Consider the following 115,343-nt stretch of genomic DNA (forward strand, 5'->3'; position numbering starts at 1 on the left):
CTTACATGCAATAATAAAAAAGACATTCGGTTTCTCTCATATAGCGGGATACAACCGGATGTCTTTTTTGAATTGTTTTATTATTAATCTATCTCTCTTAAGAGTCCGGCTTTTCTCATAACCGGTCTTAATGCAAGATATATAATTGATGCAGCCACCACTGCCACAACAGCGTTGACTGTTGTTGTCAGTCCGTTAATCTTGGCAAGTGTCTTAGCAAGATCCTGAGGCAGTCCATACAGATATGTCTTATAGAAATAGCCTACGAATGGCTCTGCTATTATGTTGAATATCATTCCTGCTGTTGCTGATACAACTGTAGCTGCAACCGTGTAGCCATGTCCCTTGTCATTCGGCTTTGATATCCTGAACAGTTTATGAGCAACAAATCCTGTAATAAGACCAATGCAAAGCTTAAGGACAAATGTCTTCGGTGCTGTTGTAATATATATTCCTGAGAGAATATCGCTTATTGACATTCCAACCGCTCCTGCCATTCCACCCCAGAAGCCACCGATAAGCAATGCTGCGAGTACGCAGAACACGTTACCAAAATGAAACATCGTTCCCTCTGTTCCTGCAACCGGTATCTGTATCTTAAAATATGTACATCCTACATAACTTAATGCCGCACACAATGCAGCCTGTGCCAATACTGTAGTGTTGGTTATGTTCCGGCTCTGTTCTTTCTTAAATGCAGTTATAAGTCCGGCAATAATGATTGTAATACCTGCAAATGTTGCAATAAGCGAATATGCATATGGCGCATTCTTATAATTGCCCGCCTCGTAGGTAATCACGTCTGCTATTATTCCGGCAATTGTGACTACCGCTCCCACTATAAGTGGAATGTACTTTTTGTTCTTTTCCATGTTTTCCTCCATTTCTGCCCACACCTCCGGGCATGCCAAGTCTGCAGATAAATGCAAATCTTGTATCATGTATGCAGACATCTTATAGCAAATGTGGCAACATGTAAAATGCCAGTTTTAATAATATTTATAATACCAGATGGAATTTTACGCAAATGAAAAAGATGAAGTTTATAGGGGACTTCATCTTTTTGCGAGGGGAACAATATATAGTCAAGAGCCTTGGGGAAATGCTCTTATGTGCTTTTGTTTATGTGATTATATTACATAATCAGAAGTGCCGTGTCAACAGAGTTTCCGCATGTTTTTTATTCAGTATTCTGTAATAAACACTTTGTTACATATCTATATAATTAATATGACATTTTTAGACATATTTCACAAAGTGTCTTACCCTAACTTACAAACATGCCCTCAAAATCTTCTCTACATCCATGTCATCGAGCGGCACATATGCATTATCCAGTCTGCCATGTATAACAGCATTGTGTGCCATGACCTGTATTTTACTGTCATCTATTCCAAGCTCTGACAGTGTTGACGGCAGTCCTATGTCTTTGAAGAACTGCTCCGTTTTGTCAATCCCAATCTCTGCCATCTCGTAATCATCTCCTGTATCCTGCACATGAAATACATTACGCGTATATTTTTTGAATCTTCTCGCTGTCTTTTCATTAAGTATGTGACGCATCCACTTTGGAGTTACAATTGCAAGGCCTGCTCCATGTGTTATATCATAAAATGCACTGAGCTCATGTTCTATAGGGTGGCATGACCATGACTGCGAACCTTTGCCACAACCTATAAGTCCGTTAAGTGCCATGCTGCTTGCCCACATAAGGTTAGCCCTTGCATCATAGTCGCACGGGTCTTCCATTGCTCTCGGACAATATTTGAGACATGCTTCAATAATACCTTCGCCAAATCTGTCCTGTATATATGTACCTTTTTCGCTCTTAAAGTAGTTTTCAAATACATGCGACATTATATCTGCCGTTCCTGCAGCAGTCTGGAACTTTGACACACCATATGTATATTCCGGGTCACATATTGCAGCTCTCGGAATAAACTTAAGGCTGGATGTTCCTATCTTTTCATGTCTTTCCGGATTGGATATCACAGCATTCTTGTTCATCTCTGAACCTGTAGCCGCTGCTGTCAGTACAGCTACTATGGGAAGTACATCAGTGATTCTCGAATTATCCATTACAATATCCCAGGCGTCACCATCATAATAATATGCCCCGGCTATTGCTTTGCTGCAATCTATCGTACTTCCGCCGCCAACTGCAAGTACAACGTCTATATGATAGTTCCGGCATATCATTACACCTTCACGTACTTTGTCTATTCTTGGATTCGGTGTGACGCCATCAAGTTCATATACATTAAAGTCATCAAGAAGCGACATAACCTTATCGTATATTCCATTGCGCTTTATGCTTCCCATTCCGTATACCATAAGAACATTTCTGCCATATCTGCCAAGTATCTTCGGAAGCTTTTCAATCTGTCCGCGACCAAAATTCATCTCTGTTGTAGCATTAAATACAAAATTCTGCATACTGACCTCCATTACTGCGCCTTATAAGAAAAAACTGTGACCGGAAAGCCCGGTCACAGTCCGTTAATTATGCACCTGTTGGCGGATATACATAAAGCAGTGCCTGCTCAGATGCAGTCGTTCCATCCACATCCGTAAGTGTATATGTTACCGCATATATACCGACATTAGCATATGCATAGTCTTCTGTCACAAGCTGTCCGTTAACATCTGATATGAGATATGTAACAAACGGTGTTGCATCGATACCTGCTGAGCTTACTGCTATTACGCCGTCAAGCAGATTAACCGGAGAACCGAATGTTGTAGATATCTCCTTTTGCGTAACCGTAAGCTGGAAGCTTGTTGCAGCCACTGTTGGCATGTAATAGAAGAAACCAAGATCCATATCTACATAACCATTGAATCCCGGGATTGCATTGGTTACACCAAACTGCCACATCTGATATGGGAATGATGTCGCAGGAAGCGGTCTCTCGAACATGTAGATATTGCTTGTGTAATAATAATCATTATAATAATTAGCCATCCAGATCTTATATGATGCACTGAGTGACGCAGGCTCAAATGTATTATAAAGATCATTCTTGCATGCATATACCATAGGTGTATATCCGTAGCTTGCAACAGTGTTACAGAATGTAGCTGCAATCATGTTCATTGTCAGCTGGTTCTGTGGCACAAGTGCAACTCTGTAATCACTTGCTGACTCCCAATCAAATGCTACCGGATATGTAATATTGTACTGCTGGCAAAGCTGAACCGTAAGGCATGCTTCTTCATATGCCTCTACAATATTAGTTGCCTGTGAGAAGAAGTACACACCGCACTGAATACCTACAGACTGTGCCGCCTGAATATTCTGTACGAAGTAAGGGTCTATATAAAGTGATCCGTCACCTGTACTTCTTCCTGCACATTTAATCATTGCAAATGAGATTCCTGACGCTTTGGCTGCTGCCCAGTTAATATCGCCCTGCCACTTAGATACATCAACACCATACACGTACATTGGTGTCTCAGCAAACTTAACTGCCGCAGACTGCTTAGCTCCTCCATTATCAATATATTCCTTCCTGCCTCCCATTACTTCGTTCTCAGAAGATGTGTCAGCCGTAATTGCAAGCTTTTCTACAGGAATAAGTTCAAACTGGGTATTAACAATATTCTGTGCATCTGCATTGGCAATTGTATCAGCTGCCTTCGCTATCTGCTCATCATCAGTATAATCCGAAGCACTGATTCCGAGGTCTTCTGTTGTAAATGCACCCTTAGCATCGCTGCCGGTCATCTGTGATGTCTCATCAGCCACATATGAATCCGCACCTGCTGTTACAGTCTGTATATTCTGTGCATTGATATCTGTACCGTTACTGTTAATACTGTCTGAACCGACAGCTACACATGCCGCTGTGATAACTCCTGCAAGAGTAACTGCCATAACAGATTTTGCCATTTTACCGTTTAAAAATCTTTTTAATCTCATTTTTCTACTTTCTTTCCATTAAAACTAGTTGTTATGTCTTGTTATAATCTTCTTAGGACACTTCTCGGCACACTTGCCGCATCCTGTACACTTATCATAATCGATATGTGCTATGTTGTTCTCTACAGTGATTGCACCGAATTCACACTGCTTTGTACAAAGCATACATCCGATACATCCCGTTGAACATACTGCCATTACATCCTTGCCCTTATCCTTTGATGCACAGTTAACAGTAAGCGGTGCATCGTAAGGAATAAGTTCGATAAGATTCCTTGGGCATGTCGCAACACACTTACCGCATGCCTTACATTTTTCCTTATCTACTACTGCTATTCCATCCACTACATGAATTGCATCAAACTCACATGCCTTTACACATGAGCCGTATCCCATACATCCATATGTACATGCCTTTGAACCGCCATTAGGTACAAATGGCATCTGGGTACATTCCTTAACTCCTGAATAGTAGTAGTTCTCTTTTGCTTTGTTACAGTCACCTGCACACTTAACGAATGCTGTCATGCGCTTGCTGTCAGCAACTTCAGTTCCCATTATTGCTGCAATCTTAGCGCCTACAGGTGCTCCACCGACAGGGCATGCATTAACAGGAGCCTCTCCCTTTGCTATTGCCGCTGCAAGTCCGTCACATCCTGCATAACCGCATCCGCCACAGTTATTGCCCGGAAGTTCTGCACGTATATCAACTTCCTTCTGATCAACCTCAACCTTAAACTTATCTCCTGCAACACCAAGGAAGATACCGATAAGAATTCCTGTTATGCCGACAACTGCGGCAGCTATAATAATTCCACTCATATCATATCCTCCTTAGACAAGTCCTGAAAATCCGACAAATGCTATTGACATAAGTCCTGCTGTAAGCAGAACAATCGGCATTCCCTTGAAGCTCTCAGGAACATCATTATCAGCAATACGTTCGCGGATACCGGCCATAAGTACAATTGCAATTGTAAAGCCGATTGCTGTTGATACGCCGTATACTACAGTCTCAATGAAATTGTAACCATAAGATACACTGTTAAGTGCAACACCAAGTACTGCACAGTTAGTAGTAATCAGTGGAAGATACACACCAAGTGCCGAATACAGTGCCGGACTTGACTTCTTAAGGAACATCTCAACAAACTGAACAAGTGCTGCAATTACAAGAATAAATACAATTGTCTGAAGATATTCCATACCTGTAGGTATAAGAATAAACTTATAAATTAAATTAGAACATGCAGATGATATTGCAATTACAAATATAACTGCAACACCCATGCTGGCTGCCGTCTTTGTCTGCTTAGATACACCGAGGAACGGACACAGACCAAGGAACTGGCTCAACACAACATTATTAACGAGTGCTGCACTGATTGCTATGATAATCAGATTCATGTTTACCTCCATTTATTTGGCTTATTACAGCCTTCTGTCTATTATTCGGCGCTGCCTGTCTTATGTCCGGCACATGCAGTATTACCGCAGTGTCCGCAGTCTATCTTATCGCATCCTGCCTCAGCCGCAGTCTTCCTGCCTCTGATAATCTTGTTACGCACGGCGATTACCATTGCGAGTACAAAGAATGCACCGGGTGCAAGTACCATTATGCTTACAGGTGGCATTAATTCCTCGGTATATACCGTAAGTCCGAAGAATGTTCCAGCACCGAGAATCTCTCTTAATGCACCGAGAATAGTAAGCGATAATGTGAATCCAAGACCCATTCCAAGTCCGTCAAAGATTGATGGAACTACAGGATTCTTAGAAGCATAGCTCTCAGCACGTCCAAGAATAATACAGTTAACTACGATAAGAGGAATATATACTCCGAGTGACTCATTAAGTGAAGGAAGATATCCTTCAAGAAGCATCTGTATAACTGTAACAAATGATGCAACGATAACTATGTACGCCGGCATTCTTACCTTGTCAGGTATGATTTTTCTGAGGAGGGAAATCATGAAGTTTGACATTACAAGAACTGCCGTTGTTGTAAGTCCCATTCCCATACCATTGATTGCTGATGTTGTTACCGCAAGAGTAGGACACATGCCAAGAATGAGTACAAGTGTCGGGTTCTCTTTGATTATACCATTATAAAGTCGTTCAATACACTTATTCAACAGAAACACCTCCTGTCAGCTTAATACCCTCTTTTGTAAGATTCTCAAATACTGCAAGTGCACTGTTAACACCCTTGGTAACTGCCTTAGATGTAATTGTGGCACCGCTTATTGCATCAACATCGCCATCCTTTGCTGCACCGCTCTTGGTTACAACAAACTGTGATGCCTTCTTATTCTTAAAGTTAGACTGGAACTTCTCTTCCTTAGCCTTCATACCAAGTCCTGCTGTCTCGCTGATTGAAAGAATTGATATTCCGTTGACTGTTCCGTCTTTCTGGATACCTACTGAAAACTTGATATCTCCGCCGTATCCGTCATTAGCAATTACAGTAACAACAAGTCCCTGATAGCTGCCACCCTTCATTGCTGCAACCACATCTGAAATCTCGTCTTTCTCGATTCCTGCTGCCGCAAGAACTGATGCATAATTATCAGACGGTACCGATTCAAGTGCCTTGAACTCATCAGCACCCTCAAATACATTACGGTATGCATCCTGCTTTGCCTGCTCCTGAACCTTTGCTATAGGAGCCTCTGTTATCTTATGTACAAATCCAAGTGCCAGTCCGGCAATAAGTGTAATCGCAAATAAAATCAGTGCATCTTTTATAATAGCTTTCATATTCATGATTACTTTGCCTCCTTTTCCGGCTTCTTACCGAATGACTTCGGAACAGTTACCTTCTCGATAAGCGGTACAAGAAGGTTGCCAAAGATAATTGCAAACGAAACACCTTCTGCATTGGCACCGAACATTCTGAACAGGCCTGTAAGGATACCAAGGATTATACCGAATACAATCTTGCCGTTAGGTGTAATAGGTGATGTAACATAATCAGTTGCCATGAAGAATGCTCCAAGCATAAGACCGCCGCCGCAGATCTCCTTAAGCATATACATAAAATCAAACTGATGTCCCGGTGCAAAGATAAGTATGAATACTGCAAATGAAGCTATGTAAGCTACAGGTATTCTCGGGCTTATAATCTTCTTAACAAGGAGATATATAGCACCTATAAGGATTGCAAGTGCTGAAGTCTCACCGATTGTACCGGCCGTAGAACCAAGGAACATATTAAGAAGCTCCGGCTGTGCAAGTCCTGCTGCTTCTTCTCCTCCCTTAAGGATTGCAAGAGGCGTAGGACCTGTATATGCATCTGTTGCAAAATCAGACATCCACTTTGCAAATGAGATGAAAAGGAAACATCTCGCACCAAGCGCAGGGTTCATGAAGTTCTGTCCGAGTCCGCCGAAAAGCATCTTAACGATGATTATTGCAAATGCATCACCTATGATAAGCATTCCGATTGGAAGTGTTACCGGAACATTAAGTGCAAGAAGGAGACCTGTTACTGCCGCACTGAAATCGCCTACAGTAATCTCCTTATGCATAAAATACTCATAAATTGCTTCTATGGCTACACATGCTGCAATACTTATAATTATTCTTGCAAGTGCACCAAGTCCAAAATTATATACACCAAATACGCTTGCAGGTATCAGCGCAATAAGTACATCAAGCATAATTGAAGATGTCGTCTGGCTGCTGCGCACATGAGGTGATGTTGAAACACTAAATAAATCGCTCACTGTTGTATATCCACCTTTCCGTTATTTTTTCTTTCTGCGGTTGGCAAGAACCTGCTTACGCATTGACTTAATGTACTGTGCAAGAGGTCTCTTCGCCGGACATGTGAATGAACAGCTTCCGCACTCTACACACTCAACACCGTCAAGCTTCTCAAACTCTTCAATTCTGCCTTTTGATGCAAGTACTGCAAGCTTTGCAGGAAGAAGATGCTCAGGGCATGCCTCTCCGCACTTACCGCAGCGGATACATGCTGAAGCCTTGAGATCCTTAACAGGATCCTTCTGAAGCACAAGCAGTGATGAGCTTCCCTTAACCACAGGGACATCAAGTGAATACATTGCAAATCCCATCATAGGACCGCCTGATATATACTTCTCAGGTTCACCTACAGGACCACCTGCCGCGTCAAGAAGCTGTCTGAAATTCATGCCAAGATATACATAGAAATTCTGTGGCTCCTTAACTCCGTCACCTGTAACAGTAACGATTCTCTTAGTAAGCGGGAATCCTTCTATACATGCAAAATAGATTGAAGTAACAGTATCTACGTTATGCACAATACATCCGGCATCGGCCGGAAGCATTGATGAGTTAATCTCACGTCCTGTCACTGCTGATATCAGGAAACGCTCACCGCCCTGAGGATACTTTGTCTTCATCACCTTAACAGAGATTCTGTCCTCTCCTGCGCATGCTTTCTCCATTACAGCTATAGCCTCGGGCTTATTATCCTCGATTGCAATTACGCCCTGCGCCTTGTCAAACAGCTTAAGGACAATCTTAAGACCCATAACCACCTTTTCAGGCTCCTCAAGGAGTCTTCTGTAATCAGAAGTAAGATATGGCTCACACTCAGCTCCGTTAACAATAACATAGTCTATTGCTTCGGGATCCTTCGGTGTAATCTTAACATTAGCCGGGAAACCGGCACCACCCATACCTACTACACCTGCTGCCTTGACCTTTTCACGGATCATATCATTAGTAAGATCCTCAAACTTAGTCTTAGCATACTCTACTTCTTCATACTTACCATCATTCTCAATTATGATTGAATTGCATTTGCCTCCGGTAGCAAGTGTTCTTGGCTCTATAGCCTTAACGGTACCGGATACAGATGAGTGAATGTTGGCTGAAATGAAACCGCCGGCCTCAGCAATAAGCTGTCCCGCAAGGACATGGTCACCCTTTGCCACGACAGGCACTGCCGGAGCTCCGATGTGCTGTGAAAGCGGAAATACCATATCGCCTTCCGGCAGAAGCTCTTTAATAGGCTTGTCTTTCGAGAATTCCTTTCCGTCGAAAGGATGAACTCCACCCTTAAATGTCAACTTTCCCATTGCATTCTTCTCCTTAATGAATAAAAATATCTTATATCATTTTACCGCAATTAATGAGAAAAATAAAGCAAAATATACAAAATCTCTTTTATTTTAAGCGTATTTTGGACTATAATAGTCTAAAAATGTTTTCAGGAGGTATACATGCTGACATTTGCAAAAGAAATCATTTGTCCCGAACCTGCAATAGATGATGAGACAGTTATGTTTGATATAGAGACAACGGGTTTTTCCTCAAGAAGCACATACCTGTATCTTATAGGTGCAATATATCGTGATAACAAAAAGCTTATCCTCAGGCAGTGGTTTGCCGAGAATAAGCAGGCGGAAGCTGCAGTGCTTGCCTCATTTTTTGAAATTCTCGGCGAGCACAGCAAAATATGCGGTTACAATAGTAACGGCTTTGATATACCATACGTTAACGAACGCTGCCGACACTACAATCTTCCATACACACTAGACGCATATGAGAGCATTGATATCTTCAGGCAGATAAAGCCATTATCAGCACTTCTCAAGCTTGAGAATTACAAGCAGAAGTCAGTTGAGCATTTTCTCGGAATAGACCGTGAGGACATATACAACGGTGGTGAGCTGATAAAAATATATGAAAACTATGTCAGCACTTCGGACAGAAATGCTCTTGACACAATCCTTCTGCATAACGCCGATGATCTCAGGGGACTTCTTGCAATAACGCCGGTACTTTCATACATGCAGGTTTTGGAAGGCAGCTTTACCATTACCTCGCTTGATATAAACCATCCTGACAGTAAGAACTGCGAAGCTATTTTCAGTGCATCGCTTGATACGCCTGTACCGTCAAGAGTTTCCTGCGGCAATGACGAGTGCTACATGGTCATATATGGCACAACGCTCAAAATACGCTGCCGCATATATACCGGTGAACTCAAATATTTTTATTCAGACTACACCAATTATTATTATCTGCCGTTTGAAGACCGTGCAATACACAAAAGTGTTGCATTTTACGTTGACAAAGACTTCCGCACCAAAGCAAAAGCAGCTAACTGCTACAGCAAGAAGACCGGCATGTTTCTGCCACAGAAAAGCGAGGTTATCTCGCCATATTTTAAGATTGATTATTCAGATAAAAAAATGTATTTTGAACTGGATGACACTTTTTGCAACAGCTATGACAGCCAGTATTCGTATATGATGCATGTGATAAGCACGCTTCTCAGATAGATTCTTACAGTTTGTTATAGAAAAACAGCTTCTCGAAGCCAAAGCCAAGTTCCTTGTAATTAATAATCTGCTCTGTATTACCAACAAAAAGGCATCCGCCCTTAACAAGGGCATCGTTAAACTTTCTGTATATCTGATCCTTTGCTTCCTCAGTAAAGTAAATCATTACATTACGGCATACTATTAGATGGCATCCTGAAGGATATGGATCTTTGAGCAGATTATGCTTCTTAAACTCAACACATCTCTTGATATCATCAGATATCTTATATGCTTTCTCACCCATCTGTTCAAAATACTTCTTCTTATATTCGTCAGGCAGTCCCTTGAGACTGTTAGGGCCATATACGCCTATCTTAGCCTTCTCTATGACCTGTTCATCAAGATCTGTAGCAAGGATATGTATTCTGTTGAGTGGCATCTTCTTGGCAAGAATCATTGCAATTGTATATGGCTCATCACCTGTGGAGCATGCTGCACTCCAGATCTTAAGATTGCTTCCATACTGTTCAATGAGCTTAGGCAGGACAGACTGCTCGAGCGTGTCCCACAATGCCGGATTTCTGTAGAATTCAGAAACATTAATAGTAAGATAATTAACAAATTCGTCAAGCTTTTGTGCATCAGTTGATATAAGCTTTGTATAGTCAACATATCCGGTGAATCCGTTACGTCCTATCAGCGTATCAATACGTCTCTTCATCTGGCGTTCCTTGTACGCATTAAGGTCAATTCCGGTAAGCTTAAGCACTTCCTTTTTGAAATCTTCGTAATTATTCCCCATATTTTCTCCATTCCATTAATCGTGTCATTTAAAAATAAGCCTTATAACTGATGGTTAAATCGTTATAAGGCTTATAAAATTCATAATATCAGATTAGTTCTCTTCTGAAACTTCTTCTGCTGCTTCATCTGAAGCATTATCCTTAAGAAGTGCCTTAATGCTAAGGCTGATCTTCTTCTCTTCTACATTAAGGTCTACAACCTTAGCTTCTATCTCCTGTCCAATCTTAAGAACATCTGATGGCTTATCAACATGTTCAAGTGCAATCTGTGATACATGAAGAAGTGCATCAACACCTGTCTCCAGCTCAACAAAAGCACCAAAGTCTGTCATTCTCGCCACTTTGCCCTTAACGACATTGCCTACCGCATACTTCTCCGGAGCATCTGTCCAAGGGTTCTGATCAGGATACTTAAGGCTGAGAGCTATCTTAGAACCGTTAATCTCCTTAACGAATGCCTTAACGCTGTCTCCAACCTTGAATACCTTCTTAGGATTCTCTGTTCTTCCCCATGACATCTCTGAAATGTGAAGAAGTCCGTCAACTCCGCCAAGATCGATGAATGCACCGAAGTCAGTTACATTCTTAACTGTTCCTTCGATTGTATCGCCTTCCTTAATTGAAGCAAGAAGCTTCTCAGCCTGCTCAGCCTTCTTAGCAAGAATAAGCTGCTTGCAGTCACCGATAATTCTTCTCTTCTTAGGATTGTACTCTGTAATCACAAATGATACTTCCTGACCTTCAAACTTAGTAAGATCCTTCTCATATGTGTCAGATATAAGACTTGCAGGAATAAATACCCTTGCTTCGTCGATTACTACGCTTAAGCCTCCAGGGATTGCCTTGTCAACCTTAGCTGTGATAACTTCCTTATTGTTGTATGCTTCTTCAAGCTTCTTATTGCCTTCTTCAGCTACAAGTCTTCTGTATGTAAGAAGAACCTGTCCGTCACCATCATTAACTTTAAGAACCTTGGCCTTCATTGTATCACCCTCTGATACTACCGTTCTAAGATCAACATTAGGCTTGTTAGTATATTCACTGCGTGTAATTATACCATCAGCCTTGTATCCGATGTTAAGTACTATTTCATCTTCCTTGACACTGATAACTGTACCGTCAACGACCTCTCCTGTATGTATTGTCTTAAATGATTCCTCAAGCATCTGTTCAAAACTTTGCTCTGACATTAGAATAAACCTCCTCAATAATGTTATTAGGGGTTGATGCCCCTGCTGTAATACCTATGCAGCCTTCGGAGTTAAACTTATACAAATCCAGGTCTCTTAGTGTCTGTATATAATACGTGTCCTCACACTCTGACTTGCAGATCTCATAGAGCTTACGCGTATTAGAACTGCTCCTGCCGCCAATGACTATCATTGCATCCGCCTTGGATGCAATAGCCCTCGCCTCTGTCTGGCGTTCCTCGGTGGCATTGCAAATTGTATTACGAATGTCTATATTGTAACCCTTTTTTGAAATAATTTCAACCAATTCTTCAAATTTCTTGTAATTAAATGTCGTCTGCGACACGACACATAATTTTTCATTGTCATCCGCCTTAAATTTTTCAGCTTTTTCTGCTGAATCAATAATACACGTTCTGCTCACAGACCATCCTACTATCCCTTCAACTTCCGGATGATGTTCATTGCCGATTACTATAATCGTACAGCCTTCCTTGCTTTTTTGTTCTACTATCCTGTGTATCTTAAGAACAAACGGACAGGTTGCATCTATAATCTCAAATCCGCTCTTATTAATTGCATCATATACGTTCTTTGCAACGCCATGTGAACGTATGATTATTGTACCCTTTTCAAGCCCGGATAATTCATCAGCATCATTAATTACGCGTACGCCTTTTTTCTCAAGATCTTTTACAACCTCTTCATTATGAATGATAGGACCAAATGTATACACGTTGCCATTGCCCGCCTGTGCATATACTTTATCCACTGCACGCTTTACTCCAAAACAGAATCCCGCAGTCTTTGCAAGTATTATTCCCATGCATTCCTCCACTCTATACAGTCTGATTAATTATCTGATAAGCTTTTTCACTGCTGCCACAACCTCGTCAATATTCATGTCAGAGGTATCAAGCAGCACAGCGTCATCCGCCTGCTTAAGCGGAGAGATTGTCCTGTGCATATCCTGATAGTCACGCTTTTCAATATCGGCCTTAATCTCCTCATAGTCAGCATTCCCATTCTTCTCTACAAGTTCATCGTAACGTCTCTTAGCCCTTGCATCAGAGCTTGCCGTAAGATAAATCTTGGTCTGCGCATCAGGAAGCACTGTTGTTCCAATGTCACGTCCATCCATTATCACATTGGACGTTTCTGCCAGATTACGCTGAAGTTCAAGAAGCTTTGCCCTTACACAGCCGTATCCTGAAGTTGCAGATGCCATTCTGCCGACAGCTTCTTCTCTCAGACGCGCTGTTACGTTGCTTCCGTTAAGAATAACCTGCTGTACTCCATCGGCATATTCTATCCTTATGTCTACGCCGTCAACCGCACTCTGTATCTGTTCTTCGCTGTTACAGTCAATTCCGTTATCCATAAAATATATTGCCATTGCCCGGTACATTGCACCGGTGTCAACGTATATGTAGTTAAGTTCCTTAGCAACTCTCTTCGCTATCGTGCTCTTGCCTGCTCCCGCCGGTCCGTCAATTGCTATTGCATATGCCATTACATTCCTCTTTTCTGTGGGTACACATATCTGTATATGTCTCACTTTATTAATATTTATTCTGATTCTGCTGTCCAAGCTGCCCTGCCGTGTATGCCGTTGACCATGCGACCTGAAGATTAAATCCTCCCGTAACCGCATCAACATCAAGCACTTCCCCTGCGAACCTCAGATTGGGGATTTTCTTGCACTGCATCGTCGAAGGATTAATCTCTCTGACATCAATTCCTCCCTGGGTAATTATCGCCTCATTAAAGCCTCTGACTCCGGTAATCGTAACCGTCAGGTTCTTAAAAAGCTGCACAAGCTGCTTTCTTGAAGCTGCCGTTATGCTGTTGACCTTCTGTGCAGGGTCTATGCCGCTCAATTCCACGATTACCGGTATCATTTTCTTAGGAAGAAGCTTATCCAGCGAATTAGCAAACTGCTTATTCCTGAATTCTTCAAAATCACGGCATATTCTCTCGTCAAGCTGTTCATTATCAAGCGCCGGCTTCAGGTCAATCACCAGCTTAAGTTCATGCCGGCGCAGGCGCTTTGCTATATAGCTGCTTGCACTCAGTATTACAGGTCCGGTAACTCCGAAATGTGTAAACATCATCTCTCCGAAATCACTGTACACTTCTTTGCTGCCGTCACAGACAGTTATTGCAATATTCTTAAGGCTCAGTCCCTGCAGCTCTTTAACCCACTCCTCTTTTGCTATAACCGGAACAAGCGCCGGGATTACATCCGTAACCCTGACGCCAAGTTCCTCGGCCAATCTGTAACCATCCCCTGTTGAGCCGGTTGTCGGATACGAACATCCGCCGGTTGCAACAATAAGCTCGTCACAATCATAATGACGCTTCTTTCCACGCGTTACGGCATCAACTCCTGTAACAAGTGTTGTGCTGCCATCAGAATCCGGATTCTTTGCGGTATGTGCTGTTATTTTTTTAACTTCAGTTTCATACTCAACTGACACATTAAGTCTTCTCAGTTCACGGCGCAGGCAGTCTATTACATCAGCAGCCTTGTCCGATTCAGGGAACACTCTGTTACCTCGTTCAATCTTGAACTTAAGACCAAGTTCATCAAAGAATCCCATGCAGTCATAATTGCTGAATCTGCTGAATGCACCATACATAAACTTCTGATTCGTGACAATGCTGTTCATCAGATCTTCATTATCTCCCGCATTAGTAAGATTACATCTTCCCTTGCCTGTTATATATATCTTTTTGCCTAACTTTTCATTCTTTTCCAGCAGCAATACGCTGTTGCCGTTCCTTGCAGCAGTAATAGCCGCCATCATCCCGGCAGCACCGCCGCCAACTATAATAACCTTGCTCATCCATGCTCCTTAGGTTCATAATCTCATATCTGATTATTATACTGCATGGTTAAGCATTTTCCAAGTCAGATTTTCTTATTTGTTAACATCAAAGCTCACACCGTCAACAATGACCGTCTTTATGGATGATGTGTCTATGACCTCATCCAGATGCCAGTGTATGTTACTGTATCCGTCATAAAAATCACTGTAATTGTCGCTGTATTGCTGTGCAGCGGCGTCCGTCTTATTCTTTCTTTCGTAGTACAAAGATGAACAGGTGACAATTGTAATATCATTGCCATTCTGACGTTCCTTCACCGGAATATCCTTATATCTGCTTCTTTCCGGTGCAATCCTCTTAACGCTTCCATCATTGTATACAAGGCTGATCATTGCCGGCCTCCATACATAATCGCTCACGATTTTTGTTTCAAATCTTGCTTCAATTCCAAAGTCAGTAATTGTAAATGTTACCGGAGACACCCTCATCTCAACTTCATCATTATCAAGCTCTGACGGATAATTAAGCCTTGCCTGTGCTATGTCATCTTCATCCATATCTATAATTATTCCCTGAGTCTCGCTGCTATATACAGGTGCATCTTTAATATTAAGCAGAATAAAGTACCCGCTTTCCTCAACCAGCTTTGCAGTATTATCAGCATTCTTATCTTTCTCTTTCTGGCGGATAATATTATTCAACGTATACTGCGCTCTTTTCTGCCGCCACTCTTTATCATTGCTGCTCGGTCCTACTACGAGCATATCTGGTACATCTTTAATAAGATACACTATATGCGTACAGTTATTCTGCACATCATAGTCCTTGCCGACAGATATCACCACTGATTCGTTAGACGGCATTCCATTAGCCATATAGCTGAAGCTTCCATCTTCACTGACTGTTGCGAACTCCGCCCTGTAATTATACTTTTCTCCCGGTCTGTCATTAATATTTTTTAGAGTAAGCTCAACAATCGCGTCGTTATCAATTCTCATGTACCGGTCAATATTAAGCCTTACATCACTGCTTTCCACAGTTTCATCCGAATATCCGATATACCGGTTATCAACACTGTGCAGCTGTGTATAGCTGTCAAATTTGGATTTTCCGATTATATTCTCTGCTATTCCGGCAATCACCGGGACTGACATACATATGCATAACACAGCTGCGGCAGCTGCGGCAACCGTGCGTCCTCTTGTAAATGCAATTGCACGTTTATGTCTTTCCGGCTCTGCAGCATGCCCGGACGCATGATTATCTGAGCTTCCGAGTGCCTGTGCTACGGCGTTCTTTACCTTTGTCTCATCGGGCTTTTGCCCATTCTGATAGTGTCTGTACATATCTTCCCATTTTTTCATAATCACTGCTCCTTTTCAATTATATCAGCCATCTGCCTGCGTCCCCTTGCAAGCCATGTCTGCACTGTTGATTCTCTTTTCCCAAGCATTCCGGCAATTTCTCTCACACTGTATTCCTCATAATAATACAGATAAAGTGCTATTCTGTATCTTGGATGCAGCCTTGAAAGTGCGTCCCTGACAAGCTCTGCTTCATAATCTGCCTCAGCTTCTGATATAAAGACATCCTCCTGTCTTCCTGCTGCATTTTCCCACCACGCATCATCCTTCCATGCATTGTCCCCATCCGGATATACGCGCTTCCTCCTGAACGGATTGCGGTACAGTGAGTGGCACTCATTGACCGTACAGCGTATAGTCCAGCTTTTTATGTGTTCCTCGCTTTCAAACTCTTTGTCCGAGGTGAGCATTTTAATAATCACATCCTGCATTATATCTTCAGCATCTTCCCTGCAGCCAAAATAATTATAGGCGATTCTGTACACAGATGGTGCCAGCCGGTTCACCATCATCTCGTCTGGTTTCAAATTTTCCTCCATTCTGCAGCTTTTCCACTGCTCTTTTCTATAAGTAATACATTATCGCTCTGGAAAATATCTCACAAAGACACTTAATTTTCATAATTTTTCCAATTTTATTTCACTATTTATTAATATTATAAATCATATTTTTATATTTGAAAGGAGCCTTTCCCTAATGAAACACAGATTACAAAAGCTTGCAGCGTCTCTGCGCAGGCACCTTAAGGTTATCATCCCGGTATTTCTTGTTATAGTGATAGCCGTTGTTGTCGTCTTCCGCACCCAAAAGACAACTGACACGTACACCGAAGAAACCGTTCAGGTGCGTAATGTTGCGACATACCTTACATTCTCCGGCAATGTTGAAGCCGTCAGTGATGCCACAATAAAGCCGAAGGTATCTAAGACAGTTACAGCAGTTAATGTATCTATCGGTGACGAGGTTAAAAAAGGTGACGTAATTGCCACTCTCGATGATTCCGAAATTCAGAGAAGCATAAAGAAACAGGAAGCATCACTTTCCAATACCGAGCTTAATAATTTCTATTCAATACGTGACAGCCAGAAAAAATATGATAATTACAAGGCTGACCTTGAAAACGGCCAGAACAGCCAGATTATGTCTGCCGCAAACAGCGTCGAGAATGCCCGCACATCTTATGAACAGGCCAAAGAAACTTATGAGCGTAATAAGATGGAGCTTGAAAACAATATGGATTCATCCGTAATCAGTTCCAACCAGAAAGTTGCATCCGCAAAGCAGGCACTTGATGACGCCAATCAGGATTACGCTGACAATGAAGCAAAGATAAGAGGATATGATAAAGGTGTTGCCAATGCTGAGAGCATCTATGGAGAAGACTCCTCTGAGGCTGCAAATGCACAGAAAGAGCTTGAATCAGCAGAAGAAAAAAGTGATTCTTTACAAAAAGCAATTGACAACGCACAGACTAATTATGACAATGCCGTTAATGACCTGCTTATGTCATATTACACAAGCAACGTTAATCTCAATTCCGACTACGAAAATATGCAGCAGAAATACACCGCATACCAGCAGGCGCAGGCAAGCTACGAGATTGCCGTAAAATCAGCCGGTGAAACACTTCAGGATTATGCCGATTCACTTGAGAAGACCCAGGCTACATCCAATACGACAACTGCCACGGTTGAACTTGAGGCTCTCTATGACCAGCTTGAAGATTATAAGATTACAGCACCGATTGATGGTGTAATAACAGTTCTCAACATCAATGTAGGCGATTCAGCCTCAACAAGCGATACTGCTGCCGAGGTAACCAATTATGATAAGATGAAAGTCCAGATAAAAATTGACGAAGACAATATATCTGCCCTTGATAACGGTACAGAAGTAACCGTATCTGTAGATGCCCTCAATAAGACATATAAAGGTACCATTGAAAATATGTCAAAGAAGGCAACCGTAAGTAACAATGTATCATATTTTACAGCCGATGTGACTTTTGATGCAGATGATGATATACGAAGCGGTCTGTCAGCAGAGGTCAAATACCTCCTTAACGGTGTTGAAAATGTTGTCTCAGTATCAATGAGTGCTCTTAACTACAATACCGATAACACTGCCTATGTTCTTGTAGGCGGCAACGCCTCTAATGCACAACAGCGCAATGTTACGCTCGGAATAAGCAACGGCACATATGTTGAGATAAAAGATGGTCTGGCAGAAGGTGAAACCGTCCTCGTTAAACAGAGTAAGACCTCAGAAGCCCTTATCAGCATGGGCATGGGTGGCGGACAGCGGCCGCAGGGTCAGGCTCCTGACGGCAATGGCGGCGGTAACGGTGGCGGCCGTGGCGGTAACGGCGGCAAAGCGCCGGGTGGTGGTCCCGGAGGCAACTAAACGCACCAGTTTAATATGCGTATAAAAATATGCAGGAATGGAGACCGGATTGAATACCACATTTAACATCTCTACTAATAATGAAATTCTCACTATGAAGAATATTGTAAAAGACTATGTAATGGGTGAGGAAACCTCGCATGTACTTAAGGGAATTGACCTTTCCGTAAATGAAGGTGAATTTCTCGCGATTCTCGGTCCGTCAGGCTCAGGCAAGTCAACTCTTATGAATATAATAGGCTGTCTTGATGTACCGACCTCAGGCGAATATATTTTGTCAGGACGAACTATCGCAGACATGGACGAAAAGACGCTCGCACACATCCGCGGCCGCGAGATTGGATTTATATTCCAGCAGTTTAATCTTCTGCCAAAACAGGATGCTCTTGAAAATGTTGAGCTTCCGATGATCTATGCCGGCGTACATGAAAAGGAAAGACGCGAACGTGCCACAGTACTTCTTGAAAAGGTCGGACTCGGTGACAAGCTTCACCATTTTCCTAACCAGATGTCCGGCGGTCAGCAGCAGCGTGTTGCAATCGCCAGAGCAATGGCTAACTCTCCGTCGATTCTTCTGGCAGATGAACCTACCGGCGCACTTGACCAGAACACCGGACGTCAGGTTATGGAGCTCTTCCATGACATAAACAGTGAAGGCCACACAATAATCATGATAACCCATGATGCCAAGATTGCCAGTCACGCATCAAGAATTGTCCGAATTCTTGACGGCAATCTTGAAGATGGTGACCTTACTGATGCATAAATGCAAAGATTGGAGAATTTATGGACATTTTAAAACAGAGTATCTCAATGTCAATTAAGAATATACGGACTAATAAAATGCGTTCATTTCTTACGACGCTGGGAATAATAATCGGTGTCACTGCCGTAATTGCGCTTATTACAATCGTCCATGGCGTATACGATTCCGTAATGGGACAATTCTCGGAACTTGGTGCCAATACAATCACTGTGTCCGTAACAGGTAATGCCATGAAAACGGGCATATCTGACAGTGACATAGAAAATATTGAAGCCTTGAAGTACGTTAATGGTACATCCCCAAGTGTAACAACTACAGCAACCGTAATGTACGAAGGTTCAAAAAACACAGTTACCGTACAGGGCAGGAGCGATGCATATTTCAGAAATACAACAACTAATCTTGTGCTTGGACGCGAGCTTACATCTCTTGAAATGGATGGTTCTGTATATACCTGCATTATTGACAGAGACTGTGCGCAGACATTTTTCCTTGGCACTAATCCTCTGGGACAGACGCTTAAGCTTAACGGTTACACTTATACCGTTGTAGGCCTTACTGATGACGGATCTGACGATGATAATTCCTCTTTTAATTCATTCGGTCAATCATCCAGCAATGCCGGAACGGTCATAATACCATACCGCAATGCACTGCGCATGACATCCTCCGGCAATATAACAAGCCTTGAGGTTTATGTATCTGATACACGGTATTCAGACGCAGTAACAGCAGCAGTCGAAAACATATTAAGTGAATCATTCAGCAATGACTCAGACAGCTATAATGTAACTAACATGGATTCACTTATACAGAGCATGGAGACAACCGAGAACATGCTGATGGCAATGCTTGGCGGTATAGCTTCCATATCACTGCTTGTCGGCGGAATCGGAATAATGAACATGATGCTTGTGTCAGTAAGTGAACGTACTAAGGAAATAGGTCTCAGAAAGGCACTTGGTGCCGAACCGTCACGAATACAGATGCAGTTTCTGCTTGAATCTATATTCCTTTCACTTACGGGAGGTTTTGTAGGAGTTATTCTCGGCCTGATAATCTCTTATGTTGCTTCAACACTAATGAGTACGACATTTGAGATTCAGATGTCCGCGATTCTGCTCGGCGTAGGCTTCTCTGCTGCCATTGGCATTATCTTCGGCTGGGTTCCTGCAAGAAGAGCCAGCAGGCTGAATCCTATTGATGCGCTAAGGAATTCAGATGGCTGACAATTGACAACAGTTGAATCCTTTTATTGTGCATAAAACCCCTCCTTACCGGACATTACAATGTCAGGTAAAGAGGGGTTTTGTCTGAGTAATTGTTTAATTGCTTAGCTTATCGTCATATTAAACTTACTGTTGTTATTATACCGGATATGCCTTGTTCTGTGTATCAGCAGCTGCAGCATCAACCTTTGTCTGCTGTGCTTCACGATACTTAAAGAACTCTGTAGCAACCTGTGGGAAGAGTGCGTATGAAAGTACATCTTCTTCCTGCTGTGCGTACTGCTTAACGATTGGATCGTTCTTGAACTTCTCAAGCTGTGGCTCGATAAGATCTGCAGGACGACATGTAATTGGCTCTTTGTCACCGATCGCCTTCTTCTGAACTTCAGGATTAAACGGCTTAACTGTCTTACCGAATTCACCGGCAAGAACCTTCTTAGACTCCTTAGTAATCATCTTGTAACGCTCACCCTGGAGTACGTTGAGGACAGCCTGTGTACCAACAATCTGTGATGAAGGTGTAACAAGCGGCGGTTCGCCATAATCTTTACGAACTCTTGGGATCTCCTCAAGAACTGCCTCGTACTTATCTTCTGCATGTGCATCCTTGAGCTGTGATACAAGGTTAGAAAGCATTCCGCCAGGTACCTGATAAAGAAGAGTCTTAATATTAACTCCAAGTACCTTTGGATTCATAAGGCCGCTTGCAAGAGCTTCCTCACGCATTGGTCTGAAGTAATCTGCAATCTCTGCAAGAAGCTTCTGGTCAAGGCCTGTATCATAAGGAGTTCCTTTGAATGTCTCTACCATAACTTCTGTTGCAGGCTGGCTTGTTCCCATTGAGAATGGTGACATTGCGGTATCAATGATATCAGCACCTGCTTCCACAGCCTTAAGATATGTCATTGAAGCTACACCTGATGTGTAATGCGTATGCATATCAATAGGAATATCTGCACCTTCCTTAAGGGCCTGCACAAGCTCTGTAGCCTGATATGGAAGAAGAAGACCTGCCATATCCTTGATACAAAGTGAATCAGCTCCCATGTCCTCTACTCTCTTGGCCATATCTTTCCAGTAATCAAGTGTATATGCATCACCGATTGTATATGAAAGAGCTATCTGTGCATGACCCTTCTCCTTCTTGGCTGCCTTAACAGCAGTCTCAAGGTTACGGATATCATTGAAGCAGTCGAATATACGGATAATATCAATACCATTGGCGATTGACTTCTGTACGAAATACTCAACTACATCATCTGCATAATGATTATATCCAAGAATATTCTGACCTCTGAAAAGCATCTGAAGCTTTGTATTCTTGAAGCCGTCTCTTAACTTACGAAGTCTCATCCAAGGATCTTCCTTAAGGAAACGAAGGCATGCGTCAAATGTTGCACCACCCCAGCACTCAACTGCGTGGTAGCCTACCTTATCCATCTTATCTATGATAGGTAACATCTGTTCTGTCGTCATTCTTGTCGCAATAAGTGACTGATGTGCATCACGAAGAACAGTCTCTGTAATCTTTAATGGTTTCTTTGCTATCTGCTCTGCCATTATTACTTACCTCCTGATTATTATCTGATTAAATACTGTAATATTTAGAATACACCAAACATTGCCATGAATGTACCGGCTGCAACCGCAGTACCGATAACACCTGCAACATTAGGTCCCATAGCATGCATAAGGAGGAAGTTGGATGGATCTGATTCCTGTCCTACCTTCTGTGATACACGCGCCGCCATAGGAACGGCAGATACACCTGCTGAACCGATAAGCGGATTAATCTTACCATGAGTTATCTTGCATAACAGCTTGCCAAGAAGAACACCTCCGGCAGTACCGAATGCAAATGCTATAAGTCCGAGTGCAACAATCTTAAGTGTCGTAACCTTAAGGAATGCCTCTGCGCTTGTTGACGCACCTACCGATGTACCGAGAAGAATAACTACAATGTACATAAGCGCATTCTGTGCTGTCTCTGAAAGCTGCTTAACAACGCCTGATTCCCTGAAGAGGTTACCAAGCATAAGCATACCAACAAGTGGTGCCGTTGTAGGAAGAATAAGACATACAACAACCGTTACGATTACCGGGAACAGAATCTTCTCAAGCTTTGATACCGGACGAAGCTGCTCCATCTTAATCTTTCTTTCCTTCTCAGTTGTAAGAAGTCTCATAATAGGCGGCTGAATAATAGGTACGAGTGACATATAAGAATATGCCGCAACAGCTATAGGTCCCATATACTCTGTCTGTCCAAGCTTACCTGCAAGGAAGATTGAAGTAGGGCCGTCAGCGCCACCGATTATTGAAATTGCTGCAGCAGCCTTGTCATTGAATCCAAAGAGGATTGCAAGAAGATAAGCTGCAAAGATACCAAGCTGAGCTGCTGCACCCATAAGGAAACTTACAGGATTGGCAATCAGTGGTCCGAAATCTGTCATGGCACCTACACCAAGGAAGATAAGTGAAGGAAGAATACTCCACTCATCAAGCAGATAGAAGTAATGCAGAAGTCCGCCTACTCCATTGCTTGTAGCTTCCGGTGATACCATTATATCCGGATAAATATTTACCAGAAGCATACCAAAAGAAATAGGAACTAAAAGTAACGGTTCATATCCCTTCTTGATAGCCAGATACAGGAATACAAATGCTACCAGAATCATTACATAGTTTCCCCATGTAAGATTGAAAAATGCTGTCTGGTGCAAAAGATTATCCAGTGTAGTTACAATGTAATCCATGTCTATACCAACACCTTTCTATATCAGTTAGTTAAGGGATACTAATACATCTCCTGATTCTACTGTTGCACCTGCGCTTGTATCAACACTTGCAACTGTTCCATCCTGAGGAGCCTGAATCTCGTTCTCCATCTTCATAGCCTCAAGAACTACGAGTACATCACCCTTCTTAACAGCCTGACCTGCTGTTACATTAACCTTAAGAATCTTACCAGGCATTGGAGCTGCTACCTTAACTGCGCCTGCGCCTGCTGACTTAGGAGCTGCCTTTGGTGCTGCTGCCTTAGGGGCTGCCTTTGGTGCTGCAGCTGCGGCTGAACCCGTTCCCTCTTCTACTGTAACCTCATATACGTTACCATTGACTGTAATTGTATAGTTTTTCATAATTATATCCTTTCTTCCGCCGTGATACGGCAGCTAAAAATTCTACTAATAATGGGCAGTTTAGAAACGTACCCTGCGGATAGAACGAACTGTGAATCCGTCCGCCGGAGCATCCTCAGATGCTGCAATAGCTGCAGTAATAACCGCAACGAGTTCAAGGTCATCAGCTGCTGACTCTTCACTCTCAACTATCTTTGATACAGCATTATCAATACCTTCTGACGCTGTATCTTCTTTCTTATTCTTCCTGCCTGCAGTAAGCTTGTTAACGTGCTTGAACTGTGCAATAAGAATACTCATGAACGCAAGCATAAGGAATACTACACTTATACCGATAACTGTATTAATTCCGGCCTGCTTCATTGTTGCACCAAGGGAAGCCTTGGCTGCCGTGCTGGCAAATGTAACACTGACATCTGTTACTCTGAGATCCTCGAGAAGATACTGCATCTCAAATGTAAGCGTCATGTTACCTTTCTCATATGTAAGTGGCACCTTAGCTGTATAGACATCACCGCTTCTTGCAACATCTACGTCTCCCATTGAAAGGAGTGTCCCAAGACCATCATTCTTGGCATATGCATATATGCCCTCTGCAAGTTCTTTGGCAGCACCTACTGAATTATCTTCCATATACTTGAGTTCATCCTCAGATGCTCCACCATATGTCTGCGCATAATTCTGTGCATAGTATGTAACATATGCAGTGAGATCCTGATCCTCAACAGATGTTGTAGAAGTCTCGGCAGCGAATGCGTATGTTGTAAAGCATAACATCATGATGCATAATACAGCCATGAATCTACGAAACTTTTTCACCATTCTAATCTCCATTCTTCTATTTTGAACTATGCTTTTTGTAAGGAACTGTCTCATCCTTAGATGCAAGCATCTCAAATGCTGAAATAAGATACTTTCTTGTATCTGCCGGCTCGATAACCGCATCAACATATCCTCTTGCAGCTGCTGACTGTACAGATGTCTGTAACTTATCATACTCTGCTGCCTTCTCAGCTATTAATGCATTAGGATCTGCTGCCTTAGAAATCTCGTCAGCATACATAATCTTTGCAGCAAGCTTTGAATCCATCATTCCGATAGAAGCCTGTGGCCATGCAAACTCGATATCTGCGCCTGTAGCTTTGCTGTTCATTGCAACATATGCGCTTCCCATTGCATCACCTACTACTACGTTAACTCTAGGAACAGTTGCACCTGCAAATGCCTTAGTAAGTGCTGCAACATTAGATGCAATGCTCTTCTCTGAACATACTGTAGCTGAAAATCCCTTAACATTAGTAAGTGTAAGTACCGGAATGTCAAATGCATCACAGTAAGTAACAAATGAAGCTGCTTTCTTTGCTGCCCTTGATGTAAGAACCGCATCAAACTTCTCTGCAGCCTTGCCATTCTCATCAAATACTGCTGTCCTGTTAGCAACAGCACCGATTGTCATGCCGTCAAGCTTGATAAATCCTGTAACAACAGACTTTGCATAGTTCTTCTTAACTTCAATAAACATGCCGTCATCTGCAATATCTGCAAGTGCAAGCGCTGCATCAGGCATCTCTGACTCTATGTCAGCACATACACGGTTAAGGTTATCTGTCACATCAGCAACCGCTCCGTCATCTACGTTATTAACAGGGAGGAATGCTACAAGTGTACGAATCTGCTCTGCAATCTCATCAGCAGTTCCGACAAAATCAGCAACTCCTGATTCCTCACTCTGGAACTTTGCGGATGCAGTATCAAGCTTTGCTGTGTAATTGCCGTCAAGTGCATTCGGGCTGTTTACAAAAAGCTTTGCATTCTCCTTCTCCATAAATGTAAAGTCTGACATTGCTGCCATGACAGCCATACCGCCGCCGCAGTTGCCGTATACTGCCGTGATCTGAGGGATCACACCTGATGCAAGGCTCTGCTTGCGGTAGATTGACCCGAAAGCATTAAGTGCATCTGTAGACTCCTGCAATCTTAAGCCGGCACAGTCAACGAGTGCAATTACAGGAACACCTGTCTTGATTGCCTTATCATAAATATTGACAATCTTCTTTGCATGCATCTCACCAACTGAACCATTCATGACTGAAGCATCCTGACTGTATATGTATACAGGAATACCCTCAACAGATCCATATCCGGTAATAACACCGTCTGAAGGAACTGCATTGTCAGACATGTTAAAATCTGTACTTCTGGCTGTTACCATTGCACCGATTTCAACAAAGCTGTTCTCATCAAGGATAGCGTCTATTCTATCTCTTGCTGAACCTTGTGTTTGGTTGCTCATCATAATGACCTCCATATAATTATTAAGTGCCGATATTATATATCTGAAGCACTTTATTGCAATAATGTGACTTAGCGTCTCACTGTCTAATTGTAAAACAATGACAAAAAAATATCAAGCATTATTTGCCCGTTCCAGTTATCAGTCCTGCGTCTCCAGGACAAGCATTTTCCCCTCTTTGAGAGATATCTCACCATCCTCATCTGTTATCTCATTACTCACACACAGACTAACGCCCTGTAAAAGGTCATGATTGTCAAGAGGATACTTAAATCCCTTCATCGTAAGCCCATGAACAACAGGCGTAAGTGCTATGCAGCTTACATATCCGCCAAACTGTCCTCTGCTGCTTATCTTAACCATGTCTTTACCCGGCATAATAAGCATTCTTATCATGTTGTGGGCGTCAACGATATATCCGTCTACCCCTTCCCTCTCAATCTGCTCAAGCAGACCTATATTAGCAAGTGTATGGTCAAGCCTTGTTCCTGTTGCACCAATAACAGTAACCGATGCATGTAATGCCGCGGACTGTTCACCAGGATCTTCCGGATTATTGCGGCCATTACCGGCTTTAATCTTGTCGAGTGCCGTTTTTATCGCAAGCTCTGTATCTGTATAGTCTTTTTCTGCCGGATATCTGTCTCCCGGTACATTCCCCTGATACTTTGCAAGCACATCTTCATCAACAGAATCATAATCTCCAAGCATATAATCAACAGTAACGCCTATCTTATCAGCGCTCACAAGTCCGCTGTCAGCTGCTATGCAGTAATCATACGTTATCCCGGCTCTCTTCTGTCTCTCAAGCCATCCTTTCGCCCATTCGATATCCACACTCCCTCCTGTTATTATGAGAACATTCCTTACTGCCATATTCCAGATTATCTCCATTTCATTTATTTATTCCGTTTCATTCCAGCTATTAATACCGGCATGATATATAAAGTATATTAGTATATTTGCCAATTCCAGGCAACATCTAATAAATACAGGACTATCTTTTTTCACATTTGTGTTTTATAATGGAAAAAATTTGATACCAGGAGGATTAAATATGTCCAAAACTTCAAAATCTGATGCTTCATCATACGAAGCTGTATCATACGAAGCCGACACAGACACTGCCCATGAACTTCTTACCGTTCTTAAGGATTGCGGAATGGAGGATGCCTACAGCCAGTATGACAGCATTTCGGGGAGCCATGTGATATATGTCTGTCACACTGATTATGCACGTGCCAATGATATTTCCGTAACATTTCACAATGACCTTGAAGATGCCGGCGAAGAGAATGGTGAAGAGGCAGCGGCAGAAGTACAGCCCGTGCTCCTTTACTCCAATTCTGATGAAAAGTACAAGGATAATCTCTCATCAGCATATACATTTCTCATAATAGGTGTTGCCGGTCTGATTGCCCTTGTCCTCTATGACTTCGGACTTATACCGGTATTTAACACAGCTTCAAAGATTCTTTTTAATGTAGTTGCTGCCGCACTTTTTACCGGATTCATAATTGCAGGAATTATGTCTCTTAGATACTCCAGAAAGCTGAAGCTTGCAATTGATGTTGACAGTGCAATGCTTGACAAAGCAGTCTCATACCTTGAAGCCAATCTTTCTAAGGAAGCCATAGAGAACTCATATGACAGCAGCGATATTCCCGATGAGATGAAATATTACCGCCGCACCGATGCCATTAAGCAATGTATTTCATCTGAATTTGATGATGTGAGCGAAGAGCTTATGAATGAAATATGTGACAGATATTATAACAGCATGTTCGGACAGAACTAATCATATTCTGTGTAATTTGCCGTAATTAATCAATCAGCTTTCACAGAAAATAGAAATCCTGTACATGCAGTGTCATATTAACACCAGACAATGCATGTACAGGATTTTATTTACTCTATATTCTGAATCTGCTCTCTTACCTTCTCAATCTCTGTCTTAAGGTCGATTGCTTTATTAGATATCTCAAGATCATCAGCCTTGGAAAGTATTGTATTGGCTTCCCTGTTCATCTCCTGCGCTATGAAGTCAAGCTTGCGTCCGATTCCGCCCTCCTCGTTAAGACATTTCTTAGCATGGTCTATGTGGCTTCTTAAGCGCACCGTCTCTTCATCAACACATATCTTATCGGCATACATAACAACCTCTGTTGCTATCCTGCTCTCATCAAGCGTTGTATCTCCAAGTATCTCCGTAACCTTGTCCATGAGCTTGCTTCTGTAATCGCTCATTATCTTAGGGCTGCGTTCCTCTATAAAGTCAACCATCGCAAGCATGTTGTCAAGCTTGCCCATAAGGTCCTCCTTAAGATTCTCTCCCTCTGTGATTCTCGCAGAAAGCATCTGCTGGCATGCCTCCTCGACAGCTGTACGGATAAAGTTCCATATCTCTTCCTCATCAGCAGTCTGCTCTTCCATTGTAATAACCTCAGGGAAACGCGAAAGCTGTGAGATTGTTATGTCGTTGCGCAGCTCAAACTGTCTTGACATCTTATCAAATATATTCATATATTCATCAGCAATATCCGCATTATACTTTACCGAAACTTTATTATCCGCATAGTCTTCATATGTTATAAATATGTCGACTTTGCCTCGCTGGATATATTTTTTAATAACTTCACGGATTCTCGCCTCAAATACATTAAGCTTCTTCGGCATCTTTATTCCGGCTTCAAGATATCTGTGATTGACTGATTTCATCTCAACTGAAATCTTGCGTGTCTCCTCCGCCATCTCACATCTTCCAAAGCCCGTCATGCTTTTAATCATGGTAAACCCTTTCTGTATCAATCATTTACTTGTGTCTCTAAATACACCACGAATTAGTATAACAAATTAAAAAAATAAATCAAGAAACAGAATATAAATTTTATTTTCTTAATGTTTTATGATACAATAACCTAAGCTGGTGCGCAGACATACTGCACGATATACAGCACTATCACAGGCGCGCCTGCGGAATGGAGTAATTATGGCATTAGACGGAATTGCAATTGCAAATATAACACACGAGCTCGAGTCTCTCCTTGCTAACGGCAGGCTCTACAAGATTGCCCAGCCGGAACCGGATGAGCTTCTTCTTACAATTAAGAATAACAAATCACAGTACAGGCTTACAATATCAGCCAATGCGGGGCTGCCACTTATATATCTTACAGATTCCAATAAGACAAGTCCTCTCGTTGCACCTAATTTCTGCATGCTCTTAAGAAAACATCTCGGCAATGCACGGATTATTTCAGTCAGTCAGGCAGGTCTTGAACGCGTGATTGATTTTTCATTTGAGCACCTTGATGAGATGGGTGACCTCTGCCGCAAGCATCTTATTGTCGAGCTTATGGGAAAGCACAGCAATATTATATTTACTACTGAAGATAACGTAATCATCGACAGTATCAAGCATGTATCTGCACAGATAAGCTCTGTCCGCGAGGTTCTTCCGGGAAGAAGCTATTTTATACCTGATACAATGGACAAAGCCAATCCTCTTGAACTTGACTTTGACGCATTTACAAAGCATGTTCTTTCAAAAGCATTAAAAAGCTCTAAGGCTCTTTATACAGGACTTACCGGCATCAGCCCCGTTATAGCCGAAGAGATATGTTATCGTGCCGGAATCGAAAGTGACCAGCCGGCAGGCACACTTTCATCAGATGAACAGCACCGGCTTTTTGATAATGTAAATGCGATAATGGAACTTGTAAAACACAACACATTCACTCCACATATTATTTACAACGGACGTAAGCCTGTTGAGTTTGCAAGCATACCGCTTACTATATATGAATCAGGGGATAACACTTACCGCATTGAGCAATGTGACAGTGCAAGCAGCATGCTCTTTGCGTTCTATGCACAGAAAAACGCCCAGACAAGAATACATCAGCGTTCCGTCGACATGCGTAAGATTGTCAATACGCTTCTTGAGCGTAACTACAGGAAGCTTGATATACAGGAGAAGCAGCTAAAAGACACAGAAAAACGTGAAAAGTTCAGAATCTACGGCGAACTTCTCAACACATACGGGTACAATATTCCGGAGGGAAGCCGTTCATTTGAAACTGTTAATTATTACACCGGAGAGAATGTGACAATTCCTCTTGATGCCACACTTACGGCACGTGAGAATTCAGTACGATATTTTGACAGATATAACAAGCTTAAGCGTACATTCGAAGCAACCTCAAAGCTTGTCGAGGAGACGCAGGCTGAGATTGACCATCTCGAATCAATCCTTACATCACTTGATATTGCCGTTGGTGAAGAAGACCTCGTACAGCTTAAGGAAGAAATGATTGAATCAGGATATATCCACCGCAAAGGACCTGCCGGCAAGAAGGTGCGTATCACAAGCAGTCCTTTCCACTATATATCTTCAGACGGATTTGATATGTATGTCGGCAAGAACAATATCCAGAACGAAGAACTTTCTTTCAGGCTTGCAGGCAACAGTGACTGGTGGTTCCATGCCAAGAAAATTCCGGGTTCACATGTTATTGTAAAGACTAACGGAAAAGATCTTCCCGACAGAACCTATGAGGAGGCCGCACGCCTTGCAGCATATTATTCAAAAGGACGTGAACAGGATAAAGTCGAAGTTGACTACACACTCAGACGTAACCTTAAGAAACCGGCAGGCTCCAAACCTGGCTTTGTAATCTATCACACCAACTATTCAATGGTCGCCGATACCGATATAACAGGAATACAGCAGGCATAAGCCTGCTGTATTCCTGTTATACTATTCATCAAATTCAGCTATTACATAATAGCCTCTCGGATTCTCCCCGACTTCCTTGACAACACCTTCACGTGACTTAAGTCTCTCTGTTGTTGTATAGTTAGCCGACATTGCGACAGCCGGCTCTATAGTATAATAATATGAGCTTGGGAGCGCTCCTTCAGTAACCTCCACTCTGTCTCCCGGCTTTACAAGATTAGGCCTGCTCATTGTAAACTCCATCTCTCTCACAATACAACATCTCCTTTGTTATCTGTTCTGTCAAAATACATACGAAGTCCGGCATTGGCATCATTCTCCAGATCCGGATCATTTTCTATAATTGCAGCTGCCGCGTCAGATGCAGCTTTGAGCAGGTTGGCATCCTTATAGATGTCCCCTATTGTAAACTGCATATCTCCGCTCTGACGTATCCCGAAAAAGTCTCCCGGGCCTCTCAGCTTAAGGTCTTCCTCCGCAATTCTGAACCCGTCGTTGGATTCACGCAGTATTCCAAGCCTGTCCATATTTTCTTTTTTTGCATTGGATGTCCCGACAAATATGCAGTATGACTGGTATGCACCTCTTCCCACACGCCCCCTCAGCTGGTGAAGCTGTGCAAGTCCGAACCTGTCTGCATTCTCTATAAGCATTACAGTTGCGTTGGGAACATTTACACCAACCTCGATTACCGTTGTTGAGACAAGTACCTGCGTCTGTCCCGAATGAAACCTCTCCATAATCTCATCCTTAACCGCCGGCTTCATCTTGCCATGAAGATATTCCACATTAATTGATGACGGAAGATTTTTCTTAAGCATTGTTGTATAATCGACAACATTCTCAAGTGTTGCATGCATATTGGTATTGGCAAATGTATCGCCGCGTCCGTCCTCCATTACATCACCGTCTTCACGTGCTTCTACCATAGGACATATAACATATGCCTGATGTCCCGCCTGTACCTGATTCTCTATAAACCGGTATGCATTAGGCCTGTAGTCTGTACCGACAACGGCATTCTTTATCGGCAGCCTGCTGCTTGGAAGCTCATTCATTACTGATATGTCAAGGTCACCGTATATAATGATTGCAAGCGTTCTCGGAATCGGGGTTGCGCTCATTACAAGCGTATGTACACTGCTGCCTTTCTGTGTAAGGCTTTCTCTCTGATGCACACCAAAACGATGCTGTTCATCAGTTACAACAAGTCCAAGATTGGCATACTCCACACCTGCCTGTATAAGGGCGTGTGTTCCTATAACTATCCCTGCCTCTCCTGATGCAATGCGCTGTCTCTCCTTTTTCTTGGCTGATGCTGTCATGGACCCGATAAGAAGCGATACATTTATATTGATTCCGTATTTTTCAAACATGGCACATGTATCGTCATACTGCTGTCTTGCAAGGACTTCTGTCGGAACCATCATTGCGCCCTGGTATCCGGCATATACAGTGTTCATAAGTGCAAGAACCGCAATGATTGTCTTGCCTGAACCCACATCTCCCTGAACAAGCCTGTTCATCAGGCGCTCTCCATTCATATCTGAGCTTACCTCCTGCCATGTCCGTTTCTGGGCATTCGTAAGCTCATACGGCAGCTTCTTAATGAATTCATCCGTCCTTGCATCATCCGCTATTCTGCTGAGATTAGGCTGCCTTGAATTGTTCTCTTTCATTCTCCTTACATTAAGCATAAAAAAGAAAAATTCATCAAAAACAAGCCTTTTTCTTGCCGCCTCATAATCATTCATGTCTTTTGGAAAATGTATTGCCCGCATTGCAAAGTTAATCTCTGCAAGCTCATTGCTTCTTCTCAATTCCGCAGGCAGCAGCTCCGGCACAAGTTCCTTTATGTCAAGCGCCTGCTGCATTGCTTTTGAGACTATCTTATTGGACAGACCCCTGGTAAGCGGATATATAGGCTGCATAATGCCAATCTGCGATGAATATCCTTCCATCGTATAAAGCACAGGCTGCTCCATTACCCAGTCCCCATTGCGGAATACCGGACGTCCTCTGAAGATATATCTGTAGCCCGGTTTTAATGAACCGAGAAGATACGGCATATTAAACCACGTTGCCTTAAGCAGTCCGCCTTTTTCATCCCTGAGGGTTACCGTGAGAATCTGAAGATTACGAACACGCTTAAGCGCCGGTGTCCTTGCCACAACCGCATCAACAGCTATAAGAGAATCTCCCGTATGCTCAGGAATCTCACTAACTAAAACAGGCTTCCCGCATATGTCATAAGACCTGGGGTACAATCTTACCAGGTCTTCTGCCGTATATACGGAAAGCTTGTTAAGCAGCCGCGCTGTCTTGTCTCCAATTCCCTTGAGATCTGTCAGCTTCATGCCATATATCCTGCAAGCACTTCATTAACGAGCTTGCCGTCTGCCTTACCCTTAACTTTAGGCATGAGCACTCTCATGATTGCTCCCTTGTCCTTAGCTGTCGGTTTCTCTATTGAAAGCTCTGTAAGTGTCTCATCAATCACTTTCTTAATCTCAGCTTCATCCATCATCTTAGGTGCATATTCGTTAAGCACGCTGATAGAAAAATTGCACTCGTCAATAATATCCTGTCTGTCAGAAGGTGTCATTGAAAGAGTTTCCTTGAGCTGCTTAATCTGCTTGAGAATAATCTGATCCCCATCCTCATCCGTAAGCTCCCTGCGATTATTAATCTCAAAATTCTTGAGTTCTGCAAGAAGAAGTGAAAGCACATCCTTACGTGCCTTATCCTTGGCCTTCATTGCTGCTACCATCTCGCCTCTTATAAAATCAATCTTACTCATAATGTATATGTCCTTTCTATGACTTATTATTCAAAAAGCTGCCCTGTAGCATTACAAGGCAGCCATTCATTACTCAACTGAAATTATATAATAATATATTGGCTGTCCGCCTCTTTGCAGTTCTACGTCAAGGCCCGGATACTCTGCTGATACCGCCTCAACCATTGCGTCTGCATCATTCTCATTAACATCACTGCCATAATAAATACTGATGAGTTCTGATTCATCATCTACCATGGCACCAAGCATCTGCATAACTGTTGACTTTACATCATGACTTACAGCAAGCAGCCCTGTATCACCAAGTCCCATAATGTCATTGCAGTGTATCTCATGTCCGTCTATGCTTGTATCTCTTACGGCATATGTTACTTCACCACTCTTGACATTGCTCATGCCTTCTGACATTGCCTGCTCATTCTCTTCTGCCGAACGTGCAATCTCATAATTAAACATGGCTGTAATTCCCTGAGGAACTGTCTTTGATGGAATAACAACAATCTTCTTATCTTCAACAATCGAAGCTGCCTGCTGTGCAGCAAGGATAATATTCTTGTTATTAGGAAGCACAAATACTGTATCCGCATTAACCTTATCCACGGCATTAAGGATGTCTTCTGTGCTTGGATTCATTGTCTGACCGCCTTCAATAACGTAATCAACACCAAGTCCTCCAAATATCTCGGCAAGTCCGTCACCTGCAACAACCGTTACAAATCCTACTTCCTTGCGTGGTTCATCCTTCTTAGGTTCGCTGACTTCTTCAACCGCAGCCTCCTTAGCCTGTGAAGCAGTATCCACTGCTTCTGCAGCCTTCTTTGCTTCTGCAGCTTCAATAACCTTCTGGTTATGCTCCTCGCGCATATTATCAATCTTCATCCTGGTAAGCTGTCCAAAAGTAAGTGCCTTCTGTATCGCAAGTCCCGGATCGTTAGTATGGACATGAACCTTAACAATCTCATCATCTGCAACACAGACAATAGAATCTCCGATAGATTCGAGATAAGCCTTGAATCCAAGTTCATCTTTCTTATCAAACTTCTTATCAAGCATTATGATAAATTCAGTGCAGTATCCGAACTTAATCTCTACATTATCAAGTGAGCCTGCTCCTGATGTCTTCGCTGATGACTCTGACTGTTCTGTCTCATCATCAAGAGCAACTGGATTGCCTTCGTATGCAAGAATTGCTCCACGAAGAACCTCCACAAGTCCCTGTCCGCCTGAATCCACTACTCCTGCTTCTTTGAGCACAGGCAGCATATCAGGTGTCTTGGCAAGTACTTCCTCTGCATACTCGAGAATACCTCTCATTACCTCACCAAGATTATCGCTCACATCCGCAAGCTCAGATGCCTTGCTGGCTGCACCTTTGGCTACAGTAAGAATAGTGCCTTCCTTAGGCTTCATGACTGCCTTATATGCAGTCTCTACAGCTCTCTCAAATGCTGATGCAAGAACATTAACATCAATAGCTTCTACAGCCTTAATCTCCTTGGTAAATCCTCTGAACAGCTGCGATAAAATAACGCCTGAGTTACCTCTTGCTCCACGAAGTGAACCACTTGATATAGCTTTTGCAAGAGAAGCCATATCAGGCTCAGCCAATGCACTGACTTCCTTTGCAGCTGACATTATTGTAAGTGTCATATTAGTTCCCGTATCACCATCCGGTACCGGGAACACATTCAAATCGTTAATCCATTCCTTCTTAGCTTTCAGATTACCAGCTCCGGAAAGGAACATCTTCTGCAAAAGCTTTGCATCTATAGTATTTGAAGCCACAATTATATCCTCCTAAAACCTAAGTCTGTCACAGTTATTAATCAATTACCCTGACACCCTCAACGTAAATGTTAATCTTCTTGATCTCAAATCCTGTAAATTCCTGAACCTTATACTTAACATTCTCTATAAGATTATCTGCCACTGTAGAAATGCTTACACCATAAGCCACAATAACGTGGAAGTCAATCTCAAGTTTGTTTTCATCATCTACAACAACATTGATTCCTCTTGTAAGGCTGTCTCCCTTAAGGAGCTTGACAAGTCCGTCTTTCATGCTCACTGCTGCCATTCCGACAATACCAAAGCACTCAACTGCTGTCGAACCTGCATATTTGGCAATTACCTCAGAATCAATTGAAATACTGCCAAGCTGACTGTCAATATGACCCTTCATATCAAACCCTCCAATCATTCTCACTTACATATATAGTTCATTATACCCTTTTCCGTCTGAAAATGGAATATATTTTTATATCAAAAATAAATTTGTAAAATAAAATAAGGTAAGCATCCGTATTAACCGCATAGCTTACCTTATATCACATCGTCTTCGATTGCACAAATTATGCACGCTCTACAGCTCCTGAACGAAGGCATGAAGTACAAACATACATCTTCTTAGCGCCGCCCTCAGTCTTAACCTTAACTGACTTAACGTTAGATTTCCACATCTTATTAGATCTTCTATGTGAATGGCTTACAGCATTACCGAAATGAACGCCCTTTTCACAGATTGCACACTTTGCCATGATAACACCTCCTTAAATGTATTGGGTCTAAACCCACAACAGAACTAATTGTATCAGAACATCTATTATATTGCAAGCTTTTTTTGCTGATTTTTATTATTTTATCTTTATAAACTTTTGATATACGGCACACTGTAAATCCCGCATGATAAACACATTATCAGTGGCAGAACATATTAAAGCCGCATATTATAAGCAAAAATATAATGCTCACACTTATGAATACACTCTCTATAAACATTGAAATAATCATACCCAGTGCAATCCAGAACATGATAAATCCTATCATTCTGCACATAATGCGCTCCATTCCATATCAAGCCCTTACCGTGGCAAATGGATATTATTTATATACATCTGATATTATTATATGACGGCACTGTCAATATATGATTATACACTGCAATCTATTCTTTGTCTGATATCTCATCTATTGCGGCATTGACATCTTCATCTTCCGTCTTGTCAGCAGAATTACCCTTGAATCTGTCAATAAGATCAGGTACCATGTCAATTACCTTTGTAACTGTATCCTGATTCTTAATGTTGACAAGTTTGGTTGTGCCATTCTGTATTACAAGAACCGCACTTGGTGACATCTTTCCTCCAAGTCCGCCTGCCGCATTATTATTCTTCTCACCTGAAAATGCACCTGCGCCAACTCCGAATGATACATCAACAAACGGAAGTATTATAGTGTCATTGACCGTAACCGCCTCACCAACTACCGTCTTAGCTGATAAAAATGAATCCATGCCCTTGAACAAAGACTCAACCGTTGCATTAAACTTTTCATTCTCTGCCATGTTTATTCCTCCCTGTTTAATATTTATCATTTTCTTTTTAAGACAAGCTGCCTGAATCTCTCATTGCGATAGACGCGCCATGCCGTAATAAGAACTCTGCCGGGCATTATACGTCCCTTCATAAACACATCTGCCTCAAATACACTGTCCGTAAATACCGGAATATATTCAAAGCTGTTCTTTTTGGAATGTCTTGTGCTGCCTTTCATGAAAAATGCCATAGTTACTGCCGCAGCACCCGTCACTTTACCGGTGATGTCAGGTGAATCCGCGCCGAAACGTATATTTATATTATACCTTACCGGTGCTGTATGTGTAAATAATCCGCCGAGCTCTTTTTTCATAAATCGTACAAATTCGCGATTAGCCTCATCATGAATAATCTCATCGAGCCTTTCCAGCTTATCTCCTGCTTTATCCCGGAACTCTGATGCATTCGCTGCAATCCGCTTAATACCTGCAGGAATTGCTTTGAGCTTTCCTGACATCCGGCGTATTCTGTGAAGCCGGTCATCCGGTTCTTCTGCTCCTGCTTCCGGTTTTGTCCCGGACTCTGCTTCAGGCTCTGCCTTCTTTATCTCCGGCTCTGTCGGACCTGCATTCACATCCATGTCGTTTTTCTCATGCTTATTTTTCTTATTCCTGTTTTTCTTCGGCTTTCTGTGCGCCCTTTCATGCGAAGTTCCCGTCTCTTCATCTTCCTCAGATGTAATTAGTGTAAACCACAGGAACCTGAATATATACCTGAGCCCGTCTTTGTCATAAACAGCCTCAAGCCTTGCAATCCGCCCAAGCCATGACATGAGCAGCTTTCCGTTAAAACGTGAATGTACATCTGCATCAACTCTGTATCTGACAGGCACAAAAAGCACTGTCAGTATAAGAAGCACCGCAAGTCCGAGGACTGAAAGCAGTATAATACCTATAATCTTTAATATAATCAGTAATATATGAATCATGCATCTACCCTAATTCCGAGGTATTCCGCCACATCGAATGCTCCCGTAGCATTATACGTATCAGTAATGACTGCAGCCATCGTCATAACCGCTTCATCATACCCTTTGGCTATTCCGACCACAAAAAGCTTCTCCCATACATACGGCTGTCTGTAATGTGGCTGAAGCAGCTGTACCGCTGACATCATCTCAAGCAGATTACCCTCAGTGGAAGACAATACGATAAAATATATATCATGCTGAAATCTGTGCGCCTCCGCTTTTGCAATAATGGCACTTTTTTTCTTTCTTGCATTATCCCCCAAATAAATGTTTTTATACCATCTCATAGGCTACCCCTGCATGATAAGCTTCAACACCTCCACACACGCCTGTCTCTCCGATATATCCGAGCAAAGAGAAAGTGATGTGTTAATATACCCCTGTATCTCATCTATATTGTTAAAGAATACCGGCACCTGACTGAGTACTGCTGACATAACAGCTCTTCTTACTGTTCTGTCCATAGTCTCAAAGCTTGCCGCAAATGAATCTATAAGCCTGCCGCACACTTTCTCAACGTAGTCCTTACCGGCATTCTCAAGCTTCGCCTCATCCTCAGTAAGTGCCATAAAGTCACTGCCAGACTGAAGTCTTATAATCTTGGCAAGATTCTCATATTCATCAGTAAGATTATCTGCTGCAAGCTCACTGCGGTAATGCTCAAGTGCATATGCAACCGCATAGTCATTGGCAGAAACAGTCTCTCCGATTCTCTCCTGCTTACCTTCAAAGCTTATAAAACTGTCGGTAAGATCATCAAGATGCTCATCTATTCCAAGCTTTGCGTTATCCTTTTTGTTCTTAAAATCATCAAGAACAACTTCAATAACACCACGTGCCCTTATTGTCTCTTCAACATCTCCAAGCACATATCTGCCTGAAAGGACAAGTGTATACATATCATTGACAAGCTGTGTGAACATGACATACATATCTGCAGTATCCGACATCTTCTGGGCTGCTATTGTAAGCTTGGCATGAAGCGAATCAAACTGTTCTTTGCTTATATTCTTATAATCAGCACTCCTGATGTCATTGTAAAGCTCACTTACCTCAGGGAACATGTCTTCAAATCCTTCCGGTTCCGCAAGCATTCCTGTTGTTCCGAGCGTATATGCAAAATCATCCACCGTTCCAATCTGTGCATCCTTATAAAGCGAGAATGAATCCCTGAGATACTCATAGAACTTATTCTTGGACAATCTCATCGGAAGCTGCTCAACAACCTCCGATATCCTGTTATTAACAGCCACGCTGTCCTTGTCTGAAAGAATATAGTGCATAAGGTCATTAGTCAGCCCATTATTATAATAGGCATCATCAAATTCCTCGTCCTTGAACCGGTACTCAATTCTGTTAAGAACATACTCGTATATTCTCAAACGGTCTACATATGCCGTTACTACCTCCATTATTCTTACAACAGAAGCCCTGATACCTTCAAGCTCATCTATATTGTGCTTGTAAATGTCATCTGAATACTCAGCCGCCGCTATCTGTGACTCAGCTACATCGTTAAATCTGTCAAGAAGACCTTTAAGCTCTGACATCTCAGCCTTACCGAACTCAGAATCATTAGCCATCTCAAAGAATGTGTAATAATTCATCGACAGCTTTATATATGCAAGCCCGTTATAAAGGCTCATCATACTGTTGGCGTATGCCGGAAGATTAACCTGCAGATTGCGTCCCTTGGCAAGCTCGCCGGTTACATAATTCAAATCTTTCATAATTATTCAATACCTTTAAATATATCTGTAAAATCAAATGTTGCAAAGTAATCCTTAGGTGTCTCTGCTCTTCTTATCATCTGTACTGAGCCGTCTTCCTTAAGAAGGAGTTCTGATGAACGCAGGCGTCCGTTGTAATTGTATCCCATAGAGAAGCCATGTGCGCCTGTGTCATGTATAATCAGGTAATCTCCCATATCTATCTTTGGAAGCATTCTGTCAATTGCAAACTTATCATTATTCTCGCAGAGTGAACCCGTAATATCATACTTGTGGTCACATGGCGCATTCTCTTTGCCTGCAACAGTAATATGATGATATGCGCCATACATTGCAGGTCTCATGAGATTGGCTGCACATGCATCAACTCCTATATACTCCTTATAAGTATGCTTCTCATGAATTGCCTTTGTTACAAGACAGCCATACGGAGCAAGCATAAATCTTCCAAGCTCCGTATATATTGCAACATCGCCCATTCCGTTAGCTGTAAGCACTTCATCATATACCTTATGCACATTAGCTCCGATTACACTTATATCGTTAGGTTCCTTATCAGGTGTATATGGAATGCCAATTCCTCCTGAAAGATTGATAAACTTAATATCTGCACCGGTCTTCTCATGAAGTTCTACTGCAAGTTCAAAGAGAATCCTGGCAAGTGCGGGATAATACTCATTAGTTACTGTATTACTTGCAAGGAATGCATGAATACCAAAGTTCTTAGCTCCCTTGCTCTTAAGTATCTTGAATGCCTCGATAATCTGCTCATGCGTCATTCCATACTTGGAATCACCCGGATTATCCATAATTGAGTTGCCAAGCTTGAAATATCCGCCCGGATTATAACGGCATGATATTGTCTCAGGAATCCTGCCGATAGTCTTCTCAAGGAAGTCTATATGTGTAATATCATCAAGATTGATTATTGCTCCAACCTTATCAGCATAGGCAAACTCCTCTGCCGGTGTATCATTAGATGAAAACATAATTGACTTACCATCAAAATCAAGCCTGTCAGCCATCATCAGCTCTGTAAGTGATGAGCAGTCACAGCCGCAGTCATAATCCTTAAGTATATTAAGTATAAACGGATTTGGAGTAGCCTTAACCGCAAAATACTCACGGTATCCCTTATTCCATGCAAATGCTTCCTTAAGCTTAGATGCATTCTCTCTTATTCCCTTCTCATCATACAGATGAAAAGGAGTAGGATAAGTCCTGGTTATCTCTTTAATCTGGTCAAGCGTTACAAAAGTTTTCTTAGGCATTCTGTCAATCCTCCACTTGTCAAAAATAATAAACTAAATAAAATTCTATGTTAGTACGGACTATTTGTCAACCAAAAAAGTGCCCTGCGGACACTTTTGGATGTATGTATTCAACTGTCTTAACACATTATCTTTCCAGTAAAGGGCAGTTTCTGAATGCTGTGCTGTCTACTTTGGCATTGTCCGGCACATTAATCTTTTTAAGACTTATGCAGTTGGCAAATGCCTCGTACCCTATATCCTCTATTGTATCAGGAAGGATAACTTCCGTAAGTGCTGCACATCCCTCAAATGCATTGCGTTTAATATACCTGACACCTTCCGGAAGCTCGACTTTGGCAATGTCCGTAAGCCCCGAGAACATATCATCCTGAATAGATGTAAAATCACTCATATCAATCTCTTTGTATGTTCTGTTCACCAGTGTAATGCGAATTCTTTTTCTGTTCATAAAAGCTCCACCTCTCCCTCATATTATTAAATAACTAATTATCTCCAAACAGTACTCTCGACAGATTATTACTCATCTGCATTCTCTCAAGTTCATAGAACTTCTGCTGTTCACTTATCTTCTGCGCACTCCCGGATGCATCTTCTTCATCATCCGGCTCTCCGATTGTAGTTCCAAGCATCTTCATATATATTGCAATGAACTTAAGATAGTCATCATACGGGAACAAATCTTCAACCGTGTTCTCCTTGCCATTGCTTATCTTAACCGGCGTGCCGCCGCGCAATACTTCGGATGTACTGCCCTGCCCGGATGTTCTCGATGTATTGTCCGCTGATATATATGATAAATCTTTTTCAAGGCCGCCATCAAGTATGTCGTTAATCCTGCGGATATAATTCCTGGTCTCCTCATAAGGAGGCACACCGCCATACTTGGCAACTGCACCGCTTCCCGCATTATATGCAGCGAGTGCCAGCGTTGTATCACCATCATAATCATCAAGCAGATATGCAAGCATCTTCGCCCCGCCTGTTATATTCTGTTCCGGATCAAATACATCTTCTACTCCAAGCCCTTCTGCAGTCTTAGGCATAAGCTGCATTATTCCTGAAGCTCCGCAGGATGATACTGCATTGGCATCGAATCCCGATTCCGCCTGTGCAACGGCCTTAAGAAGGTCTACCGGCACTTCATACTCTTTTGCAACATCCTGAAATATATCTTCAAGAGTTCTTGTCTTTTTGTCTATCACGGAATCAAATGTCTCCTCTGCATTATCCGTCATACCCGCCGCATTCTGCGACTGCATTGCTGTTTTGTCCGCTGCATTAACTGCCTGTAATATGTTCATCAAAACTACTCCTTAATATATGCAGTATTCTCAGATTAAGACTATGAATATATGGAGAAATCACATATTATGTGTTCCCCACATATTCCTTTTCTTAAGTTCAAGATACTGTGCATATGCTTTCTCAAGTATCTGCCTCTCGTTAGGATACTTAAGAAGATGATATGCCTCGTTATACTTATAATATCCGGAGTCACAAAAGTACTCCTCTTTTTGTGGTTTGCTGTAATAGCTGTCCGATATCATAAGATACCAGTGAACTTCCTTGTCGACTACATCCTGCGGTATTGAAAATGTATATGTGCTTCTTCCCACATAACTTACAATTCTCGCATCGGCTCCGCTCTCTTCCTTAACTTCACGTATAGCCGTATCTTCATAGTCTTCTCCCGGCTCAACAGTTCCTTTGGGGAACATCCAGCCATCGTACTTATTCTTAAGATTCTTATACAAAAGAAGAATCTTGCCACGGAAGATAACCACACCGCCACAACTGGTTGCCTCAATCATTGCAGAACCTCCTGTTCCACGGCGTCTTTCATTTGTAAACATTATACTATCTTATACATCTTCAATCAAGGCAAAAAACTTATTTTGTGAAATAAGTATCAAATACTTTTTTTGCAACTTCCTGTGCGCTGTCATATCCCGAATATCCGCCTTCAAGTACTACACTGATAACAATCTCAGGCGAATCATACGGTGCAAATCCGACGAACCATGAATGGCTGTCTTCTGACACGTCATCATACTGTGCCGTTCCCGTCTTACCTGCAACCTCATACGAAGTATTGCGGAAGCTTCTTCCTGTTCCTTTTGTACACACCTCGCGCATGAACCCCTTAACAGCCTGGGCCTCCGGCTCAGTTATCGGTGTTGAATACTGCTCCGGTTCGTATTCCTTTATGACTTTATTGTCCTGGGATACAACCTTTTCAATAAGATATGGCTTCATCATAACACCGTCATTAGCAATTGTTGATGTAATAATTGCATTGTTAAGCGGTGTAACCTGTGTCTTACCCTGTCCGATTGCCGTCTGCATCTTCTCACCGACAGAAGAATTACCTTTCATTGTAAAGCTGCTCCTGCTCGTCTCTATTGAAAGCGGAATGTCCTGATTAAACAGGAAATCATTGCAGAGCGAATTAAATGCATCTCCGTCAACATCCAGCCCCATATTGGAGAATGCTGAATTACATGAATTGGCAAATGCTGTTGAAAGCGTCTCATATCCATGTGCAGTCGAATTATAGCAGTGTATTACAGAACCCATCACATCCGTACTTCCCTTACAGCTGTATCTGTAACTCTCATAATCAGGATTCTCCCTTACATACTGTAATGCCGTAAGCATTTTGAAGGTTGAGCCCGGCGGATACAGTCCCTGTGTTGCACGGTTAAAAAGCACCGAATCATTACTGCTGTAAGAAAGCCATGTCTCCCACTGGTCAATCGCATCATTCGGATTGTAATCCGGCTTGGAAACCATTGCAAGTATCCTGCCGGTCGACGGTTCCATAACAACGATTGCACCCTTGTTATTCTCCATTGCAAGGTACGCTGCTTTCTGAAGCTGCACATCAAGTGTCGTTACAACATTATTGCCTACAAGCTTCTTACCGGATATCTCGCTGTATGCTTTGTTTACAATATTGCTTCCCGAATCGAGAAGATCTGCATTCCCCATGCCTTCAATACCCGACTTGCCTCTCGTTGACATGCCGACAACATGGCTGAACACTCTTCCGTAAGGGTATACTCTCGATTCACTTCCGGTCTCATCCACTTCCGTATACGCAAGGATTGAACCGTTACTTGCCATTATGCTTCCTCTTGAGACCTTCTCTTCCCTGGCATTATTACGCGTATTATATGAATTATTAAGAATCTGAGGTGCAGTCTTTACATTAAAATATACAAGATATCCTATCAGCAGGGCAAATATAGCAGCAAATACCGACAGAATGACAACTGTTGCCGCATCGCTTGAACGGTCGGTCGATATATCAACTCTGCGTCTTTTCCTGCGCACCTTGCCGCCGTTTTTTGCATCTGCCTTCCGGACGACAACATCGCTCTCACGCATCACATACATTCCGTTGACTATAGCGACCATTATAATCGATGCCAGCATTGAACTGCCGCCGTAACTTACGAATGGAAGTGTAACACCTGTAAGCGGTATAAGCTTAATTCCTCCACCAATAGTAAGGAACACCTGGAATGCGTATGTAACTCCGATTCCGACAGCCGTAAGTCTGTAGAACTGTGTCCTGCACATTGATGCGATGTTAAGCATGAGCATCAGGTTGGTAAGACATAAAAGAATTAACCCGATTGCAAATACGATACCAAACTCCTCACATATTGCCGAGAATATAAAATCTTTCTCAGGCACAGGTATCATATTCGGGCTTCCCTGATTAAGTCCCGTACCAAACCAGGAGCCGGTTCCTATAGAGAACAGTGACTGTGCTATCTGATATCCGCGGTCTTCTATATACGTCCATGGGTCAAGCCATATCAGGACACGCACACGGATATGCGCAAACAGCTTATATGCTATAACCGAAGCTCCCGCACCTGCAAGCATGCCTACCAGGATATAGTACCATTTTCTTGTGGCATCATAGAGCATAAATACATAAACAACGAAGAATATAAGTGCCGCACCAAGGTCCTTCGACGCTACAAGGATGACAACGTGAAGCGCTGCCGCAAGCGATGTTACCACAATCCTTTTGAACGAATCAGAAGCATTGAACATTGCAGCAACAAACATTACATATATGATTTTCACAAATTCCGTAGGCTGGATTGATACACTGCCTACCGTAATCGCAAGCTTGGCACCAAATACTTCATCACTTATAAGTACTGCTGCCAGAAGTGCTATTCCCACTATAAAATAGAGAAACGACAGATTCCTGAAGCTCCTGACCTTCTTAATCATCCACGGGATAAAGAATGATAAAAGTCCTCCCGCTGCCACGAATATGAACTGTCTCAGACATTTCTCAAACGAAAGTCTCGCAAGAATTACAAATCCCACAGCTATAAGCATGCACATATTATTAAGCAGCAGTCTTGACGCGTTAGGATAAAGCATTGTAAACATCAGCAGAAATACTATAAAAAATACAAGCTGTGCCGCATAAAGTATCGCGTAATTAACATCTCCGTCCTTCATATACAGAATCAGATATCCAAGAAAATGAAACGAAAACATCATCATATTCTGTACTATTCCGGCCGCGTTACGTGTAGTATCCTTTTTTGTCGTAGCTCCCCGTACTGTTGCATATACATAAAAAATCATAAGCATGGCAAAGAGATATCTTGCCATCTCTGTAATAATAGAATTCATAAAATCTTCCTTCACCTACCGGCATTCTATAAAATCTGCCTGTCAAAATGTCCGTGTGTTGTATGCGTATAGCATTCTCCGGACATGTTCTTCCCCTCTGATATCAGAATTGCATCTCTGATTATGTGGCTTATACAATCTTTATCTTCTGATGTAAATGTCAGGCGCCAGGACCCCGGGGCCATCCGCCTTATCTGCTCCGGCATATCAAGGACAGATACAGCATCTGACATATATGTTACAGCATAACAGTTTCTGCATCTTGACGCAACATCAAAACATCTCTTCCTGTCATCTGTAATCTTCGTTACCCCGCACATTCCGTCACACATATTCCGTGTCTTTCTTACGCAGTTTTCCGATATCATAACAGGCACTCTGCCATAAACCATCAATTCAGAATTACCTATTCCAAGCTGTAAAAGTTCATTTACGGTAAGCTCATAAGGTGCCGTATCTGTTATAATCTGTGGAAATTCAATGTCGAATCTCATCCTTGCCCTTGAGTTCATCGTATACAGACCTGCGTCAGTGATAATTCTGTCATCCGGTCTGAGCCTTGTAATGATTGCAGCCGATTCAAGATTGCGTACAAGCCATGCATCAGCATTTATCATATCTGCATCTTCCGCCAGTTTTTCAATATATTCTGACGTTCTGCCTCTTACAACATATGGCAGTGATATATATGCATTATGTCCATCCTTGTGTATTATATCAACCATCGCGGCAAGTTCTTTTGAATCTTCAAATGCTTCTGCTTCTATATATATTCCGTCGATGCCGTCCATTGACGATACAAAACGAATCATATCCATGCAATCCGAAGACACACTGTCAATCATTACATTAACCTTGTTGCCAGTGAACCCTTTGTGCTCTGATTGGTGCTGCCATTCAAGTGCCGCTTGCGCCGAACAATTATCAGTGCTTCTCTTGTAACGCGCCGTAAGTGCATTAGTTAGCTCCGTAACAGCCTTGCGTCTTAGCTCATTGAGCTTTCCGTTGGGCAGGAATACGTCATTATCCATATTAATCTCAAGATTCTCAAGTATATATGGTGTATCATTCATCCTGCTTATCTGCATCTGCACGCCCTCAGCCGTAAGCGGTCTGTTCATTGCACGCATGACCGTCTCTCCCTGTACCGCTATACATGTATCATCCTTCCACAGTACAAGCGATGCTTCTTTATCCGGCTGAAGCGTAATCGCGCCCTGTATTGCCGTCTTGCAGTCTGCCTTCGTATATCTGTCAAGAATATCATTAATAAGCGAATTATTGCGGACTCTGTAAAGCTTTCTGCCCTTTTGCATCACATATTTTTTAGGAAGGCTCAGCGTTACCGTGCCACCCGGCTTAACCGCTCCTGCAAGCGTATAATCAAATTCCTTCTCTAAGTCGAATACATCTCCTTTATTAAGCAGAACAAGCGCTTTGCACACAGCACTTCCCGGCTTGGATGATATCACTTCCATAGCACATGTTCCCTGATGATTGGGCTTTGTCAGTGATACCATGTCACGGCCTTTCTTGCCGGGATAATATCCTTTTGAGAATCCTCCTCTGTTGTACAGATCAGATAAGCTTATCAGATCCCGTTCATGTGGCTTTACTGCATTCTTTCCATACTCAAGGTACTTATCAAGATATCTTCTGTAGACAGATACAACGCCCGCAACATATTCGCTGCTCTTCATTCTTCCCTCTATCTTAAAAGAATCAACCCCCGCCTGTACAAGCTGCGGAATAAGTTCAAGAGTACACATGTCCTTGAGGCTGAGTACATATTCATTATCATATTTCATCCTGCACGGCTGGGCGCATCTTCCACGGTTACCGCTTCTGTCACCAAGCATGCTGCTCATAAGGCACTGTCCCGAATAGCTGTAGCACAATGCTCCATGTACAAAGCTTTCTATCTCTATATCAACATTTTGGTCAATCTTTTTTATATCATCCAGTGTAAGCTCTCTTGCGGGTACAACTCTTGTTGCTCCCATTCTCTTCAGCAGTCCGGCGCTCGCACAGCCTGTCACAGCCATCTGCGTACTTGCATGTATATCAAGTCCCGGAAATGCTTTCTGTATAAGATCGAATACCCCCCAGTCCTGGACAATCACCGCGTCAAGCCCCGCCTCATAGAAAGGAAGCAGGTAGTCATACAACGGCTCACCCATTTCATTTTCTTTAAGAAGTGTATTAACCGTAAGATATACCTTGCGGTCTCTTATATGGGCAAAATCAAGTGCCTCAAGGAGCTGCTCCTTATCAAAGTTACCGGCATATGCACGTGCACCAAATGCACTTCCGCCAAGATACACCGCATCAGCGCCGGCATTAATGGCCGCCCTGAACGCTTCATATGTGCCTGCCGGTGCAAGTAATTCCACATTCTTCATATCCGCATTTCCATTCATCCAATAATATATTCTGTCATATGCTAAAAAGCATCCGTGCCATATAACACGGATGCTTAAATTTATTTTTTGGAAGCTTCAAGTTCCGTCTCAAGTCTTACCACGTTCTTTTGAAGTTTTCCAATCTCAGCTTTAAGTTCCTCAATCTCCTTGACCGAAGCGTTATACTTAACATCAGCTGCAATCAAATCATATTTGTAGTCCGATATCTGTTTATCTTTTGCTGCAACATCATTCTCAAGAGCATCAGCAGTCTTCTTAGCCTTGAAATAGTCATCAGCTATGTTAAGATACATCATATTGGCCCTTATTTCAGATGACAGTCTTCGATAACCATCTTCAGCCATCATCTCATTCAATTTGCTATTGATGTAAGCAGCTACCTTCTGAAGGTATTCCTCACTCTCGTATCCGCTCAGTGTATATACCTTGCCGCCAAGAATCACCTCAGTATTGTTCTTTGATGTCATCTGCTCCTCCTCATAATTATCATTTGATTACTTTCTCACAAGAAGACTCTCTCCTGTCATATCAGCAGGCTTCTCCATTCCCATCATCTCAATAAGTGTAGGAACTATATCTGCAAGTCTTCCTCCCTCCCTGAGAGTGTAATTCTCATCATAGTTAACAAGAATAAACGGAACAGGATTCGTTGTATGCGCTGTAAAAGGCTCACCTGTCTCATAGTCAATAAGCTTCTCGGCATTACCATGGTCAGCGCAGATAAACATCTGTCCGTCAACCTTCCTGATTGCATCAACAACACGTCCAACGCATCCGTCAACTGTCTCAATTGCCTTAATTACTGCATCCATTATACCTGTATGTCCAACCATGTCAGGGTTTGCAAAGTTAGTTATGATAACATCATACTTTCCTGATTCTATCGCTCCTACAAGCTTATCGCAGACTTCAGGTGCACTCATCTCAGGCTGAAGATCATAAGTGGCAACCTTAGGTGACTTAATGAGTATTCTGTCCTCACCCTTGTTAGGCTCTTCAACACCACCGTTAAAGAAGAATGTAACATGCGCATACTTCTCTGTCTCAGCAATTCTGCACTGTGTCATGTTATGTGCTGCAAGGAATTCACCAAATGTATTATTAATTGCAACCTTATTGAATGCAACGCTCTTATTAGGAATTGTAACATCATACTCTGTGAAACATACATATGTTACATTCTTACGTGGTCCACGGTTGAATCCCGTGAATTCATCATCACAGAAGCATCTTGTTATCTCTCTTGCACGGTCAGGCCTGAAATTATAACAGATAACAGAATCATTATCCTTAATTACCGCAACAGGTCTGCCATCCTTCTTAATTACAGTAGGAACAACGAACTCATCTGTCTTACCATCTGCATATGATGCTTCCATTGCAGCAACTGCATCTGATGCCTCAGCACCTTCGCCCTTTGTAAGTGCATTATAAGCAGCCTCTACTCTGTCCCATCTGTTATCTCTGTCCATTGCATAGTAACGACCGGCAAGTGTTGCAATTGCACCGACACCAAGCTCGTCCATCTTAGCCTGTACAGTCTTCACATATCCAAGACCACCCTCTGTAGGAGTATCACGTCCATCCATAAATCCGTGCAGATATACATTCTTAAGTCCTTCTCTCTTAGCAAGCTCAAGAAGTGCAAGCACATGTGTAAGGTGGCTGTGTACTCCGCCATCTGAAAGAAGTCCGAAGAGGTGAAGATCTGAATTATTCTTCTTACAATTCTCTATAGCACCAAGGAGTGCTTCGTTCTTAAAGAAATCTCCATCCTCAATCTCCTTGGTTATTCTTGTGAGCTCCTGATATACAATTCTTCCGGCACCCATATTGAGATGTCCGACTTCTGAGTTGCCCATCTGCCCCTCAGGAAGTCCGACTGCCATTCCGCTGGCAAGTCCCTTAACAAATGGATATTCCTTCATAAGGCTGTCCATTACAGGTGTATTGGCATTAGCAATACCATTGCCCTCTTTTCTGTCACTAAGTCCATATCCATCAAGTATCATCAGTACTGTAGGTCTTTTGCTCATCTTAATCCTCCATTCCCGCCCCTCCCGGGGCATTCCGAACTTGTGCGCAATCACAAATCCGGGGTGTAAAATCTCTGATTCTACACCATTATCTTCTATCTTGTTATTTCAAATGTTCTTCAATCTAGTATATTATCACATTTGTATTTCTTATGCAATCACAAAAAAGTCCCGCGACATCTGCACACGCAGCCGCCGCAGGACTCTCTGCCTTATATGTATTCAAAATTCTTGAAGTTATTATATACTCTTTCTTCCAAATTCAACAATATCAGCAAATTCAGGCTTAAGGCTTGCTCCTCCGACAAGACCTCCGTCTATATCCGGCATTGCGAACAATTCTTCAGCATTGGACGCATTAACACTTCCACCATACAGAATCCTTATTGCATCAGCAGTTTCCCTGTCATATATACGTTCTATGCATCCCCTTATATCAGCACATACTTCCTGAGCCTGCGCACTTGTTGCAACCTTACCTGTTCCTATAGCCCATATAGGCTCATATGCAATAATTGTATCATGGGCTTCTTCCCTGCTCACATTATAATATGCCGAACGTATCTGCTCTTCCACAAATTCAAGTGTCACACCATGTTCTCTCTGTTCAAGCGTTTCTCCACAGCATATAATAGGTATAATCTTATGCTCGATAGCTTTTTTAACCTTCATGTTGATGACTGTATTGTCCTCACCAAATATCTGTCTCCGCTCTGAATGTCCAAGTATAACATACTTCACGCCGGCATCTACAAGCATTGATGCTGAAATCTCTCCCGTATATGCTCCTTGCTCCTCATAGAACATATTCTCAGCTCCAATTGCAATGTCAGTTCCCTTCACCGACTCAACCGCCGCAACAAGTGAAATGGCAGGAACACAGAACAGAACATCTACGCCTTCAGTACAAATCTTATCTTTCATATCGGTAAGAATTGATCTGACCTCTCTCGGAGTCTTATTCATCTTCCAATTACCAGCAATAACTTTCCGCCTCATAACTACGTCCTCCAACTGTATGCCAATGTATGATCTATGCCATACAACACTCCTACCCCTTTAGGCATATATCTTTTTGATGTATTTATTATACTACTAATGTTCAGATTTTACCACCTAAATTGTGCTTCATTTCAAAAAAAATATCAGAATTGACACTCACCTTGGCAAAAAAATAACCTTTAAGGCATTATCTGCCTTAAAGGTTAAAAAATTCTCAAACTTAATTATCTGTCATTAGCTGCTGCAACACCAGGGAGTTCCTTACCTTCAAGGAATTCAAGCGATGCGCCGCCACCTGTTGAGATATGAGTCATCTTATCACCAAATCCAAGATTGTTAACTGCAGATGCTGAATCACCACCGCCAATGATTGTTGTTGCATCCTTAAGCTCAGCAAGTGCCTGTGCTACTGCAATTGTACCCTTTGCAAAGTTATCAAACTCAAATACACCCATAGGTCCGTTCCATACTACTGTCTTGGCATCCTTAAGTGCTTCCTGATAAAGTGCGCATGTCTTAGGTCCGATATCCATACCCATATCATCATCTTCCTGCTGACCTGCTTCAACAACATGGAAAGGCGTATCGTTCTTAAATTCTTTTGTTACAACTGTATCAACAGGAATAAGAATCTTAACATTCTTAGCCTCAGCCTTCTCAATCATCTCTTTTGCATAATCAAGATACTCATCCTCTACCAGAGACTGGCCTACATTACCGCCAAGAGCCTTCTGGAATGTATATGACATACCACCGCCGATAATAAGTGTATCAACCTTATCAAGAAGATTGTTTATAACTGAAATCTTAGAAGAAACCTTAGAGCCTCCAAGAATTGCTACAAAAGGACGTACCGGATTGTCTACCGCATTACCAAGGAAGTCAATCTCCTTCTCCATAAGATATCCAACTACCGCTGTATCAACAAACTTTGTCACACCAACATTAGAGCAATGTGCTCTGTGGGCTGTACCAAACGCGTCATTAACGAATACATCACAGATTGATGCAAGATCCTTGCTGAACTCATCACCGTTCTTAGTCTCTTCCGGTCTGAAACGTGTATTCTCAAGAAGAATAACATCACCGTCATTCATTGCCGCAACAGCAGCTCTTGCATTGTCACCAACAACTGTATCATCAGCCGCAAACTTAACTTCCTGTCCGAGAAGCTCTGTAAGTCTCTTTGCTACAGGTGCAAGTGAAAATGCCTTATCCGGTCCCTTTGGCTTGCCAAGATGTGAGCAAAGGATAACCTTGCCGCCATCATTGATAAGCTTTTTAATTGTAGGGAGTGCTGCAACAAGGCGGTTCTCATCTGTAATCTTACCATCAATAAGCGGTACATTAAAATCGCATCTTACAAGAACTCTCTTATCCTTTACGTTGATATCATCAACAGATTTCTTATTAAGCATATTAATCCTCCATTATTAAATTACTATATTGTTATTTTAAAAATGAGCCCGGCAAAGTTACCCATACCGGACTCATTAATTAAGTTTTCTTCTTAACTATTATGCTAATTCTGAGAAGTACTTAATTGTTCTAACCATCTGGCTTGTATATGAATTCTCATTATCATACCATGAAACAACCTGAACTTCATATAAGTCATCAGCGATGTGTGAAACCATTGTCTGAGTTGCATCAAAGAGTGAACCATATCTCATACCAACGATATCTGAAGATACTATCTCATCTTCGTTGTAGCCGAATGACTCTGTCTGAGCAGCCTTCATTGCAGCATTAATCTCTTCCTTAGTTACATTAGCCTTCTTAACTACTGCTGTAAGGATTGTTGTTGAGCCTGTTGGAACAGGAACTCTCTGAGCTGAACCGATAAGCTTACCGTTAAGCTCTGGAATAACAAGACCGATAGCCTTAGCTGCACCTGTTGAGTTAGGAACAATGTTAACTGCAGCTGCACGGCTTCTTCTAAGGTCGCCCTTTCTCTGAGGACCATCAAGTGTCATCTGATCACCTGTGTAAGCATGGATTGTGCACATAATACCTGACTGGATTGGTGCATAACCATTAAGAGCTGCTGCCATAGGAGCAAGACAGTTAGTTGTACATGAAGCTGCTGAAATAACTGTATCCTCTGGCTTTAATGTATTGTGGTTTACGTTGTAAACGATTGTAGGAAGGTCATTTCCTGCTGGAGCTGAAATAACAACCTTTCTGGCACCTGCCTTAATATGAGCTGAAGCCTTCTCCTTAGATGTATAGAAACCTGTACACTCAAGAACAACATCAACACCGATTTCTCCCCAAGGAAGTTCCTCAGCGTTAGCCTTAGCGTAAATCTTAATCTCCTTACCATCAACTGTGATTGAATCTTCGCCTGCCTTAACTGTATCAGCTAATGCATACTTACCCTGTGAAGAATCATACTTAAGAAGGTGTGCAAGCATCTTAGGGCTTGTAAGATCGTTGATTGCAACTACTTCATATCCTTCTGCACCAAACATCTGTCTGAATGCAAGTCTGCCGATACGGCCAAAACCATTGATTGCTACTTTTACTGCCATTGTAATTCCTCCTAGAATATTTAAAAAAATTATTACCCTATTAACTATAGCATTACATATTTTACATAATAAAATCAAAAAATTCAAGACAATTTTTTCTTTTTTGCAATTTTTGATAAATATGCTTGTTTTATTGTATGTTTTGTCGTTTTTTTGTATATTTATCTTATAGTAACGCTATATTTTGTATACAGTATCCCTATATCTCATCCATAACACATTTTACAATGTTATTGGCATGATCCGACACGCGTTCTACATTAGAAAGTATGTCGAGGAACACAACACCATTCTGTGGGATACACTGTCCATTGGAAAGTCTTTGTATGTGCTTGTCTCTCAATTCTTCCTCAAAATTATCAACATCATCCTCAAGCTGACGCACCTTACGTACATATTCCGCACTTCCTGTTGCTCTTGCCTGAAGTGCAGTTCCAAATGAATCCTGAACCATGCTGCATATCTCAACAAGTTCTTTTGTGCCTTCTTCAGAGAACGCAATCTTATGCTCTGTTTTGTACATTGCAATCTCTGCAAGATTCTCTGCATGGTCTGATATTCTCTCCACATCAATTATTGCATGAAACAGGTCATTAACAAGAAGATGCTGGGACTCATTAAGTGCCAGATTATTAACTTTAGCAAGGAATGCCGTAAGTGTCTCTTCGAGATAATCTACTCTTTTTTCGGTTCTGAATACCTTTTGTGCAAGTTCGGTATCATTATTGATAACAGCCTGCATGGAATCACATATATTCTGATATGATATTCTTCCCATCTGGAGGACTTCCTTAAGTGACGTCTCGACTGCAAACGATGGTGACTCAAGAATTCTGTCATCAAGGTGGGTCTGCGGATAATCACTGTCTGTCTGTACATCTGTTGCTGCCTCATCCTCTCCGGGAACAATTACAGCAGAAAGCTTAACAAGTACATTCACAAACATAGACATAATAAGTGTACATGTAATGTTAAAGAATGTATGGAAAAGTGATATTTCAACACTTGTAATATTGTGTGCCGCAATATCAGGTCTTATTGCAAATAATACAAATGCAAGCGTACCAAAAAGTATTGCACCTGCGACATTGAACAGCAGATGGATACATGCTGCCCTCTTTGCCGTCCTGTTAGCTCCCACACAGGAAATAAGTGCCGTCACACATGAACCGATATTCTGTCCGAGTGTAATAAATATTGCTGCATTAGTAGTAACAACTCCATTGAGTGCAAGTGTCTGCAAAATACCGACAGATGCAGATGAACTCTGAAGAATCGCTGTAACAATAACACCAACCATAACACCAAGAAGCGGATTAGATCCAAACACTTCAAATGCCTTTGAAAAAATCGGCAGTTCAGTATAAGGTGATATTGAACCTGACATAAAATCAAGTCCCATAAATAAAAGACCTATACCTACCACTATCTCTCCGGCAAGCTTCTGCTTGTCCTTCTTGGCAAACAGAATAAGGAACGCACCTATACCGACCAGAAACGGTGCGTAAAATGACGGTGAAAATGCTTTTGCCGCACTTCCAAGCTGCCCCATTGATACTATCCATGCAGTTATTGTAGTACCAATATTAGCTCCCATGATAACACCGGCAGCCTGCGTAAGTGTAAGAATACCGGCATTAACAAAACCAACCACCATAACCGTAGTTGCACCACTGCTTTGTATTATTGCAGTAACAAGCGCACCAACAAGAATCGCAATGAATCTGTTACTGGTAAGCAGTCCAAGAAGCTTCTGCATCTTGCCGCCTGCCGTCTTCTGCATTCCATCAGCCATAAGATTCATTCCGTAAAGGAACATTCCTATGCCGCCTGCGAACTCAAACAGATTACCCACATCCGTTAAACTCATAATTCCTCCAGTAGTTGATTTTTAATTATTTTTATCGATAGCATTATATCATTGCCATTCATTTTTGTAAATAAAATGTAAGTTTGATGTATATATAAAGTATATTCTGACTATATCAATGTCATTGGCTTTTGACCATTGGCTTTTGGCTCCGACCTGCTCCGGCATCACATATATTATCATCATGTATCCTTGACGTATATCAACGCCCATCTTATAATTTTACTGTCTGAAAACACTGTATGGAGGATACACAATGAATATAATAAGTGACAATCATCTTCACTCTTCATTCTCATCTGATTCAAACGCTTCATCGGAATCAATGATTCAAAAAGCTTTAAAACTTGGACTTACATCCATGTGCTTCACGGAGCATAATGACTACGACTACCCTCCCGAGGATGGGAAAATCGTCTTTAAAATTGACTTTGACAGTTACTTTGATACACTGTCCGGGCTGCGTGAAAAATACCGCAGTCAGATTGATATACGGATCGGTATTGAGCAGGGACTTATGGCGAGTGTGGCTTCAAAAGTTGATGCATTCGACTCTGACAGCCGTCTTGATTTTATAATCGGTTCATCGCACCTTGTCAACGGAGACGATCCGTATTACCCTGAATTCTGGGAATATTCAGATGTAAAAACAGCCATACTTTCTTACTATGAAAGCATTATCGATAATCTGAACACATGTCATAATTTTGATGTGTACGGCCATATTGATTACATAGCACGTTATATTCCAAAAGACCGTATATCCGAATACAAAGAAAAAGATTTTTATGATATCCTCGATGCTATATTGCATACAATAATTACGAATGGCAAAGGTATTGAACTCAACACTGCCGGTCTTCGCTACAGCACCGCACAGACTAACCCATCACCATTTATTCTCAGAAGATATCGTGAACTTGGCGGAGAGATTATTACGGTAGGATCTGATGCCCACGCTCCTGAATATCTTGCATATTCCTTCGACAGAATACCGGTTATTCTCAAAGAAGCAGGCTTCAGATATTATACTGAGTTTCGGGCAAGGAAGCCTGAATTCAAAAAGCTTTATTAATCTGCATTTTGTTAATTGGTGGAATTTAAAAAGGAAAGTATTGAAAACATTACATCTTCAATACTTTCCTATTTTAGTTTTAGAACAATTTCATATGCCTACTTGGCGTAATCAGTCGCTCTTGATTCCCGGATAACATTAACCTTAATCTGACCAGGATATTCCATCTCAGATTCAATCTGCTTTGAAATATCTCTTGCCATAATAACCATATCCGCATCACTAACGACTTCAGGAACTACCATTATTCGAATTTCTCTACCCGCCTGAACAGCAAATGACTTCTCAACTCCCTTATATGAGTTGGCGATATCTTCTAATTGTTTAAGTCTGTTTGAATATGTCTCTAACGTCTCTCTACGAGCGCCCGGTCTTGCTGCTGATATAGCATCAGCTGCCTGTACTATACAGGCGATAAGGCTCTCCGGCTCAACGTCTCCATGATGTGCCTCTACTGCATTAATAACAACTGGTGATTCCTTATACTTCTTACAAAGATCTACACCAATCTGAATATGCGAACCTTCCATCTCATGGTCAACAGCTTTACCGATGTCGTGAAGCAGACCTGCTCTCTTGGCAAGTCTTACATCTGTACCAACTTCGGCAGCTAAAAGTCCTGACAACTGTGAAACTTCAATTGAATGCTTAAGTGCATTCTGACCATAACTTGTTCTGAACTTCATCTTACCTAAGAGCCTTACAAGCTCAGGATGCAGTCCATGCACACCAGTCTCAAGTGTTGCGGCTTCACCTTCCTCACGAATTATCGTCTCAACTTCCTTCTGCGCCTTCTCAACCATCTCCTCAATTCTTGCCGGATGAATACGTCCATCAAGAATGAGCTTTTCCAATGCAATTCTCGCTACTTCTCTACGAATAGGATCAAAGCCTGATAAGACAACAGCTTCCGGTGTATCATCAATAATCAGTTCTACACCTGTAAGCGTCTCAAGAGTACGTATATTACGTCCCTCACGTCCGATAATACGTCCCTTCATCTCATCGTTAGGAAGCTGTACAACTGAAATAGTAGTCTCGGCAACATGGTCAGCAGCACACTTCTGGATAGCTGTTACCACATAATCCTTAGCCTTCTTATCAGCCTCTTCCTTTGCCTTAGTCTCCATTGATTTGATCATTACAGCAGTGTCATGTTTTACTTCTTCTTCAACAGTCTTTAAAAGATATTCTTTTGCTTGTTCGGAGGTCAATCCTGAGATTTTCTCAAGTTCCTGTTGCCTTTTTTGCTCAAGTTCTTCGACCTTCTGTCTTGTCTTGGCAAGTTCTTCTTCCTTGCGGGCAAGATTAAGATCTCTCTTTTCTACAGCTTCAGTCTTCTTATCAAGAGTCTCTTCCTTGGCAAGAACACGCTTCTCATACTTTTGTATCTCAGCACGTCTTTCGCGAACTTCTTTATCAAGTTCATTCTGAACTTTGATCTTTTCTTCCTTCGCTTCAAGCAAGGCTTCCCTTGACTGCGCTTCAGCTGCTTTCTTTGCCTCATCTGCCTTCTTTCTGGCATCATCAAGTAACTTGTTGGCACGCTCGTTCGCACTGCCAATAGTTGCGTTAGTTTTCTTCTCGATTGAAGACTTGGCAATAACCCATGTAATAGGTGCGACTATAACTAATGTGATAATCACAGCAATAAGCACTGGCAAAAAACCTGACACAGGAGCACCTCCTTATTTAGTTTTCATTGTACAAACATACAACAGTTAAATATTATACTTTTTTAGCTGTCATGTCAAGCAGATACGCATACTTTTCAATGTGTAAGTTCATTCATTACATACTGTATATTGTCGTAATCGAATCCCTTACGTGCTAGATATGCTATTGTCTTTGACTTTTCCCCGTATGTCATAGCCGACGTGTCATGGCATCTTTTTTCTATCAGCTTTCTTATAAGATCATTCTGCGCATTACTGTTAGCCGCATAATATTCGTCACATGCACTGTCTATAACAGTCTGTGCAATCCCCTTGGAGTACAGGTATGCTTCCATCTGGCGCCTGCTTCTCGTATCTGCCTTGCACCAGACATAATTAGACGCATATCTCGCATCATTAACAAATCCATGTTCTTTCATAAACTGAATAGTAATGTTAATTATGTTCTCCGGATATTTCCCGTCAGTCAGCTTGTCAGCCAGCTGACTCTCAGTAATGTCACGCCTGGTCACAATATGTAATGCACGGTTTCTTGCTCTGTCTTCAAGGATTCTCAGAATATCCGCATACTGTTCCGGTGTTATGCGCACTCCCTCCTCCAACGCAAACTTACGAATCTCCTGATTATACAATGCGAATGACTTCCCATTGTCGCTAAGACGCACAAATCTCTTCTTGCTGCTTATGTCTGTAATTCCGACTATCTCATATCCGTCTTCAGACATTCTTATGCCTCACCATCCGCTGCACCCGTAGCAGTCTTTGCCTTGGCCTGACTGTCGGCCTTACCGTCAGCCTTACTATCTGCCTTACCGTCTGCCTTGGAATTATTCTTAACATCTTCCGCATTAATGCCGATTCCGTGTGCCTGCTTAACCTTAGCTACAACTTCCTCCATTACATCAGGATGTTCATCAAGATACTTCTTGGCATTCTCACGTCCCTGTCCGATCTTCTCACCGTTATATGCAAACCATGATCCGCTCTTCTGGATAATATCATCCTTGGCAGCAATATCAATAACATCGCCTGATTTTGATATTCCTTTGCCGAACATTATATCGAACTCTGCTTCCTTGAAAGGCGGCGCTACCTTGTTCTTGACAACCTTAACCTTGACATGGTTACCAACAGCCTCATCACCCGACTTAATTGTCGTAATCCTGCGGACGTCAAGTCTTACAGATGCGTAGAACTTAAGTGCATTACCTCCTGTCGTAGTCTCAGGATTACCAAACATAACACCAATCTTCTGTCTTATCTGGTTGATAAATATAACTATACAGTTGTTGCTGCTTGCAACAGGCGTAAGCTTACGCATTGCCTGTGACATAAGTCTTGCCTGCTGTCCCATTGTTGCATCACCCATATTGCCATCAATCTCTGCCTTAGGCACAAGAGCTGCGACAGAGTCTACTACAACAATGTCAACTGCACCTGAACGCACCATTGTCTCTGTAATCTCAAGAGCCTGCTCTCCGCAATCCGGCTGGGATATATACAGATTATCAATATCGACACCTATATTCTTGGCATATACAGGATCCAGCGCATGCTCTGCATCTATAAATCCGGCAATTCCGCCTCTCTTCTGCACTTCTGCCACCACATGAAGTGCGACAGTAGTCTTACCACTTGATTCAGGTCCGTATATCTCAATAACCCTTCCTCTCGGAAGTCCTCCTACACCGAGTGCAAGGTCAAGTCCAAGTGACCCTGTAGGGACTGTCTCTACATTCATGTTAGCTGATGAATCGCCAAGCTTCATTACAGTTCCCTTGCCAAACTGCTTCTCAATATTATTAATCGCTGCATCAAGCGCCTTAAGCTTATCTTCGTTAGCCATATTACTTATTACCCTCCGTTATATGAAATTATGTTCGGAACATCTGTTTGTTTCTGAATATAAATATATCTGAAATCCAAACAAATGTCAAGTGCTATTTATTCCGTCCGGATTCCAGATATATTGTTGTATATTTCAGTATTTATTTGTCATCCTCGATTATTCTTCTGCGCACCATATCAAGTGCCATCACAACAGCCTGTTCACGTATCTTCTGGCGGTTCCCCCTGAACATGAATTCTTTGACGGTAACCTTGTCCCTGTAATAACATCCTATATATACAAGACCTACAGGCTTGCCTTCAGACGGTTCAGGACCGGCAACACCTGTAACCGATACACCAACTTCGGCATCTGATGCGAGTATAGCTCCCTTCGCCATCTCTTTGGCAGTCTCCTTACTCACAGCACCGTATTTTTTAAGGATTGCTTTGTCCACACTTAATGCCTTGCGCTTTGCCTTATTGGAATATGTTACGAATCCCTGTGAAAATACTTCGGAAGCACCGCTCACATTAACAAGCCTTCCCGCAAGGAGTCCGCCCGTACATGATTCTGCCGTCACAATCTTAAGTCCCTTCTTATCAAGCATCTCAACAACAACATCCTCAAGATTGCAATCTGCATCTACAGTATATACATCTTCCCTGAATCTGCTCTTTATCTCCTTGGCAACAGGCTTGACAAGCTCTTTTGCAGCATCTTCGGTGTCTGCACTTGCCGTAATCCTTATCTGCACTTCGCCTGTCTTGGCATATGTTGCAACAGTAGGATTGTCCTGGGCATCTATAAGGTCAATAATCTTCGTCTCCGCCTGGCTCTCTCCAATTCCACACAGCTTTATTGTCCTTGAGAAAATCGCCTTCGGGTTACGGGCCATAAGATATGGCTTAATATCTTTCCTGAACATGACCTCAAGTTCATTAGGCGGTCCCGGAATTAATATAAGCGCTTTGTCACCGCGTTCCATTATAATTCCGGGCGCGGTACCGTTGCGGTTGTCTATTACGATGGCTCCTTCAGGTACCATAGCCTGTTTCCAATTATTATCAGTTATATTATCCTTATAAATGCTGTTCTTAAGTACATTCCCAATATGTTCCCTTGTGTGGGCATCTTCAACAAGTCCCTTACCCATGACTGATGCAGCAGTCTGCATTGTGATATCATCTTCCGTAGGTCCGAGTCCCCCTGTTATAATTACCGTATCAGCTCTTCCAAGAGCAAGATTAATTGCATCTGAAAGTCTGTCAGGATTATCACCCACAACCTGCTGGTTGTAGATGGAAAGTCCTATTGAAGCACATCCTGCTGAAAGAAATGCCGCATTGGTATTAACAATACTTCCCATAAGTATCTCAGTTCCTACAGATATCAGTTCAACTGTCATATTTTCTCCAATCCGTGCATACGCACAATAACAGGTCTGTCAGATGCAGGTTACTTATCATCCGACATAACGCCTATGTTCCTGTAAATGTAATCAACGAGTGAGATTACCGTAAGTGCAAGCGCAATATATACAAAAATCCATTCAACTGTATCAGCATATGGGTAATCAAGCTGCAGAATAAGAAGAATAGTCATAATCATCTGAAATGTTGTCTTGAACTTTCCCCAGTAGTTAGCCGCTATAACTACGCCCTTATCAGCTGCAATCAGCCTGAAACCGCTTATTATGAATTCCCTGCTTATGATTATTATTACTATCCACGCAGGGAGATAGCCCAGCTCAACAAAAGCTATAAGCGCTGAACATACAAGAAGCTTATCGGCAAGCGGATCCATAAACTTTCCAAAGTTAGTTACAAGATTGTACTTTCTGGCAATCCTGCCATCAAGCATGTCCGTAAGACTTGCAAGTACAAATACTGCCGCCGCAATATATTTTGATGCATCACCTGCACAATCAGTAAGCAGGAATACCAGAAATACCGGAATCATAATGACTCTTAATACTGTAAGTTTATTCGGCAAATTCATAATCAGGCTCTCCTATCAAATCGTAATTATCTGATGCTGTTATCTTTACAGGTATAAAATCCCCTGACATAAGCTGTGCATCAGTATTGACAAATACATATCCGTCCACATTAGGTGCGTCCCTGTATGTCCTGCCCACATATACATCCTCATCAGCAAGCTTTCCCTCTATCATGACCTTAAGTGTTCTTCCAACTACCTCCGCCGAACGGTCGGCTGATATCTCCTGCTGAAGTTCCATTACTGCATCACGCCTTGCTGCCTTGACATCCTCATCAATCTGATTATCAAAGCCTGCTGCCGGTGTATCTTCCTCAGCAGAATATGTGAACGCTCCAAGTCTGTCAAACTCCAGTTCATCAATAAAATCAAGCACTTCTTCATGCTGCTCTTTGGTCTCACCCGGGAATCCCGTAATAAGAGTTGTTCTTAAGCAGATATCCGGTATCTCACTGCGGAGTTTTTTAACAATATCAATAAGATCCTGCTTAGTTGTACGCCTGCCCATTCTCTTAAGAATAGCATCATTGGCATGCTGTATCGGAAGATCAAGATAATGACAGACCTTAGGTTCTGACTTGATTGCCTGAATAAGAGTATCATCAATCTCTTCCGGATAGCAGTACAGAATCCTTATCCACTCTATACCGTCTATTGCCGCAAGCTCATGAAGCAGCCTGTGGAGTGACTTTTCCCCATAGAGGTCTGTTCCGTACAGGCTTGTCTCCTGTGCAACAAGTATAAGCTCCTTAACGCCCTGCTCTGCAAGGTCTTCTGCCTGCTTTATAAGCTCATCCATAGGAACGCTTCTGTATGAGCCCCTCACTTTAGGGATGATGCAGTATGTACAGCACTTGTCACAGCCTTCTGCAATCTTAAGATATTCATAATATCCTCCGGTCGTGACAATTCTTCTGTCATGAGTCTGTGGAAGCCTGTTAATGTCCTCAAAACAATTAATGCCATCTCCCTGCTTATTGACAAGTTCATCCAGTGTGTCGGCAATCTTATCATATGCTGATGTTCCGACTACTGCGTCAACCTCAGGAATCTCATCAATTATCTCCTGTCTGTATCGCTGTGCAAGACACCCGCATGCAATAAGGAATCTGCATCTGCCGTTCTTCTTAAGTTCTGCCATCTCAAGCAGCGTATCAACGCTCTCCTGCTTGGCATCGTGAATAAAACAGCATGTATTAACAACCACCGCATCTGCCTCATTCTCATCATCTGTGAATTCATATCCTCTTGAATGAAGCTGTCCGAGCATCATTTCTGTATCTACAAGATTCTTGTCACAGCCAAGTGACACAAACATTATCTTCATACTAATATACTAATCTCCGTTCCTGCCCATTCTCGTGGCATTCAAAGTTTGTGCGCAAGCACATTACATTGATTATAATTGAAAATATGCAAAAAAACAAGCTTTTCGGTTTTCAATGTACGTCCATTAATTTTGGAAATGTGAATTGAATGATAAAGATGATATATCCAAAAAAGATGGTATGCCTCTTAAGGCACTGTAGAATAATCTGAAAATCTGAAATTCCATCACGGAATAATCATACAATATCATTAAGTCCGTTTTTTTGCAAGCTTATTTTTATTATTCTGGCAACGCACCCATTTACAATTCCCGTTATAACTCCTGTTATAAGCAGCACGGGAAGATAATATGCAATCTTTGCGGTTCCCACGACTACTGCTGCCGCCGCTATCTGTCCTATATTGTGTGCCGTCCCGCCGGCAACGCTTACACCAAGCATGGAAAAACGGCCGGATTTCTTAAGCAGTATCATTACAATGATGCTTAACATTCCACCGCTTATGCTGAATATAAATGCTGCCATATTGCCAAACAATATACTTGTAAGCACTATTCTTAATATATCAACGCAGAACGCGGTGCGGCCTCCTGCCACATACAGGACAACAAGTACCGCTATATTGGCAAGTCCGAGCTTAGCTCCCGGAACACCTATTGATATCGGCAAAAGCATCTCAACATAACTGAATATCATTGCAAGCGCTGTGAATATACCACAGAATGCAACGAGTCTGCTATTTTTTTTCATAACACTTCCTTTTTATACTGCCGCATCTATATCGGCATTATCTCCGGTAATCTCAATAACAGTCCTGTGCGGAAGGCACACTATTGTCTGTCCCGGGTTCTTAATCTTCCCGGTCTTAACGCACACTTTATCCGGACAGTCCGCATCCTCCATCCACACAGTGCTGTCATTTATAATTATCTTATTGTTTCCGCGTTCAGTGCCTAATTCAATAACCTTATTACTGTTAAGCGGATATTCTCCATAGATCTCTCCGTCAACGCGGACCACTACCTTTGCGGATGACTCACCAAAGCTTCTTCCCGGCAGCGCTGTATACATATATATACTTCCTGCCACAAGCAGAACAGCCGTAACAAGAATAATATCATTAACAGTTTTCTTACTCATACACAACCTCATTTTTAAAAATCAAAAAGTGACAGCTGGTTCGTATCGGGAAGGCTTCCCAGAATTCCAAATGAATCCAGAAGGCTCACCGCACTGTCTCCAACCTTGGCACGTGTCTTAAAATCCTCTTTGGAAAGGAACGCACCGTCCCTTGCCGCAATCTCTATGGATTCGGCAGCGACTTCACCAAGTCCGTCTATAGCCTTAAGTGATGGCATTATCTTTCCGTCTATTACCTGAAAGCTTCTTGCCTTAGCCCTGAATATATCTATAGGCATGAATTCAAAACCTCTCGCATAGAATTCCTGTACTATTCTCATATCCGCATATGTCGCTTCTTCGGTAGGCGACAGCGTCTTGGCATTATGTCTTTCTTTATAATCCTTTATATAATACTCAAGCTTGTCCCTGCCCATACACATAAGATTATATGAAAATGCATCAGCTCTTATACTGAAGAATGCGCAGTAGTATGCAAGCGGGTAAAATACCTTACAGTACGCAACACGCCATGCCATCATAACGTATGCAGCGGCGTGCGCCTTAGGGAACATGTATTTGATTTTCTTACATGACCATATATACCAGTCAGGTACGCCTGCTTCTTTCATGATTGGCAGCCACTCATCTTTAAGTCCTTTACCTTTACGGACTGATTCCATTATTGTAAAGGAAAGCTCCTTATCAAGCCCCATGGATATCAGATATGTCATAATATCATCTCGCGTACATATTGCGGTTGAAATTGTCGCCTTGCCTTCCGCAATAAGTGTCTGGGCATTGCCAAGCCATACATCAGTACCATGTGCAAGTCCGGCAATTCTTACAAGATCTGAAAAATGCTGCGGTTTGGCATCAATTAACATCTGCATGGCAAAGTCTGTACCAAACTCAGGTATTCCAAGTGCTCCAAGCTTCGTTCCTCCAATCATGTCCGGTGTAATTCCGAGCGCTGACGTGTCCTTAAATAGTGACATTACCTCAGGACTGTCAAGAGGTATCTCTGTCGGATCAAGTCCCGTAAGATCCTGAAGCATACGAATCATCGTAGGGTCAAGATGTCCAAGGATATCAAGCTTCAGCAGGTTATGGTCGATACTGTGGTAATCGAAATGTGTCGTCGTTATTCCTGAATCCATCTTGTTTGCAGGATGCTGTATCGGTGTAAATGTATGTATCTCCTCACCGATTGGAAGAACAACAATTCCTCCCGGATGCTGTCCCGTTGTACGTCTTATATCAACACAGCCTGCTGCCAGACGCTCTATCTCACAGTTACGCTTGGTTACGTTATGTCCAAGCTTCTCACTCTGTTTCTCAAAATAACCTTTAACATATCCGTAAGCCGTTTTCTCAGCAACCGTACCTATCGTACCTGCCTTGAATGTCTGCCCCTTGCCGAATATAACCTCAGTATAGGCATGTGCCTTACTCTGGTATTCGTTAGAAAAGTTAAGGTCGATATCCGGCTCCTTGTTACCCTTGAAGCCAAGGAATGTTTCAAACGGAATGTCAAATCCTTCCTTACGCAGCTTCTTGCCGCACACAGGGCATATCTTATCAGGCATATCGCATCCTGCCGCACCTGAGAACTTTCTGACATCTTCAGAATCAAAATCCACATAATAGCAGTTCGGGCACAGATAATGCGGACTGAGCGGATTAACCTCCGTAATACCTGCCATTGTTGCTGCAAATGATGAGCCTACAGAACCTCTTGAACCAACCAGATATCCGTCATCATTGGATTTCCACACCAGCTTCTGTGCAATAATGTACATAACCGAATATCCGTTGGATATAATTGACTTAAGCTCTCTTTCAAGTCGTTCTTCAACAACCGTAGGAAGCGTAGGTCCATACATCTCATGCGCTCTGTTATAACATATATCCCTTAGTGTCTGGTCAGAATTTTCAATTACCGGAGGACGCTTATCAGGGCGCACAGGCTCAATCTTCTCACACATTTTCATGATTCTGTCAGTGTTGGTGACAACAATCTCATACGCCTTATCCGCATCAAGATACTCAAACTCCGCAAGCATCTCCTCTGTTGTACGCAGATAAAGCGGTGCCTGCCTGTCTGCATCATCAAAGCCCTTCTGTGTCATTACAATACGTCTGTACACCTCATCCTCAGGATTCATAAAATGCACATCTCCCGTTGCAACTACAGGCTTATTAAACACCTCGCCGAGATGTATTATCTTCCTGTTAAGGTCTATAAGATCCTGTTCATCCTTAACCCAGCACGAATCACTGTCTATCATGAACCGGTTATTGCCTATCGGCTGTACCTCAAGATAATCATAAAAATTAACTATTCTTGCAATCTCTTCCTCAGGTGCTCCGTTAAGAACCGCCTGGAACAGATCTCCTGCCTCGCACGCACTTCCGACTATAATTCCGTCCCTGTATCTGGCAAGAAGGCTCTTAGGTATTCTCGGCCTGTTGGCAAAATAAGTTATGTGTGATGCCGATATCAGCCTGTACAGATTAATTCTTCCCTGCTCGCTTGATGCAAGCAGGATTATATGATATGTAGGCATCTTACGGATTGCATCAACGTCAGGGGTTCCTGCCTCGTTAAGCTGGTCAAGAGTCAGGATATCGCGCATCTTAAGCAGCTCACACATCTTAAGGAATATGCCTGCCGTAGCCTCTGCATCATCTACCGCACGGTGATGGCTTGTCAGCACCACATTAAAATGCTTGGTCAGCGTGTCCAGCTTGAAGTTATGAAGTCTTGGCACAAGGAAACGTGCAATCGCCAGTGTATCTACTACCGTATTGTCAAATGTCATTCCCTGCTTTGCAGCCTTATTGCGTATAAAGCCCGTATCAAATTCCGCATTATGTGCAACCACAACGCAGCCTTCGCAGAATTCAAGAAACTCAGGAAGTACCTGCTCAATCTTAGGTGCTCCCATTACCATTGAATCATTGATTGATGTAAGCTTTTCTATCTTAAACGGAATCGGTACTTCAGGATTAACGAAAGTCGAGAATCTGTCAATTATCTCCCCATCTTCAATCTTGACTGCACCAATCTCTATTATCCTGTCATTTTCCGCCGAGAATCCCGTCGTCTCTATATCAAAAACAACATACTTCTCATCAAGGCTCTGATTCTTAGAGCGTATTACCGGCTTCTTTGTATCATCTACCAGATATCCCTCCACTCCGTATATTATCTTAAAATCAAAGTCCTCGCCCTTTTTCTTAGCTGCACCCTCAAGGTCTCTTACAACATGGAATGCATCTGTAAATGCCTGGACTGTTCCGTGGTCCGTTATCGCAATCGCTTTCTGTCCCCAGCTAAGTGCCTGCTTTATCAGGTCTTTTGCGTATGAGACTCCGTCCATGTCACTCATCTTAGTATGGCAGTGAAGCTCTACACGTTTGGTAAGTGCATGATCCATTCTCCTGACACGCGTATCACTCGACTTGCGGATACCCGTCACTGAGCTTATCGAAAGTTCATGGTCATATTTGTCCAGCATTGTAACGCCTTTTATCTTTATAAAATTCTTTTCCGTGATAAATGACGTAAGCTCCGGAAGCTGCTCATTCTTGGCGAACATCTTTACGGTTATTGTGTCTGTAAAGTCCGTGACATCGAACATTATGATAGTCTTTTCGTTACGGATTTCACGAAGTTCAACACGCCTTATCATTCCGGCGATTACAACCTCGCCCATCTCAGACTGTATCTGGCTTATATGTATAGGCTCCTCATCAAAGTCACGTCCAAAGAGAACATCCGGATTGTTCGGCCGCTTCTGGTATCTGTCCTGTGAATACCTTGGTTTTGGGCTCTCTTCTGCCTTTTTAATCTCTTTAACGGGCTCAGCATTCTGCTTTGCGGCTGCCCCGTCACCTGCCGGCTTTTTCTTAATGGATGCACCTGTTGCACCGTCATGCACATCCGCTGATGCAGACTTTGCAGCGAGCACCTTTTCCTGTATCTCCTGCACACGCCTTGCTATCATCAGCTCATTTTCTTTTTCAAAATTAGTTTCTTTCTTTTTCTCGTATCTGTAGACTACATCTATCTCAAACCCAAATCTGTTAAGAAATATCTTCTCAAAATATTCCCTGAGTGTTCTGTCGTATGTATGCGCAAGAAATGAATCCTCAAGTATCAGCGTCAGCTCATCTTCCTTTTCAAATGTCCATTTGGAATTCTTGAGCAGGTTATATTCGAGTGTCCAGTATTTTTCCAACTCAAAAAGGATGCTGTCGTAGTATACGTCCATAATCTTCTGTGGAGTATACTGCTTAGACAGATCATATCTGTCGATTATCCTGACGTCCATATTCTTAATACGGAACACCTGGCTTTTGAGTATGTCCTCCATCTTATATACCAGTTCCTTGTGTATAAGGTGCCTGCTCTTCACATACACCCTTGCAAGCGAATTGGTTGAAGTCTTAGTAACTTTAACTACTTCAGCATCCGCGAAGTTATCTTTTAATTCCTGGTCGTCAATTCTAAGCGCAGAAAAAACTTCAAAAAATGTCATATCTTATTCCCAGTTATCAAGCTCTTCTTTGAGCACTTCAAGGAGTCTGTCCTCCTCTACCTTCTTTACAATCTCTCCGTGTTTTATGAGTACGCCGCAGCCATCTCCCCCGGCTATTCCGATATCAGCTTCCTTAGCTTCTCCCGGGCCGTTGACTACACAGCCCATTACAGCTATCTTTATCTTCAGATTGCTGTATGATGCCGCAAGTGTCTCTACCTGATTAGCAAGCCCGATAAGGTCTATCTTGGTACGCCCGCATGTAGGACATGAGACCACCTCAATTCCACTCTGTCTTATTCCAAGTGTTTGAAGGATGTACCTGGCAGCCTTAATCTCCTCAACAGGATTGCCAGTAAGTGAGACTCTGATTGTGTCACCGATTCCATGATACAGAATAACTCCAAGTCCGACTGCTGACTTTATGCTGCCCCTGTATACAGTGCCTGCCTCAGTAATTCCGACATGAAGCGGATGATCCGTCTTACTTGCTATAAGTTCATGTGCTTTAATGCACATAGGAACATCGGATGACTTTATGCTTATTACAAGATTATCATATCCAAGATCTTCTATAATCTTAACCTTGTCAAGTGCGCTCTCGACAAGTCCTTCGGCAGTTACGCCGCCGTATTTTACAACAAGGTCCTTTTCGAGTGAGCCGCTGTTAACTCCGACTCTTATTGGAATATTGTGATCCTTTGCAGTATCTACGACTGCCTTGATCTTGCTGTTATCTCCTATATTGCCCGGATTAATTCTTATCTTATCAGCACCGTTCTCAATAGCTGCAATTGCCATCCTGTAATCAAAATGTATATCGGCAACAAGCGGAATGTGAATCTGCTTCTTTATCTCTGCAATTGCATCCGCTGCCTGTCTGTTGGGTACAGTGCATCTTATGATGTCACATCCTGCCTTTTCGAGCTCAAGAATCTGGGCAACCGTCGCCCTTACATCCTCTGTCGGTGTATTGGTCATCGACTGTATCAGTATCGGATTGCCTCCGCCTATAACTGCATTGCCTATTCTGACTGTCTTTGTATTATCTCTGTACATATCTTAACCTCACATCAAAAGAGATTTTTAATATCGTTAAACATTACCACAACCATAAGTATCATGAGAAGTATCATTCCCGCAAAATGAACGATGCCTTCTTTTTCCTTGGCTACCGGCTTACCTCTTAATATCTCAAGTATGACAAACAGAAGCCTTCCTCCGTCAAGTGCCGGAAGCGGAAGAAGATTCATCACACCTAAGTTGGCACTAATCATAACCGTCATGTTGAACAGATTAAGCAGCACATAGAACGCTCCGTCTGACTTGCTCTCTTCAACAACATCCCCGATTACGCTCACAACGCCGACAGGACCTGACACATCATCAAGTGACACCTGTCCCCTGAACATCATTCCAAGACTTCCGAATACTGTTCTTATCCAGTATCCGACATCCTTAAAAGCATATCCGACAGTTGACAGTGCTCCCGCCTTCTGTCTTGCTCCATATGAATAAAGTCCGGTATAATAGCTCTCGCGTTCCTTCATCTGCGGAGTTACATTAAGAGTGAGCTCTTTGCCGTCACGCTCAACAACTATTGTCTGTTCGCTGCCGTCACACGCTGCAATTATGTCTACAATCTGCTGCGTATTCTCAACCTCTGTTCCCTGAATGCTCTTTATCTTATCGCCGGCTTTTATTCCGCCTTTTTTGGCAGGAGAATCATTCTCTACTGTCTGTATGCTGCAATCAGAAAGGATTGTGATTCCTGTCATATAAGATACTTTTTTCTGATACTCCGGAACTACTTTTGCCGTGTACTTCTGTCCTTCACGCTCATAAGTTATATTCAGTGTCCTGTCAGGATGCATGAGCGTCTCAAGAGATAAATCCCTTGAAAATGTAACTCTGTGCCCGTTAATCTTAGTTATAAGGTCTCCGGCTTCAAGCCCTGCGCTGCTTGCAGGGGAATTGTCGGCAACAGCAGAGACTTCACATGGATCATACCCTGCGAATCCGATAATAATAACCGAAAGGACAAATGCAAGTATAAAGTTAAACACTGGTCCTGCCGCCAGAATTGACATTCTTGCCCATACTGACTGTGCCGGGAATGACCTGCTCATGTCGTATTTTTCTTTTACTGATTTTTCTGCACTATTGTCAGAAGTCTCTTCGCTTTCTCCTTCTTCTGCTTCATCTTCAGTATCAAGGAAATCTTCTCCCAGCATTATACATGCTCCACCAAACGGAAGCAGCTTTATACTGTATACTGTCTCGCCTTTTTTAAAACTTACAAGCTTCGGTCCGAATCCTATACAGAATTCCATTACCATTACTCCGTTAGCCTTTGCCAGAATAAAATGTCCAAGTTCATGAACAATTATTATTACGCTCAGTACGATTATTGCTAATACTATATTCAAGTGCCATACCTGCCTTTATTGTTAATACCTGCTTCTGATAAGTTCATATGCTGTCTGTTCTGTCTCAAGTATCCTGTCAACATCCGGATTATCTGTATAATGTGTCTCATTCATGACATATTCAATAATCTCAGGTATCTGAAGATAGCTTATCCTGCGGTCAAGGAACATTGCAACTGCCATCTCGTTAGCTGCATTAAGCGCTGTAGGGATATTGCCGCCCTTTCTTGCAGCTTCATATGCAAGTGCAAGCCCTCTGAACTTATCAAAATCCGGCTTCTGGAATGTAATCTGTCCAAGCTCATAAAAGTCCAGCCTCTTAGTATCAAGCGGCTTTCTGTGCGGATAATAAAGTGCATACTGTATTGGAAGTCTCATATCAGGACTTCCCAGCTGAGCCATAATACCGCCATCGACAAACTGGACCATTGAATGAATTACACTCTGTGGCTGGATAATCACCTGAACACGGTCAGCCGGTACATTGAACAGCCACTGCGCTTCCATAACTTCAAGTCCTTTGTTCACCATTGTTGATGAATCTATCGTTATCTTACGCCCCATAGCCCAGTTGGGATGTTTCAATGCATCCTCAACTTTCACATTCTTCAGCTGTTCCTTAGTATAGTTGCGGAAAGGTCCGCCTGATGCAGTCAATAGTATCTTATCAATCTCTGCATGGTATTCTCCGTTAAGTGACTGGAATATTGCTGAATGCTCGCTGTCAACAGGGTATATATTTATATTATATTCCTTTGCAAGCGGCATTATTATATGACCTGCCGTAACGAGTGTCTCTTTGTTGGCAAGTGCAATATCTTTGCCTGCCTTTATTGCTGCTATTGTAGGAACAATTCCCATCATTCCGACCACTGCCGTTACTACTGTCTGTGCTTCGGGATATACTGCCGCTTCAGTAAGTCCCTCCATGCCGTATACTATCTTAACATCAAGGTCTGCAATGCTTACTGCAAGCTCCTTTGCAAGCTGCTCATCTGCCACGCTTACAAGCTTCGGTCCAAACTCCCTTATCTGGGCTTCCAGTTCCTTTATTCTTCTGCCGGCAGCCAATGCAACTATCTCAATGTCGTTATTCCTGCGGACAACGTCAAGTGTCTGTGTTCCTATTGACCCTGTAGATCCAAGTACCGAAATCTTTTTCACTTCTGTCTCCAATCCGTCATCTGACTATAAAATACAGCACCCAGTATACTATAGGTGCGGTAAATATCACACTGTCATATCTGTCAAGTATTCCGCCGTGTCCCGGTATAAGCCTGCCGTAATCCTTAATATCTTTATTGCGCTTTATTGCTGATGCCGCAAGGTCTCCGAATATCGAGATTGTAGCGCCTATTGCCGATGCAGCCGTGAACGCTGCCATGTAATCGGCTCCCGTAAGATATTTAACAAGTACTCCGAATAATGCCCCGAGCACTGCAGCTCCTGCGATACCGCCAACCGCTCCCTCATAGGACTTCTTAGGTGACAGCTTCGGTGTCATCTTATGCTTTCCGAATGCAACTCCGGCAAGGTAAGCAAATGAATCACTGCCCCATGAGCATATGAATATAAGCCATGCAAGATACTCTCCGTCAGGGAGCTGACGTGTAAGATATATATATGAAATCATAACCGCAACATATATAACGCCAAAATATCCCTTTGCAATATCTTCAATTGTGTACTTTGGAAATGTTGCAACATATGCAATCATCATTGCTATTGCCGTTGCAGTAAGTACAAGTATTCCAAAGCATTCGTCCGTCATGAGCAAAGATACATAATAAGCCGTTGCTCCTACATAGCCTATAATCCCCGGAAGCTTTTTATTGATACCGAGTACACGATAATATTCCATCATTCCCACAAGTGAGATGAATATACATATTCCATACAGATACCATCCTCCGATTATAAGCGAAGAGCCTGTAATCAGCAGAAGTACTATCCCACTCAAAATTCTAACTAACATATTATATATGCAGACATAATGCAGTTATACACTTATGCCTGCTCCTCCTTTACACCGCCAAATCTTCTCTCACGCTTATTATATTTTTCAATAGCCTTTATCATTTCTTTTTCATTAAAATCAGGCCATAATACCGATGTAAAGTAAAACTCTGTATACGCAAGCTGCCATGGAAGGAAATTAGACAGTCTTTCTTCCCCACTTGTCCTTATAAGCAGATCAGGATCGGGAAGCTCCCGTGTATCAAGGTGCTGTGCAATCATCTGCTCGGTAATGTCATCCGGCTTAACTTTTCCTGCGGCTACCTCGTCAGCAATTGACTTAACTGCCCTTCTTATCTCATCTCTTCCGCCATAATTAATTGCAATTGTAAAATTAAGTCCTGTATTATTCTTTGTCTTCTCTTCAAGGTTATGGATACTGTCAAGAATATCCTGACTCAATCCGTCAGGTCTTCCTATTACCCTGCATCGTACATTATTCTTCATTGACTTGGCAACACAGTCCACAAGATATGTCCTTAATATCTTCATCAATGTATCCACTTCATCCTTAGAACGGTTCCAGTTCTCTGTCGAGAATGCATATACAGTAAAATACTTTACGCCCATATCATCAACCACATGAAGCATGTCCTCAACAACCTTGCTTCCCTGATAATGTCCATATGTGCGCGGCATAAGTCTCTTTTTAGCCCATCTTCCGTTGCCATCAAGTATTACTGCCACATGTTCTGGCACACGCAGTCCGAGCTTCTCGTTAAATGTATCCAAATGTTCTCCTCCATACCAATATGTAACGCAATATGTAACGATACGAGGTCCGGGCGGGCCTCGTATCATCATATCTCATGACAGTATTGCTTATACTGTCATAACTTCCTTTATCTTATCATCCACGCACTTATCAACCTCAGTTATATACTTATCTGTAATCTTCTGAATGCTGTCCTCTGCGTCCTTTAACTCATCCTCTGAAATCTCATTGGCCTTATTCTGCTTCTTAAATACATCGTTAGCGTCTCTTCTTACATTGCGGATTGCTACTTTGGCATTCTCGCCCTTCTTCTTAACATCCTTGGAAAGTTCCTTACGTCTGTCCTCTGTAAGTTCAGGAAATACAAGTCTGATTACCTTACCATCATTATTAGGTGTAAGTCCAAGATCAGATACAATTATAGCCTTCTCAATCTCCTTAATAAGGCTTGCATCCCATGGCTGAATCTGTATAATTCTTGCCTCAGGTACTGATATATTGGCTACCTGCTGAAGCGGAGTCGGTGTATTATAATAATCCACACGAATCTTATCAAGGATATGCGGGTTGGCTCTTCCCGCACGGATTGTCTTATAATCCTCAAGTAATGCCTCAACTGACTTCTTCATCTTATCTTCATATATTGCTATATCGCTCATCTTAATTCTCCTGTCTTTTTATTATTATAATTGTAAATTACTTCCGGTACCACTTTAATTCTACACTGTAACCATAGTTCCGTTGAACTTGCCGCTCATTGCGTCAACAATGCTGTTCTTCTCGTTAAGTCCGAATACCATAAGCGGAATCCTGTTCTCCATGCACATTACCGAAGCTGTCATATCTATTACACCAAGCTTCTTATCAACAACTTCCTGTATTGATATGCTGTCATACTTCTTAGCTGCCGGATTGGTCTTAGGATCACTGTCATAGACGCCATCAATAGCCTTAGCAAGAAGGATTGCATCTGCATCCATCTCTATCGCTCTGAGCGCAACACCTGTATCTGTTGAGAAATAAGGGTGTCCCGTTCCACCGGCAAAGAATACTACCATTCCTTTTGAAAAATACTTATTAGCTCTGTCCTTTGAAAAAAGCTTTGTGATACCCCCGCACTCAAAAGGTGTGAGCACATTAGTCATAATTCCTGTAGATCTGAATATCTCAGATACATATATGCAGTTCATAATTGTTGCAAGCATTCCAATCTGGTCTGCTTTCGTTCTGTCAATTGAGTCATTAGAACGTCCTCTCCAGTAATTACCTCCACCGATGACGATTCCAACCTGAATTCCCTTATCAGTTATCTCCTTTACCTGTCTTGCAATATCTTCAATCATTGCATCATCATATCCGGACTTCTGATTGCCTGTAAGCGCCTCTCCGCTAAGTTTAAGGATTACTCTTTTTAAATCTTTCATGTTCTCTTTCTCTCCATTGAAAGTTATTTTGCATCACTTATTCTGTGATGAACAGGGGTTGTCCCCTCTGTTATTGGCAGTACATTCTTACCGGTATCGCTCATATACTTAAGGATTGAATCAAGCGCATCAACAGTTGTAGTCTTCTTATTGGTATCATGCATAAGCACAACTGATGACTGCTTGCCTTCTACACCTCTTATTACGTTATCTGCAATTGTCGATGAACTGACATATGCTCTATCCGTATCTCCTGATGCGACATTCCAGTCATAATATATTATTCCCTGAGAATCGAGATATTCTATACACTCGCTCATAGGGACACTGCTTACCGTATTACTTGAGCCACCCGGGAATCTGTAATATACAGGCGTAACCCCCGTCACACTCTTCAGGTAACTTCTCAGTTGATTAACATCCTCCGTGTATGCATCATACGAGCTGTAAATCTGTGAATATACATGTGAAGCTGAATGCATCGCAAGTGTATGCCCTTCGTTAACAATTCTTTTATAACGTTCAACTGACTTCTCGTCTTCTTTCATTACAACGAAAAATGTTGCCTTTACTCCATATTCTCCCAGCTTATCAAGAATTGCATCCGTATTATCTGACGGTCCGTCATCAAACGTCAGATACACTCTTGCGCCATGGTATCTGTCTTCATCCCTGACAATATCCGATGGTCTGCTGTACTTTATATCTGATGCATCCTTAAGCGCCTGTGTATCATCGCTCTCATTATACAATGCACCATCCATTCCATCATCATCGTCCTGAGCCTCAGCCTCAGCCTGACCTGCTACGCTGCCCTGTCTTCCCGCTGCAGCCAGCTCATCAATCCGGCTCTGCATCTTATTCATTCTGTCAAACAGGATAACACACAGGACCGATGGCAGAATAATAAATACCACTGCTATTGCCATGATGAACTTCTGGAGCCTGCTGTATTTTCTATGATATACTACATAACCAACTCTGTTATCCATTATAAGCTCATCCTCTTCGTAAAGTATACCTTGATAAGTATATCACAAACAGCCCGATTATAGAAGATAAATTTGTCAAAATTTGAATCAAAAATCATGGACAATATTATTCCGGACAATAATATAAAAAGCTCTGAACCACTCCATATAATGAAATGATCCAAAGCTTTTCATTCATTCGATATTATTCCGTCTGATATATTAACTGATAAATCTTACAGACCTGCCTGTGCTGCAACTTCTGCTGCGAAGTCATCAACCTTCTTCTCAATACCTTCGCCTGTCTCAAAACGAACGAAGCCCTTGAGCTTGAAGTCAGCACCAACTTTCTTAGCAACCTGTGCAAGATAAGCTGCTACTGTCTGCTTGCCATCCTCAGCCTTAACATATACCTGGTCAAGAAGACAGATTTCCTTAAGCTGCTTAGAAACACGTCCTTCTACTAAGCCGTGGAAAATCTTATCTGATGTGATTGCATCTCTGTCAGCTAATGCAAGCTGAGCTAACTGTTCTGCAGCTTCCTTTGAGAGGAAGTTGAACAGGTACTGCATATTGCTCTTCTTCTCGTTGTAAATAGCGATATCCTCATCGCTCCAAACCTTATCTGTAACAGCCTTCTCGATTAACTTGTTAAGAATTGGCTTTGGAAGAGTTGCAGGATCATTAAGTGCGCTCTCCTGAATAATCTCTCTTAACTTAGCAAGCTCAGCATCTGACATGTCATCTCTGCTGATGTACTGTGGATTCATAGCTGCAATCTGCATTGCTACATTAGTAAGTGCTTCCTGAACCGCATCTCCTGAAGCACCGTCAGCTGCAACAATAACGCCGATTCTTCCGCCGCCATGTGTATATGAAGCTACGCAGTCACCTGAAATCTTAGCAAATCTTCTGATAGAAAGCTTCTCGCCGATTGTAAGAGTCTTCTCCTCAAGCTCTGACTTAAGACCAAGAATATCACATACATCCTCGCCGTCTCCTGCCTTCTCTACTGATGACTTAAGTGCTGTATCTGCAACGAACTGAACAAATTCCTGGAAGATAGCATTCTTAGCAACAAAGTCTGTCTCAGAGTTAACCTCTGCTACAACTGCTGTGTTACCTTCTGATGCAACTCTTGTAAGACCTTCTGCTGCGATTCTTCCGGCCTTCTTCTCTACCTTTGCTGCTCCGCTCTTTCTAAGAACATCAACAGCTGCTTCCATATCTCCATCTGCCTCTGTAAGAGCCTTCTTACACTCCATCATTCCTGCGCCTGTAGACTCTCTAAGTTCCTTAACCATTGCTGCTGTAATTGCTGCCATTGCTCTGATTACCTCCGTAATATTAAATAATTGCGTTATAACAAATAGTGCCCCAACCTGAATTCTCAGGCTGAAGCACCTTTCTAATCATAAATCAGCCTATTCTGTTAATTAAGCCTCTGTTGTCTCTTCTGCCGCATCTTCTGCAACCGGAGCTTCCTCAGCGCCCTGATTAGCCTCAATAACTGCATCAGCCATCTTAGATACGATAAGCTTTACAGCTCTGATTGCATCATCATTACCTGGGATTACATAATCAAGCTCATCCGGATCACAGTTTGTATCAACGATACCGATAAGCGGAATACCAAGTGCATGTGCTTCCTGAATACAAATTCTTTCCTTCTTAGGATCAACAACAAAGATAGCATCCGGGAGCTTCTTCATCTCCTTGATACCGCCAAGATTCTTCTGAAGCTTCTCAAGTTCCTTCTCAAGAAGAGCAACTTCCTTCTTAGGAAGAACGTCGAATGTTCCATCTTCCTTCATTGTCTCAATCTCGTGAAGCTTAGCAATTCTCTTCTGGATTGTTGTGAAGTTTGTAAGCATACCACCAAGCCATCTCTCGTTAACATAGAACATGCCGCAACGCTGTGCCTCTGTAGCGATAGCATCCTGTGCCTGCTTCTTAGTACCAACGAAAAGGATTGTGCCACCCTCAGCAGCGATATCTGATACTGCCTTGTAAGCCTCGTCAACCTTTCCTACTGACTTCTGAAGGTCGATGATGTGGATTCCGTTACGATGTGTGTAGATGTACTGCTGCATCTTAGGATTCCATCTTCTTGTCTGATGTCCAAAATGAACACCTGCCTCCAGTAACTGCTTCATTGAAATTACGCTCATAGTTTACCTCCATTGGTTAATTATCTTCCGCATCCCTCATCTTGCCATACAACCGGGGCGTAACCGGCACCTGTATGTCAATCAGACTGCGTGTTTTTTGTCACCGTCTGCCATTGTAACATAAGTGACATATCTAATGCAAGCATTTTTTGCATTAAATGTATATAACAAAATGCCTGTATTATCTTGATTTGGTTATTATTCCGGCAATCTCCTTATATGATTCATTGCCACTAAAAGAAAATGTACCGCCTGAGACCTTTCTGTCATATCCGTTATTCACAAGATACGAATTAAAATTACGCCAGTTGTCTACAATACCGGCTTTTTCAAGGAGCTGTGCAGCAGCTTCGGATGATTGTATCGTCTCAAAAGAAACTGTAATATTGCGTTCCTGCTGTCCCTGCTGTACATTGTCTGATACTGTCTCTGCTGATGATGTGTCTGCCGATATTACATCCGCTGATGTTACATCCGCTGATGCTGCGTCCGCCGATGTTGCATCCGCCGATGCTGCATCTCCATACGCCTGTGTTGTCCTCTGGTTATTAAGAATAGCTTCTATCGCTGATGTAGGCTGGACAGATGAAGGTTGTGCAGCATTTTCCGAAGCCGTCTTGCTGCCTCTTAAAGAATTAGATATTGTAACTATTATCAACGTCACAACTATTCCTGTACCCAATCCCCGTAAATAATATTTAAAATTCACTTTTTTACCGCTTTCTACTTTGTACTTTTATATAAATCTATCACAAGCCTTACCTCTCCGATTCCGAGATTGAGCTCTTTTGCTATCTGCCGGCTGTCCATTCCGGATTCATACATGCTGAGTATCTCATCATTTCTGTTAAGTCCATGTGTCCCGTTATCATGCATCCCATTATCCTGTGCCGAAACAGTCTGTATGTTCTGCTGTATGTTCTGCTGCATGTCCTGTCCTAACATCTGTGACACAGCCATAAGTTCCTGTGGCGAAACCATATCCATGCCGTCATTGATATCTGCACCGCCGGTTCCATATGAATCATTTTCCTGTGAATCATCATATTCTGATGTTACAGGCATACCTATCTCCCTGACAATCTCCGGGGTCATGCTTCTGAATTCATGTTCAGACCTGCGCTGCGACTTATCTCCTGACTTATCTGCGTATGCATTATCCTCTTCGGGATTCGCAGCTGCAGATGTGACCTCTGCCTGAATCTTCTCAACCTGCTTCTTCGTTACATTGACATCTTTTACTGTAGACTTGACTTCTTTTGCTTTGTCATTAAGCATATCATAGAGAAATACAGCTTCATTATGATTACGGTTTATCTCTCCAAGTATGTTGTCCGCATATTCATTCATCTCAAGAATCTTTGTGTTGGATATCTTATCGAGTGAAACTTCTGTCTTCTCTGATGCATTCAGCATCTCTTCATCTATTATGTCAGTTACCTGTCTTCTTATATCTTCCTTCTGCTCTTCTGTAAGATTTGCATCATAATCCTTATCGTCTGTGTTTTTTTTCTTGGAGTCACCCATTATAAAGCTTACTGCAACACAGATTATTCCACACAAAAGCAGTACTACCTCAAACGCTGTCACAATATAATTCCTTCCCGGTCACTAATAAACCGGCTGCCCGGGTGTCATCAAACTGACACATCGAACAGCCCCTTAAAATCCGGATCATCCGGCATAACACTTTCATGCCCGTCCTTTTTCTTCACCTTGACCTTACCATCATGCTGATACTCATTTTTGCCTTTTTCTTTGGCATCATATTTTTGGTTCTGATTCTCTATATCAGCTTTTCTTACAACCTGTTCTGATGTCTGCTGTACTTCCTTTGCAAGCTGATTCTGAAAATTAACCTGGTCATTCATCGGTTTGTTATTCTCATTCTGCTTAATCTGCGATACATCAGCCATTCGCTGCATAGAAACAATATCAACCGGACGTACTGCCATATATGACCACCTTCCTTACATTCCTGATGACTTGATATCTCCATCCTTCTTAATGAACTGACAAAAGTCATATTTCTCGCGAAGGAAAATATACTGGTCGCCAAACATTACCTTTGTTCCAATATTAGCAGTCCTTGATACTTTGATTCTCGCACTTGCATCCTCGCTTATCATATTGCGGCATTCTTCAAGCTCTTTTTTATCATCGCTTAACTGTTTCTCAAGCATAAGCATGTTACGCATTGTCTTTTGCTGAAGTGCCTGCTTCTCAGCATCAAGTCCGCCTTCAATATCCTGCTTCTTGCGAAGTGCCGTCACAAGCTGTCCAAGCTGTATCTTCTGCTTTCCAAGCTGCTCCAGTTCATTCTTAAGCACATCTATGCGCTTCTTCACCGTAGGATCCACACCGACACCAACTACCGTTGCAGTTCCCATATCATTGCCGATTGTCTTGCAGTCTATAAGCACTCTTGACTTAACGTCACCTCCGACAATAAGCCCGTTACGTCCCTGAACAACAATAGGTCCTTTGGCTATTACCTTACTGTGAAGAATTGAATCTGTCTCAATCTTGCCGCCTGCTGAAACCATATTGGCGCTCTCAATAAACTTTGATACAATATCGCCGCCTGCGGTAAGCATCGCTCTTCCGCCGCCCTGTACACCTCTCATAAGGGTTATATTACCGCCTGCGGTAAGATTAGCACCTTCAACAAGTCCGTTAACTGTAATATCTCCTGATGCATTGACACTGAATCCTGTTATTACATTACCCTTTATTATTACATTACCGCTGTAATTAATATCTCCAGTTGAATTATCAACATTAACGAGTTCAAGCTCATTCGATACAAATACTTTGTCATTCTCAAGAGTTACATGTCCGCTTACCTCAGATATAAGAAAGCGCTTATCTTCTGAAACCTTAAGGTTACGTCCATACTGGAATACTGCTCTCTTGACCTTCTTTGGCGATACCGGCTGTCCGACAACATCATATCCGGGAGTACCATAATCTTCCGGAAAAAGTTCTGCAACAACATCCCCTGCATTAATATGATTAACATTGTCCAGTGAATGAAAATCAACCGTACCGTCATCATTCATCTTAGGCTTTGCAGATGTTACCGTATTGAACTTATACTCAATCCTGCCATCATGGCCATCAACCGGCTGCTGTCCTCTTGCAATTGTATACGGGACAAAATATTCGCGTTCCTCAATAAACCTGTTTATCTCATCATCAAGTATTCCCATCTTGACACCTGATGCTGCGAGGTCATCCTTAATACCCTCAGCCGTAAGCTCATGTTCGCCCTCAAACGGAGGATAGAACACCGCTTCAACTTCCATCTTATCCCTTGATATATTATAGCTTCCGAATTCACCATTAGGCACCGGTGACTTATCGTATATAAGCATCCTTACTTTGTCTTTGCCACCGTCAAATGCCATCTTTGCTTTGAGTACATCTATATAATCCGATATACCTTTCTGCGCAGCATATGAAATAAGATCCTCTACCTCTGCCTTCCTTCCACCCGGCTGCGGAGGATATACAGTTATCATAAGTCCATCCTTAGTTGATGCAAGTTGAAAATATCCATTCGTATGCATATAAGCACCTCCCTCTAACTTCATCCCATGTGGGTCAGATCAATATATTAAGATATGGTCCTAACTTTGACTTCATCTTAAGCAAAGCCTTTGTATGTAATTGTGATACTCTCGATTCAGACACATCAAGCACAAGACTTATTTCCTTGAGTGTCATCTCTTCATAATAATATAGTGTTACAACACTTCTCTCTTTATCTGTCAGCAGAGATATTGCTTCCACTATCATTTTTTTGAGTTCTTCTTTTTCAACAACATCCTCAGGCTGGTCAAACCTTGCATTTGTAACAGAATCCATCTTTGCTTCGGTTCCCTGAGTCTCCGTATATTCATCCAGTGAAATCAGGTTTGTTGCCTTAGTCTTCCCCTGCCAGTCATTAAACTCATCAAGTGTTATTCCAAGCTCTTGTGCAAGCTCCTCATCTGTTGCCACACTGCCTTTCTGTGCTTCTATCTTCGACATAGCGGCATCTATTTTCTTCTGTTTTTGTCTTAATGAACGTGGAATCCAGTCCATCTTTCTTATCTGATCAAGAATCGCTCCCCTGATTCTCAGGCTTGCATAAGTCTCAAACTTAACATTCTTGTTACAGTCAAATTTATCAATTGCGTCTATCAGTCCAAATATACCATAACCGCAGAGATCATCATACTCCACGCTATACCCCAGATACATTCCGAGACGCCCTGCCACAAGCTTAACCAGCTGCGAATATTCAATTATAAGCTGATCACGCAAAGCAGTGCTTCTTGTTCTGCTATACTCGCTCCACAGCTTGTTTCTTGCTGCCTCATCCATTGAATACCACCCATTGTCTATTAATTATCTGATTGCTGTCCTTCTTCACTGCCATCCGCATTCTGAACACCTTCGTCAGCTGCTGCGGTCTCATCTTCCTCATCCCCTGAAGCATCGGCTTCATCAGCATCTCTGCCTTCCACAAAATGCATAATCACTGCCCTGATTATAAGTCCGATTGTGAAAAATACGGTCATAACGGCAATCAGCACCCATAACATCTTATTAAGCGGATACCTGCATAATGTCGTTATAACACATGTTATAAACCCCGCAAGAAGTGTTACTATTGCAGGGAGATTGCGCCATTTCATTTTCATATAACTTTGACTCCCTTACCGACAGCCTTAATCTTATAATCTCCTGTCTCTGAATAGAACTCAACGGTACGTCCATAGTCAAGTCCCGTATCCTGTGCAAGAATCCTTATATTTCTTGCTGCAAGTTCTTTTTTCGCAGCCTCGGCATTGCGGTCACCAACACACAATATCTCTGACATTCCCGACGTAGCGAACATCTTAGCTCCACCTGCGATTTTGGCAACAAGGCGGTTTTTGTTTGCACCCATGGATACCATAAGTGTAATCAGGTCTTCAATGCCTGTATCTGCAAACTTTGCCCTGTTAGAATTGTTTCTTATCTGAGTGCTGTCCGGCAGCATAAAATGCAAAAGTCCGCTGACTTTTGTCACCGGATCATACAGTGCAACGCCTATGCATGAACCAAGTCCAAGTGTAGTCAGAGCATCCGGACACTTACATGCTTTCAGGTCACCCATACCAACCTTAATCATATTTCCCATCTTTACACATCCTCATCAGACCTTATTATGATACCACAATGCACCCGGCCTAAAGGCCAAGTGCACCAAGTATTTTATCGTAGGACTCGAGTTCAGGTATCATAAGGAAATATCCATTAATGCAGCCATTCTCGCCAAGCTGTGACTGGATAAATAACAGCTTGTCTCCAAGTTTGCCAAACTCGATAGCCGGTACACTAAGCAGTGCTCCCACCATATCAATAGACATGCTTGGCACCGATGTTTCTATAGTAAGATTAGTCAGTTTTGACAATGCAACCAGATATGCACCTGAGATAATATTACCTATCTCGCTAAGCGCTGACATATCCATCTCACTGAATTCATCACTGTCATTGTCATCCGTTATAGGTCTTCCCATAAGCATATCAACAAGGTTATGTGCCGATCTCATATTGAAGAAAAACATCATCATTCCATCAACATCGCCGCTCATCTGAAGAAGCATGCCTACGACCTGCTCCTCCTCAGAACCAATAAAATCTGCAAGTTGTGAGAACGGAACAAGTTCTACTTTAGGCACCGACATGTCGACCTTCATATTGACCATCTGTGCAAGTGCTGTAGTTGCATTGCCTGCTCCTATATTGCCTATCTCTTTAAGAACATCATATTGCATGTCATTCAATTCATCAAGATTAATCTTGCTCACCTAGCTAGTCACCCCCAAGCTGTCTCTGTAGTCCGGTTAATATCAGCCTTCCTTCTCCACTATAACGCCTACTATATCAAGGAGCGAAACAAGCTCACCCTTATACTTGCCTATGCCGCAGATATAACCATTAGCTTCCTCACTCTTCTCATGAGGTCCCTTCTCTATATCTGTAGACTCAAGTGTAATTACTTCATTAACCTGATCAACTATAATACCTATTGTGGCATTCTCAAGCTTTATTATGATTATTCTTGTCTTATCCGTGAATACATCGGGCTCAAGTCCAAGCCTTACTCTTATGCTCATTACAGGAATAATCTCACCACGCAGGTTAATTACACCGTTATAGTACTTCTGTGTCTTAGGCACACGTGTAATTCTCTGGCTCTTAACGATATTATCAATATACTGTATGTCTATTCCATACTGCTCATTGCCGACTTTGACAACTATGTACTGGACAGCTGTCTCGTCTGCTTCATTCCTGTTATTGTCAATGACCTTTAACTCTCCCATTATTAAACCTCCAATTCAATGCATATTTGCAGTTAAAATATCATGTTCAAAATCTTATACAAGTGTATTAGCATCAATTATAAGTGCTACAGAACCATCACCAAGGATTGTTGCACCACTGATCATCTTATTGATGTTGATATACTTGCCAAGTGATTTAATAACGATTTCAAGCTGTCCGATAAGACTGTCAACAACAAGACCTGCCTGCTTGTCTCCCTTGCTTACTATTACTACTGTAATATTCTCTGATTCCTCCGGCTCACCCGGTACATCAAGAAGCTCTCTGAGACGTACAAGCGGAATTACATTGCCTCTTAAGTTAATTACTTCCTTAGCATGAACATACTTAATCTCGCTTACAGGAATATCTTCGATTGTCTGAATAGAATCAAGTGATATTGCATACTTTTCATCGCCAAGCTTAACCATGAGTGCCTGAATAATTGCAAGTGTAAGCGGCAGATGAATAATAAATGTACTGCCTACGCCGTATGTAGTCTTTACTTCAACAGCACCGCCAAGTGCCTCAATCTTAGACTTAACAACATCAAGACCAACTCCACGTCCTGATACGTCGGTAATCTTATCTGAAGTAGAGAAGCTTGGCCTGAACAGAAGATCTATTATCTCCTTCTCGGTCATCATCTCAGCCTGCTCTTCCGTGATGTTGCCCTTCTCTATAGCCTTTGCCTTAACCTTCTCAACATCAATACCATTACCGTCATCACCTACTTCGATGACTACATTATTACCATCCTGATAAGCATTCAGGAAAATAGAACCAACTTCCGGCTTGCCTCTCTCAGCACGCACCTCTGCGCTCTCAAGTCCATGGTCTGCTGAGTTACGGAGAAGATGCATGAGCGGATCTCCAATCTCATCAATAACTGTACGGTCAAGCTCGGTCTCCTCACCTGTCATGTACAGCTCCATCTTCTTATTAAGCTTCTTGGAAAGATCTCTTATCATTCTCGGGAACTTACTTACAACGCTCTCAATAGGCATCATACGTACCTTCATAACTGATTCATGAAGGTTAGTTGTTACTCTCTCAAGATACTCTATCTGCTCATGGAAGCCCTGGTTAGCCGCATTGCCTTCTTCGTCTGATGCGCTGGCAACAAGACCATTCTTTGCTATAATAAGCTCACTGACAAGGTTCATAAGTACATCAAGCTTTTCAATATCAACACGCACTGAACGTCCTACAGGCTTAACTCCCGGCTTTGCCGATGCAGCCTGTGCAGGCTTCTTAGCCGCTGATGGTGCAGGCTTCTTCTCTGCGGAATCCTGTGCCGGCGCTTCATTCTTATGCTCTTCCTTTGATGCTTCAGCTGGCGCATTATCGTCTTCTGTCTTAAGAGGTTCTTTAATCTCTGTAAGCACAGCATCCTTAATCTCCGATACATTCTTTATGATATCGAGTATCTTGGAAGCTTCTTCCTCTGTAACAAACACAATGCTGAAATCAAAGTCAAACTTCTCATCCTCTATGTCCTGCACTGAAGGCATTGATTTGATTACATCTCCGTGTCCTTCAAGATTCTTAAATACAAGGAATGCCCTTGCAGCCTTAAGGATACAGTTAGGGTCAACATATACATGGATATTACATACATGCATTCCCTTCTTAAGAGCCTCATTAACAGCATTCTTTTCAAAATCAGCAAGTGATACATCTGTTATTGTTTCATCTGTTCCGCCTTCCGGCTTAGCTTCCTCCTGCGGTTTTTCTTCTTTAGGCTGTGCATTCTCTTGACCTTCATTAGCAAGGAAATCATTCAGTTCCTTGATAATAGGTTCATTGTCATCTGTTCCTTCATCCTGCGTATTACGGATGTTGTCAACATATGACTCAAGTGCATCAAGGCACTGGAACAATACGTCAACAAGCTTGCTGTTAACCTTCATCTTGTCATTACGTATCTCTGAGAATACATTCTCCATATTGTGTGTAAGATTCTGCATTCTCTTGTATCCCATAGTACCTGCCATTCCCTTAAGGGAATGTGCTGCACGGAATATCTCATTAATAGTGTCTTTGTTCTCAGGTTCCTTCTCCAGTACCATAAGCTCATCACTTAATGTCTGTAAATGTTCATTTGATTCATCAATAAAAATCTCAAGATATTGGCTTACGTCCATTTTACAATACCCCCACGTTCTTAGTTATTGCATCTGCTATCTGGTTAAGCGGTACCACTTCATCAGTCAGTCCCGCCTGTGCTAATGCCTTTGGCATACCATACACAACACACGACTGCTCGTCCTGTCCTATTACATGTATAGGTCTTCCGGCATCCTTAAGGTTCTTGATTCCTTTTGTTCCGTCGGCTCCCATTCCTGTGAGCACAACACATGTAATCTCATCAAATCTGCTCTTTGTAAGTGAGTCATACATTATATTGGCACATGGCCTCAATCCCTCAACCGGATCCTCATCAGACAATCTGATTACATAATCTGTGCCTTTTGAATCTACTCTTATATGTCGTCCGCCGGGTGCTATATATACCCAGCCCTTACGAATCACATCGCCTTCTTCCGCTTCCTTAACCGTCACATGACTGAGCTCATTAAGTCTCTGTGCAAGTGAACTGGTAAATCCTTTTGGCATATGCTGCACAAGTACAACTCCCGCATCCAGATTCTCCGGAAGATATGGGATTACCTGCTGCAGTGACTTTGGTCCGCCTGTTGAACATGCAAGTGCTACAAGCTTCTTACGTCCGCTCTTAACACCCTTTGCCCTGCCTTCATCCGGTCTGATTACCGAATCCGGTGTACCTACTCTTGATGTAGCAGGTGAAGTTGCAATTCTTGAAGCCGGTCTGGATGCTCCCGATACTGTAGTTCCTGCCGGCTGGTGAATCGTAGTCCTTACCGGTCTTGCAGGAGCCTGTGCTGCTTTTGCAGCCGATGGTCTGCTGCTCGTTGCTGCATCAAGCATTGCATGTATCTGATTCCTGAATGCTTCTCCCTTGGTCTCAAAATAATTCTCAGGCTTGGTAACAAAATCAAATGCACCATATTCAAGTGCCTGAATTGTCTCTTTTGCGCCTTCCTTAGCGACCGTACTTACAACAATCACAGTCTGTTCAATATGATTGTTATGAAGTTCTCTCAGGAGCTCTATGCCATTCATTCTCGGCATATTAATATCCATTATGATTGCATCATAAAGACTTGGATTGGAAACAATCTTCTCAAAGCCCTCAACTCCATCGCGTGCTATATCTGCGACCTCATAATCACCGCCTGAATTAATTATATCAGATATAACCCTTCTCATGAGTGCAGAGTCATCGATTAATAATATTTTTTTTGCCATACCATCACCTTCTTAGCTTCTGCTGTGTTATTCTCTGCTCCATAAATATATATTTGACTATCATCTCTGTTATCTCATTAGGTACTGCTTTGAACTGCACCCTTGTCTCATATATGCTTCGGTCATTCTCAAGCGAATACGACATTACAACTTCGCCCAGCAGTTCAAGCTGCTTTGGTTCATCATTACAGATAATATCAAGAAATACCCTTACAAGGCTTTCTTTCTCGTAATGAATTCCTGAATGCATACGTATTCCGCCGCCGCTTAAATCTATGAGCGTTGCCTCAAGCACAGGCCTGGCATTCTGGAACAGCTTTTCATTCCACTGATGCGTACGCTCATATCCCGCTGCCTGAAAATCAGTCAGCACCTGAACCTTAACAGGTCTGCTGCATGGGAGCCTGTAGAATCCTCTCCTCTGTACTCTGTGCAGATCACCAATAAGGACAATATCCATCGTATATATATTCATGTCCTTTGAACGTCCTGTTATCCTGCATGGTCCTGCATATATACTGCTGCCTTCTGAGAAATAAGCATCATATTCCGCACCAACTGCCAGAGGCACTATGCGTCCCTCATCCAGAGGTACTGCTGCCTTAATCACCATACCATCTTCGTCTTCAATAATGTCAAGGACTTTGCTGTAGTATACTTTCATTCCTTCGGTATTCTGTTTTTTTCTCGCATTAAGCCTGGTGAGTTCTATCTTTGCCCCAACTGTTATAACGTTTCCCGCCATTAAGATTCACCTCGTATTATTTAGTGTTATATATTACATTCCCTTTGAAAAAACATTTTTAAGAAAATTGCGTATGCCGTTCTTTCTGTTAAATACCGGGTCTTCATTAGTTTCCAATGTATGCGCAATATTATAAAAATCATGAGCCGGAGCCGAATCAGGAAACGCTATTGAAACCGGTTTCTGCTTCATTACAGCCTTAGGTATTGCATTGTCCTGTGATACTATTCCAAGGAATTCAATATTAATCTTGAGAAACTGCTTAACTACCATGCTCAGTTTCTCATACAATGCCCTGCCTTCTGAAGCTGATGATACCTTATTGGCTACCACTCTTATCCTCGTATTATTATCATCAAATCCTTCATAAAGACTCAGTCCCTTAAGCAGCGCATAGGAATCAGTAATTGATGTGGGTTCAGGCGTTGTTACCAGTATAATCTCAGGTGCCGACACAAGGAATTCAAGAACGCTTGACGACATTCCTGCGCCTGTATCTATTATAATAATATCAGCCATCTCTTCAAGTTCTGACAGCTTGCCAACCATACGCCTTACCTGCTCGCGGTCAAGATTGGCAAGCTTAGCTATACCTGAACCACCCGATATAAACTTAACACCTTCAGGTCCGTCAAGAATAATATCCTTAAGCTCCTTGCCCTTAAACATCAGATCACTCAGGTTGGTCTTTGGAATAATTCCAAACATAACCTCAATATTAGCAAGTCCGAAGTCCGCATCAAGTATGATTACCCTCTTGCCCATTCGTGCAAACTGCAGCGCTATATTAATTGAGATGTTGGATTTACCGACACCTCCCTTACCACTTGTTACAGCTATTATTCTTGCATTCTCTATAGTCTTCTGATTCTGCTTTTTTATAATTGTTCGTAAATTCTCTGCCTGGTCCATGGTTCCTCCGTCCGGCTGTCAGCCTCCCAGCAGCTGTCTTGCTATTGCCTGCTCGTTAATCACTTCAATATCATTAGGTACATTCTGTCCTGTAGTAGTATATGATAGCTGTGCCCCTGTTGCCATTCTTATATTAAGTATGTTGCCGTATGCACATGTCTCATCCAGCTTTGTAAATATAAGCCTGTAATCCGGTATATCTGCATACATGCCCGTTATGTCAAGCATATCCTTATACTTTGTAGTCGCACTGAGTGTAAGATAGCATTCGAGATCAAATGTATCCGAAAGCCCTGCTACCATATCCCTTAACTCATGCAGCTCAAGCATCTGCTCCTTATCCTTATGTGAGCGCCCTGCCGTATCAACAAATATGAGATCAAAATCCTTGAAATCCTCAAGGCTCTGTGCTATCTCATCAACTGAATACACAACATTAACGGGACATTCTATGATTGACGCATAAGTATTGAGCTGTTCAACCGCAGCAATTCTATATGTATCGGCCGTTATAAATGCGACTTTGTACTGCTTTTCAAGCTTATAGTATGAAGCAAGCTTGGCTATTGTGGTCGTCTTGCCTACACCTGTCGGTCCTATGAACATAATGACCTTGGGCTTGTCACCTTTTGTCATATATACAGGCTCTCCGAGCTTAAGAATTATCTTCTGATACACACATCCGAGAAGGCTGTCTATGCTTGCCTCCTTCTTGATAGAGCCACTCACTTCATTAATAATTGCATTGGCATATTTTTCATTAACTTCATTATCTATGAGCTTGTTATAGATAAGCTGCAGATACTTAAAGTTACTGTTATTATTTTCCTTAGTCTGCTTTTCCTGACTTACAGGTTCTTTTTCAGCTGCGGCAGCCATCTCCTCATACGCCCTCGCAACGGCAGGTGAAGGTGCCCCTCCCTTGTTCATCTGCTGACTCAGCATGTTATGCAGCGAATCAAGTTTCTCCTCAATAACTGCCGAATCATTCATTACATCCAGCTTTTCATCAACAACCGCCGTAAATGTACTGCCTGCTTTTGGTGATGCAGGCTGGTGTTTTGCAGCATTCATGTTGCTTATAAATTCATTTTCTTCAAGTGCTGCCGTCACCTCGACAACATCTTTTCTGAACAACCTGAAAATGCCTCTTTGCTTAAGCGTCTTTACATTAAGAACTACTGCATTACTTCCAAGTTCATCCTTAGCTTTAAGTATCGCCTCCGTCTCCGTTGGCGCCTGAAATTTTTTAACTATCATACTATGCCGTCACCATCCCCACTGACTGTAATTCAACATCTGATTCAACTTCATTATATGAAACAACTATTATGTCTTTGTAATAGTCACTTGCAAGCTTCTTAAAATACATTCTGACAATCGGTGATGTAACAACAATAGGATTCTTACCGATATCTTCAAGTTTTTTAAGTTCAATTCCAAGTGAATTCATGATAAGCTTAGTTCTCTCCGGATCAAGTGTAAGATATGCACCCTGCTCTGTCTGCTTAACCGAACCCATAATCTCCTGTTCAATCTTCGGATCAAGTGTAATTACCTGTGTAGTCTCATTAGCAGGGAAATACTTCATCGATATTGCTCTCTTAAGGCTCTGTCTTACGTACTCTGTCAAGATATCCGTATCTCTTGTTACGCCTGCATGGTCGGCAAGTGTTTCAAGAATTGTAACCATATCACGTATTGATATTCCTTCTTCAAGAAGATTCTGAAGCACCTTCTGTATATCACCGATTCCAAGAAGCTTTGGAATAAGCTCATCAATAAGCGTAGAATTATTCTCTTTAATATTATTAATAAGATTCTGCACATCCTGTCTTGTAAGAAGTTCAGCAATATGCTGTCTTATAACTTCCGTAAGGTGTGTTGCAATAATAGAAGGCGGGTCAACTACAGTATATCCAAGTGACTCAGCTCTCTCTCTCTGGCTCTCTGTTATCCATATTGCCGGAAGATGGAACGACGGTTCAAATGTAGGAATACCTGTTATCTCTTCCTCTACATATCCCGGGTTCATTGCCATATAATGGTCAAAAAGGATCTCACCTTCGCTTACCTGTATACCCTTAATCTTAATTATATACTGGTTAGGATTAAGCTGAATATTATCTCTCAGACGTATTATAGGAACAACCGCACCCAGCTCGAGCGCTATCTGGCGTCTTATCATTACAACTCTGTCAAGGAGGTCTCCGCCCTGATTAACATCAGCCAGTGGAATAATGCCATAACCAAACTCAAGCTCTATAGGGTCAACGTTAAGGAGCGATACAACATTCTCCGGCCTTCGTATCTCCTGTGCCGCATCTTCCTCCGACTGCACTTCCTCCTCTATTGCCTGTTCACCTGCTGTCTTGCCTACATTCCTGCTCACGATTATAAGTACAATACCAATCGGGACGAAAATATATATAGGAAGCGGCGTAAACACGCCAATAAACACCATGGCTGCACCAACCATAAGCAACACCTTGTCAAGTGAAAACAGCTCCTGGACAAGCGTATCTGAAAGTCCTTCCTCAGAAGATGCTTTTGTAACAATAATACCATTGGATAATGATATCAGCAGTGATGGAATCTGGCTGCAGAGTCCGTCACCAATTGTAAGTATTGTATAAGTATTAAGTGCTTCGTTAATATCCATGCCCTGACGGAGAACTGCCATAAGGATACCACCCACAAGGTTGACACCTGTGATTATAAGACCTGCAGTGGCATCACCCTTAACATACTTATTGGCACCATCCATAGATCCAAAGAATGCATTCTCCTGCTGCAGTTTCTTACGTCTTACAGCTGCTTCCTTATCTGTGATTGCTCCTGCATTAAGGTCTGAATCAATAGCCATCTGCTTACCCGGCATGGCATCAAGTGTAAATCTCGCAGTTACCTCTGATACTCGTTCAGAACCTTTGTTAATTACAACAAACTGCACAACCGTAATAAGAATGAATACGATTGCGCCGATAATTATATCACCACCTCCGACAAATGAACCGAATGTGGTGATGACCTTACCCGGATTACCCGTTTTAAGAAGAAGCTTTGTTGATGAAATATTAAGTGAGATTCTGAATATTGTTGTAAACAGAATCATTGTCGGGAACGCCGACATATCCAGAACTTCCTTTGCAAAAAGTGCGTTAAAAAGAATAATCATCGCTACTGATATATTAAGCGCAACCAGAATATCCAATAACCAGCTCGGAATCGAGACAATCATGAATATAACTGCTGCAAGTATATATATGCCGATAAATAAATCTGTCTTCCTGATATTCACCGTTTATCTTCTCCCTTCGTCCATATTATAATTATTCTTAAGCGAATATACGAATGCCAGCACTTCTGCTACCGCCTGATAAAGCTCAGGAGGAATCTGTGCTCCAATCTCAACATTATTGTACAATATTCTGGCCAGAGGCTTATTCTCAACTATCTCTATGCCATATTCTTTGGCTTTGGCCTTTATGTCAAAAGCAAGGTAGTCAGCACCTTTGGCTATTACTACGGGAGCCTGCCCCTTATTAGCCTCATACTTCAATGCGACCGCAAAATGTGTAGGGTTCGTAATAACAACATCAGCCTGCGGCAGAGCTTCCATCATCCTTCGTCTTGAAACCTGCTGCATTCTGCGCCGTATCTGCCCTTTGACCTGCGGATCACCTTCAGTGTTCTTAAATTCGTCTTTTACCTCCTGCTTTGTCATCTTCATATCTTCCTTAAACTTATGTCTCTGATATATAAGATCAACAAAGCCAATCACAAGGAACACCGCGCTTATCTTAATTCCAAGGTCAACAATTATGTCCCCGACAATCTCAAGTGCCTCATACAGAGATATATTATAAAATGTATACAAAACTCCAAGCTTATCTTTAACTGTTGTATATATCACATAGCTCATGACCGCAATCATCGCAACAGACTTGCCAACCTCAAAAAGCTGCTTCACATTAAACATTCTCTTAAGACCTGATATAGGACTTATCTTGCTGAGCTTCGGCTGAAGCGGTTTGGTGGTTACCATCCACTTCTGCTGCAAGGCATTACCAAGAATCGCTATAACTACTGCCAACGCAATAAACGGCACAATCATGTTAAGAACCGTTGTAAGTCCAAGACTTACGACACCGGTAGCATCAACCATTCTCATTCCATATTCGCTGTTACTGATTATCTTTCCAAACAGATCATAGAACTCACTAAAACATTCTATCATCTGCTGACCCAAATTGCCAATATAAAATTTAATAACCACAAAAAGGGCCAGCAGCATAAGAGCAGTTATAATCTCCTTACTCTTCGCAACCTGTCCTTCCTTACGTGCGTCATTTAATTTTTTAGCTGTAGGTACCTCCGTCTTTTCTCCGCCAGGACCATCCTTTGCAAAGAACTGGAGGTCATATTCAAGCCGCAGCCTTACTTCCCCATCCAAATCATTCAACTTAATTACCTCTATACCGGCGTCATGGAATTAACAATCTGCACCATAATAGTCCGTATCTCCTGAAAAATATAATTAGATACCGACGGCAGCATAACTAAAGTAAATGTAACAACAATGATACCAACAAAAATCTTAAGCTGCATACCCATTACAAACATGTTCATCTGAGGTGCTATACGTGCAAGCACACCAAGAATGCAGTTAAGAAGCATCATACATGCAAACATCGGAAGAGCTATCCTGAATCCTATGACAAAGTAGTCTCCGATAAAATCAACAATAGTTGTATACAGCGATGGTCTAAATGCTGCCTGGCCAATCGGAATAACCTTATATGTATCAACAATTGCAGATACAAGATATCTGTAAAGACCCGATACAATAAGAAGAAGAGACAGCAGATAATAATAAAGATTACTCATTATACCTACCTGTGTTTTCGTTGTCGGGTCAAATATAGTTGCCATCGAGATACCCATGTCAACATCAATAATATGTCCTGAAAACATAATAATCTGAACACTCGCATTAGCCGCATATCCAAGCAGAAGCCCAACAGCAGCCTCACTAAGTACTATTGCAGCATAATCCAGCATTCCGCTATATGTATATGTAATACCCAGATCCAGAGTATATACCAATATTGCCAGTGCAAATGAAAAACCGATTTTCACTCTGTTAGGTGTATTCGCCGTATTAAAAAATGGCGCTGCATAGACAAAGGTTGAAATACGCACCAAAATCAATATAAATAATTCAAACTCCTGTAATGCAACGCTATAATTAATCATGTTTTATTCCCTAATGAATATACTGTCCAAAATTCCCCCACAACTGCGTTATGAATTCTACAATTCTGTTAATCATCCAAGAACCCAGTATCATGAGAGTTATAAATATAGAAAGCATTTTAGGAACAAATGTAAGTGTCTGTTCCTGAATAGATGTAATTGTCTGTATAAGACTTATTACAAGGCCTACAATCATAGATATAACAAGTACGGGCATTGATGTCTGTACTATTATCCATATAGTCTGCCGGGCAATAGTTATAATATCCTGCTCAGTCATCTGCAATCCCATCCTTTCACTTATGAAAACGTCTGCATAAGGTTACCTATAACAAGATTCCATCCGTCAGCCATTACAAACAGCAGTATCTTGAACGGCATTGATATCGTCGTAGGCGGGAGCATCATCATACCCATCGACATAAGTACCGATGAAACCACCATATCTATAACAATAAACGGAATATATATAAGGAAACCTATAATAAATGCTATTCTCAACTCGCTTATTATAAAAGCCGGAATCAGGACATTAAGCGGAATATCATCCTCATTCTCAATGCTTCCTGCCTCTGTGCCCGCAATATTAAGAAATGTATCCAGGTCCTTCGTTGAAACCTGCTTGAGCATAAATGCACGCATCGGTTTTATTCCTGCATCAAATGCCTGCTCGGTTGTAATCTCATTGTTAGATAACGGCTTTATTGCACTGTCATACACCTGTGTAAATGTAGGCGACATGACAAAAAAGGTCAAAAATATAGACAAGCCAATCAGTACCTGATTAGGCGGAATCGTCTGCACACCTAACGCAGCTCTTGTAAAGTGAAGAACTATAACGATTCTCGTAAATGACGTAAGCAGCATCAATATTGATGGTGCCAGTGATATTATCGTAAGCACTAAAAGCATCTGTAATACACTTGCCATATCACTTCCATCACCGGCCGCAACACTAAAATTAATAAGATTATTATTATTATTGCTGCCTGCCGCTGTTGCCGTCTCCTGGGCGGCTGTCGTTGCCTGTGTTGCCGAAGCAGTACCTGCCGTACACAGACATACGACAATTACTACCGCAACCAGCATGGCTGCCTTACTTATGACTCTTCCATGCTTTTTAATAAATCGTAACATAGTTCATCCCACCTAATCTTCTGGCTTGTCCTTCTTTAACTTATCCAATATAGCTTTGAAGCTGTCGGAATGAGATTCAGTTGTTGTACTGTTATAAATCAAATCCTCTCCATCCAGTTCACAAAGATACGTTATCGTATCCTTGCATACTGCAATGGCAAAATACTTCTTACCTATCTTAATTATCTGAATGTACTTATTATTAGAAATTCTGAATGTCTCCAATACATTGACATTACTGCCGGCCATCTTATTCTTCTGATAACTGCCAACGAATCTCGTTGTAAAATATGTAAGTGCAAGCACAAATATAAATATCAGAATCATAGAAATCAACTGTGCAATTGAATCAATTGTACCGGACGAAATCTTCAAAAATGCCATCAGACTAACCAATTACTTTCTTAACTGCCTCAATTACACGGTCTGCCTGGAAAGGCTTAACAATAAAATCCTTAGCTCCTGACTGGATAGACTCAATTACCATTGCCTGCTGACCCATTGCTGAACACATAATTACCATAGCATTAGGGTCTCCGGCCTTAATCTTCTTAAGAGCCTCTATACCATCCATCTCAGGCATTGTAATATCCATAAGTACCAAGTCCGGTTTAAGTTCATTATACTTCTCAACTGCCTTAGCACCATTCTCAGCTTCTCCTGCAATGTTGTAACCATTCTTTGTGAGAATGTCCTTTATCATCATTCTCATAAATGCTGCATCATCACATATCAAAATATTCTTTGCCATACCTGTTCTCCTTACTTCATATTATTCTAATGTGGCTGACAAGCCCAAATAATTCCAATGATTTAAAATAACACATTGAACATTATACACTAAAACTTTGTAATTTCCTATTACTTTTTGTGTTTTTTGCAAAATTACTGCTCTTTGATAATCTCGGTAATTCTTACGCCAAAATTCTCTTCGATAACAACAACCTCGCCCTTAGCTACGTTCTTACCATTAACAAGAACATCAACTGACTCACCTGCAATCTTATTAAGTTCGATAATCGTTCCCGGTGCAAACTCAAGTATATCCTTGATTGTCTTGGATGTTCTTCCCAGTTCTACTGTAACTTCAAGCGGAACGTCCATAATAAGGTCAATGTTCTCTTTCTGTGACAATGCTGACAGATCTCCGGCAAACGGCTGGAAAGCTGCAGGCTGGACATTAACATCCGGCTGTGGTGCATAATTGTTATACATTGGCTGCTGCATCATCGGCTGTTGCATCATCGGCTGTTGCATCATTGGCTGCTGCATCATTGGCTGCTGCATCATTGGCTGCTGAACCGGCTGAGGCTGCGGTGCCGGCTGTGGCTGTGGTACAGGCTGTGGCTGTGGTGCCTGTGCCGGCTGCGGTGCTGGCTGTGAAGCTGCAGCAGGTACGCCATTTGATACACTGTTGTCTGTATCAACACTGAACATATTAACAAGTTCATGAGCAAAATCAATAGGATACAGCTGCATTATGCTGTGTCAATAAGCGTTCCGATTGTAAGCTTGAACATAACCTCAACAAACTTACCCTTAAGGAAATCCGGCAGATCTTCTGTATCATTATTATATACTTCTACAAGATTTGATACCGGTGGGCTGATATCTATCTTACGGTTGAACATTGATGACATTGATGTCGCAGCTGAACCCATCATCTGGTTCATCGCCTCACCAATAGCGCTCAGGTGAAGATCCGTAAGCTCTTCATTAGGATCCGCATTCCCCGGTCCTCCCATCATAAGATCTGTTATAATCTTAACATCATTTTCTCTAAGTATGAGTACATTATTGCCGTCAATTCCCTCTTTGTAAGAAATCTGCATCATGACGCATGGTCTGTCATACTGCCTTGCAAGATCGTCCCATGTAGAGATAGATACATGTGGTGTAGTAATATCAACACGCTGATTCAGCAATGAGCTGAGCGTTGTTGCTGCAGTTCCCATGCATATATTGGATATCTCACCAACTGCATCCTTTTCACTGTCAGTAAGTATTATATCCTGATCAGCTGCAGCAGGTGTGTCTGCAGCTGATGTATCTGCAGTCTGCGCGTCATCTTTTGAATCGGATGCTGCATCATTATTGCCAAACAGTGCGTTAATTTCATCCTGTGATAGCATTCCGTCCATCTTACTCGCTCTCCTCCTTTATCACTTCTGTTATTCTTATGGCATATTTATCCTCCGAATATCCCGGAAGTGCCGCAAATTTCTTAATATTGCCGACATATACCTCTAATTCATCATCGACTTTTCTATCAAGCCTGATAATGTCTCCAAGTTGAAGATTAACAAAATCTCCAACTGATATCCTGCTATGTCCGAGCACAGCCTTCATTGGAATCTGTGCCCTGTCAATCAGGCTCTCAATCGCATCCTGATATGACTGGTCATCTTTATCCTGTAATGTAGAGAACCAATACTTAGTATTAAGTTTGTCCATGACAGGTTCAAGTGTAACGAACGGAAGACATATATTCATAAGGCCTTCCACCTCTCCTATCTTAATACTGAGCGTTACAATTGCAATTGTCTCGCTCGGAGATATAATCTGTGCAAACTGTGAATTGGTCTCTATTCTCTCAAGCCTTGGTGAAGTCTGTACAACATTCTGCCAAGGTTCCTGTAACAGATTAACACATATTGTAAATATTCTCTCAAGTATTGTAAGTTCAATCTCCGAGAAATCTCTAGCTTTGTCCATGGTATTACCTGAACCGCCAAGCAGTCGGTCTATAATTGCATATCCAAGATTAGATGCCATCTCCATGATAATATTGCCTTTAAGCGGCGGCATGGTTACAACGCCGAGCAGCACCGGATTAGAAAGTGCATTGGAAAACTCTGAATAGATAACAACTTCAGAATTGACTACATCTACACTTACTGTCTTCCTCAGATATCCCGGAAGGTTTGTTGCAAGTAATCTTCCAAAATGTTCAAAGATGATCTCGAGTGTTCTTAAATGCTCCTTAGAAAACTTGGATGGTCTTGCAAAGTCATATACTTTAACCTGACGCTCATCGCTATTTTTTATCTCTTCGGCATCTAACTCGCCGCTGTTCAACGCACTTAAGAGTTTGTCTATCTCATCCTGGGATAAAACCTCGCTCATCCTTCACACCTCCTGTTCCCAGTATCCTATTACTGATATTTATGAAATCACCAGATTAATTGCAACACTGTGAATCATATCTGTCTGGAACAGGTTCTGTAATTTACTGAGGAGCTCTGCCTCCATGTTGCTTTTATTCTGAAGAGCTGTATCATATGTATATGATGACACAACTGTATTTACATTGTTAACAATCAACTGCATTCCGCTGTCGATGCTTGAACGCTTCTCTGAATAATCTCTTGACTTCTTATTAAGCGTAAGCACTACACTTACCTGAGCATAATGAATCTTATTATTGGAATCAAGAAGTGAAAGTGTTATCTTTGTAGAATCATCTGAATTCTTAACATCAACAGTCTCCATGTCACTCACGGCAAGTGATGAACCACTGTTGTTAGATGAGATTCCTCCTCCAACGTCCAGATCAATTATCTCAGCCACTTTAGTGATAAGATTATCCGTCTTCTTAGTTGTTGACACGATTGAAAATGTAAGAATCACCGTAAGTACAAGATTGATAAGTACTAATGCAAGTGTAATTACATTCAGCATGCTTTTTTTCATTTTTAACACCATTGCCTTTCTTTATGTCTATTCAAAGCTGTTGTATATCTTTATCTCAACTCTTCTGTTCTGTGCACGTCCCTCTGCTGTTGCATTGGAAGCTATAGGAACTGATTCTCCTCTTCCGGTTGCAAGCATCGTTGATGCATCAAATCCCTTCTGATCCGTAAGATATGTGAATACAGAATAAGCTCTGTAAAGTGAAAGCATCGTATTGTCAGGATATTTTGAATTATGAATAGGATTGTTATCCGTATGGCCTTCAATTGCTATCATGTTATCATTATATTCCCAAAGTATGCTCGATACCTTATCAAGGAGTGTGACTGCCTCAGTCTTAAGTTCAGACTTTCCGGAATCAAACAGGATACCGCTGTTAAGGTTCAGCATTACATACTTTGATGTAGCCTTTACTTCAACATCATCAGATAGCATATTCTGTTCAAGCTGCTTCTCTATATTCTCAGCCATATGCTCTGATTCCTGAAGTCCGGCTTCCTGAATCTGCTGTGCCGCATCCTTTATCTCTTCCTGCGTAATCTCTCCCTCGCTGTTCATACCCATATTATTGTAATATATCGCAAGTTCATTAAGCTGGCTTGCGCCGCTTCCTATAAGAACGCCGTCTCCCATTGATATGCTTCCTGCATTAAATATGCTGAATGTAGATGCAAGTGATGCTGAAAGCTGCTGGAACTTCTCCTGATTAGGATCACTCATTGCAAAAAGCATTACAAAGAAGCAAAGGAGCAGGTTCATAAGGTCGCTGAATGTATTCATCCAGGCAGCACCGCCGCCCTTTTCCTCTCTCTTCTTAATCTTAGCCATCAGCCTTCACCTCCGGCATTGCCTCCCTCTTGAGGGTTAATTCCTTCTCTGTCTGCCGGTGAGAGGAATGACTTAAGTTTCTCTTCAATGACACGTGGGTTCTCGCCTGCCTGTATAGACAGAAGTCCTTCAACAACAAGTGCTCTCGACTGGTATTCCTTAGCTGATATATCCTTGAGCTTATTAGATGTAGGTATGGCAATCCAGTTGGCAATTACTGAACCATACAATGTTGTAATAAGCGCTGTAGCCATATTTGGTCCGATAGCAGACATATCGTCTCCCATCGCCTTAAGCATATTGATAAGACCTATAAGAGTACCAATCATACCCCAGGCAGGACCCATGGAAGCTATCGTATCCCAGAAACCTGCAAGTCTGCTGTGACGTTCCTCCATAAAATCCATCTCTGTCTCCAAAATACCGCGGACAAGTTCCGGCTCAGTACCATCCACTATAAGAAGAATTCCTTTCTTCATGAACTCGTCTTCAAGTCCTGATGCAACTTCTTCAAGAGCAAGCAGACCTTCCTTACGGGCTACGTTAGAAAGTTCTATTATTCTGTTGATTACTGACACATTGTCAATCTCCGGTGATTTAAATATAATGGAAATACTTTTAAGTCCATTAAGGAAATCCTTAAGCTTGTACGATGTAAGCGTTGATGAGAATGTACCACCGACCGTAATAAATAATGATGGTATATCAACGAAATTAAGAAGAACCGCTGCTGATGGCTGTCCCCATAATATACCAAATATAATCAGGCCTATACCGCCTATAATACCTATTAATGTAGAAATATCCAATGTTATATACCTTCCCTGCTTAATTCTTGTCGACTGCTATTAAATCCTTATAAATCTCTCTTCGGAAGCTTACAATGCTTTCCTTTATCTGACTCGTCTTCTCACTGACTATATACTTGTGTCCGTTAGTAAGCGTGATAACAGTATCTGGAGTTTCTTCCATCATCTCGATAATATCCGAATTAATCATTATCTTGGTTCCGTTAATTCTAGTTACCTCAATCATACGCCCCTCCTTTGCTAAAAAGTATCGTGCGCAATTGATGCACAAAATTCCATAAACTACTATATATTAAACCACTTTTGCCAAATTATTGCAACAAATTAATGATATTTGATAATCTGCCGTAACTCAGTTTTTGAAAATGCGGCTGCACAATAACCACCTCATGCAGCCGCATGGGATTTATTTATTATCTCTTAAGGTTTATAAGTTCCTCAAGCATTGTATCTGAAACAGTAATAATTCTTGAGTTAGCCTGAAAACCTCTCTGTGTAGTGATCATATCGGTAAACTCCGATGCAAGGTCTACGTTAGACATCTCAATAGTACCTGATACCATGCTGCCGCCGGCTGATGTAATATCTTCGCCAACGCCATCAAACTCGCCTGAGTTAAGTGTTGCCGCATACATATTAGTACCAACCTTCTCAAGACCTGCCGCATTAGTAAAGCTCTGGGTTGCAATCTGTCCAATGACAACCGTATCACCATTGCTGTATGAAGCAATAATACGTCCGTCATCCTGAATACCTACGGAACTCATCTTTCCTACAGCCTTACCCTTGCCTGCAACATCAATATACTCAAACTTAGTCTCGTCACCGATTGACTTAAGATTTGATATATCAACTGCAATAGTATCTTTTACAAATGAATCCGCATCAGCTCCGCCTGTAATCGTAAAATCAAGTGATGAATCCGTACCATCAAGAAGACCTGTTGTCGGGTTGAATGAGATATCGTGATCAAATGTCACTGTAAGGTCAGCAGCCTTGCCTTCCTTAGTAACACCTGTAACCTCTGTATGGTAATTGTACTTATCTACCTGTGTAACTGCGATTGTTGCCTGATATCTGTATCCAAGGTTATCGTAGAATGAAAGTGTCATCGTTTCACCCTTCTGGTCACCATCGGCGCCGCTTGTACCTGAGCCTTTGGCAAAGTTACCGCTGCTTGAGTTAATATTACCTGATACCTTAAGGTTGGTTGTCTGCTCCGGCATTGTATATGTGAATTCATCACTCTTGACATAAAGCGGCTGAACAACATCCTTTACAATCTCTCCCTGGTCATTAGTTACCCAGCCCATTACATTAGCACCTGACTGTGTAACAAGAGCACCGCTGGCATCATATGTAAAATCTCCGGCTCTCGTAAAATATGTATTACCGTTGCTTCTTACGATAAAAAATGAATTACCGCTTCCTGACAGCTTAACATCAAACGGGTTATCTGTTCGCTGTGAAGCACCTTCCGTATCAACTTTTGTAGAAATAGAACCAACAGACGTACCAAGCCCTATCTGCTTGGCATTCTGTCCGCCCTTGCCTGTAGTAGCATTAGGACCGGATGCAACCTGTGTTGTCTGGTAGAATACTTCGCTAAAAGACACTGAACTTGACTTAAATGCAATGGTATTGACATTGGCAATGTTATTACCGATTACATCCATTCTTGTCTGGTGTGAGGAAAGACCTGATACACCAGAGAACAATGATCTCATCATAATTATGTTCCTCCATTCTGTCCGATGGGAACCGCCATAAGTCCCTTCTGTCATTCCGGGACCAAGCTTCCTTGCGGTCCGGCTTATATAATAACGGCTCCATCAATATTAGTATAAATGTTTTCTTCCGCACCTGACTGATTCATCGCTGTTATGACCGTATTACTCTTTGTGTTAATAATAAATGCCATTCCATCCATCAGTACAAGCGACTCTTTAATTCCTTTGGCACCGGCTTTGTGGGCTCCATCCTCTAACCGTGCTAACTGCTCATTGGTCAGTATAATATCTCTGTCAGCCAGTCTCTCTCCTGCATGTTTTGAAAACTTGAGTTCTTCACCATCCTGGTTCTTAATCTCATCTGCAGTCCTGTTAAGAATATCAAGGAATGAGACATCCTGATTCTGACTTTCCTGTACCTTGCTCTTACTTCCAAGATACTGCCCCGTAACCTGCTCAATTGAAGAAAACCTTCTGCTGTTAATCTGCATATATTTCCTCCCACATATGGTTACTGTACACATCAGCCTCCGTTAAGCTTTGGCTGTGCTGCCTTTAGTATCATCTTTCTTAGAATCTGATGACTCTGTCTTGTCTGTAGCTGTTCCGCCTGATGTTGAACTGTTTGAACCGGAACTTGAACCGGAACTTGAACCGGAACTTGAACCGGAACTTGAACTTGAGCTTGAATTATTAGTAATCTTATAATAATCCGTATTCAGAATTGAATTAAGGTCGTTAATATCATAGAGACTTCCATTAATTCCTACATATGTCTTACCGTTAGAATTAACGATTCTGTCTACTACTCCTCCGACATATGATGTAGTACCTGACGCTGTAATAGTATTCATTATTACCGTCTTACCTACAAGAGCATTAGCCTGATTCTGAGCCATTGAATTAGCCATATTCTGCATCTCTTCAACCTGTGTAAATGTAGCAAGCTGTGCCACATACTCAGTGTTTGAAGATGGCTCAAGCGGATCCTGATTCTGCATCTCTGCTACAAGCAGCTGAAGGAATGCATCCTTATCAAGTCCGTTATCATAAGACTTATCAGTAGTTGAATGATATATGCTGGTTGCCTCTGTATTAAGTGAACCATCACTGTTAACTGTTGCTACTGCCATCTGATTATCCTCCTTCTTACAATATTCAATGCATAATTCAGTAATTATGCCATGTAACTTACACTGCTGTTATCTCCGACAAGCATGTCCATAACCTGCTGCTCGTCATCCGAAAGTTCTTCTTCAGAAAGTCCCATAAGACTGTCAAGATTAAGTGTTCTTCTCCTGCCGCTCTCCTGATTCTGTCTGCTTCCGTCTGCCGGATTCTGGTTGCCTTCAAATGCGTGACTCTCTACAGTTACCTCAACATGTTCAACCTTAAGTCCCTGATTATTAAAATTCTCTTTCAGGACCGCAAGCTGATTCTCAATCGCCTTCTTAACTGCTTCATCCTGAGCAGCAATCTGTGCTGTCATAATGCCATCTCTTGATGACACCGTAAGATGAATCTTTCCGAGATTCTCAGGTGTAAGCTGAATCTCCATGCTCTGAAGACTCTCCGTTGACACAACCTTTACACTGTCAATAATCTGCTGGACAATATCCGCAGCGTCAACCTGTCCCACATTCTCAACAAGCACTTCACCGAATGAATCATTGATACTCTGTGTAAGTTTAGCTGCAACTCCTGTACTGTTCTCAGATAAATCAGCCTTTACATCACTGTGTCTGGTAAAGTCCTTATTCTGTGAAGCATTATTATCGGATGCAGTATTCTCTACAGTTATCCTTGCTGCAAGATTATCCTGAGTTCCGTTCTGCCCTGTCTGGCTGCCGTCCTCTACAGTGACATCCTGTTCTGCATTATCTGTGTTGTCATTACTGTCTGCAGCTGCTTTGGCATTGAGTGCTCCCTCAAGTGCATCAGCAAATGCAGGATTGTCAGCATTTGCATTAATATAATCCGTAAATTCCTCTACAGTCATATTCATTGATTGTGCAAGTTCATCAGTCTTTACTGATACAAAATCAAGAATCTGCTTAAGCTGAGCTGACAAATCAGTATCCGTAATAAGTGCAAGTGCTCCGTCAGTGCCCGTAATCTGTGCTACAAGTGCCGTAAGGTTATTAGCCTTAAGAAGATCCTGCATTGTAAATCCAAGAGCTTCCATAGCTGCTTCAAACTCATCGTCACTGATATCAAGAACATCCTTAATCTGCTCTTTTATCTCATTAAGCGCACCGGCTATCTTGTCAGCATTGCTACTATCCTGCGGCTCGTTAACTGTTGTGCTTTTTACTGAGCCGCTGTTGAGCTTACTGTCAGGATTCTTAGGTGTATCCACTTCATTATTCTGATTGCTGCCCTGTGCTTTCCCGGATGACTTGATTGCAGTATTCACATTGGTCTGCGAATTACCGGCATTAGCTGAAGCTCTTGATGCAAGCGAGCTGCTCATAATGCTTCCGAAATCACTTTTCCCTGTGCTTTTCTTAGCTGATGCAGCCTGTGCAGCATTAGCAGTTCCCATATTGGCAAGTGCATTAACACTTCCTGACACTATATCGTTAGCCATGTCCTTTCCTCCTTTCTTCAATAATATCTATGTGAAAATCCTCAGCAGCTTACAGATTCTGTTATCTGTAACACTGTCCCGGACTGCCACATCATAACTTACAAATCAATATTACAAACAAAGCACCTCTGTTAAGGCTCATTAGGGTGCATAACCTTGGTTATCTTGGCTGCAAATACCGGATCCATAGCTGCCAGTATCGCCGCTCTCTGAGTAGATTTCATATTATTAAGTATATCTGATACAAGATTAATATCGCCTGTCATCTCTTCGAGAATAGCCGCTGCCGATTTTGCATCCATCTTTGAATAGGCCTCAGCCCATGCCTTAACCTGTGCAGTATAATTAATCTTAAGAAGCACCTGCTGATAGATATCAGCAGCATTATCAGGATTCATCTCCTCATACCACTTCTTATATTCTTCTATATCCGGTGCATTATCAGTATATACAACTTCCTCATCGAACTTCTTCTTAAGCTCTTCATAGTATGTCTGATTGTCCTCAAATGTCTTGAGCCTGTCTATCTCTGCCTGCATCTGTGCAATCTGCTCCTGGCTTGCATTGCCGTTATTCTGATAATCAGCAAGCTGCTTTTCAAGTTCTTTTATATGTTCTACAGCCTCAGCAAGGTTTTTATACTTATATCCGGTCTCAGCTGCCACTTCCTCATCTGATGCATCAGGAAGAATCCTGTTAATGACCGGAACATCCTTTAATATAGGACGAAGTACAGTACTTCCGAATCCACCGACATCAAGTTTGATAAGAAGTCCAAATATTACAAGCCATATTGCAATAATAACGACCGCAACAATTATAGTCCAAAGTGTTCCGCCTTTGACCCTTTCCTCATCATCAGTCTCGTCAACATCAAGGACTTCATCCAGCTCGCTGTTGTCTTTATTTTTCTTCTTTCTAGGCATTGTGTGTCTCCTCCAAAATACTGTCAGTCACTCTCGTCACTATTGGCATCATTATAAGTGAAACTAACAAGCTCATCTATCTCTTTCTTTTCCTGGTCAGCCAGTTCTGTCTTAAAATTCTCAAAAGCTTTTTCTTTGAGCTTTTCATATATCTTGCGTTCCTGCATTGCTTTGTTAAGTCTTGTGCGCGCAGCTTCAAGATTCTTCTGTGCTATATTCACATTAAGGAACTGCTTCTGTATAAGGCCCTTCATAACTTCCATTGAATCACTGAGGTGCTGTATATGCTTAATATCAAGCACACCATTGGATGCTTCCTTAAGCTCTGCACGGTATGTATTCTGCCTTGTAAGAAGTTCCTGAAACTTCGATTCCTCTTCAGCCAGCCTTGCTGCCGCCTGGGCATATGCAGTTTTTTCAAGTGATTCCAGCCTGTACTTAACATCAAGTACATTCTGAAGCCTGTAAACAAACTTAGCCATTAATTATTCCTTAATCAGCAAAAAGTGACTCGAGCATATTCAACTCTTCCTCAAGGCCAAACTTTTCATCTGTCTGCTGGCACAGATACTCATTAACAGCATCTATCTTTTCTATTGCATAGTCAATTGCCTTATTGGAGCCGGCTTTGTATGCACCTATATTAATAAGGTCCTCAGCCTCTCCGTATGTAGCAAGTACCTGCTTCAGCTTACCTGCCTGCTTCTTATGCTCTTTATCTACAATCTGGCTCATGCACCTTGATATACTCTGAAGAACATCAACCGCAGGATAATGATTCTTCTGTGCGAGCTTTCGGTTTAGCATTATATGTCCATCCAGAATACTTCTCGCAGTATCAGTTATAGGTTCATTAAAATCATCACCGTCTACAAGTACTGTATACAGCCCTGTTATTGAGCCTTTGTCTGACATACCTGCTCTCTCAAGGAGCTTAGGCATCTCACTGTACACACTAGGCGGATATCCTCTCGTAACAGGCGGTTCTCCCGAAGCAAGGCCAATTTCTCTTTGAGCCATGGAAAAACGTGTAAGTGAATCCATCATAAGCAGTACATCCCTGCCCTGATCTCTGAAATACTCAGCAATAGCCGTTGCAGTCTTCGCCGCCTTGTTACGGATAAGTGCCGGCTTATCAGATGTAGCAACAACCAGAACACTTCGCTTCATACCTTCCGTGCCAAGGTCACGCTCTACGAATTCTCTTACTTCCCTGCCACGCTCTCCTATAAGTGCTATAACATTAATGTCAGCCTTAGTATTACGTGCAAACATACCCATAAGAGTACTCTTGCCGACACCGCTTCCGGCAAATATTCCCACACGCTGTCCCTTACCGACTGTAAGCAGTCCGTCTACTGCTTTGACACCAAGCGGAAGTATCTCACTTATGATAACTCTTTCCATAGGATCCGGTGGAGCAGCCTCTACAGGATATTCCTCATATGATGTCAGCTCTGTTCCGTCAGTAGGATTACCAAGACCGTCCAGAGTATGTCCAAGAAGTTCATCACTGACTTTTACAGTAAGCGGATGCTCTGTATTCTCTACAATGCATCCCGGTCCCACACCGCCGACATCATCAAATGGCATGAGCAGGACTCTGTCATCCTTGAACCCTACAACCTCTGCATGTACCGGAGAACTTCCGTCTGCCGGAGTTATGATACACAGGTCATTGAGCTTGGCATCGGGACCTGCCGATTCAATGGTAAGACCTACCACTTTCGTAACGCGTCCCAGCTTTTTGTAGTATGATTTTTCTGTAAGCTTCAGGTATTTCATCCGGTCAATTATAGCCAAACCGATACCTCCCATAATAAATACATTAGTTACAGCTGCTGCTTAACAGCTTTATCGACTTAATAAGATTCTCAAGCTGGATATCCAGACTGCAGTCATACACTCCGGAATCAGCTTCTATCAGGCACTGTCCCTTAGACAGCTTGGAATCTTCAATTATATCAGCCTGAATATCTTTATTCATCGCACAATAGAGTTTCCCCTGATTCTGAATCATAAACTCATAATCATCATGTGATACCTTTATTGTGAATTCATTACTTATATTAGCATCCTGCAGCACATGATTAACAAGACTGAGTATCACCTGCTGGTCGCTGTCTGATATTGCATATATCGCATTCTTAAACACTTCAAGTATCACATTGACAAGTTCCGGCTCCATCTTAGCCTTAAGCTCGTTATATTCTTTCTCAAGTGCTGCCTTCCTGCTGTCATAATCTGACTGGAGCAGCTTCTTATCCTGTTCATACTTATTCTGTGCTTCTGCAGTCCCGGCATCAAATCCGTCATCATGTGCATCCTGACGTATCTGTTCTGCCTGACTCCTTGCGTCCTCAAGTATTCTGTCTGCCTGATTCCTGGCGTCCTCAAGAATTGCATCAGCCTGTGCCTTTACCTCATCAAGATCAGGTACTTCCTGTGCTTCCGCTTCCTGTGTTGCTGCAGCTGTATCTTCACCAAAAATACTCATATCTACCGGATTGCCATCTTCATCAACCATCTGTTCAACCTGTGGTGAATGAAGCCCTTCGATAAAACCGTCGCTGTCCTTTGGTGCAGCCTTCTTAAGTGCATCTAATTTTTCCTGAATAATCCGGTTATAATCAATAACCCTCTCATCTTTGTTGATGATACTTGCTCTTTTTAAAAGATTAGACAATTATCTCGTCACCTCCACCTCTGGCGATAACGATTTCACCTGCATCCTCAAGCTTTCTGATAATATTAACAATCTTCTGCTGAGCCTCCTCAACATCCTTCATACGTACAGGACCCATGAAGTCCATATCCTCTTTTATCATAACAGCAAGACGCTTTGAAAGGTTGTTGAAGATAACATTCTGAACCTCTTCCGTTGAGCCCTTAAGCGCAAGTGCAAGGTCATTATTATCAACATCACGCAGCACTCTCTGTATAGCTCTGTCGTCGAGGGATATGATATCCTCGAATACAAACATCTTTCTGCGGATCTCGTCTGCAAGCTCCGGCTCTTCGATCTCGAGAGTCTCCATAATATGCTTCTCTGTGCCTCTGTCAACAGAATTAAGAATCTCAACGATAGAATCAACACCGCCAACAATAGTGTAATCCTGATTAACAAGTGATGAGAGCTTTCTTTCAAGTACTTTCTCAACCTGCTTGATAACGTCAGGTGATGTACGATCCATCTGTGCAATTCTTCTTGCTACATCTGCCTGCTTCTCAGGTGGCAGCGCACTGACAATTGAAGATGCCTGTGATGCAGGAAGATATGAAAGAATCAATGCAATTGTCTGAGGATGCTCATCCTGTATAAAGTTAAGCAGCTGCGCAGGATCTGTCTTTCGTATGAACTCGAAAGGACGAACCTGAAGACTCGCAGTAAGCTTGCTTATTACATCCTTTGCCTTATCTGAGCCAAGTGCTTTTTCAAGAAGCTCCTTGGCATATCCGATACCGCCCTCTGCAATATACTGCTGTGCAAGGCAGATCTCGTAAAATTCATTAAGTACTTCTTCTTTTGTCTGAGGCGATACACTGTTAGTGTTGGCAATCTCCAGCGTAAGCTGCTCTATCTCCTCTTCTTTCAGATGTTTGAATATCTTAGAAGACTTCTCCGGTCCAAGTGCGATAAGCAGAACCGCTGCCTTCTGTACGCCATCCATTTCTTTCTCGCCGTTACCATTTTTAGCCATGACAAAACTCCTGCCTCTTTATATCTAATCCCATCCGTCATTAAGCCAGTTGCGCAAAAGCAAAGCAACCGCTTCCGGATTCTCGTCCACAAATTTCTCGATAGCCTTTCGTATCTCTGACTTCTCCTGAAGGTCGATATCTTCGAGAGGCTCCTGCTGCTCTTTTGTTGTCCTCAGCATCTCTTCCACTGAAAGTTCCGGCTCCTTCTCCTCCACTGTCAGAGGTCTTGCACTTCTGAATACAACAAATGCAAGTAATCCGAGTATTACAACTGCAAGCGCAATCTGTAACCAGAATGTCCAGTTTCTTACGAATGCATTACCCTCAGAATCCACGAAGAACGGTTTCTGATATGCAAGCACAGTAATGTTCTGGGTATCAATACCTGTTCCTGTTGATATTGCATTAATCCATGTCTGATCCACCTGTGCTGCCACAGATTGTGCATTCTGGGCTTTGAAATCATCCCATGTTGTATTATCAAGGAGACCTCTTTTCCTGCATTCATCCTCGTTATATATAACATTCTTTACAAATGTTACTGTCATTGATGATGTGTTGTAAATAACCTTTCCAGGCTGGCTGTCAGTTGTTGTAACAAGCACATTAGGCAGATATGCATACTTTTTAACACTATACTCTGATGTTGAATTAGTACCATCCGATACGTAATATGTAGTTGAATTATCGCCACTGTTAGAAGATGTTCCCGGAACACCGCCTGCTCCATTAGTACCTGAACTTGCCTCTTCATATGACTCAGAGTAAAGTCCCTGCTCCATTCCATCCGGTGCAGAGTACTGCGTATTGATAGTATTAACCGCATCCCAGTTCATATCGAGATTCATCTGCACATAAGCTTCATCATAAAGCCCTGTTGCCAGCATTCCCTGTCTAAGATGAGATGTTATTGATGATTCTATCTGGCTCTGATACTTAAGCCTTCCGTTGAGGCCTACTGTTGACGTACCACTTACGCTGAGGTCTGTATCAGACTTTGAAAAAAGCGTAGTTCCGTCTGTGCTTATAATTGTTATGTTATCTGTAGTCTTATTACCTACTGATGTAGCAAGCAGCTGCGCCATACCCGCTGCGACCTCATCATCAATCTGCTTTGTAAGCTGCAATACTACTCCAACAGTAGCTTCCTGCTTTGTTGAATAGTATATATTAGTTGCTTCTCCAAGTGTTACAGTAACAGATGCTTCCTTTACTCCGTCAAATGACTCAAGATCCGTCTTGAATTTTGATTCAAGATACTTCTGCCACTTTTTCTGCTTATCATTCTCAGTTGTTGAGAAGCTTCCTGATAATGCATCCTCAATCGTATAGCCATCTGACTGTATGTTGCTTGATGCCAGTGCCATCTTAGCATTCGTAAGGTCTTCTTTTCTGACTTTAACAACCATTGAATTGTCCGCAACATTATACGATATTGAATTATCTGTAAGGAGATTAGTTACCTCCTGCATCTGTGCATATGAACTGCATGTTGTAAGTGTCTCATACTGTGGTCTGTTAACAACAACCGCAAGTATCACAAGTGCAATAATAACAACAGCCACACTGCTGACAATTACAGCCCTCTGCTTAACAGTATATTTATTCCAGACATCCAGTAATTTCTGTCCAATTTGTTTGAACCTATCCATGTTTCAAGTATCCCTTCTGCAATCAGCAATATTACATTGACATATTCATTATTTCCTTATATGCCTCCAGCGCCTTGTCTCTTATTGCGACAGTATACTGAAGCGCAAGATTAGCTTTCTGCTGATATACACTCAGCTCATGGGTACTTGTGAGATTGCCGAGTGAAAAATCTATCTCAGCCTGTGAAGCATCCTGAATGTACTTGTTCGTATCGTTAAGAAGTCCGACAACTGAATTATATACCGAATCAAATGTATCCTTGTCAGTTGCAGCCTGATTTGATGAAGCAGACTTAACAGCATTAGTGACTTTGTCTATATAGTCACTGCCCAGCGCCTGCGTAGCTGAATAAACGTCCATTAATAATTCCCCGTATTCTATAAAATGTTATTGAGCACAAATTATTATGCCTTGCCTATCTCTAGTCCCTTTGTTGCCATGCTCTTGCCTGCATTAAATGCAGTAACATTGGCCTCATAAGATCTTGTTGCATCTATAAGATCAGTCATCTCCTGCACTACATTGACATTAGGATATGTGACATATCCATTCTCATCAGCATCCGGATGCGACGGATCGTATTTTTTAACCATGTCAGTCGTATTATCTTCAAGTATAGATGTCACCTTGACGCCGTTACCTGCGATACCGTTACGCGCAGCCTCAAATACATGTTCAAATGACTGCACCGACTTCCCCTTCTCTGTAAAATATACTTCCTTTCTTACATAAGGAGTTCCATCTGATGTACGTGTTGTATTAACATTAGCAATATTCTCCGATATAACATCAGTTCTGAGCCTCTGCGCTGTCATACCTGATGATGCAATGTTAAACTGACTGAATAACGCCATAATCTACCTCATTCCTGCCACACCGGCTGTATTAACATAGCTGCCATCCGGCATGGCTATGTTTGGATTGTTATTACTAGCTTATTACCATCTTAATTCTTGAAAATTCATTATTCATGCTGTCTATAAGTGCATTATAAACAAGCTGGTTGGAAGCAAGCTCTGACTGCTCGGTCTCTATATCTACGTTATTCCTGTCACTCCTGTATGAAAGCGTTGAATAATCCGTATATACCTGTGAATGTACCGTATCCAGATCTGCATGCTTAACTCTCTGATTAAGTGTTGAATATGGATTCTCAGGTGCCTCCAAAGCAGAGTTGAGATACTTCTCAAACGAAACATCTTTTCTCTTATATCCCGGTGTATCCACATTAGCAATATTATTAGTAAGTACTTCGTTACGAAGCCAGCTGTTGTCTGCTGCTTTATTCAATACATCTACATACCCAAATGCTCCAGAATCAAACATATTCTCACTCCTATCCCATTATTCACTTAATAAATTATAAGGTTTTATTCAGTAAAACACAAGCTTTTTTGACAATATTAGTCAATTTTTATTATAAACTGCACAGAATGGTTAAATTATGCAAAACAAAAGAAAGCTGCACAATCCGGGCGGACCTTCGCAGCTTTCCTCAAACAGCTATTAATCAAGTTTCTTAAGCTCATCAAATACAACATCATTAATAACCTTGATGTATGTTCCTTTCATGCCGGATGATCTTGACTCAATCACTCCCGCACTCTCAAACTTTCTGAGAGCATTAACAATAACCGAGCGTGTTATTCCTACCTTGTCTGCAATCTTACTTGCGACAAGAATACCCTCCTCGCCATCAAGTTCCTTGAATATATGCTTAATTGCCTCAAGTTCTGATGATGAAAGTGTGCTTATTGCTGACTTCACAATCTGCTGCTTACGCACTTCCTCTGCATTCTCATCCGTAACGGCACGCATCATCTCAAGTCCGACTACCGTAGTGCCATACTCACAAAGTATAATATCTTCTATCTCATAGTTATTATCGCTCTTATACATAAAGAGTGTTCCAAGTCTCTCACCGCCTATGTCAATAGGAGCAAGCAGTGCCTGAAACTTACGTACATTCTCTTCAGCGAATCCGAGTGTCGCAAGATTAACATTCTCTTTGGTTGACAGCACGCTAAGCAGTCTTTCGTTAAGCATCTGATCTACAAAGCCACCGACCTTATCAAAGATAAGCTCATCAATTCTGTCAACACCATCACAGAATCCTGTTCCCAGCACCTTGCCTTTCTTACTTATAACGAGTATGTTTGATTCAAGAATTCCGCTCAATACCGCACAGATATCGTTAAACTCAACTCGCTGTGAATGATTATTGTGTAATAGCTTATTGATTTTTCTTGTCTTATCCAATAATTGAACGCTCATATTCTCCTCACTTCTGCGCGCACAGCGCAATGTATATAATCGCCATCATCATAAAAGAATATTAGCACAATTAAATCAAGTTATCAATATTTTTTACACAATTTGTATAAATTAATTTATTATTCCGCATACTTCGGCTTCTGTTCAACATAGCCGCAATTTTCATCGGCGCACGCTATCTTACTTCCCTTTTCGACCATGTATCCGCCGCACTTAGGGCACTTCTTTGCAACAGGCTTCTGCCATGACATAAAATCGCACTCCGGATTATCTTCACATCCGTAATAGCGGCGGCCCTTCTTAGTCTTACGCATTACTATCTCTTTGCCGCACTTAGGGCATGCAACTCCTATTTTTTCAAGATATGGCTTTGTATTACGGCATTCAGGGAATCCCGGACACGCAAGGAACTTACCGTGAGGTCCGTATTTGATAACCATGTTGCGTCCACACACATCACAG

At 42.0% G+C, this 115,343-nt stretch carries 112 protein-coding genes and 1 pseudogene (1 of these 113 cut by a window edge); 7 read left to right on the plus strand and 106 right to left on the minus strand.

All coding sequences use genetic code 11. The features are described from left to right. Window positions 1–83: 83 nt before the first annotated feature. The 9 genes from NQ488_07935 to rsxC form a co-directional block, all read right to left on the minus strand. Window positions 84–671: an ECF transporter S component gene (locus tag NQ488_07935; protein ID UWN97128.1), complete on the minus strand. Its 588-nt coding sequence runs from the start codon at window positions 669–671 to the stop codon at window positions 84–86. Window positions 672–1,272: 601 nt separating this feature from the next. Further along, window positions 1,273–2,436 (minus strand): iron-containing alcohol dehydrogenase, encoded by a 1,164-nt coding sequence (locus NQ488_07940; GenBank protein UWN94520.1) that lies wholly within the window; start codon window positions 2,434–2,436, stop codon window positions 1,273–1,275. 67 nt (window positions 2,437–2,503) lie between these two features. Then, on the minus strand, window positions 2,504–3,922 hold the full coding sequence (locus NQ488_07945) for a hypothetical protein (GenBank protein ID UWN94521.1): 1,419 nt from the start codon (window positions 3,920–3,922) through the stop codon (window positions 2,504–2,506). Window positions 3,923–3,946: 24 nt separating this feature from the next. Then, the gene (locus tag NQ488_07950; GenBank protein UWN94522.1) at window positions 3,947–4,744 is read right to left on the minus strand and encodes an RnfABCDGE type electron transport complex subunit B; all 798 of its coding nucleotides are present in this window, start codon (window positions 4,742–4,744) and stop codon (window positions 3,947–3,949) included. Window positions 4,745–4,756: 12 nt separating this feature from the next. Continuing rightward, on the minus strand, window positions 4,757–5,329 hold the full coding sequence (rsxA, locus tag NQ488_07955) for an electron transport complex subunit RsxA (protein ID UWN94523.1): 573 nt from the start codon (window positions 5,327–5,329) through the stop codon (window positions 4,757–4,759). Between the two features lie 41 nt (window positions 5,330–5,370). Next, on the minus strand, window positions 5,371–6,057 hold the full coding sequence (locus NQ488_07960) for an electron transport complex subunit E (protein ID UWN94524.1): 687 nt from the start codon (window positions 6,055–6,057) through the stop codon (window positions 5,371–5,373). Further along, a complete protein-coding gene (locus NQ488_07965) occupies window positions 6,050–6,688 on the minus strand; it encodes an RnfABCDGE type electron transport complex subunit G (protein ID UWN94525.1) in 639 nt (212 codons plus the stop codon). The genes NQ488_07960 and NQ488_07965 overlap by 8 nt, the downstream gene beginning before the upstream one ends. Window positions 6,689–6,690: 2 nt before the next feature. Beyond that, entirely contained in the window at window positions 6,691–7,650 is a 960-nt protein-coding gene (locus NQ488_07970) for an RnfABCDGE type electron transport complex subunit D (GenBank protein ID UWN94526.1), read from the minus strand. A 21-nt stretch (window positions 7,651–7,671) separates the two neighbouring features. After that, a complete protein-coding gene (gene rsxC / locus NQ488_07975) occupies window positions 7,672–8,991 on the minus strand; it encodes an electron transport complex subunit RsxC (GenBank protein ID UWN94527.1) in 1,320 nt (439 codons plus the stop codon). Between the two features lie 144 nt (window positions 8,992–9,135). Between rsxC and NQ488_07980 the strand changes: the two genes are divergently transcribed. Further along, window positions 9,136–10,200 (plus strand): ribonuclease H-like domain-containing protein, encoded by a 1,065-nt coding sequence (locus NQ488_07980; protein UWN94528.1) that lies wholly within the window; start codon window positions 9,136–9,138, stop codon window positions 10,198–10,200. A 4-nt stretch (window positions 10,201–10,204) separates the two neighbouring features. Here the strand turns inward: NQ488_07980 and NQ488_07985 are convergent, their stop codons facing one another. The 7 genes from NQ488_07985 to NQ488_08015 all read right to left on the minus strand — a co-directional run bounded on the left by NQ488_07985 (window position 10,205) and on the right by NQ488_08015 (window position 16,898). After that, the gene (locus NQ488_07985; protein UWN94529.1) at window positions 10,205–10,984 is read right to left on the minus strand and encodes a protein-glutamate O-methyltransferase CheR; all 780 of its coding nucleotides are present in this window, start codon (window positions 10,982–10,984) and stop codon (window positions 10,205–10,207) included. A 93-nt stretch (window positions 10,985–11,077) separates the two neighbouring features. Then, window positions 11,078–12,175, minus strand: coding sequence for a 30S ribosomal protein S1 (rpsA, locus tag NQ488_07990; protein UWN94530.1), 1,098 nt, complete (start codon window positions 12,173–12,175; stop codon window positions 11,078–11,080). Next, window positions 12,156–13,001, minus strand: coding sequence for a 4-hydroxy-3-methylbut-2-enyl diphosphate reductase (gene ispH / locus NQ488_07995; GenBank protein ID UWN94531.1), 846 nt, complete (start codon window positions 12,999–13,001; stop codon window positions 12,156–12,158). The genes rpsA and ispH overlap by 20 nt, the downstream gene beginning before the upstream one ends. A gap of 30 nt (window positions 13,002–13,031) precedes the next feature. Next, window positions 13,032–13,688 carry a (d)CMP kinase gene (gene cmk / locus NQ488_08000; protein UWN94532.1) on the minus strand — a complete coding sequence of 219 codons (657 nt, stop codon included), beginning with the start codon at window positions 13,686–13,688 and terminating at the stop codon, window positions 13,032–13,034. 49 nt (window positions 13,689–13,737) lie between these two features. After that, window positions 13,738–15,024, minus strand: coding sequence for an NAD(P)/FAD-dependent oxidoreductase (locus NQ488_08005; GenBank protein UWN94533.1), 1,287 nt, complete (start codon window positions 15,022–15,024; stop codon window positions 13,738–13,740). A gap of 75 nt (window positions 15,025–15,099) precedes the next feature. Continuing rightward, entirely contained in the window at window positions 15,100–16,371 is a 1,272-nt protein-coding gene (locus NQ488_08010; GenBank protein UWN94534.1) for a hypothetical protein, read from the minus strand. A 2-nt stretch (window positions 16,372–16,373) separates the two neighbouring features. Next, the gene (locus NQ488_08015; protein ID UWN94535.1) at window positions 16,374–16,898 is read right to left on the minus strand and encodes an RNA polymerase sigma factor; all 525 of its coding nucleotides are present in this window, start codon (window positions 16,896–16,898) and stop codon (window positions 16,374–16,376) included. 169 nt (window positions 16,899–17,067) lie between these two features. Here NQ488_08015 and NQ488_08020 point away from each other — a divergent pair, with 169 nt between their 5' ends. The 3 genes from NQ488_08020 to NQ488_08030 all read left to right on the plus strand — a co-directional run bounded on the left by NQ488_08020 (window position 17,068) and on the right by NQ488_08030 (window position 20,769). Continuing rightward, a complete protein-coding gene (locus tag NQ488_08020) occupies window positions 17,068–18,774 on the plus strand; it encodes an efflux RND transporter periplasmic adaptor subunit (protein ID UWN94536.1) in 1,707 nt (568 codons plus the stop codon). 85 nt (window positions 18,775–18,859) lie between these two features. Next, entirely contained in the window at window positions 18,860–19,540 is a 681-nt protein-coding gene (locus tag NQ488_08025) for an ABC transporter ATP-binding protein (GenBank protein UWN97129.1), read from the plus strand. A gap of 20 nt (window positions 19,541–19,560) precedes the next feature. Then, window positions 19,561–20,769: an ABC transporter permease gene (locus tag NQ488_08030; GenBank protein ID UWN94537.1), complete on the plus strand. Its 1,209-nt coding sequence runs from the start codon at window positions 19,561–19,563 to the stop codon at window positions 20,767–20,769. 138 nt (window positions 20,770–20,907) lie between these two features. On the opposite strand, the gene NQ488_08035 is transcribed toward NQ488_08030, so the two are convergent. The 6 genes from NQ488_08035 to NQ488_08060 all read right to left on the minus strand — a co-directional run bounded on the left by NQ488_08035 (window position 20,908) and on the right by NQ488_08060 (window position 27,078). Then, window positions 20,908–22,329 (minus strand): oxaloacetate decarboxylase subunit alpha, encoded by a 1,422-nt coding sequence (locus tag NQ488_08035; GenBank protein ID UWN94538.1) that lies wholly within the window; start codon window positions 22,327–22,329, stop codon window positions 20,908–20,910. Between the two features lie 44 nt (window positions 22,330–22,373). Continuing rightward, window positions 22,374–23,525: a sodium ion-translocating decarboxylase subunit beta gene (locus NQ488_08040; protein ID UWN94539.1), complete on the minus strand. Its 1,152-nt coding sequence runs from the start codon at window positions 23,523–23,525 to the stop codon at window positions 22,374–22,376. Between the two features lie 27 nt (window positions 23,526–23,552). Continuing rightward, on the minus strand, window positions 23,553–23,909 hold the full coding sequence (locus NQ488_08045) for a biotin/lipoyl-binding protein (protein UWN94540.1): 357 nt from the start codon (window positions 23,907–23,909) through the stop codon (window positions 23,553–23,555). Window positions 23,910–23,969: 60 nt separating this feature from the next. After that, window positions 23,970–24,731, minus strand: coding sequence for an OadG family protein (locus NQ488_08050; GenBank protein UWN94541.1), 762 nt, complete (start codon window positions 24,729–24,731; stop codon window positions 23,970–23,972). A 16-nt stretch (window positions 24,732–24,747) separates the two neighbouring features. Further along, on the minus strand, window positions 24,748–26,202 hold the full coding sequence (locus NQ488_08055; GenBank protein UWN97130.1) for a carboxyl transferase: 1,455 nt from the start codon (window positions 26,200–26,202) through the stop codon (window positions 24,748–24,750). A gap of 141 nt (window positions 26,203–26,343) precedes the next feature. Then, on the minus strand, window positions 26,344–27,078 hold the full coding sequence (locus NQ488_08060; GenBank protein ID UWN94542.1) for a thiamine diphosphokinase: 735 nt from the start codon (window positions 27,076–27,078) through the stop codon (window positions 26,344–26,346). Between the two features lie 181 nt (window positions 27,079–27,259). On the opposite strand from NQ488_08060, the gene NQ488_08065 reads away from it, so the two are divergent. Beyond that, window positions 27,260–28,000, plus strand: coding sequence for a DUF998 domain-containing protein (locus tag NQ488_08065; protein UWN94543.1), 741 nt, complete (start codon window positions 27,260–27,262; stop codon window positions 27,998–28,000). A gap of 110 nt (window positions 28,001–28,110) precedes the next feature. Here NQ488_08065 and NQ488_08070 read toward each other — a convergent pair whose 3' ends face one another. Beyond that, window positions 28,111–28,989, minus strand: a complete 879-nt coding sequence (locus tag NQ488_08070; GenBank protein ID UWN94544.1) for a YicC family protein — start codon at window positions 28,987–28,989, stop codon at window positions 28,111–28,113. A 202-nt stretch (window positions 28,990–29,191) separates the two neighbouring features. Here NQ488_08070 and NQ488_08075 point away from each other — a divergent pair, with 202 nt between their 5' ends. Next, on the plus strand, window positions 29,192–30,940 hold the full coding sequence (locus NQ488_08075) for an NFACT family protein (protein UWN94545.1): 1,749 nt from the start codon (window positions 29,192–29,194) through the stop codon (window positions 30,938–30,940). 21 nt (window positions 30,941–30,961) lie between these two features. Here the strand turns inward: NQ488_08075 and NQ488_08080 are convergent, their stop codons facing one another. The 22 genes from NQ488_08080 to NQ488_08185 form a co-directional block, all read right to left on the minus strand. Further along, window positions 30,962–31,192, minus strand: a complete 231-nt coding sequence (locus NQ488_08080) for a hypothetical protein (protein ID UWN94546.1) — start codon at window positions 31,190–31,192, stop codon at window positions 30,962–30,964. Then, window positions 31,189–33,297, minus strand: coding sequence for an ATP-dependent DNA helicase RecG (gene recG / locus NQ488_08085; protein UWN94547.1), 2,109 nt, complete (start codon window positions 33,295–33,297; stop codon window positions 31,189–31,191). The genes NQ488_08080 and recG overlap by 4 nt, the downstream gene beginning before the upstream one ends. Next, window positions 33,294–33,740, minus strand: coding sequence for a GatB/YqeY domain-containing protein (locus NQ488_08090; GenBank protein UWN94548.1), 447 nt, complete (start codon window positions 33,738–33,740; stop codon window positions 33,294–33,296). Before NQ488_08090 ends, recG begins: the two co-directional genes overlap by 4 nt. A 69-nt stretch (window positions 33,741–33,809) precedes the next feature. Beyond that, window positions 33,810–35,525: a DAK2 domain-containing protein gene (locus tag NQ488_08095; protein ID UWN94549.1), complete on the minus strand. Its 1,716-nt coding sequence runs from the start codon at window positions 35,523–35,525 to the stop codon at window positions 33,810–33,812. Window positions 35,526–35,562: 37 nt separating this feature from the next. Continuing rightward, window positions 35,563–35,922, minus strand: coding sequence for an Asp23/Gls24 family envelope stress response protein (locus NQ488_08100; GenBank protein UWN94550.1), 360 nt, complete (start codon window positions 35,920–35,922; stop codon window positions 35,563–35,565). Window positions 35,923–36,091: 169 nt separating this feature from the next. Then, window positions 36,092–36,277 (minus strand): 50S ribosomal protein L28, encoded by a 186-nt coding sequence (gene rpmB, locus NQ488_08105; GenBank protein UWN94551.1) that lies wholly within the window; start codon window positions 36,275–36,277, stop codon window positions 36,092–36,094. Between the two features lie 407 nt (window positions 36,278–36,684). Then, window positions 36,685–37,083 (minus strand): GerW family sporulation protein, encoded by a 399-nt coding sequence (locus NQ488_08110; protein ID UWN94552.1) that lies wholly within the window; start codon window positions 37,081–37,083, stop codon window positions 36,685–36,687. A gap of 26 nt (window positions 37,084–37,109) precedes the next feature. Beyond that, window positions 37,110–38,042, minus strand: a complete 933-nt coding sequence (locus NQ488_08115; protein UWN94553.1) for a hypothetical protein — start codon at window positions 38,040–38,042, stop codon at window positions 37,110–37,112. Next, complete coding sequence (locus NQ488_08120; GenBank protein UWN94554.1) at window positions 38,039–38,371, minus strand: hypothetical protein; 333 nt, start codon at window positions 38,369–38,371, stop codon at window positions 38,039–38,041. Before NQ488_08120 ends, NQ488_08115 begins: the two co-directional genes overlap by 4 nt. A 3-nt stretch (window positions 38,372–38,374) precedes the next feature. Beyond that, window positions 38,375–39,814, minus strand: a complete 1,440-nt coding sequence (locus NQ488_08125; GenBank protein ID UWN94555.1) for a hypothetical protein — start codon at window positions 39,812–39,814, stop codon at window positions 38,375–38,377. 2 nt (window positions 39,815–39,816) lie between these two features. Then, on the minus strand, window positions 39,817–41,085 hold the full coding sequence (locus NQ488_08130; GenBank protein UWN94556.1) for a diaminopimelate decarboxylase: 1,269 nt from the start codon (window positions 41,083–41,085) through the stop codon (window positions 39,817–39,819). Window positions 41,086–41,212: 127 nt separating this feature from the next. Further along, entirely contained in the window at window positions 41,213–41,536 is a 324-nt protein-coding gene (locus NQ488_08135; protein UWN94557.1) for a leucine-rich repeat domain-containing protein, read from the minus strand. Window positions 41,537–41,570: 34 nt separating this feature from the next. Beyond that, window positions 41,571–42,389: a lytic transglycosylase domain-containing protein gene (locus NQ488_08140; protein UWN94558.1), complete on the minus strand. Its 819-nt coding sequence runs from the start codon at window positions 42,387–42,389 to the stop codon at window positions 41,571–41,573. A gap of 60 nt (window positions 42,390–42,449) precedes the next feature. Then, a complete protein-coding gene (locus NQ488_08145) occupies window positions 42,450–42,899 on the minus strand; it encodes an NUDIX hydrolase (protein UWN94559.1) in 450 nt (149 codons plus the stop codon). 79 nt (window positions 42,900–42,978) lie between these two features. Beyond that, complete coding sequence (locus NQ488_08150; protein ID UWN94560.1) at window positions 42,979–45,759, minus strand: penicillin-binding transpeptidase domain-containing protein; 2,781 nt, start codon at window positions 45,757–45,759, stop codon at window positions 42,979–42,981. Between the two features lie 26 nt (window positions 45,760–45,785). Continuing rightward, window positions 45,786–48,161: a U32 family peptidase gene (locus NQ488_08155; GenBank protein ID UWN94561.1), complete on the minus strand. Its 2,376-nt coding sequence runs from the start codon at window positions 48,159–48,161 to the stop codon at window positions 45,786–45,788. Between the two features lie 80 nt (window positions 48,162–48,241). After that, window positions 48,242–48,649, minus strand: coding sequence for a cell division protein ZapA (locus NQ488_08160; protein UWN94562.1), 408 nt, complete (start codon window positions 48,647–48,649; stop codon window positions 48,242–48,244). Window positions 48,650–48,676: 27 nt separating this feature from the next. Next, window positions 48,677–50,218, minus strand: coding sequence for a 2,3-bisphosphoglycerate-independent phosphoglycerate mutase (gpmI, locus tag NQ488_08165; protein ID UWN94563.1), 1,542 nt, complete (start codon window positions 50,216–50,218; stop codon window positions 48,677–48,679). Between the two features lie 240 nt (window positions 50,219–50,458). Then, window positions 50,459–51,217: a triose-phosphate isomerase gene (gene tpiA, locus NQ488_08170; protein UWN94564.1), complete on the minus strand. Its 759-nt coding sequence runs from the start codon at window positions 51,215–51,217 to the stop codon at window positions 50,459–50,461. A 227-nt stretch (window positions 51,218–51,444) separates the two neighbouring features. Beyond that, the gene (locus tag NQ488_08175) at window positions 51,445–52,638 is read right to left on the minus strand and encodes a phosphoglycerate kinase (GenBank protein ID UWN94565.1); all 1,194 of its coding nucleotides are present in this window, start codon (window positions 52,636–52,638) and stop codon (window positions 51,445–51,447) included. A gap of 99 nt (window positions 52,639–52,737) precedes the next feature. Then, the gene (gap, locus tag NQ488_08180) at window positions 52,738–53,754 is read right to left on the minus strand and encodes a type I glyceraldehyde-3-phosphate dehydrogenase (protein ID UWN94566.1); all 1,017 of its coding nucleotides are present in this window, start codon (window positions 53,752–53,754) and stop codon (window positions 52,738–52,740) included. Between the two features lie 199 nt (window positions 53,755–53,953). After that, window positions 53,954–55,624 (minus strand): Na/Pi cotransporter family protein, encoded by a 1,671-nt coding sequence (locus tag NQ488_08185; protein ID UWN94567.1) that lies wholly within the window; start codon window positions 55,622–55,624, stop codon window positions 53,954–53,956. A gap of 256 nt (window positions 55,625–55,880) precedes the next feature. On the opposite strand from NQ488_08185, the gene NQ488_08190 reads away from it, so the two are divergent. After that, window positions 55,881–56,699, plus strand: a complete 819-nt coding sequence (locus NQ488_08190; GenBank protein UWN94568.1) for a histidinol-phosphatase HisJ family protein — start codon at window positions 55,881–55,883, stop codon at window positions 56,697–56,699. Between the two features lie 98 nt (window positions 56,700–56,797). On the opposite strand, the gene rny is transcribed toward NQ488_08190, so the two are convergent. From rny to topA, 61 genes and pseudogenes are all read right to left on the minus strand, one after another. Beyond that, window positions 56,798–58,375 (minus strand): ribonuclease Y, encoded by a 1,578-nt coding sequence (gene rny, locus NQ488_08195; GenBank protein ID UWN94569.1) that lies wholly within the window; start codon window positions 58,373–58,375, stop codon window positions 56,798–56,800. A 95-nt stretch (window positions 58,376–58,470) separates the two neighbouring features. Beyond that, a complete protein-coding gene (locus tag NQ488_08200; protein UWN94570.1) occupies window positions 58,471–59,100 on the minus strand; it encodes a recombination regulator RecX in 630 nt (209 codons plus the stop codon). A gap of 2 nt (window positions 59,101–59,102) precedes the next feature. Beyond that, entirely contained in the window at window positions 59,103–60,221 is a 1,119-nt protein-coding gene (gene recA / locus NQ488_08205; GenBank protein UWN94571.1) for a recombinase RecA, read from the minus strand. Between the two features lie 142 nt (window positions 60,222–60,363). Beyond that, window positions 60,364–61,611, minus strand: coding sequence for a competence/damage-inducible protein A (locus tag NQ488_08210; protein UWN94572.1), 1,248 nt, complete (start codon window positions 61,609–61,611; stop codon window positions 60,364–60,366). 50 nt (window positions 61,612–61,661) lie between these two features. Then, window positions 61,662–62,204: a CDP-diacylglycerol--glycerol-3-phosphate 3-phosphatidyltransferase gene (gene pgsA, locus NQ488_08215; protein ID UWN94573.1), complete on the minus strand. Its 543-nt coding sequence runs from the start codon at window positions 62,202–62,204 to the stop codon at window positions 61,662–61,664. Further along, window positions 62,188–63,531 carry a 30S ribosomal protein S12 methylthiotransferase RimO gene (gene rimO / locus NQ488_08220; GenBank protein UWN94574.1) on the minus strand — a complete coding sequence of 448 codons (1,344 nt, stop codon included), beginning with the start codon at window positions 63,529–63,531 and terminating at the stop codon, window positions 62,188–62,190. The genes pgsA and rimO overlap by 17 nt, the downstream gene beginning before the upstream one ends. A gap of 238 nt (window positions 63,532–63,769) precedes the next feature. Next, on the minus strand, window positions 63,770–64,282 hold the full coding sequence (locus NQ488_08225; GenBank protein ID UWN94575.1) for a Gx transporter family protein: 513 nt from the start codon (window positions 64,280–64,282) through the stop codon (window positions 63,770–63,772). A 12-nt stretch (window positions 64,283–64,294) separates the two neighbouring features. Beyond that, window positions 64,295–64,672 carry a NusG domain II-containing protein gene (locus NQ488_08230; protein UWN94576.1) on the minus strand — a complete coding sequence of 126 codons (378 nt, stop codon included), beginning with the start codon at window positions 64,670–64,672 and terminating at the stop codon, window positions 64,295–64,297. 14 nt (window positions 64,673–64,686) lie between these two features. Beyond that, window positions 64,687–69,198 (minus strand): PolC-type DNA polymerase III, encoded by a 4,512-nt coding sequence (locus NQ488_08235; protein ID UWN94577.1) that lies wholly within the window; start codon window positions 69,196–69,198, stop codon window positions 64,687–64,689. Between the two features lie 3 nt (window positions 69,199–69,201). Next, window positions 69,202–70,257, minus strand: a complete 1,056-nt coding sequence (gene ispG, locus NQ488_08240; GenBank protein UWN94578.1) for a flavodoxin-dependent (E)-4-hydroxy-3-methylbut-2-enyl-diphosphate synthase — start codon at window positions 70,255–70,257, stop codon at window positions 69,202–69,204. A 14-nt stretch (window positions 70,258–70,271) separates the two neighbouring features. Next, window positions 70,272–71,627: an RIP metalloprotease RseP gene (gene rseP / locus NQ488_08245; GenBank protein ID UWN94579.1), complete on the minus strand. Its 1,356-nt coding sequence runs from the start codon at window positions 71,625–71,627 to the stop codon at window positions 70,272–70,274. 21 nt (window positions 71,628–71,648) lie between these two features. Continuing rightward, window positions 71,649–72,791, minus strand: coding sequence for a 1-deoxy-D-xylulose-5-phosphate reductoisomerase (locus tag NQ488_08250; protein UWN94580.1), 1,143 nt, complete (start codon window positions 72,789–72,791; stop codon window positions 71,649–71,651). A 16-nt stretch (window positions 72,792–72,807) separates the two neighbouring features. Next, entirely contained in the window at window positions 72,808–73,602 is a 795-nt protein-coding gene (locus NQ488_08255) for a phosphatidate cytidylyltransferase (GenBank protein UWN94581.1), read from the minus strand. 32 nt (window positions 73,603–73,634) lie between these two features. Continuing rightward, entirely contained in the window at window positions 73,635–74,375 is a 741-nt protein-coding gene (locus tag NQ488_08260) for an isoprenyl transferase (GenBank protein UWN94582.1), read from the minus strand. A 90-nt stretch (window positions 74,376–74,465) separates the two neighbouring features. After that, the gene (gene frr / locus NQ488_08265; GenBank protein ID UWN94583.1) at window positions 74,466–75,017 is read right to left on the minus strand and encodes a ribosome recycling factor; all 552 of its coding nucleotides are present in this window, start codon (window positions 75,015–75,017) and stop codon (window positions 74,466–74,468) included. A gap of 60 nt (window positions 75,018–75,077) precedes the next feature. Then, window positions 75,078–75,782, minus strand: a complete 705-nt coding sequence (gene pyrH / locus NQ488_08270) for a UMP kinase (protein UWN94584.1) — start codon at window positions 75,780–75,782, stop codon at window positions 75,078–75,080. Between the two features lie 23 nt (window positions 75,783–75,805). Next, complete coding sequence (locus NQ488_08275) at window positions 75,806–76,774, minus strand: polysaccharide deacetylase (GenBank protein UWN94585.1); 969 nt, start codon at window positions 76,772–76,774, stop codon at window positions 75,806–75,808. A 215-nt stretch (window positions 76,775–76,989) separates the two neighbouring features. Continuing rightward, entirely contained in the window at window positions 76,990–78,078 is a 1,089-nt protein-coding gene (tsf, locus tag NQ488_08280) for a translation elongation factor Ts (protein UWN94586.1), read from the minus strand. Window positions 78,079–78,189: 111 nt separating this feature from the next. Further along, entirely contained in the window at window positions 78,190–78,924 is a 735-nt protein-coding gene (gene rpsB / locus NQ488_08285) for a 30S ribosomal protein S2 (protein ID UWN94587.1), read from the minus strand. A gap of 181 nt (window positions 78,925–79,105) precedes the next feature. Then, window positions 79,106–79,588: a hypothetical protein gene (locus tag NQ488_08290; protein ID UWN94588.1), complete on the minus strand. Its 483-nt coding sequence runs from the start codon at window positions 79,586–79,588 to the stop codon at window positions 79,106–79,108. Between the two features lie 59 nt (window positions 79,589–79,647). Next, window positions 79,648–80,514 carry a DUF6115 domain-containing protein gene (locus NQ488_08295; GenBank protein ID UWN94589.1) on the minus strand — a complete coding sequence of 289 codons (867 nt, stop codon included), beginning with the start codon at window positions 80,512–80,514 and terminating at the stop codon, window positions 79,648–79,650. 47 nt (window positions 80,515–80,561) lie between these two features. Beyond that, window positions 80,562–80,879: a hypothetical protein gene (locus tag NQ488_08300; GenBank protein ID UWN94590.1), complete on the minus strand. Its 318-nt coding sequence runs from the start codon at window positions 80,877–80,879 to the stop codon at window positions 80,562–80,564. Between the two features lie 15 nt (window positions 80,880–80,894). Continuing rightward, complete coding sequence (locus NQ488_08305; protein ID UWN94591.1) at window positions 80,895–82,496, minus strand: FapA family protein; 1,602 nt, start codon at window positions 82,494–82,496, stop codon at window positions 80,895–80,897. A gap of 34 nt (window positions 82,497–82,530) precedes the next feature. Continuing rightward, window positions 82,531–83,295, minus strand: a complete 765-nt coding sequence (locus tag NQ488_08310) for a FliA/WhiG family RNA polymerase sigma factor (GenBank protein UWN94592.1) — start codon at window positions 83,293–83,295, stop codon at window positions 82,531–82,533. A 20-nt stretch (window positions 83,296–83,315) separates the two neighbouring features. Further along, window positions 83,316–83,615: a hypothetical protein gene (locus NQ488_08315; GenBank protein ID UWN94593.1), complete on the minus strand. Its 300-nt coding sequence runs from the start codon at window positions 83,613–83,615 to the stop codon at window positions 83,316–83,318. Next, window positions 83,612–84,097 carry a chemotaxis protein CheD gene (locus NQ488_08320; GenBank protein UWN94594.1) on the minus strand — a complete coding sequence of 162 codons (486 nt, stop codon included), beginning with the start codon at window positions 84,095–84,097 and terminating at the stop codon, window positions 83,612–83,614. The genes NQ488_08315 and NQ488_08320 overlap by 4 nt, the downstream gene beginning before the upstream one ends. A gap of 49 nt (window positions 84,098–84,146) precedes the next feature. Continuing rightward, on the minus strand, window positions 84,147–84,770 hold the full coding sequence (locus NQ488_08325) for a chemotaxis protein CheC (protein UWN94595.1): 624 nt from the start codon (window positions 84,768–84,770) through the stop codon (window positions 84,147–84,149). A gap of 42 nt (window positions 84,771–84,812) precedes the next feature. After that, entirely contained in the window at window positions 84,813–85,289 is a 477-nt protein-coding gene (locus NQ488_08330; protein UWN94596.1) for a chemotaxis protein CheW, read from the minus strand. 54 nt (window positions 85,290–85,343) lie between these two features. Further along, the gene (locus NQ488_08335; GenBank protein UWN94597.1) at window positions 85,344–87,437 is read right to left on the minus strand and encodes a chemotaxis protein CheA; all 2,094 of its coding nucleotides are present in this window, start codon (window positions 87,435–87,437) and stop codon (window positions 85,344–85,346) included. 1 nt (window position 87,438) lies between these two features. Beyond that, window positions 87,439–88,623, minus strand: a complete 1,185-nt coding sequence (locus tag NQ488_08340; protein ID UWN94598.1) for a chemotaxis response regulator protein-glutamate methylesterase — start codon at window positions 88,621–88,623, stop codon at window positions 87,439–87,441. Window positions 88,624–88,627: 4 nt separating this feature from the next. Continuing rightward, on the minus strand, window positions 88,628–89,368 hold the full coding sequence (locus tag NQ488_08345) for a flagellar brake protein (protein ID UWN94599.1): 741 nt from the start codon (window positions 89,366–89,368) through the stop codon (window positions 88,628–88,630). A gap of 33 nt (window positions 89,369–89,401) precedes the next feature. Beyond that, window positions 89,402–90,280: a MinD/ParA family protein gene (locus NQ488_08350; GenBank protein UWN94600.1), complete on the minus strand. Its 879-nt coding sequence runs from the start codon at window positions 90,278–90,280 to the stop codon at window positions 89,402–89,404. Window positions 90,281–90,298: 18 nt separating this feature from the next. Beyond that, on the minus strand, window positions 90,299–91,540 hold the full coding sequence (gene flhF / locus NQ488_08355) for a flagellar biosynthesis protein FlhF (GenBank protein ID UWN94601.1): 1,242 nt from the start codon (window positions 91,538–91,540) through the stop codon (window positions 90,299–90,301). 1 nt (window position 91,541) lies between these two features. Beyond that, window positions 91,542–93,575 carry a flagellar biosynthesis protein FlhA gene (gene flhA / locus NQ488_08360; protein ID UWN97131.1) on the minus strand — a complete coding sequence of 678 codons (2,034 nt, stop codon included), beginning with the start codon at window positions 93,573–93,575 and terminating at the stop codon, window positions 91,542–91,544. 9 nt (window positions 93,576–93,584) lie between these two features. Beyond that, the gene (gene flhB, locus NQ488_08365; protein ID UWN94602.1) at window positions 93,585–94,745 is read right to left on the minus strand and encodes a flagellar biosynthesis protein FlhB; all 1,161 of its coding nucleotides are present in this window, start codon (window positions 94,743–94,745) and stop codon (window positions 93,585–93,587) included. 11 nt (window positions 94,746–94,756) lie between these two features. Continuing rightward, entirely contained in the window at window positions 94,757–95,539 is a 783-nt protein-coding gene (locus tag NQ488_08370) for a flagellar biosynthetic protein FliR (protein ID UWN94603.1), read from the minus strand. A 10-nt stretch (window positions 95,540–95,549) separates the two neighbouring features. Further along, complete coding sequence (gene fliQ / locus NQ488_08375; GenBank protein ID UWN94604.1) at window positions 95,550–95,819, minus strand: flagellar biosynthesis protein FliQ; 270 nt, start codon at window positions 95,817–95,819, stop codon at window positions 95,550–95,552. 20 nt (window positions 95,820–95,839) lie between these two features. Then, window positions 95,840–96,676 (minus strand): flagellar type III secretion system pore protein FliP, encoded by an 837-nt coding sequence (gene fliP, locus NQ488_08380; protein ID UWN94605.1) that lies wholly within the window; start codon window positions 96,674–96,676, stop codon window positions 95,840–95,842. Between the two features lie 12 nt (window positions 96,677–96,688). Beyond that, window positions 96,689–97,060 carry a flagellar biosynthetic protein FliO gene (locus NQ488_08385; GenBank protein UWN94606.1) on the minus strand — a complete coding sequence of 124 codons (372 nt, stop codon included), beginning with the start codon at window positions 97,058–97,060 and terminating at the stop codon, window positions 96,689–96,691. A 4-nt stretch (window positions 97,061–97,064) separates the two neighbouring features. Beyond that, complete coding sequence (locus tag NQ488_08390; protein ID UWN94607.1) at window positions 97,065–97,427, minus strand: response regulator; 363 nt, start codon at window positions 97,425–97,427, stop codon at window positions 97,065–97,067. Between the two features lie 134 nt (window positions 97,428–97,561). Continuing rightward, window positions 97,562–98,817: pseudogene (gene fliY / locus NQ488_08395) on the minus strand (flagellar motor switch phosphatase FliY). Window position 98,818: 1 nt separating this feature from the next. Then, window positions 98,819–99,802 carry a flagellar motor switch protein FliM gene (gene fliM / locus NQ488_08400; protein UWN94608.1) on the minus strand — a complete coding sequence of 328 codons (984 nt, stop codon included), beginning with the start codon at window positions 99,800–99,802 and terminating at the stop codon, window positions 98,819–98,821. A 39-nt stretch (window positions 99,803–99,841) separates the two neighbouring features. Then, window positions 99,842–100,369 carry a flagellar basal body-associated FliL family protein gene (locus NQ488_08405; GenBank protein UWN94609.1) on the minus strand — a complete coding sequence of 176 codons (528 nt, stop codon included), beginning with the start codon at window positions 100,367–100,369 and terminating at the stop codon, window positions 99,842–99,844. Between the two features lie 27 nt (window positions 100,370–100,396). Continuing rightward, window positions 100,397–101,197: a flagellar motor protein MotB gene (locus NQ488_08410; protein UWN94610.1), complete on the minus strand. Its 801-nt coding sequence runs from the start codon at window positions 101,195–101,197 to the stop codon at window positions 100,397–100,399. Next, window positions 101,197–102,006 (minus strand): motility protein A, encoded by an 810-nt coding sequence (locus NQ488_08415; protein UWN94611.1) that lies wholly within the window; start codon window positions 102,004–102,006, stop codon window positions 101,197–101,199. The genes NQ488_08410 and NQ488_08415 overlap by 1 nt, the downstream gene beginning before the upstream one ends. Window positions 102,007–102,025: 19 nt before the next feature. Continuing rightward, window positions 102,026–102,232 carry a flagellar FlbD family protein gene (locus tag NQ488_08420; protein UWN94612.1) on the minus strand — a complete coding sequence of 69 codons (207 nt, stop codon included), beginning with the start codon at window positions 102,230–102,232 and terminating at the stop codon, window positions 102,026–102,028. A gap of 187 nt (window positions 102,233–102,419) precedes the next feature. Further along, window positions 102,420–103,736: a flagellar hook-basal body complex protein gene (locus NQ488_08425; GenBank protein UWN94613.1), complete on the minus strand. Its 1,317-nt coding sequence runs from the start codon at window positions 103,734–103,736 to the stop codon at window positions 102,420–102,422. Between the two features lie 83 nt (window positions 103,737–103,819). After that, a complete protein-coding gene (locus NQ488_08430) occupies window positions 103,820–104,227 on the minus strand; it encodes a flagellar protein (protein ID UWN94614.1) in 408 nt (135 codons plus the stop codon). 42 nt (window positions 104,228–104,269) lie between these two features. Beyond that, window positions 104,270–104,869: a flagellar hook capping protein gene (locus NQ488_08435; protein ID UWN94615.1), complete on the minus strand. Its 600-nt coding sequence runs from the start codon at window positions 104,867–104,869 to the stop codon at window positions 104,270–104,272. Between the two features lie 44 nt (window positions 104,870–104,913). Next, window positions 104,914–106,326, minus strand: coding sequence for a flagellar hook-length control protein FliK (locus NQ488_08440; protein ID UWN94616.1), 1,413 nt, complete (start codon window positions 106,324–106,326; stop codon window positions 104,914–104,916). A gap of 131 nt (window positions 106,327–106,457) precedes the next feature. Further along, complete coding sequence (locus NQ488_08445) at window positions 106,458–107,252, minus strand: hypothetical protein (protein ID UWN94617.1); 795 nt, start codon at window positions 107,250–107,252, stop codon at window positions 106,458–106,460. 23 nt (window positions 107,253–107,275) lie between these two features. Next, complete coding sequence (gene fliJ / locus NQ488_08450) at window positions 107,276–107,734, minus strand: flagellar export protein FliJ (protein UWN94618.1); 459 nt, start codon at window positions 107,732–107,734, stop codon at window positions 107,276–107,278. Window positions 107,735–107,744: 10 nt separating this feature from the next. After that, window positions 107,745–109,037 (minus strand): flagellar protein export ATPase FliI, encoded by a 1,293-nt coding sequence (gene fliI, locus NQ488_08455; GenBank protein UWN97132.1) that lies wholly within the window; start codon window positions 109,035–109,037, stop codon window positions 107,745–107,747. Window positions 109,038–109,080: 43 nt separating this feature from the next. Further along, window positions 109,081–109,938: a FliH/SctL family protein gene (locus tag NQ488_08460; protein ID UWN94619.1), complete on the minus strand. Its 858-nt coding sequence runs from the start codon at window positions 109,936–109,938 to the stop codon at window positions 109,081–109,083. Beyond that, window positions 109,931–110,953 (minus strand): flagellar motor switch protein FliG, encoded by a 1,023-nt coding sequence (fliG, locus tag NQ488_08465; GenBank protein UWN94620.1) that lies wholly within the window; start codon window positions 110,951–110,953, stop codon window positions 109,931–109,933. Before fliG ends, NQ488_08460 begins: the two co-directional genes overlap by 8 nt. Before the next feature lie 24 nt (window positions 110,954–110,977). Then, window positions 110,978–112,606: a flagellar M-ring protein FliF gene (locus NQ488_08470; GenBank protein UWN94621.1), complete on the minus strand. Its 1,629-nt coding sequence runs from the start codon at window positions 112,604–112,606 to the stop codon at window positions 110,978–110,980. A gap of 31 nt (window positions 112,607–112,637) precedes the next feature. Then, the gene (locus NQ488_08475; GenBank protein ID UWN94622.1) at window positions 112,638–112,967 is read right to left on the minus strand and encodes a flagellar hook-basal body complex protein FliE; all 330 of its coding nucleotides are present in this window, start codon (window positions 112,965–112,967) and stop codon (window positions 112,638–112,640) included. A gap of 44 nt (window positions 112,968–113,011) precedes the next feature. Beyond that, window positions 113,012–113,461 (minus strand): flagellar basal body rod protein FlgC, encoded by a 450-nt coding sequence (flgC, locus tag NQ488_08480; protein ID UWN94623.1) that lies wholly within the window; start codon window positions 113,459–113,461, stop codon window positions 113,012–113,014. A 76-nt stretch (window positions 113,462–113,537) separates the two neighbouring features. Further along, window positions 113,538–113,933, minus strand: a complete 396-nt coding sequence (gene flgB / locus NQ488_08485) for a flagellar basal body rod protein FlgB (GenBank protein UWN94624.1) — start codon at window positions 113,931–113,933, stop codon at window positions 113,538–113,540. Window positions 113,934–114,113: 180 nt separating this feature from the next. Beyond that, a complete protein-coding gene (gene codY / locus NQ488_08490; protein ID UWN94625.1) occupies window positions 114,114–114,881 on the minus strand; it encodes a GTP-sensing pleiotropic transcriptional regulator CodY in 768 nt (255 codons plus the stop codon). Between the two features lie 119 nt (window positions 114,882–115,000). Further along, a protein-coding gene (gene topA / locus NQ488_08495) for a type I DNA topoisomerase (protein ID UWN94626.1) crosses the window boundary here: on the minus strand, window positions 115,001–115,343 show its end. The gene runs 1,736 nt beyond the window's last position; only the last 343 of its 2,079 coding nucleotides appear in the window; the start codon falls outside the window, past its right edge; its stop codon occupies window positions 115,001–115,003.

The sequence above is a fragment of the [Bacteroides] pectinophilus genome (assembly GCA_025146925.1).
In the GTDB taxonomy this organism is placed as follows: Bacteria; Bacillota; Clostridia; order Lachnospirales; family Lachnospiraceae; genus Bacteroides_F; species Bacteroides_F pectinophilus.

Excerpts from the sequence above, each read along its gene's own strand:
- NQ488_07940 (UWN94520.1), bottom strand. The coding sequence starts at position 2,436 with ATGCAGAATTTTGTATTTAATGCTACAACAGAGATGAATTTTGGTCGC.
- NQ488_07945 (UWN94521.1), bottom strand. The coding sequence starts at position 3,922 with ATGAGATTAAAAAGATTTTTAAACGGTAAAATGGCAAAATCTGTTATG.
- NQ488_07950 (UWN94522.1), bottom strand. The coding sequence starts at position 4,744 with ATGAGTGGAATTATTATAGCTGCCGCAGTTGTCGGCATAACAGGAATT.
- rsxA (UWN94523.1), bottom strand. The coding sequence starts at position 5,329 with ATGAATCTGATTATCATAGCAATCAGTGCAGCACTCGTTAATAATGTT.
- NQ488_07965 (UWN94525.1), bottom strand. The coding sequence starts at position 6,688 with ATGAATATGAAAGCTATTATAAAAGATGCACTGATTTTATTTGCGATT.
- rsxC (UWN94527.1), bottom strand. The coding sequence starts at position 8,991 with ATGGGAAAGTTGACATTTAAGGGTGGAGTTCATCCTTTCGACGGAAAG.
- NQ488_07980 (UWN94528.1), top strand. The coding sequence starts at position 9,136 with ATGCTGACATTTGCAAAAGAAATCATTTGTCCCGAACCTGCAATAGAT.
- NQ488_07985 (UWN94529.1), bottom strand. The coding sequence starts at position 10,984 with ATGGGGAATAATTACGAAGATTTCAAAAAGGAAGTGCTTAAGCTTACC.
- rpsA (UWN94530.1), bottom strand. The coding sequence starts at position 12,175 with ATGTCAGAGCAAAGTTTTGAACAGATGCTTGAGGAATCATTTAAGACA.
- ispH (UWN94531.1), bottom strand. The coding sequence starts at position 13,001 with ATGGGAATAATACTTGCAAAGACTGCGGGATTCTGTTTTGGAGTAAAG.
- cmk (UWN94532.1), bottom strand. The coding sequence starts at position 13,688 with ATGGCATATGCAATAGCAATTGACGGACCGGCGGGAGCAGGCAAGAGC.
- NQ488_08005 (UWN94533.1), bottom strand. The coding sequence starts at position 15,024 with ATGAGCAAGGTTATTATAGTTGGCGGCGGTGCTGCCGGGATGATGGCG.
- NQ488_08010 (UWN94534.1), bottom strand. The coding sequence starts at position 16,371 with ATGAAAAAATGGGAAGATATGTACAGACACTATCAGAATGGGCAAAAG.
- NQ488_08020 (UWN94536.1), top strand. The coding sequence starts at position 17,068 with ATGAAACACAGATTACAAAAGCTTGCAGCGTCTCTGCGCAGGCACCTT.
- NQ488_08030 (UWN94537.1), top strand. The coding sequence starts at position 19,561 with ATGGACATTTTAAAACAGAGTATCTCAATGTCAATTAAGAATATACGG.
- NQ488_08035 (UWN94538.1), bottom strand. The coding sequence starts at position 22,329 with ATGGCAGAGCAGATAGCAAAGAAACCATTAAAGATTACAGAGACTGTT.
- NQ488_08040 (UWN94539.1), bottom strand. The coding sequence starts at position 23,525 with ATGGATTACATTGTAACTACACTGGATAATCTTTTGCACCAGACAGCA.
- NQ488_08045 (UWN94540.1), bottom strand. The coding sequence starts at position 23,909 with ATGAAAAACTATACAATTACAGTCAATGGTAACGTATATGAGGTTACA.
- NQ488_08050 (UWN94541.1), bottom strand. The coding sequence starts at position 24,731 with ATGGTGAAAAAGTTTCGTAGATTCATGGCTGTATTATGCATCATGATG.
- NQ488_08055 (UWN97130.1), bottom strand. The coding sequence starts at position 26,202 with ATGAGCAACCAAACACAAGGTTCAGCAAGAGATAGAATAGACGCTATC.
- NQ488_08060 (UWN94542.1), bottom strand. The coding sequence starts at position 27,078 with ATGGCAGTAAGGAATGTTCTCATAATAACAGGAGGGAGTGTGGATATC.
- NQ488_08065 (UWN94543.1), top strand. The coding sequence starts at position 27,260 with ATGTCCAAAACTTCAAAATCTGATGCTTCATCATACGAAGCTGTATCA.
- NQ488_08070 (UWN94544.1), bottom strand. The coding sequence starts at position 28,989 with ATGATTAAAAGCATGACGGGCTTTGGAAGATGTGAGATGGCGGAGGAG.
- NQ488_08075 (UWN94545.1), top strand. The coding sequence starts at position 29,192 with ATGGCATTAGACGGAATTGCAATTGCAAATATAACACACGAGCTCGAG.
- recG (UWN94547.1), bottom strand. The coding sequence starts at position 33,297 with ATGAAGCTGACAGATCTCAAGGGAATTGGAGACAAGACAGCGCGGCTG.
- NQ488_08090 (UWN94548.1), bottom strand. The coding sequence starts at position 33,740 with ATGAGTAAGATTGATTTTATAAGAGGCGAGATGGTAGCAGCAATGAAG.
- NQ488_08100 (UWN94550.1), bottom strand. The coding sequence starts at position 35,922 with ATGAAGGGTCATATTGACAGTCAGCTTGGCAGTATTTCAATTGATTCT.
- rpmB (UWN94551.1), bottom strand. The coding sequence starts at position 36,277 with ATGGCAAAGTGTGCAATCTGTGAAAAGGGCGTTCATTTCGGTAATGCT.
- NQ488_08110 (UWN94552.1), bottom strand. The coding sequence starts at position 37,083 with ATGGCAGAGAATGAAAAGTTTAATGCAACGGTTGAGTCTTTGTTCAAG.
- NQ488_08115 (UWN94553.1), bottom strand. The coding sequence starts at position 38,042 with ATGATTCATATATTACTGATTATATTAAAGATTATAGGTATTATACTG.
- NQ488_08120 (UWN94554.1), bottom strand. The coding sequence starts at position 38,371 with ATGAGATGGTATAAAAACATTTATTTGGGGGATAATGCAAGAAAGAAA.
- NQ488_08125 (UWN94555.1), bottom strand. The coding sequence starts at position 39,814 with ATGAAAGATTTGAATTATGTAACCGGCGAGCTTGCCAAGGGACGCAAT.
- NQ488_08130 (UWN94556.1), bottom strand. The coding sequence starts at position 41,085 with ATGCCTAAGAAAACTTTTGTAACGCTTGACCAGATTAAAGAGATAACC.
- NQ488_08135 (UWN94557.1), bottom strand. The coding sequence starts at position 41,536 with ATGAACAGAAAAAGAATTCGCATTACACTGGTGAACAGAACATACAAA.
- NQ488_08140 (UWN94558.1), bottom strand. The coding sequence starts at position 42,389 with ATGAACATATTACAGGCAGTTAATGCAGCGGACAAAACAGCAATGCAG.
- NQ488_08145 (UWN94559.1), bottom strand. The coding sequence starts at position 42,899 with ATGATTGAGGCAACCAGTTGTGGCGGTGTGGTTATCTTCCGTGGCAAG.
- NQ488_08150 (UWN94560.1), bottom strand. The coding sequence starts at position 45,759 with ATGAATTCTATTATTACAGAGATGGCAAGATATCTCTTTGCCATGCTT.
- NQ488_08155 (UWN94561.1), bottom strand. The coding sequence starts at position 48,161 with ATGAAGAATGTGGAATTACTTGCACCGGCAGGCACATATGAAGCGTTC.
- NQ488_08160 (UWN94562.1), bottom strand. The coding sequence starts at position 48,649 with ATGACATCAAAGAACAATACTGAGGTGATTCTTGGCGGCAAGGTATAT.
- gpmI (UWN94563.1), bottom strand. The coding sequence starts at position 50,218 with ATGAGCAAAAGACCTACAGTACTGATGATACTTGATGGATATGGACTT.
- tpiA (UWN94564.1), bottom strand. The coding sequence starts at position 51,217 with ATGAGGCGGAAAGTTATTGCTGGTAATTGGAAGATGAATAAGACTCCG.
- NQ488_08175 (UWN94565.1), bottom strand. The coding sequence starts at position 52,638 with ATGCTTAATAAGAAATCTGTTGATGATATCAACGTAAAGGATAAGAGA.
- gap (UWN94566.1), bottom strand. The coding sequence starts at position 53,754 with ATGGCAGTAAAAGTAGCAATCAATGGTTTTGGCCGTATCGGCAGACTT.
- NQ488_08185 (UWN94567.1), bottom strand. The coding sequence starts at position 55,624 with ATGAGTTTAACGGATGTGGGTAATCTGTTTGAGTTCGCAGGCGGCATA.
- NQ488_08190 (UWN94568.1), top strand. The coding sequence starts at position 55,881 with ATGAATATAATAAGTGACAATCATCTTCACTCTTCATTCTCATCTGAT.
- NQ488_08200 (UWN94570.1), bottom strand. The coding sequence starts at position 59,100 with ATGTCTGAAGACGGATATGAGATAGTCGGAATTACAGACATAAGCAGC.
- recA (UWN94571.1), bottom strand. The coding sequence starts at position 60,221 with ATGGCTAACGAAGATAAGCTTAAGGCGCTTGATGCAGCGATTAATAAT.
- NQ488_08210 (UWN94572.1), bottom strand. The coding sequence starts at position 61,611 with ATGACAGTTGAACTGATATCTGTAGGAACTGAGATACTTATGGGAAGT.
- pgsA (UWN94573.1), bottom strand. The coding sequence starts at position 62,204 with ATGAATTTGCCGAATAAACTTACAGTATTAAGAGTCATTATGATTCCG.
- rimO (UWN94574.1), bottom strand. The coding sequence starts at position 63,531 with ATGAAGATAATGTTTGTGTCACTTGGCTGTGACAAGAATCTTGTAGAT.
- NQ488_08225 (UWN94575.1), bottom strand. The coding sequence starts at position 64,282 with ATGAAAAAAAATAGCAGACTCGTTGCATTCTGTGGTATATTCACAGCG.
- NQ488_08230 (UWN94576.1), bottom strand. The coding sequence starts at position 64,672 with ATGAGTAAGAAAACTGTTAATGATATTATTCTTGTTACGGCTGTTCTG.
- NQ488_08235 (UWN94577.1), bottom strand. The coding sequence starts at position 69,198 with ATGACATTTTTTGAAGTTTTTTCTGCGCTTAGAATTGACGACCAGGAA.
- ispG (UWN94578.1), bottom strand. The coding sequence starts at position 70,257 with ATGTACAGAGATAATACAAAGACAGTCAGAATAGGCAATGCAGTTATA.
- NQ488_08255 (UWN94581.1), bottom strand. The coding sequence starts at position 73,602 with ATGTTAGTTAGAATTTTGAGTGGGATAGTACTTCTGCTGATTACAGGC.
- frr (UWN94583.1), bottom strand. The coding sequence starts at position 75,017 with ATGAGCGATATAGCAATATATGAAGATAAGATGAAGAAGTCAGTTGAG.
- pyrH (UWN94584.1), bottom strand. The coding sequence starts at position 75,782 with ATGAAAGATTTAAAAAGAGTAATCCTTAAACTTAGCGGAGAGGCGCTT.
- NQ488_08275 (UWN94585.1), bottom strand. The coding sequence starts at position 76,774 with ATGGATAACAGAGTTGGTTATGTAGTATATCATAGAAAATACAGCAGG.
- tsf (UWN94586.1), bottom strand. The coding sequence starts at position 78,078 with ATGGCAGCAATTACAGCAGCAATGGTTAAGGAACTTAGAGAGTCTACA.
- rpsB (UWN94587.1), bottom strand. The coding sequence starts at position 78,924 with ATGAGCGTAATTTCAATGAAGCAGTTACTGGAGGCAGGTGTTCATTTT.
- NQ488_08300 (UWN94590.1), bottom strand. The coding sequence starts at position 80,879 with ATGGCAGTACGTCCGGTTGATATTGTTTCTATGCAGCGAATGGCTGAT.
- NQ488_08305 (UWN94591.1), bottom strand. The coding sequence starts at position 82,496 with ATGCATACGAATGGATATTTTCAACTTGCATCAACTAAGGATGGACTT.
- NQ488_08310 (UWN94592.1), bottom strand. The coding sequence starts at position 83,295 with ATGGATGAGGCAGCAAGAAACAAGCTGTGGAGCGAGTATAGCAGAACA.
- NQ488_08315 (UWN94593.1), bottom strand. The coding sequence starts at position 83,615 with ATGAAAATGAAATGGCGCAATCTCCCTGCAATAGTAACACTTCTTGCG.
- NQ488_08320 (UWN94594.1), bottom strand. The coding sequence starts at position 84,097 with ATGGGAAATATGATTAAGGTTGGTATGGGTGACCTGAAAGCATGTAAG.
- NQ488_08330 (UWN94596.1), bottom strand. The coding sequence starts at position 85,289 with ATGGGAGAGTTAAAGGTCATTGACAATAACAGGAATGAAGCAGACGAG.
- NQ488_08335 (UWN94597.1), bottom strand. The coding sequence starts at position 87,437 with ATGGACGTAAGCCAATATCTTGAGATTTTTATTGATGAATCAAATGAA.
- NQ488_08340 (UWN94598.1), bottom strand. The coding sequence starts at position 88,623 with ATGGCAAAAAAAATATTATTAATCGATGACTCTGCACTCATGAGAAGG.
- NQ488_08345 (UWN94599.1), bottom strand. The coding sequence starts at position 89,368 with ATGGCGGGAAACGTTATAACAGTTGGGGCAAAGATAGAACTCACCAGG.
- NQ488_08350 (UWN94600.1), bottom strand. The coding sequence starts at position 90,280 with ATGGACCAGGCAGAGAATTTACGAACAATTATAAAAAAGCAGAATCAG.
- flhF (UWN94601.1), bottom strand. The coding sequence starts at position 91,540 with ATGATAGTTAAAAAATTTCAGGCGCCAACGGAGACGGAGGCGATACTT.
- NQ488_08370 (UWN94603.1), bottom strand. The coding sequence starts at position 95,539 with ATGATTAATTATAGCGTTGCATTACAGGAGTTTGAATTATTTATATTG.
- fliQ (UWN94604.1), bottom strand. The coding sequence starts at position 95,819 with ATGACTGAGCAGGATATTATAACTATTGCCCGGCAGACTATATGGATA.
- fliP (UWN94605.1), bottom strand. The coding sequence starts at position 96,676 with ATGTTACGATTTATTAAAAAGCATGGAAGAGTCATAAGTAAGGCAGCC.
- NQ488_08385 (UWN94606.1), bottom strand. The coding sequence starts at position 97,060 with ATGGCATTTTTGAAGATTTCGTCCGGTACAATTGATTCAATTGCACAG.
- NQ488_08390 (UWN94607.1), bottom strand. The coding sequence starts at position 97,427 with ATGGCAAAGAATATTTTGATATGTGATGATGCAGCATTTATGAGAATG.
- fliM (UWN94608.1), bottom strand. The coding sequence starts at position 99,802 with ATGAGCGAGGTTTTATCCCAGGATGAGATAGACAAACTCTTAAGTGCG.
- NQ488_08405 (UWN94609.1), bottom strand. The coding sequence starts at position 100,369 with ATGAAAAAAAGCATGCTGAATGTAATTACACTTGCATTAGTACTTATC.
- NQ488_08410 (UWN94610.1), bottom strand. The coding sequence starts at position 101,197 with ATGGCTAAGATTAAGAAGAGAGAGGAAAAGGGCGGCGGTGCTGCCTGG.
- NQ488_08420 (UWN94612.1), bottom strand. The coding sequence starts at position 102,232 with ATGATTGAGGTAACTAGAATTAACGGAACCAAGATAATGATTAATTCG.
- NQ488_08425 (UWN94613.1), bottom strand. The coding sequence starts at position 103,736 with ATGATGAGATCATTGTTCTCTGGTGTATCAGGTCTTTCCTCACACCAG.
- NQ488_08430 (UWN94614.1), bottom strand. The coding sequence starts at position 104,227 with ATGCAGATTAACAGCAGAAGGTTTTCTTCAATTGAGCAGGTTACGGGG.
- NQ488_08435 (UWN94615.1), bottom strand. The coding sequence starts at position 104,869 with ATGGCAGTAGCAACAGTTAACAGTGATGGTTCACTTAATACAGAGGCA.
- NQ488_08440 (UWN94616.1), bottom strand. The coding sequence starts at position 106,326 with ATGGCTAACGATATAGTGTCAGGAAGTGTTAATGCACTTGCCAATATG.
- NQ488_08445 (UWN94617.1), bottom strand. The coding sequence starts at position 107,252 with ATGCCTAGAAAGAAGAAAAATAAAGACAACAGCGAGCTGGATGAAGTC.
- fliJ (UWN94618.1), bottom strand. The coding sequence starts at position 107,734 with ATGGCTAAGTTTGTTTACAGGCTTCAGAATGTACTTGATGTTAAGTAC.
- fliI (UWN97132.1), bottom strand. The coding sequence starts at position 109,037 with ATGAAATACCTGAAGCTTACAGAAAAATCATACTACAAAAAGCTGGGA.
- fliG (UWN94620.1), bottom strand. The coding sequence starts at position 110,953 with ATGGCTAAAAATGGTAACGGCGAGAAAGAAATGGATGGCGTACAGAAG.
- NQ488_08470 (UWN94621.1), bottom strand. The coding sequence starts at position 112,606 with ATGGATAGGTTCAAACAAATTGGACAGAAATTACTGGATGTCTGGAAT.
- NQ488_08475 (UWN94622.1), bottom strand. The coding sequence starts at position 112,967 with ATGGACGTTTATTCAGCTACGCAGGCGCTGGGCAGTGACTATATAGAC.
- flgC (UWN94623.1), bottom strand. The coding sequence starts at position 113,461 with ATGGCGTTATTCAGTCAGTTTAACATTGCATCATCAGGTATGACAGCG.
- flgB (UWN94624.1), bottom strand. The coding sequence starts at position 113,933 with ATGTTTGATTCTGGAGCATTTGGGTATGTAGATGTATTGAATAAAGCA.
- codY (UWN94625.1), bottom strand. The coding sequence starts at position 114,881 with ATGAGCGTTCAATTATTGGATAAGACAAGAAAAATCAATAAGCTATTA.